Genomic DNA, 111,376 nt, shown 5'->3' on the forward strand with positions numbered 1-111,376 from the left:
CGGGTGGTTTGGGGGGAGGGGGCCGTTGCCGTTGGGGGGGGGGGAGGGCCCGGACCAGGGGTTTGCGTTGTTTGTTGGGGGGGTTTTGTTGGCCGACCCCCCCCCCCCCCCCCCCCCCCCGCCGGTTGCGAAGTCCGATGCAGCCACCGTCGCCGTCCATGGCGCGGACACGACGCCGCGCTGATCGCTGACCCTCACCGTCCCGAGCTGCCCTGTCGTCCTGCCGACGATGGACGTCGACGGCAAGACCGCATTCGCCGGAGCCACCACCGTCAGTTGCGCACCCTGCACCGTGAACGTCACCACGGTGTCCGCGGCCACGGCCGGATGCATCCCAGCCGCCAACACACACAGCCCCCGCTAGCACCGCAAAGGGGATTCTCATGGCGCAGCGCAGGACACCGCCTCCCCGGTCGTACCCGGAATTCACCGATCCGGGCCATCCTTGAGGGGCGGCGGCATCTCCGTGTCCTGCCAAGGAATGCAGTGAACCGGGGCGGCCTGCCGGGCCGGACCACTGACGCGCCCCTGCCGCTGGTCACACTGAGTACCTGGCCTGGCCTTGAGAACGATCAGTCCCGCTGGGCTTCGCGGGATGCCGGCTGTCCGCTTCTGCGGGAGCTTCGGCGGGTGATTCTCCTGGTCATGAGAGTGATTGCAGCCGAGGTGATCAGCGATTCGGAGTGCTGCGCATGCTCCAGGCCAGGGATCTCTCAACTGCCCAGCGCCGGGGCAGGATGACGAACCCGACGGCGTCCTTCGGCCGGCTGACTGTCTTCAGGGTCAGTGCGAGGTTCGTCTTTGCCCAGGTCACGAGCTGCCCGGCATAGCCGGAGTCGGCCCAGACAATGGTGATCTCGGGGCGCATCAGCCGCAGCCGGAACAGGACTTCCTTGGCCGCCTCGCGGTCGGTCATGTCGGCCGGGGTGACCATGACGAACAGCGGCACCCCTTGGTGTCCACGACCAGGTGCCGTTTGCGGCCATTGATTTTCTTCGCACCGTCATAGCCGCGGGAGTCACGGCCGACGGTCTCCGCGGCCTTGACGGACTGGGAGTCAATGACGGTGGCGACCGCGCCGGGGGCCCGGCCCATCTCCCGCCGGATGCGCTTGCGGAGCTGGTCGCGGATCTGCCCGACGATCCCGGCGGCAGCCCAAGGGGCCATGAAGCCGTAAACACGTGCGCCAGGGCAGGAAGTCCCTGGGAAGGGCCCGCCACGTGCAGCCGGTGTCGATGACATATCGGATGGTGTCCATGATCTCGCGTCGTGAGTGCTTCTCCGGCCGCCCACCCGTGCTGGTCTCACAGGCCGGTGTCGGAAGCAGCGGTTCGATCCTTCGCCCACTCGTCATCGAAGGTGCGGAGGGATAGCAGCGTCGCCGCGGCAACGGGTTCCCTCCCCCAAGACGGGGGCGGGACCGGCCGCTGCGCGGCCGGTTCCGCCCGTCAGGCGTCGATGTAGTCGGCGATCACGTCGAGTGGCAACCTGCGGTTATCAGCGCCAGGGGAGCCACGATCCAGACGGGCCTGAGGTTCGGGTGCATCGGCCCTGTGAGGTCCTGGGCTTGCGCCGGAGTGAAATCGCCACCCGAGGATCACGGATCCCGGCCTCAGCCCTGTGCAGCGGTTTCATGAAAGAACGTCGGCCCCTTCGCAGCCTCGCCAGGCCGGTGGGAGCCGGGGCCGACCGGGTGTGAGTCAAGGCAACAGCGTCACCTGATCCATTTCGCCATGGAGGCGGAAACGGTCGTCTGCGCCGCCTTCCGTTGTGGAGTGGATCGTCCAGTTCGGCATCGGACCGGACGCCCGGCCGTCCAGGTCTCATGCTGGTGACTGCTACGCCGCAGGCAACCGCCGCCGCCCCGCCGACCGCGATGAAGCCCGCCGGCTCCTGGCCTCCGGGCTGCCCGCCTGCCCCCACTGCCAGCCCGACATCGAGCTCCGCATCCTCGACTGACGACTGGTGATCGCTCGCGGACGTGCTGGTTGCGGGGGGAACGTCTGCTGCTGGTGGCTTGGCAGCCATGACGATCTGACTTACCGCTCGTCAGGGCGACGGTGCGGCCGGTGCGTCCTTGATGTGCTTGGCGGCCTCCGGCCACGGCCCGGTCAGGCTGTAGCTGATCACCGGCACGGCCTGCAGGTTCACGCAGCCGACCTGGCGGGGAGCACCAGGCAGGGCGTTTTCGCATCGGACATCCAGGGTAGCCAGCTTCGTGGGCTGCGACGGGCCCGCCCACTGAGGGTTGCTGAACGTCCAGGAAGCGACGCTACGACCGGTCCCCCGCTACTTGGACGCACTGGTGTTGATGGCGGTGTCCATGAAGAACTGCCCGTACGGTTCGGCGCTCTTGGAGATCGTCTGCGCCGGGAAGCTCTTGTTAACGACCTTGCACTTGCCGACGCAGGACGCACTCCCCCGACGCCTTGGTGCCGTTGCCGCCCCTGCCCACCGCTTCGTCTCCAGCAGCCTTACCTGGTAGGCCCACCTCTTGGAGTCCCGGGCCGAGAAGGCGTAGCCGACGACCAGGTAACTGATACCGCCCACCTTGCGACCCGTGCGCACCTCGACGGCATCAACCCGGCTGCGCCAGATGCCGCAGCCGCGCAGGCGCTCGACGTACCACGTGGAGTCCACGCCGGCGTCGATGCACCACCTGGGTTTCTTCCACGGCTTTGGTCTGGCCGCGGCAGCTGCGTCGGCCGACTCGTCAGCCGGTGCAGCCGACAGATCCGAGTCGTCCCGGGTGTCCTGCGTCGAGGACTGCGGTGCACCCTGCTCAGCGTCCGGTACGTCGGCCAGGACGGCCGACTCAGCCGCCGAGGTGTCAGCTGGGACCTCGATCTGCGACAGAGCAGTCTCTTCGTCGGCGTTGAGCTCAACGGCCGGCTCCAGGTCCGACGCGCAGGAGGCGTACTGTGCACCGGGAATCGCAGCAACGTCCTTCACCCGCTCATCGCAGGCGGTCTTCCGGTCGGCAGCGAGCCCGACGCGCTCTCCGTCCTCCGCAGTCTCCGGCTTCTCAACCGTACTGTCCGCACCCAGAGCCAAATCCTCCGCTGATGGCGCGGCCTCCGGGTCACCGTTGTCCGCTTCCGAATCCGGTGATGCCTCATCAGCGACCGGATCAATCAGGGCCACACTCGTGGTCAGCGAGGTTCCAGGAGCGGGGCACCACGCCTCGTTTGCTCACCAGCGGTGGGCTCTGCGCCAAGCTGTACGGCACACAGTTCGCCCAGCAGCAGCGACTCGGCGCCGAACCGGTCAAAAGTACGGTCGGCCGACAAGGGAACCGTGCTTTGGGCTGGTGACGGGAAGAAGGTGGAATTCCAGGATGGGGGCATGCCACATGCAGACTCACCTCCGGCATTTCATGCCCATAGCTTGACGAAGAAGTACGGTCGTCGCGGCGAGTTGGCTCTGACCGACGTGAACCTCGCCATCCCCTCCGGCCGTGTCATCGGCCTGGTCGGCCCGAACGGGGCCGGTAAATCGACCCTGCTGCACCTGGCCTGCGGGCTGATCGAGCCGACGTCCGGCTCTCTGACCGTGCTGGGGTCACGCCCGGCGGCGAACGCGTCGCATCTGGCCCGGGTGGGGTTCGTCGCGCAGAGCACGCCGGTGTACGGCTCGTTCACCGTCGGCGAGCACCTGACGCTCGGCGCGAAGATGAACCCGCGTGGGACCCGGCCCTGGCCGAGCGGCGGATCAGCTCTTTTCTTTGGTTCGGCACATCACGCCTCAGGTGACGCGCCCGGGACGGCGAGTCGGGAAAGCTCCCACGGGTCCTGTGCGCTGAGGATGGTGACCTCGTCCGCATGATCGTGTCGGAGGCCGCGCAGGCGGTCGCGGGTCCCGACGCGAGCCGCGGCGTCGGTCAACGCTCTCGACCAGTTCAGCGCCCCGCTGTTCTGGGACGGCTCCACCTACGCGTCCCAGACTTCAGGCTTCTCCCCGACCGTCGAGCCGGACACCTGTGACTGGACCTCTCGACTCGATGTCATGCTCTGGCTGCTGCCGGAGAAGGTGGCGGCGCTGCATCGCTACTGGGGGCAGGTCGAGCCGTACCTCGGCTCACTGCGCGAGCCCTTCGACCGCCACCTCACCGAACCCATCGGCTGGATCCAGGACTTCCGTCGCTCTCCCGGCTTGTCACCGAATGGGGCGACGTCGTCAGCCAGGCCACTCGCCGCGACTGGGCCATCATCGGGCTGCAGTGCTGAGCACGTACGGCCGTCAGCCGCTCGGGACCACAGCACCGAACCATGTGCCGGTACTGCGCACCGGCCGGAGTGTCACCTACGACCGCGCAGGAGGCTTCGCGCGCGGCCGGGACGATGCCAGGCGGGATACCCCAGTCGGTGAGGGCCTGACGGCACCCCGCCTCCGGCCAGCAGTACTGGCGTCCACGGCGTCCTTCGCTCCGGATTCCCCCCAGGCCCAGCAGTCGTTGCGGTTGCCAGGCCGGGGTGGCCTCTCCGGTCCCACTCCGCGATCGTCCAGCAGCTCTTGGCGCGGCAGGTCCGACAGCAGACCCAGCACCAGCCGCCCGGCCCGCAGCCGTGGTTCGACCCGCGCGAACCGGCACGCTATCCGGGCCAGGGTGTCGAGGTTCGGGTGCTGCAGGCGTGGGTGCGGATGACTCGACCTGCGGTACAGGTCAGTCCGCCGCAGACTCTACCTCTGGTAGCGCCGGATAGTCGGTCGGGTAGAGCCCGGCCGCGAAGCCGTACACCACATCGCCTCCGCGCGGCAGTTGCGCGTAGTCGTTGGCGAGTTCCAGGACCCGTGCCCAGAACTCGCGGGCCTGCTCCTGCGGGATCCGCACATGTCGCACGATCGAGGACAGTTGATCTGCCTGGTGCGCCGGGGCCGACTCGGCTGCGGCCGTGGCGAGATTGTTGGTGCAGTGCGGCGTGACGCCCCTGTCAGTCGGGCTGACAGCGCCGACGCGAAAGATGCGCGCGGTGCGGCCGTAGAAACGTTCCTCGATGGCCCGCACCCGGCGGGTCCGCACGACCTTCAGCAACTGGGCGTCGACCAGGACGCTCACGTGGTGCGCGACCGTGCTCTTCGGGCGGCCGAGTGCAGCTGCCAGTTCGCTCACCGTCGCGGCGCGTTCGAGGAGCAGTTCGAGGATGGCGTCGCGCAGCGGGCTGGCCAGCGCGCGGAGCTGGGCCGGGGCTGTCACATCTGTGACATCGGCGAGGTCGTAGTCGGGAAGGCGGATATTGTTCGACACCCTTCGATTATTCTAGAGTTCCGGATCATTTGCTACCCACAGGCAAGGGGTTGGGGCATGACAGAGGTCGTACTGTTCCATCACGCGCAGGGGCTGACCCCCGGAGTCGCCGCTTTCGCCGACGAACTCCGCGCCGTCGGCCACACCGTCCACACGCCCGATCTCTTCGAGGGGCGTACCTTCGGCTCCCTTCAGGCGGGTTCGGGCTACGTCGAGCAGATCGGCTTCGGCGAGATCACCGAGCGTGGCGTCCGCGCGGCCGAGTACCTGCCGCAGGGCATCGTTTACGTCGGCTTCTCGCTGGGTGTGCTACCTGCCCAGAAGCTGGCTCAGACACGGGCGGGCGCGCGGGGCGCGCTCCTGTTCCACGCCTGCATCCCCGTGTCGGAGTACGGTGCGGCTTGGCCTGACGGTGTGCCGGTGCAGGTGCACGCGAAGGAAGCCGATCCATTCTTCGCCGAGGACATCGATGCTGCCCGCGCGCTCGTCTCCGATTGCGCTGACGCGGAGATGTTTCTGTATCCCGGAGACCAGCATCTGTTCGCGGACCATTCGCTGCCGTCCTACGACCCGAACGCTGCCAAGCTCCTGACCCAGCGGACGATCGAGTTCCTCGGCTCGCGCTAGGTTGTTGGCGGGTCATGCTCAAAGCCAGGGGCGCAGGGCTGCGACGGCCACGGTGCCGCGAAAGACGTACGCCCTCCTGTCGAAACGCGTGGCCACTTCCCGGTTCGCCTTCAACCGGTTGATCAGCCGCTCGACTTCGTTCCTGCGGACATCGCGTGCCGCATCGAAGCCGGCGGGCCTGCCGCCGCTGCTGCCACGGCGTAGGCGGTGGGCCTGCTGGTCACGGCGCTCGGGGATGGTGTGCTTGATCTGCCGCCGCCGCAGGTAACGGCGGTTGCGACGTGATGAGTACGCTTTGTCGCCGCTGAGATGAACCGGCTGGGTGCGTGGATGGCCGCCGTCCGACCGAGGCACGCGAATGCACTCCAGGACCGGGATCATCTGTGGGGCATCACGCCACTGACCGGGGGTGACCAGCATGGCCAGAGGCCGCAGACCACCCTCCCCTGCCAAGTGAATCTTCGTTGTCAGGCCGCCGCGCGAACGGCCCAACGCCTCATCGGGGCGGTGCTGAGCGGGCGGCTGGGTGCGCTTGCCTGGCTTCTGCGGCGCATGGCCTCGTACAGCGCCGCATCTTCCGGCGGGTTCGGCAGCGGGCCGGGGGCGGGGCCTGGAAGGACTGGATCGCCGCCGAGGCCGGGCTCTCGCGCGCTGATGGTCCCGGAGATCACACGCCGACTGGGGACCGGCCCCGACCAGCCGGAGGACCCCAGGCCGACCGCCCTGGTCGCGGCCGCCCTCGCCTGCGCGGACGCGGCATCGACGGGGGTGGGTCGCCTGTGAAGGCAAGGTCCCCCTGGCGGTGTTGCTCGACCGCGCGATGGGCGCATTCACCGACTGAGGCCTGTCCCATAAACGATCTCCGCCCTGATGCGGCGCTGACGATCGAGGGTCGGGTCTACTGGCCCGTAAGTCCGGGCGGAGGGCGCTGTTCGATGCATCCCGAGATCCGGTTGTTCCTGACCATCGAGCATCACCTCTGCCGCACGGCGAAGGGTCGGCTCCGCGCGTGCGGAGCCGGCCCTTCGACACTCAGGATTCAAGTGCGCGCGGGCGTCGTCTGCAGGAACAGCTCGAGCAGTGCCAGCAGTGCCAGCAGCGTCTCGGGAGCATCCTCGGTCGGGAAGTGGCCGGCGCTCGGAATCTCGACCACGGGCGCGTCCGGGTAGCTGAGCCTGAACGACGGGATCACGTACTCGGGGAGCAGTGCGGTGTCCCGCATCCCGACCGCCAGCATCGCCGGCACGGCGCGCAGCGCGGCGACGGCTTCCATGGGCGGCGGGCCGGGCGGGGGCCCTGCGGGCCCTCCAGGACCTGCCGGGGGAAGGCGATGACACCGCGGCACTCCGCCGGGGTCGGGAAGGGGCTGGAGTACGCGCGGATCCAGGTCGGCGTGGCGATCTCGGGCCGGGCGACATGCTGCAGGTCGATCATCAGGTGGGCGATGGTGTGACCCGCGTTTCCGAGGATCTGCTCGAACGAACCGTCCGAGAGCGCCGACCGGGCCCACTGGAACCACCGGCTCTCGACGCCGTTGGCCTTCGTGAGAGGGGCGATGTCGTCTGCGAGAGGCAGCACGGTGTTCGTGGCGAAGATCCGGGAGATCCGGTCGGGGTGACGCAGCGCGAACCCGGTGCCGATGGGGCCGCCCCAGTCACGGAGCACCAGGGTGATGCCCGTGAGGTCGAGCGTGTCGACGAGCAACGATTCGAGATTGAGGATGTGTTCGCTCGCGTCGTACGAGCGATCCTGCGGTGTCTCGCTTGCCGTGGACGACGCGTCCGCCGTACTGGCGCACCTGCTCCTGGCCCCGTCGAAGGATCTCGGGCGGCGGGGTGCCGTCCAGGGCGAGGAGGCCGTGCACGGCCTTCGCGGGCGCGTTGCGCGGGGAGCCGCTGTCGATCACGACGACCGAGCGGCGGGAGCGGGCGAGGATCAGTGCGTCACTGCGGGTCACCGGATGGCGGGTGTCCCGGAAGTGGCCGGTGGCGTGCTTGGCGGGTGAGTCGTCGCAGCAGCCGATGTGACCGCACCGGGCGCAGCGCCGCAGATGGAACCACCAGCCGCCGTCGGCGTCGCACTCGACGCATCCGGCACCGCTGGGCGGGACGCCGGGATCGATTCCGGTGTCCTTGGTCACTCCCGGGCCGGGTCGGGGACGGTATCGGGCCCGGTGTCGGGGTCGGTGGCGGTGAGGGGGAGCAGCACCTGGAAGCGGGTGTCGCCGGGTACGGACTCGACTTTCAGGTCACCGTGGTGCTTGTTGACGACGATCCGCCAGGAGATGTCGAGCCCCAGCCCCGTGCCCTCGCCCACCGGCTTGGTGGTGAAGAACGGGTCGAAGATCCGGCCGCGGATCTCGGCCGGCACTCCCGGGCCCGTGTCGCGGAACTCCACCAGTAGCCGGTCGTGCACCAGAGCGGTGCGTACGGTCAGCGTCCCTTCGCCGTCCTCGCCCTTGATGGCGGAGACCGCGTTGTCGATCAGGTTGGTCCACACCTGGTTCAGCTCGGCCGGGTAGGCCGGAATCCTCGGCACCGAACGGTCGTACTCCTTCACGACCTTGACCTGTGGACCGATCTTGCCCGACAGCATCAGCAGCGTGCTGTCGAGGAGTTCGTGCACATCGGCGACCTGGTAGGGGGCGCGGTCCAGCTGCGAGTACTGCTTGGCCGCGTCGACGAGGTGCGAGATACGGGTGGTGGAGTCCTCGATCTCGGACATCAACAGCTCGGCCTCGACCGTGTAGGTGAGGCACTCGATGGCGCTCTGCAGGATCTCCTGCTCGTCGACGGCCGCCGCGACCTGCTCCAGCCAGTCGACGTCGAGACCGCCCTGCACGAAGGTCGGCGCGATCTGCCAGCCGTTCTGGACACCGTGGTCGTCGAGCCAGTCGGCGAGTTCGTCCTCCCGGTCGGACGCTTCGAGCGGGCTCAGTGCCGCCGGCGCCTTGGAGACCCTCTCGGCCGTACGCTCCTGGAGGTCGACCAGGGCCTTCAGGACGTCGCGGTGGTAGGGGCCCGAGGCGATGGCGCTGAGCTTGTTGCGCATGTGCGCGCCCCGGTCCCTGAGCGACGAGGTGGCCCGTACGGCCGCCGCGGCCGGGTTGTTGAGCTCATGGGTGAGACCCGCGGACAACGAGCCCAGCGCCAGCAGCCGTTCGCGCTGCCCGACGGCCCGCTGAAAGGTCTGCGAACCGAGGACGAGCCCCTCCAGGAGATGGATCGCCATCGGAAACCACTCGTGGATGAAGTTCGCGAACGATTCGGCGGGCAGGACGAAGAACCGTGTCGGCTCCGACACCCGCACCGAGTTCATGTACCGCTGTGGTTTCCCGTCCCAGAGGTACGCCATCACGGCCCCCGCGTACACCCCTGGCTGGGACGTGCGGCTCACCTCGATGTCGTCGCCGCCCACCCGGCGCGACATGACGACCGTGCCCTCGATCATCACGTAGAAGTCGGTCGCCGGGTCACCTTCGGTGAACACCGGCCCGGGGTCGAACAGTTCGGCCCGACCCTCGCTGCACAGCCTGCCGATCTGCTCGGCGCTGAGCCTCTCGAAGAGGAACAGCGAGCTGATCTCCGCCGCGCTGCACGGCATCAGCCGCCCGCTCACGACTGCCCCAGGTACCGGTGGATGAGCATCACGGCCATGGCTCCCTCTCCGACGGCGGACGCGACCCGCTTGGCGGACTCCGCGCGCGCGTCCCCGGCGACGAACACGCCGGGGATGTTGGTCTCCAGGTGGTACGGCGGCCGGTCCAGCTCCCAGTCCGCCGGTGGCCGCCCGTCGGCGGTCAGATCGGGCCCGGCGAGGATGAACCCGCGCTCGTCCCGCAGCACCGTACCCTCCAGCCAGTCGGTCAGCGGGGCCGCGCCGATGAACACGAACAGCCACTGCGCGTCGACCAGTTCGGTCTGACCGCTCGTCGTGTCGCGCAATGTCAGCTGCTCCAGGTGGTTGTCGCCGTGTGCGGCCTCGACGACCGTGTGGGCCCGTACCGAGATGTTCGGCGACTCGGCGATCTGCTGGATCAGGTAGTGCGACATCGACGCGGTGAGGTCCGCTCCGCGCACCAGCAGGGTGACCGACTTGGCGCCCCTGGCTAGGTACATCGCCGCCTGCCCGGCCGAGTTGGCGCCGCCGACGATGTACACGTCGTGGCCCTGGCAGGGGGCGGCCTCGGTGAGCGCGGACCCGTAGAACACGCCGCGGCCCGACAGCTCGTCGGCACCCGGCGCCTCCAGCTGCCGGTAGGACACACCGGTCGCCAGGATCACGCTGTGCGCCACGATCGCCGACCCGTCCGCGAACCGTACGAGCCGCGCCGCCCCGCTGCTCTCCAGACCGGTCACCTCCCGCGCGGTGAGGATCTCGGCGCCGAACTTCGTGGCCTGGCGTCGCGCCCGGTCAGTGAGCTGGGCGCCGGACACCCCGTCCGGGAAGCCCAGGTAGTTCTCGATCCGTGAACTCTGCCCGGCCTGCCCGCCGGTCGCCGACCGCTCCACGAGCACCGTACGCAGGCCCTCCGAGGCCCCGTACACGGCCGCGCCCAGCCCGGCCGGCCCGCCGCCGATGACGACCAGGTCGTAGAAGTCGGCCGTGGGTGTCGTCGCCAGCCCCACGTGCGCGGCCAGTTCGGGCACCTCCGGCTCGACGAGCGGCGTACCTTCCGCCGTGATCACCACCGGCAGCCGCTGCCCGTCCTGCCCGCAGGCCGCGAGCAGCCGCTGCCCCTCGGGCTCCTCGGTGGAGTACCAGCGGTACGGCACCTGGTTGCGGGCCAGGAACTCCCGTACGTCGGAGGAGCGTGACGACCAGCGGTGCCCGACGACCTTGGTGGCGGGCACCGGCCGGTAGTCGCTGCGCCGCCACGCCTCCAGCAGGTCGTCGAGCACCGGGTAGAGCTTCTCCTCGGGCGGGTCCCAGGGCTTGAGGAGGTAGTGGTCGAGGTCGACGACGTTGATCGCGTCGATCGCCGCGTTGGTGTCCGCGTACGCGGTCAGCAGCACGCGGCGGGCGCCCGGATAGATGTCCAGGGCTTGTTCGAGGAACTCGATGCCGTTCATCTGCGGCATGCGGTAGTCGGCCAGGACCACCGCCACGAGGTCGCCGCGCAGCTTCAGTTCCCGCAGCGCCTCCAGCGCGGACTCGCCGGACTCCGCGCGCACGATCCGGTACGACCCGCCGTAGCGCCGTCGCAGGTCACGGGCGACGGCACGGGACACCCCGGGATCGTCGTCCACGGTCATGATGACGGTCCGCCCAGCGTCCGCGGCCTGTGCCATACGTCTCCCACCCCGAGTGATCGGATCACCGGTCGGCGCCGGCTCGGTGCCGCGCCGCCTTTCAGCCATCGCGTGTTCGTCGCCCTGCTTCGCTCCGGTCAGCTCCGTCGCGAGCCGAGCACGCAGAACTCGTTGCCCTCCGGGTCCACCAGTGTGGTCCAGGACTGCTCTCCCTGGCCGATGTCCGCGTGCCGCGCCCCGAGGGCCAGCAGCCGGTCGGCCTCGGCCTGCCGGTCCGCCCCGCGCCGCCCATCCCGGTGGTCTCGCCGCGAAGGTCGAGTGATCCGCTACTCGGCCCATGCCGCGATCCGTTCCGCGATCGCCGCGGGGGCCTCGATGTGCAGGAAGTGACCGACGTCGGGGACGACCTCCAGCGCGTGCGGGGCGGCGAACCGATGTCGGTCGTCGATCTGCGGGGGGAGGATACAGCCGTCGTCGGCACCGTGGAGCTGCAGCAGGGGCACCGCGATCGGCTGGGACAGGCGGCGCGCCGCCCCGAGCATGCCGGGTCGCAGCATCGCCCGGTAGTACTTCAGAGGCGCGGGCATGCTCGCCCGCAGGTGCTCGTGTAGCTCCGCCTGGAGAGCTGGATCGAGCGAGAGGCCGGGCGACCACTGACGCCAGAGGCTGTCGATGAGGGCGAGATCGCGGGCGGTGACCGTCCAGCCGCTTCCCGGCAGTTGAAAGAGCCCCATGTACCAGCTTCGGCGTAGCTGAGCAGGGCGCGGCCGGCTCAGGAAGAACGTGAGTGGGTGGGGGGCTGCGAGCGTGACCGCGCGTTCGATCCGCTCCGGCGCGGTGACGCAGGTATGGTATGTGATCGCGGCGCCCCAGTCGTGGCCGACCAACTCCACGGCTCGCCCGGGAGACCAGCGGTCGATCAGCGCGAGCACGTCGCTGGTGAGGGATGCGAAGTCGAACGGCCCCGCGGTCGGGGACGGCGCGTAACCGCGAAGCCAGGGTGCGACGACGTGACGTCCGCGGCGGCCGAGCCCGGCGAGGAAGGGCTTCGCGGTCGGCGGATGATCCGGGAAGCCGTGCAGGACGAGCGTCGGTTGACCATCGGGATCACCACCCTGCAGCGCGTGAAAGGTGCCGTGTGGCAGGTCGAAGGTGAAGTGTTCGAACTCCATGTGCGTCTCCTCAGGCGCCGGGTGTACTGCGGGGTCAGCCGGCCAGCCGGTTGAGCTTGCGGATTTGTCTGTCGAAGGCGCGCGAGGGCACGATCCGGCGCAGGAGGCTGACGCGTCCGGCCATCGGGCCGGCGGTGTACCGGAGCTTGGGCTTGGAATCGGTGGAGGCCGCGACGATCACCTTCGCGACAACGTCCGGGTGGTCGGCGTTGCGCACGGCCGTGGCCAGCACGTCTCGGGAGACCTCCCGCTGTGCGGCGTAGATCGGCAGGGGCGAGTCGGGTGCCAGGCTGCTCGCCTCGAAACTCGTGCTTGTGTAGGCCGGCTCGACCAGCAGCATCCGGACGCCGTGCTCACGAAGCTCGTGGTCGACGGACTCGGAGTAGCCCTCGACCGCATGCTTGGTGGCGGCGTAGACGGCCATGAAGGGCGCTGGGACCCGACCCATCATCGAGGAGACGTTGACCACGCGGCCACTGCCCTGGGCGCGCATGTGGGGCAGCACTGCGTTCGTCATCCGCATCAGGCCGAAGACGTTGATGTCGAAGACCTCCTTGGCTTGGTCGATCGAGCTCTCCTCGCCGGCGCCGACCGCGCCCACGCCTGCGTTGTTGACCAGGACGTCGATCCGGCCGAACCGCTCGATCACCTCCTCGACCAGGGAGCGGACCGACTCGTCGCTGGCCACGTCGAGATCGAGGAACGTCACCCCGGCGAGCGGCTCGGCGTTCGCCGCGTTGCGGCTCGTGCCGACCACCGCGAATCCGGCGCCCACGAGAGCGAGCGCTGCCGCCCGCCCGATCCCGGAGGAGGCACCCGTCACGAGGGCCACTGGGGAAGCTGTCTGCATGGTGTTCCTTTGGTTGTGGGCATGACTTCGTCGTGCCCTGTGCGAGGTCGCCTGTGCTCAGGCCGACACGGTCCCCAGTCCTGCAAGCCCGGACCAAACCTGTCCAGCAAGCTCAAGATGGTTGTGTACTGAACAGTCGGAAACCTACTCAGTTCTGTACTGAGTTGTCAAGTACGGTGGGTCGGCTTTACCTTTCTCCGTGGTCGCGGCGGCGGTGGCCGAGTCTGTGCGAGCGGCGCAGCAGGGGAACGCACAGCACTCCGTCGTCGTCGGCCACGATCACGTCACCGCGTCGGACGGTGGTGCCGGCGACCACGGCGGGCGCGTTCACCGGGCCGGGGCCGGCCTTCACCGTGCCCTGCGCCGAGACCCCTCGCGAACAGACAGGGAAGCCCATTGCTGTCAGCTCGGACGGACCATATGGGCCTGTGCGGTCATACAGCCCATCGCCTTGGTCTCGACGTCGAACATGGGCGTGATGTCCAGCAGCAGGTCGGGGGTGAACCTCGCAGACCTGTGGCTGGCGCGGCTCGAACTGGAACCCCTGGGCGGCGACGAGCGGCCGGGTGGCGCGGTGGTGGTCGTGGGCCGGGGCGATCCTGCGCGGCAGCAGCGTGGTCGCCTGTGCCTGGTTGCGGTCCCGGTTGTACGGGGCCGTTCGCCACGTGGGTGAGCAGGACGTCAGGCTGACGCCGCGCAGGATGGCGACGATCGGGCCAGTCGCCGACTCGTCGACGCCCAGCGGGAGCCCGTACCGCTGCCCGCATCCGCGGGGACGGCACCCAGCTCTACGAGGGCATTTAGGCGGAGCACTGGCACGAATTCCTGCAAACGCGGTCCGAGTTGGCGGAGCGGCGGCCGAAGTGCCACCGTCTGCTGCGGCGAGGCGTTGGGCGACTGACCGTGCAGTTCAAGCCCGGCGACACCGCGTATGCGGTGGAGCAACTCGACTGGAGGCGGGCGCAGTTCTTCGCCAACCGCCCAGGCGACCTCCCGACGGCGCGTAAACCTGCGGGCCGTGCCTCCGCGGCGTCGAAGTGGGCCGACCGCATCAGAGGCCTGTGCAACGAGGTCGGCCGCGCCCTTCTCAGCGGTGGCGCGGGCGGGGCAGCAAGGCGAACGCGCTCTCCGCGATCGAGGTCAGGCGGTCGGGGCTGTGGCCGGCCGCGCCTACGACATCGATCCCGCGGATGATGGTCAGCAGAAGGTACGCGAGGCCGTCGGGATCCGCGTCGGGGTCGATGTCGCCGTTGCGCTGCGCCGCTCGCACACACTCGGCCACCGCCGTCGCGACCACGGAGAAGCAGTCGTTGGCCAGGCGTTTCACCTCGGGGTCGGAGGCGCCGAGCTCCAGGGCCATCTTGGCGGCGAAGCAGGCCGCCGCCGCCCGGTCAGGGGCGGGGGGTACGTCGGCGGCGAGTGGCACCCCGTGGACGGCGCGGAGCAAGTACGCGTGCAGTCGTTCCAGGGCGCCCTCGTCCGGTCCGGCGAGCGCCTTCGGCGCAAACTGCCCCAGCCGGGCGAAGTACCCGGCCATCGCCTGCAGCAGCACGCCGTGCTTGCCGTCGAACGCGGCGTAGAGGCTGCCGCGACCCAGGCCGGTGGCGGCGCTGATGTCGTCGACGCTCGTGCCGTTGTAGCCCGAGGTGCGGAACTGCCGCTCGGCGGCGTGGAGGACATGGTCGGGGTCGAAGCTTCGTGGTCTCGCCATACACAGAAGGTAAAGCCGACCTGCCGCACTTGACAACTCAGTACAGAACTCTCTAGGTTTCGGACTGTTCAGTAAACAACCATCCTGAACTCACCGGACAGGGTGCGTGCACGCCTGGCGCGATTGAGGGCAACCCATGCTTTTGCACTCCTCCGCGCCGCCCGGCATTGCGACGCCTTCCAGGCCGGCAAGGCCGGTCTGATCCTCGCGATCCTGGCGACGGCGAGTTTCATCGCCGGACTGGATCTGTACATCCCGAACCTCGGGCTGTCCTCGGCGCGGGGCACTTCCTGCACCTCGAACAGCCCAAGACGGTCGCCGACCACATCCTGGGCTTCCTGAACAGCTGACCACCCTCCAATCACCCAGAACTCGAAGGGTTGACCGAACCATGACTGACAAGGAAAGGCAGGAGGCCATGGCTGTGACGACTCCTCCGTACACGAGCGACGCACTGGCCGAGGGGACCGTCGACACGGTGGTGATCGGCGGGGGCGCCGCGGGGCTGAACGGTGCACTGATCCTCGCCCGCTCCCGCCGCTCGGTCGTCGTGATCGACAGCGGCTCCCCGCGCAACGCACCCGCGAAGGCCGTGCACGGCCTCATCGCCCTGGACGGCACCCCACCGCCCGAAATCCTTCGACGGGGCCGGGAGCAGGTGCGCCAGTACGGCGGACGCGTCGTCCACGGCGAGGTGGTCTCGGCCGAGCCTGCCGCCCCGTCGGCGGACGGGGACCTGCGGTTCACCGTCACCCTGGCCGACGGCCGCAGCATCACCGCTCGCCGCATCCTGGTGGCCACCGGCCTCAGGGATGTGCTGCCGGAGGTGCCCGGGCTCGCCGAGCACTGGGGACACAGTGTGGTGCACTGCCCGTACTGCCACGGCTGGGAGGTGCGCGATGAGCCCATCGGCATCCTCGCCACCGGCCCCGCCTCCATCGGCCACGCGTATCTGTTCCGCCAGCTGACCGAGGACCTGACCTACTTCACCCACGGCACCGACCTGGACGAGGACAGCCGCGCCCGCTTCGCCGCCCGCGGCATCCGCGTCATCGACACCCCGGTCACCGAGGTCGTCAACGATACGGACGGTGCCCTGGCCGGGGTGCGCCTGGCCGACGGCCAGGTCGTGGCCCGCCGCGTCGTCGCGGTCGCCGCGCCGATGCAGGCCCGCACCCAGGGCCTGGAAGGTCTGGGCCTGCCGGTGCAGGACCTGCCGAACAACATGGGCCGCGCTTTCGCCTCCGGCCTGGCCGGCACCACCGAGGTGCCGGGTGTGTGGGTGGCTGGCAACGCCACCGATCTGGTCGCCCAGGTCGGGGCCTCCGCAGCGGCCGGCGCACTGGCCGGCGCCGACATCAACAGGATGCTGGCCGTCGCGGACACCGACGCGGCCCTCCAGGGGATCGCCGAGGGAAGCCCACAAGGGGCCACAGGATGATCTTGAAGCCCGGAGATCTCAGCCCGTCGCCCGCTCGCCTCACGGGCAATCAAGTGATTCCGGTCGTCCGCCCCGTCCCCCTCAGGAGCTACTGATGCCCTTCCTTTCGAACACCCCTGTGGAGAAGATGACCGGGCCGTACGCGCGGCGCTGGTGGGCGCTGCTCGTGCTGTGCCTGAGCCTGCTGATCACGGTGATGGCGAACACGTCGCTGATCGTCGCCGCCCCTGACATGACCACCGACCTGGGCCTGAGCAGCAGCGATCTGCAGTGGGTCGTCGATAGCTACACCGTTCCGTACGCGGCGCTGATGCTGGTGCTGGGCTCGATCGGCGACAAGTACAGCCGGCGCGGCGCGCTGGTGCTGGGTCTGCTGATCTTCGCCGGCGGTTCGGTGATGGGGAGCATGGTCGACGAGACCTCGCTGGTCATCGCGGCCCGCGCGATCATGGGTGTCGGTGCCGCGGTCGTGATGCCGGCCACGCTGTCCCTGGTGGTCGCGACCTTCCCCCGGAGCGAGCGAGCCAAGGCCATCACCGCCTGGGCCGCGACCTCCGGGCTGGCGGTAGCCGTCGGCCCGCTGGTCTCCGGCTGGCTGCTCGAGGACCACGCCTGGGGCTCGACCTTCCTGATCAACGTGCCGATCGCCGTCCTCGCCGTGTTCGGCGCGCTCGCCCTGGTACCGCCGTCCAAGGCGGAGGGCATGGGCCGGATCGACTACGTCGGTGGTCTGCTGTCGATCGTCTCCGTCGGCTCCCTGATCTACGCCGCCATCGAGGGCCCGCACTCCGGCTGGGGCGTCGGCCCCGTCGCCGCCGCCGTGGTCGCCGGTGTCGGTCTGGTTGCCTTCGTCGCCTGGGAGCTGCGGCACCCGCACCCGATGCTGGACGTCCGAAAGTTCGCGCTGCGGCCCTTCAGCGGCGCGATGCTCGCGGTGCTGTTCTTCTTCTTCGGTATGTTCGCCGTGATCTACTACTCGACGCAGTTCCTGCAGTTCGTCCTCGGCTACGACGCCCTGGACACGGGCCTTCGGCTGCTGCCGCTGGGCGGTGCGGTGTTCCTCGGGTCCGCGGTGACCGGGACGCTCACCCCGAAGCTGGGGGTGAAGGTGATGGTCGTGACCGGCATGGTCGTCGGCACGGCGGGCATGTTCCTGCTCACCCAGATCGACAAGGGGTCGACGTACGGGGACTTCCTGGCGCCGCTGATGATGCTGGGCCTCGCGCTCGGACTGAGCATCTCCCCGGCGACCGACACGATCATGGGCTCCTTCCCCGAGTCCGAACTGGGCGTCGGCGGCGGTGTCAACGACACCGCGCTCGAACTGGGCGGGGCGCTGGGCATCGCGGTGCTGGGCTCGCTGCTGGGCACGGCCTACCGGGACGAGCTGACCGACCTGGTGGGCAACCGGCTCCCGGGCGAGGCGATGGAGATCGCCAAGGACTCGGTCGGTGGTGGCCTGGCCGTCGCGGAGCGGGTCGCGCAGGATCCCTCCGCCGGGCCCCAGCAGGCCCAGGCCGCCGTGGACGCCGTCCACCAGGCCTTCGCCCACGGTGTCGCCCAGACCAGCCTCATCGGCGGGATCATCATGGCCGGCGGAACCCTGATCGTCCTCGCGGTCCTGCCGGGCCGGCGCGGGTTCGCGAGGAAGAACTCCGAGCCGGGGGCCGGGACGGCGGCGAGCGATGCGGCGGCTGTGCGGGAGCACACCGTGTCCACCCGTTAGATCGCCGGCAGGGCGTCCACTGGATCGCCGGGGACGCGTCCGCCGGGTCGCCGGGCACCGCCTCCGCCGGATCGCCCGCCAGGCGCGCCGGGCAGGAGCCCGGCGGCGCGAGACGCGCAGGGCGCGGGCGTGGTCCACGGTCCACAGCCACACGGATCCTCTGTCGGAACACCTCACCGTCCTCGGCCTCCGGGCCGCCCCGGGGCTCTCCTCCGGGGCGGCCCGGAGGCCAAGGGCCGTGAGGTGACAGCGGCGGTCGCCGCAGACACCGCCCTGCGACGACGGTCATGCTCGATGCGACCGTCGTGAACATCGCGCTGCCCGAGGCGCAGCAAGACCTCGGCTTCAGCGACGGCAGCCGGCAGTGGGTCATCACGGGTTACGCGCTGGCGTTCGGCAGCCTGCTGCTGCTCGGCGTCCGACTCGGTGACCTGTTGGGCCGACGTACCCTCTTCGTGATCGGCTTGGCAGGTTTCGGGGCCGCGTCCGTCGTCGGCTCACAAGCCCAGCGCGCTGGCCGCGGCGCAGGCCGGGGTCGAGGGCTACACGGCCACCCTGGCGTGGGGCTCCGGGTTCTTCGTGGTCGGTGCGGTGATCGCGGCGTTCCTGATTCCGAATCGGGCTCTGGAGCCGTCCGAGGGCGAGCCCGTGATGGCCCACTGAGCCTGGATCCACCCTAGAGATGCCCTGCTACCTGCGATGACTGTTGTTCTCAAAACACGAATCAGCGCAGGAAAGCAGAGCATCTCCAGGGTTCCACCGCGACCGTCTCGCCCTGCGCATCCACGACGGGGCGTTCTCCGCGATGGACCTCACCGCCCGCCACCCGCGCACCGGAGAACTGCTGTCCGGCCTCGGGCCGCCAGCGCCGGAGTCAGCGAGGGTCGTTCTTCGCCTGGCTCCAGGCGAACCGCCGTTCCGGGAGCACACAGACTCGCGAGCCGAGTAGGGCCACACCATCACATCTACGCGGGTCGGCGGGCTGGTCGCGGGATCGTCCTGCGATCGGCGCCCATGGTCTGGAGTTGGTCGCCGGTCGCGCGCACGACTAGGTCCAGGACGTCGCAGCAGGTCGAGACGCCGATCACCGTGCAGGTGCCGGGTACCGGCTCGGAGGGGGTGCCCGGCTGCAGGAGAAGGTCACCGCGATCCATTCGCCGGCCCAGGACGAGGAGGTTGCCGCGGCGGTCACCACCGACTTCCTCAAGCGTCCGCAGGTCCAATGGCCAAGCAGGCTCGTCCGGGCCCGGGCGCGACCGGCCAGGTGGAACGGCGATCCGGCCTTTGAACCCAGGCCCGAGGGAATCCACCAGGTCAAACGCCCTCTTACGGACTTACGGAAGGTCAGCCAGCTCGCCGTCTACGACCAGCGTGCCCTCTTCTCCGTTGAGGCTGCCGCCGTCGAAGGTGGCGACGCCGACAAGCCGGATCTTGCGGGTGGTCCGGTTCAGTGGCGCTCCGGTCAGGTTTCCGGCCGATCCGGTGGTGAAGGTGATCGATAGATCGGAGTCACTGCCCGGGTCTGGCAAGTCGAAGTGCAGGTCGACCGGCAGGCTCACGGATCCGGCGGCCTTGTTGAAGGTGCCGTTCCCCCCTCCGGTGCGGGTCACGGTCACCGGACCGCTATCGGTCCGCACTGTGATCGGAGCGAACGAGCTGATACTCACCTGGGTACGGGCGTCGTTGAAGAACAGTCCGATCGTGACCGGCACCGTGAAGGGGCCCGGGGCCCGGTCGTTGGTCGTGGTCAGGGTCGCAGTACCGGTCAGTGTCGTGAACAGACCGAGCAGGCGGCGGATCTCGAGATCCATCAGGTAGGTCATGTGCTCGTTGGTCGCCCGCACCGAGTGGGAGCCTATGCCAAAGCCCTGAGCCGCGCTGAAACTGCGGGTGAAGCCTGGAAGGGAGTCGTCGCCGCTGGTGACGTCGTGCTCTGTGCCGCTGACCGCGATGTTGAGTGCTGATGTGGCTGGAATCCGCACCGCGAAGCTGCGGTTGATCAGGGTCTTTCCGATGCCCAGATCGTTGTCCCGGAACGTCTGGGTCTGCCCGTTGACCTTGAAGGTGAACTCCGCCTCGGCGTTGCTGCCAGGATCATGGATCTCGCTCACCGCGATACTGCGGAAACGCACCTCAAGGTCGGTTACGGCCACTGGCTGCGGGGTGGCAGACAATCGCTCACGCTGCATGGTGGTCCTCCCTGGAACGACGAGCAGCCCCGAGTTCACGCTCCACGGCCGAACGAGCAGTGCTGTGGAGAAGGCGGGGCCCCTTACTTGTCACTGCCCATGCCCTCTGTCTCCCAGTAGGTCAGCGCGCAGGCACCGAGGCATATCGAATTACTCCGAACGGGTGAATCGACGCCGGTGCTGGACACTGCGTGGCGAACGACTGCTCATTGCACGCTGAGCGGGCCGATCGGATGCAGTCGGAATATCGAGCCACAGGCAGGATTGAAAACAGAATTGAGCTTGTTTCTTAACCTTTCGAGCGTTGTAGGGCGATAACGGTCTTCTCGCGGCGGACGGTTTTGCCCACGTCATAGCGGGGTGCCCGGTGCTTGTTCGGGGTTGGTGCAGGGCGGTCGCCCGAGGCCGGGCCGGTGCGGTTTCGGTGCTCTGGCGGGCCAGTGCATGTGCGGGCGGAGGTTCCGAAACGTGCGCCGGGCCCGCGCGGGAGTGAGCCGGTGTGATGCGGTCGGCTTCTCCCACGGGTGTCGCAGATCGAGAGTGACGGGCGGGCGAGTCTGAGCTGGGTGTAGCCGGCGATGATCAGCCACGTCCACCGGTCGGCCGCCTCGGGTTCTCGCAGCCGGGGCCGCGTCCAGCCCAGCGTCTGCTTGAACAGGCGGAACGTGTGTTCCAGATCGAAGCGTCGCAGGAATGCCTGCCAGGCCCGGTTGACGTCCGCATCGTCGGTGCCGGTCTTCGAGGACCACAACCACACCGCCGGGGCTGCCCGGTCCTTCGACAGGTGATCAACCTCCAGCCGGATCAGCGTGCCCTCGACAGCGGGAGTTCGCCTTCGTGGTCCAGCTAGGCGGTCCGATGGGTCAGACGCGGGTGGACCAGGTCCCACGCCTGCGCGGTCGCCTTGCCGTAGTTCGCGGTGGCGGTGCGGGTGGTGACGGCGGGCTCGGGCCAGGTCTCGGGCTTGGCGAAGCGGAACTCCGGGCCGTGCTTCGGCGGGCGGCCACCCTTAGGGGCGTAGACGCGCGGCGGCCTCGGCAGCCGCATCACACGGTCACCGCGAACACGGCCGACCAGCTCAACGGGCAGATCCCGCAACACACAGGCCAGCCGGGTCACGTCGTGGCCTGCGTCCGCCACGATGACGATGTCAGGTTCACCCGGCGCCCACTGCCCCGCCGCGACAAGCCGTTCGACAACGCCGCGGAGCTGGGCGGCGGTAACCGCGGTGGCGTCGTCGGCCGGTCCCATACGGACCGCGTCCAGGATCTGCGTCCACGAGGTGGCGCCCATCTCCAGCACGGCGACGACCGAGTACGGCCAGCCGGGGATGAACTGCGAGGCCGTCTTCGCCCGCCCGTAGACGTGGCAGAACAGGCGGTCCGGCGAGCACGGCGCGTCCGACCGCAACCACGGCGACACCTCGACGGCCAGGGCCAGGCGCGCGTCCGGGAAGCGGGTCAGCGACAGCCCGGCCAGCGACGACCACAGCCGGTCGGTGTCGACCCGGCCCTCGTTGAGGCCGTCGTACATCGCACCGTGTCCACGGCGGTGTTCGGGCAGGAGGGTCAGCTCGACTGCCGAGTGCACCGCGCCGGGCCCACACAGCACCCGTCCGCCAGCTCGAACCGCTCATCTCACCACGTCCGGTCAGACACGCGTATAGCTCGTCGCGGAAGCGTGACGCTTCTCCTACCGCGGCTTCAGGCAGCAGACCCACCCTCACGGCCTTCGTCTCATTCAGCGCGCCTTGATCGGGATACACAATCAAACGAAGGCCGCCTCAGCGGCAGGAGAATGCCCAGGTGAGCGGTTTAGTTCGAGGACCGTTTCGGCACTGGAAGGTCGAACAGGCCCGCTACGCGGGTGCAGTTGATGAGTTTGGGCGGCGATAGGGGTCTGATGGAGGACACCCGATCTCTGGAGGCTGCCCTATGGCTGAACCACACGTTCTGGAAACTCGGAAAGCAGCTCTGGAACGGGAGATCCACGTCGAGCGGTTGGCGCTCGCTCAAGACCTCGCCGACAGTGTGCCCGCACCGATACTGGCCGGACGATCTGGGGGGCTGGGGGCAGTGGTGGCTGGGGCTGGGCGGGCTGACTGCGGGATTGGTGATAGCGGTGGCGACCGCGCCGGCCGGGGTGTCGGGAGCGGTGTTCCTTCTCCCCGTGCAGCTGAGCGTGTTCGCGGTGCCCAGCCCGGCGGTCACGCCGACGAACCCTCTCTTCAACGTCGTCGCCGGTCCCGGCTCGCTGTGGCGCTCGCCGGCACCGCTGGCCAGCCCGCAACAGCCTGACCCAAGGCCGGCACCCCGCCCCACCACACCCCGATACACCATCAGGCACCCACACACCCAACAACGTGACAACGCCGTGACCGCATACGTTCGCCAGGTCGGCGGCTCCCCGGAACCCGAACAGTGCGGTTGGCCCGGTGAACCTGAGCGGTCACCGCACTATCCTGGTTCCGGAACGCGGACGGAGGTGCGGACACAGATGAGCAAAACCGATCCGCACATCCACGTTGAGCAGAAGCTGGTGCAGGCCGGCTCCGACGTCCGCAACATGATCGTGTCGACGTTGGGCCGCGTGCCCGACGCACCAAGCGTCGTCACCACCGGTTGCGGACACCAGGTGCCCTACGCAATGACCTCTGCCCGTCCGGAAAGTGTCACGTGCCTCCCCTGTCGGGAACATGCTCACCGGGAGTACCTGCGCTTCGCCGACCAGGTCGAGAACCTGACCCGGATGCCCGGTATGACCATCACCGGTGACCAGGCGGCCACGGCCGTGGCACGGCTTCAGGACCTCGCGAAGAGGTTCTCTGCCTGAGGTGCTGTGAACGCATTGGTTCGCCTCCTCACTTGGCAGGTTGGGCACATCTCGGTCATCGCAGGGCAGAGCCTGTTCGATCGTTGTCTGCGTCGGCTGCCCACACCTGAACGGTTCCGTCGGCGGCGCCATTGGCGAGGGTGGAACTGGCCGTGTCATAGGACAGGCTGGTGAAGGCCTGCAGGTGGGCAGCCCGGCCAGACCTCTCCTCCAGCGCGCCATGTACGGCGCCTTTGTTATGACCTCTTACGAGGTCTGCGGCCGGCGCTTCAGTGCTCGAAGACCGCCGTCGCCACCGGCACTGCCAGCAGCAGGCTGAGTCCGACCAGGGGGAGGCGGTCCAGCCACAGGATGGCGGCGAATTCGCGCAGCGTCGCGGCCAGCCAGTAGGCGGGGGAGGTCGGCGCGCCCACGACGTGCACGGACACGCCGACGCGGCGGGCCAGCAGGGTCGTGCGGTATACGTGGAAGCCGCTGGTGACCACCGTGGCACAGTGGCCGGGAGTGGTGCCGTCCACGAGGGCCGCGCTGAAGCGGAGGTTCTGCCCGGTATTGACGGAGCGGTCTTCCCGCACGATCCGGTCGGCGGGCACTCCGCGTCCGCGCAGATAGTCGGCCATCGCGTCCGCCTCGGAGCGGACCTCGTCGCCGCCCTGGCCGCCCGAGACGACGAACACCACACGAGGCGTGTCCGGTGCGCGGGCGGCGTCGATCGCAAGGGCACGCTCCAGCCTGCGGGTCAGCAGCGGGCCGGGCCGGTCGCCGTTGAGCCCGGCGCCCAGGACGACGACATGGGTGGTTCCCGGCAGGGGGGTGCTGCGGCCCCGGACGAACACGTAGCCGGCGAAGGCCAGGAAGAGCAGAGTGAGGTATCCCGCGGCCGCGTTCAGCACGACCAGGAGGGCACCGAACGCCTCGCCGCCGACCACGTGGAAGATCGCGTTGAGGCCGAGGACCGCCAGCACCGCGCAGCCGGCGGCCCCGGTCGCCAGCAGGGCTGCCTGCGGTCCGTAGCGCCGGACCAGGAGGACACCGTCGGCCAGCAGCAGCAGGCCCAGCGCGAGCGCCAGGAGCAGGGCGGCGACGGCGAGGACGGTGGCGATGGTCGGGTGGGCTGGAGCACTGCGACCGGCCACGCCGAGTCCGGCAGAGGTCACCGCGAGGCACAACAGGACGGCGGTGGAGAACCGGTGCGGTGCCAGCAGGGCGTTGACGACGCCGCCCGCGGCGAACACGACCGCGGCGAGGTACTCCGGGTACTCCGGCATGTGCCGCACCGCTCCGCTCTCCCGCCCGCCGGGCCGCTGCCCGTACCCGCCCGCCTCTCGCCGCCCACTCGTTCCCGGACCCGGCACGGACGGCTGCCGGCCATCCTCCCAGGCCTGTGGTGGTGTGCCGAACGCGGGCGGGCAGTGGTGCACGTTCCACGGGACCGGCATGTCCTGCCGGTGGTGCTGAACACCTTCCGGGATCCCGGCCAGGCAGGGGTACGGCTGCGTCTGTACGCCGATCTCCGGCAGGTTCCTCACCCAGTCCTCCTCGCCGCACGAGACACTGGTCCCCCGCCCGCAATGAGGACTTGTTCGTCTCCGTCGTCAGCGGTATCGGCTTCTTCGGCGCATGCGTGTTCGTGGTCGGTGCTGGATTCTGGTGGGCCAGCGGGGGCGACATTCGGCGCTGGCGGGACTGGCGCACCATCACCGGACAGACCGCCGCGATGACCGTCGTAGGCCCCCTCTCTTTATACGTCTGGGGATGCTTCTGATCGTTCTCAGGACGGGCAGGCCGTGACGCTGCAGGATGCGGTGGGCGGTGGAGGCTGCGATGCCGCATCGGGCGGCCAGCCGCAGGGGTCCGATGCGGTGCTCGCGCCGTAGGCGCACGACCTGTTCCTCAGTGGCGGCCGGGGTCCGGCGGGGCTGGTGCTGCGGGCGGCTGGAGCGGTCCTGCATCCCGGCGGCTCCGTGCATCCGGTAACGGCCTGCCCAGCGGGCTGCGGTGGTGTGGCTGACCTGGAAGCGCTCCGCGGCCCGCCGTATCGGCCAGCGGTCCTCGACGACACACCGAGCCAGACGCAGCCGGCCGGTCGGCGTCAGCGGGGCGTTACGGTGGGACAACGAGGGCCTCCTGGCAGTCGGTTGTAGATCTCGCAGTCCACACCGAAACCAGAAGGCCCTCACCCCTTTCAAGGACCGCTCAAGGCGTGTCGCCCGTCACCAACGTCCCCGAACAGCACAGGGCGTTTTCTTTCGGATCACCTCGCCGACCAGATGAAGATGGCGGCGATGTGGAGTCCGGCGAGGTAGATGGCGGCGGACTTGTCGTATCGAGTAGAGGCACACCGCCAGCCCAGGAGCAGGGCGCCACCGAGCAGCGCCTCAAGGAGATCGCCGCTGAGGCGCTCAAGGAGGTGTACATCCGGGGTGACGGCCGCCGTGCCGGGCAGCTGGAGGAGGTCCGTTTCACGGACATTGAGCACCTCCAGTTCGACCCGTAGCAGGCGACCAGAGCGTTCGCGCTCTACAAGCCGGGCGCGATTGGTCTCGACACGCGCAGGGAATTGAACTCAGCGGGGGATCACCCACTGGACGGACGTAGTGCCGAGAGTCTGTGAGGTGTGCATGGCTGGTTCGCAGACCGCGTCGGCGGCGGGGAACTTGTTGGAGCGCTGGGATCAGCGCGGACTGACCATCGCTTGTCTTGTCGCCGTTTGCGGATCAGTGACCGCTGCGCTCTTCGGACTGTCCGCTGCCTGGCAAATGCCATTCCTGTTCACGGCGGTTTACGCAATCCTGCGCTCCCTCGTCCCCATCACCGCGTCGCAGCGAGAGCTGGCCGAGCTCCGCACCGAAGTGGAACTGCTGCGGCGCGACTTCGATCAGGTGAACCGATCACGTATAGAGCACTATCCGGACGCGGCGGCGTTTTATAAGGCGGAGGTTGACTATCTCGTCAGCCGCTGCCCTAGCCATTTGGACGCCTGGTACATGCGGCTTGAGACTCCGGATGACTTCAGCGCATCGTCTGCAGCCTTCTCGGATTACTTCCAGGCGGTACTCGACTGGGCGCAGAACGGCGGATCGGTGCGGCGCCTGTTCTGCCTCGGCTCGTCCAGAGGGTATGCCAGCTGGACGGCACGGCATCGGGAACAGACCCGCCACCTGCGCAGCTACAGCATTCGCGAGGTGACCTGGCCCATCAAGGCCGACCTCATGAGCATGGCCATCATGGACACGAGCGCGGTGTTCCTCGCATTCACCGTCGGCGACCGAGTCCAAGGTATGCGCATTGAGGACAGAGAGGCCGCAGCGTACTTCAAGTCGTACTTCGACCGGCACTGGGAGAATGCCAGGGAGGTGACACGTACCCCCGCGCGTTGAGGTCTGGTCAGGTCGCGTCCCTCCCATGCAAGCGAGCGAGGGACCGACGGCGGCATCGAAGTGTCGCCTCATCTTCGGGGCTGGGCGTCCAGCACCTGCTGCAACGCCTCGAACTCCTCGACACACTTGCCGGAACCGAGCGCCACGCTGTCCAGCGGATCCTCGGCGATATGGACCGGCATGCCCGTCTCGCGGCGCAGTCGCTCGTCCAGGCCGCGCAGCAGCGCCCCGCCGCCGGTCAGAACGATTCCTCGGTCCATGATGTCGCCGGACAGCTCCGGCGGGCACTTGTCGAGGGTCATCTTGACGGCGTCGACGATCGCGTTGACCGGATCCTCGATCGCCTTGCGCACTTCGGCCGCGGAGATGACGACGGTCTTGGGATGCCCGGAGACCAGGTCCTGGCCGCGCATTTCGGTGTGCTCGTCGGAGTCCAGGTCGCACGCCGAACCGATCGTGATTTTGACCTGCTCGGCCGTGCGCTCACCCAGCAGGAGGGAGTACTCCTTCTTGACGTGCTGGACGATCGCGTTGTCCAGTTCGTCGCCCGCGACGCGGATGGACTGGGCGATGACGATGCCACCGCAGGAAATGACCGCCACGTCCGTGGTGCCGCCGCCGATGTCGACCACCATGTTGCCCGTCGCCTCGTGGACCGGCAGGCCGGAGCCGATAGCTGCGGCCATCGGCTCCTCGATGACGTGCACTTGGCGGGCGCCGGCCTGAACGGACGCCTCGATGACGGCGCGGCGCTCGACGCCCGTGATGCCCGAGGGCACACAGACCACGACCCTCGGACGAGCCAGATACCGCCGCTTGTGGATCTTCAGGATGAAGTAGCGGAGCATCCGCCCCGCGATCTCGAAGTCAGCAATCACACCGTCCTTCAGCGGACGAAGGACAACAATGTTGCCGGGCGTACGCCCGATCATCTTCTTCGCTTCGGCACCAACCGCGAGGATGCCACCGGTGTCGGTGTTGACCGCGACAAAGGACGGCTCGTTGAGCACGATCCCACAACCCCTGACGTACACCAGCGTGTTGGCGGTCCCGAAGTCGACAGCCAAGTCACGCCCCATGAACGACATTGAGTACCCCATCAGGACTCGTCTGCCCTTCCCACGATTTCTGCAGGGCCCTTCAGTCGGCGAGGCGGATGCTGCTCCGCATAAGCGGTGAGGCGCCAGGGCGCGTCGCTGCTTTGACACTGGCTCTGCCCCGCTGCACTCCATCAGGCTCTTCTCCGCTGCACTCCATCACCGGACCGTATCGGCGTGCCCGCCGCAGTGAGCCGCTGCCACGCCGCCTGCCCCAGTTGTCACATGATCAAGCACGGTGGAAACCCTGCTCGCGCTCAACGTCGGTGACCCGCCTGCGGTGCCAGGCGAGTTCGGCCTCGGCCGCGCGGGCGTAGTGGTTCATGACCGTTTCCCCGAGTGCGTCGTACACGACCTTGTTGCCCATGAAGCGGTTCATGGCTTCGGTGAGGTCGGCTGGCACGGGGGTGGCGTCGCTTGCCGTGTAGGCGTCGCCGCCACAGGGCGCCGGAAGCTCGGGGTGGTCCTGGATACCGTGGATGATGGCGGCGCAGGCGGCGGTGAGGGCGAGGTAGAGGTTGGCGTCGGCGCCCGGCAGACGGACTTCCAGGTGGGCGCTCTCGCCGACACCGGTGACGCGAATGGCGCAGGTGCGGTTGTCGAAGCCCCAGGTGTAGCTGGTCGGGGCGAAGGTGTGCGGGTCGTACCGCTTGTAGGCGTTGGGGGTGGGGGCATACAGCGGAGCCAGGTGTGGCATGCCGGACACCAGGCCGGCAACGCAGCATGTGGCGGGGAGCGATCTCGACGGGCCGGCCGTCGTGGTGGAAGACGTCACCCACGATGAGGGCCGTGCCGGGCTGGTGGGGCAGGAGGCGGATGCTGCTCGGATCCGCCTTCACGGCGAGGTCACCATAGCCCTGCTCCCATCCGGTGAGGGCGAAGCCATCGAGCGGGGTCATGTCGACGTCTGTGGCCAGGACGTAGGCGCACATCTCCGCCTCGAAGTTCATCCGGTCCACGAAGACGGGAACGGTGAGGATCTTGCCCTTGGGGCGACCCTGCATGTCCGGCACGGCGAGTCTCACCGCTGTGATCTCCCCACTCTGGACGGATTCCTTGAACGCCCCCAGCGTGACGGCTCCAGTGGGCCAGGACCCGAGTGCCGTGGGTTGCTCATCGCGCTGTTCGTCGTGGCTGTGCATCAGACGTCCTCCTCTTGTCCGCCCTGCTGGGCGGTGCTGGCGTGGGTGGTGAGTTGGTGGTCGCGACGTCCGCGGGTGATCCAAGTCAGCCAGGTCGGCACCTGCGCGATGGTCAGTGTCACGCCGGCGTAGTAGAAGGGCTCGGGGGTATCGGGTGCGGACTGAGGCAGGCAGATGATGACGGTGGTGATCACGAGGTGGGCGACGGCGACGCAGCCAGTCATGCGGCGCCGACTGCTCAGGCTCCACGGACCGGGCCGTAGTCCGCGCCCTTGCACAGGGCGAGGTAGACCGGAATGCCACAAGGCGGGGGGCGTGCCTGCCGTGTTGATCGAGGTGACGGCGCCCAAGGCGGCTGGCACCATGGGGCGGGCAGCGCAAGGACGAACGGCACGCAGACCGACAGCCACACAGCTGCGGTAGGCCTCCAGGGCCTGTTGTGAAAGGGCTGGTAGCGGCTGCTGTGATCGAGTGGTTCGGCTGGCACCCGAGCAGGTCAGTGGGCGATTCCTCATCGACTCAGCGGATTCCGCGCCCCCCGACATGACGCGGCCCTCAAGTCCAGGCCGGGCACCATCGCGGTGCCTGCGCCCATACGCGAAGGCCGGCCTGTCACCCGGAGAGTTTTGGATGTGTGGCGTGTTGGCTCCGGGTGGGAGCGGGGCTGCCAACGTGTTGTGGATGGTGGTCGCCTGAACGCCCGCCGGCGCGTAGTTGTTCTCCTGTGCCGAGACGAGGGCGTTGACGCATCCGATGGTTTCGGCGGCGGCTCGGGCAGGGCGCACGGTGTGCGCCGCCCCATCGAACGTCCCTTCTTGCTTTGGGCCTGGCCAGCTACGAAGCGAGAGACCTTGCTGACTGAGAAAGCCCTCGCTGCCTACCCAGCCGGTGTCACTCAGCCACGCGATCACGGAAATTGAGCCAGAGCCTGCTGACCGGCTGGTGGGCCGAGGCCCGGCGATCGAGCGGCACCACAGGCCACAGGCCCGCCACTGAGGCCAACAAGCCGCCGTATTCAACTCAGAGACGTTGGCCGACTGGGGGGAGGTACGGCCCGCAGCAGTTCCCACAACGGCCGTGAGCCCGGACGCCCACACGGCCAGCGTCCGGCGGTCCACCACATGCAGCCGCTGCTGCTTGGCGAAGTCCACGGCCGGCGTTGTCACCCTGCCGTTCGTCACGATCACCGCGGCATCCGCCCGGTGCACCGGCCTCGCTGTCCCGTCGAACACCTGCACATCCGTCGCCGCACGGCTCGCCGCCCCCGACGTGTCCGACGCCGTGTATGGGCTCCCGTCCATCGCCGACGGCACCGGCCTGGACAGCCCGGCCCGCCCCTGCAGACCCAGCCACGAGCAGTTCCCCGGAGGGGGAGTCGCATGAGATCTCAGCGATCTCTTCCCAGCCCGGGGCAGGGTCGGGCCGCTGAGAGTGCGACTCGACCGTGACGTGGACGTCTCCGGTGTGGATCCCGGTGGTCACCTCGATGGCTCTATCGGTGTTGACACCCCAGTCAGGCCCGTGGTGCCCGGCCGGGCATCCTGGCTACGGCGGGTCAGTGGTACCAATGGCGGCGCGATGCCGGTTTCGTGCCCGGCGTTTGTGGTCGCCGAGGAGCTCGTTGTCCAGGCTCACGCGCCTGCGCCTCCGCAGGCACCCGCTCCGCCTCCGCCGCACGCGCCGGCGCTCCCGGGGGAGCCCCAGTCGCCAGACGTGCCGCACCCGGCGCCTGAGGTGCCGCCGTAGGCCGGGTCTCCAGCCCTCCAGGTCTCCGGTGTGACCAGCGCCCGCAGGTGGGGCTCCTGCGAGGCGGCCAGCCCGTCGAGGGCCACCGCGCCGATAGGGGTGACGGCGAGGGCGGTCAGGGTGCCCGCCGGGCGCCAGGAGACCGGGCGCTCGCGTTCACCGCGCAGGATGTCGAGCGTCGACTGGACGCGGTACGGCACCCAAGCTTTCGCCGGCTTGATGCACGCGGCTGTGACGGTCGTGATGGCGGACAGGGCCACACCGGCCCACCAGCGGTGGGGTGCACCGGCGGTGAGTTCGTACACGGTCAGCGCCGGCGGGAGGGCCGCCGTCCACCACAGCAGGCGCTGCGCACGGTGCTGCTGGCGCCGCAGGGAGGTGACGATCAGCAGGCCCTCTGCTTGCAGGCGGTCGCCGATGGACTGCACCGCGCGGCTCGCGGCGGTGTGGGCGACCAGTTTGCCCACCCGCTCGATGTGGGAGACGCCCGCCGCATGGATGAGCGCCTTTTCGATGCCGGCCGTCGCGTCGGCCGCGTACACGTCGTCATGGAGGGTGACCGTGCCGTCTTCCGCCACGGACAGACGGCCCTGCCCTGTCATCCGGAACAGCACCGTCGCCGCCACCCGGCGCGGCCCGCCCGCCAGGAAGGCCAACTCCTCGGCGGACAGATCCTCGCGGACCGCCACGTCTGCCTTCAGCATGGCCGCGATCTTCGTGGCGACGGCGAGCCGGTACCCGATCGCGCCAGCCGTCAAGATCAGTGCCGCGAGATAGAGCCCCTCGTACAGCATCGCCGTTCCCCCGTAGCCCCGTTTACTCAAGGAGGTTGTTCCCACGGCGACAGATCGACAAGCTCACCGGCAGCTACATGCCCGCGCCGCTCGCCAACATCCAAAGCCCCGCCCCGGGTGCGGCTGCGCTGCAGAAGGCCGGTTCATGACCGGGTCCATCTCGGGGTGATGTCCGACCCCGTCGAGGAGGCCGGGCGCGGGAGGCCGGCCGGCTCCAAGGCCTCGGCGCGATACGGGCCGACGTGGGTCAGGGTGACGTCTCGTGGCGTCGTCCTGGCCGACCCCGAGGGCGATGAGCTCTGCGTCCTCGGTCAGGGCTGACGCAGGAACCCCGGCTACTTCGCATCTCACCACGCGCCGCGGCCCAGGAGCATCGTGTGGAGCGAGTACTTCGACGAGAAGCTGATGCGCACCCTCGTCGCCGTCCAGGCCGTCACCGGCGCCAAACAGCGTGACCAACGCAGAAGACGCCGTCACCGCAGGCTTCGACGTCCACCACAACGGCTTCCCCGACGCCGCCCCACACGACCGGCGCCTGCTGGCCGCGTACAAGGACATCCTCACCGCCGCCTACCCCTCCAGCGACGGAGCCCACTGGTGATCTTTGGGCCCCAACCTGCTCGGCACCGCCCTCGTGGCAGAAGTCGAAGACACCAGCGCAGGGCGGTTCATCAAGCACCTGCTCCCCCACCCCTACCTCGCAGAAGACCAACAGCACCGGGTCCTGACCGTGCTGGCCCGCGCCGCCCCCACCCTGCCCGCACTCGCCGAAGGCGCAGCCCGCGCGGTGGCCGCCGCACCCGACAAACTCCTGCCCCTGCAGCTAGAACCGTCACCGCCGAACTCGACCCGGAAATCGCGCGACCGTGGCTGCTCACCCCGCAGGACGCGCTCGCCGAGCGGGCACAGCACCCGGATGCCGACCCGGACACCTACGCGTGGGCAGCCGATCTGATCAACTCATCCCTCTCCCACCTCGAGACCGGCCTCGACAACTGCCTCACCACCCCCGAATGGGAACCACCGCACCGCGAGCCGGGGACCGATGCCGGACTGGAGGACGACGCCGACGATCCGGACGATGAAGAGCCGGACTAGGAAGCGGACGACGACGCTCGCGAGGAGGGAGCCGGGGAAACCGCTGACGGTGAGGACGATTCTGCCGAAACCCCGTCGCCCCGGCCGCACCCGATGACCACGCGCCCCGACCCACCGTTGTCGTTCACACGATCACAAGCCGGATCGTACGGGCAGCCCTCACCTCCGCTGCCCTCGCGCACCTCGGCTTCGTGGCCTTCGTGACCGGCAGCGTGGCCTACTTCTCCGACTACTCCAGCGATCCGTCCCCACCGGCAGCTGCCCGTAGCCTTCGCCACCATTGCCGCCCCGCTCCTGTTCCTCCTCATGACCGTGGGCATGGGCATGATGTTCAGCGACCTGCACGAAGTGGACGTCAACCCGGTCCTGATGGGGCTCCTGTGGGCCGGCGTCTTCGCGCCCGGCATGATCGCGCTCACGTACGCCTTCCGGGCCTGGTTCGGCCAGATCCGGTTCACCGACGACGGGTAGCACCACAGCTCCCGCCAATCGAAGCAAACGACTCCAACATCCGGCTGATCCTTCCGACCGGAACTCGGCGCTACGCCGTACGCCCGCGGGGACAAGATCAACCTAAGGGCCGGTGAGAACACGGCCGTCGACGACATCGCGATCACTCAGGGGGATTCGCTCATGGGCAAGCGCCCGGCCAAGAAGACAAAGCAGGCACCGCCTCTGTCCGCCGACCGCGTCCGCGAAGGCTGGCAGGGCCCGGCCGGGACCCGCATCCGTCTGGCCCGGGGGCACGGCCTCGACGCGGCCGACTCCCTGATGACCCTCACCGGCGACGGAGTCAGGATCATCCCCGTACTGCGCGCTGCCATCGAGGACAGCTCCGCGGTCTCCGCCATGCTTGCCGGCCTTCCGTCGAACCCGGCGGACCCCGGATACGTCCCCGCGACCGCCTGGACCGGCTCCTGCCGTCCCGGGCGAGCGGGCCGTCAGCGCGGGCTGGGACATCGGCGAGGCGGTGACCGGCGAGGGGCCGCCGCCAGCCTGAGCAAGCGTATCGGGCGGAGGGAGGCAGCGGCGTGACGGTGAAGTGCGGGGCCCCTCCCGGACGCATGACTGTTCTGCAACCCGGCCAGGACGGTTGCTCGACACAGAGAGGGCTGCTGATGGGCAAGAGGGTTGTGGAGCTGCCAGACATCCCCGGCGCTGGTGAGGAGCTTGAGGACTACATCGCTGCGTTGTTCCAGGCGTCGGGCCACTTCGTGGTGGGTATGCCGGTGAGTTTCGACAACGCATGGCGGTCAGCGGCGTGAACGCCTTGAATTGCCGGGTACAAGAGTCGGTGAGTTTTGGCCCCTCCGAGCGTCAGCCGGGCCGACGCGGTCCGATTCACGTGGGTGGCCGCCAGTATTGACCCTCGGCTCGCATGAGCAGGCGCTCCTCCACCAGATACCGGCGCAGCGCGGCCACGTCCGGGTGGACCTGACGCAAGAGATCATTGACTTCGGCTTCCGGGTAACGCCGTTGTGGTTCGAAGAGCGGCACCAGTCCCTCCAGGAACACCCTGCGCTTGCTCTGCTTCGAGGGGATGGAGGCCTGTGGCCGTGGACGCGGACGGCGAGGCGCCGCATGCCTCCAGATTTCGTCGACGGCGGACCAGAGCTTCTCGTCACGCACGATCAATCCCGCCTGTTCCAGCGCGGCGAGAGACTTCGCGCAGCGCCCGGGGGCCATGCCGAGACTCTCTGCGATCCCTTGAGTCGTGTCGGCTCGGAGCACGACGGCGCTGTATACCCTGCGCCGGGTGTCGTCGGCCAGCGCAGCGAGGATTCCGCCCGCGGCGTCTACCGTATCCCCTGCCGCCCGTGCGGGGTCCGGGCTCAGCCGGGGAACCCGGGCGGAGTCGGTCTCGCCCAGGGCCTGGAGTTCCTCGTGGAACGGAACGCCCCGGTCACGCTCCTGTCCGCCGTGCTTACGCAACAGCAGCAGGCCCGTCTGACGGTGTTTGTGGGGCTCGCTCAGCGCGAGTACGTCGAACTCACTGGCCGGGAGGGAAGCCTGGCGGCGCATTTCCTGCAACAGCGGTGAGGGGACGACCCGGCACGCCACCCGGCCGCGGCCTTGCCCGGAGTCCGTCTCGACCGTCGTGGCCAGGTACGGCTCGTGCAGCACGACCGTGCCGCCAGGCGCCACACGAGGCCAGAGCGACGTGAGGAACCTGGCGTCGTCGGCCTGTGTGCCCGCGTCCAGCCAGACCAGGTCCAACGACCCCCAGCTGTCGAGCTCATGGTCTGCCAGCTGGAAGAAGTCCCGCTCGATGAAGGTGAGCATGCCGTCGAGACCGAGCGAACGCGCTGCCTCCCGCACCTGGTGCGCGGACGTGCCGGGTATGGAGAAGTCGTCGACGACGAGCAGCCGCGGCGCGTAGTCGTCGAGTGCGGAACGCGGGTGCAGGACCGACGCCCGTTCGTCCGCCGTGACCTCTCCGCGGACGATCCTCCGGTCCTCGGCGGCCTCCGAGACCGCGTCGCGCAGTCCAAGGAGCAGGTGCAGCGTCGAGGAACCGGCCCCCACTTCGACCACGGTGCGCGGACGCAGCATCCTGGCCAGTACGCGCAGCGCAGGGCCTGCGTTCTCGGTTCCCATGCCGGGGCGTGCCAGAGCGCTCAGCGCCTCGCCGGCCGGATCGTCCACGGATCGTCCTCTCTCTTCGGCTGTTCTCGCCGCGGTTCTCACGCTGTCGGTGTATCAGGTCCGGACAGCCCGGAGCATGCCTGCGGACAGCAGTCGGTCCGCCACGTCGTGCAGTTTCGCGGGAAGCCGGTCCACGGCGATGCCGCCCTCGTGCCCCGCCCACCGCCACAGCTGGAGAGCAGCCGCGCCGACCTTGAGGAAGTTGCCCGTGACGGTGTGGGCGAGGACATGTCCGCCGGATTCCCGCTCGACTGCCCGCACCCACGCCTCCTGCACCAGCACCCGAGCACCCTCCGGTTCCTGTGGGGCCATGGGCAACGGGTCGCCGCTCACCAGGCCGCACCGCATCATGCCCACCAGGAGGTGGTCGGCGACGTCGTCCGCCTGCCCCCACACCTCGCGGACGTCGGCCGCCGAGGCGCCCTGCAGAAGGAGATCCCCGACCGGCTCGGGTACCTCGGCGAAGGCCGGCGGGTCCGTACCGAACAGCACCGCGACAGGCCCTCCGTCGTGCAGGAACGGGACAGGCGTGTTCTGTAGCCGCACCCCGGACGGCAGGAAAAGCCTGGTCTCGGGAGAAAGGCTGCGGGGCCAGGTGGCGCGGTCGACTGTCCGGGTGCCCGGCGGCGGGGTCAGTCTGATCACGGCCTCGTCCTGCCGCTCCGACCAGGCGAGTTCCCATGCGAGCGGCAGGGAGGCCCCGGTCTGGGCGCAGAACCGGGGGATGACCGGATCGAGCTCGATACGTCGGCTGCTCACCGCGTGCGGCCCTCCGACACCTGCCCGGCGGCCACCGACACGTCCTCGGCGGGCAGCGGAGAAGGGGCCACTGCGCGTGTGAGGAGCAGGCCGACCGAGCCGGCCACGAAGGCGACGCCGCCTCCGGTCAGGATGCCCCAACGGGCCCAGTCGGCAGGAGCGAGTCCCGCCAGGGCGAAGCCGACGGCCACCGAGGTCTGCAGCGTGGCTCCGTACGCGGCACCGACGCGGCCCCTTACGTCCGGCGGACAGTCGGCCATGACATGCGTGCGGAGCACCACGTTCTGCACGGCGTTGGCCATGCCACCGCAGAGGAAGGCGGCCAGCATCAGCGGTACGACAGGGTAGGCGCCGGTCACCAGATAGCTGAGGCCGATGATCGCCGCGGCTCCGACGGCGACGACGGCGGTGGGCCGGCGACGCAGCCCGCCCCGCAGGGCAAACGGCCCCAGCACCAGACCCACGCTCCAGGTGGCCAGGAGCACGCCGTAGACAGCGGTGCCTCCCGGCATGTCGTCGGCGAAGAAGGGCAGCAGCACGTTGACGACGGAGGTCGCCGCGACGGTGACCACGATCGTGGCGAGCGTGGTCCGTCGCTGTGCTCCCGCCCAGAGCAGGGCCAGCCCGACTCGCAGGCCTCCCGCGGTCTTTCCGGGGGGCTGCGCTCCGTCTGTGACCGCTTCGGCCGCTCCGGCGGCAGGGGCCTCGGCCGGGCCGGCTGTCTCCGTACGTTCCTGGGCCGCCATGACCAGCCATCGGCTGATGACCGGCACGGCCAGCAGGGCGAAGGCGAAGGTCCCCGCGTCGACCGCCAGGGCCAGCCCGGTCCCGCCATGCGCCGTCAGCAGGCCGACCAGCAGCGGGCCGATGATGTAACCCGCGTTCCTCACCGACTCCATGAGGCTGTTCACCCGCAGCTGGGCGTCCGAGTCCGGGAACAGGTGCGGCACGAGTGCCATCACGCAGGTTTGGGCGACAGCTCCCAGGGCCCCCAGCAGCAGCATCGTGGCGATGAGCAGCACCGCGCCGTCCGCGACCGCGGCGGCGGCCGCTGCGATCAGGCACTCGAGGGCCAGGGTCACGCCCAGGACCGCGTCGGCGCGGAAGCGGTCGACGATCCGTCCGATGACACCGCCCAGTGCGATGCCGGGAACGAGGCCGGCGAGCATCTGGGCCGACACCACCGATGTCAGCCCCGTGCGGTCGGCACCTCGCAGGGCCAGCGCCACCATGGCGACCTCGTCGCCCACCGTACTCACCAGCAGGGCGGCGATCACCATGAGTGTCGCCGCCCTGCCCTGCCGCAGGGCTGTCACCGGAGGGACTCCATCTGGCGCGCGGCAGCCGGTACGGCGGCCTCGACGTCGATGGCCCGCCAGGTCCACAACCGCAACAGCACGGCGTGGAGGAGGGGGACGGCCGCGCTGTCCGCCCGGCGCTCCCAGTCCGCGAGGTCGAGCGTGTCTCCCGCGATCAGGGCGGTCATCGCTGCCTCGACGTGCGGATGGTCGGCGACTTTCACGGTGTGCCCCTGTGTGGCGACGGCGCGGCGGCCATCGGTGAGCAGCCGCTGCCGCACCACGACGTCTTCCGGTGTGCGGACTCGGGCGTCACGCGGAAGGGCGACGGGCGATGCGGCCGGTCGGCCCACGCCCAGCCCGCCGGAGGTCACGGAACGCATGTGGTGCTCCCAGACGGCGTCCTCGACCTCGCCGGCGGACAGTTCCGCCAGAGCCGTGAGTGTGGATGCCGCTGCGGCCGGAATGCCGTCCGGGGTGTGCGGGTGGGCGTCGGCCTCGTCGGCGCGTGTCCGTGCGAGCAGGCCTCCGACGGCTTGGACGACGAGGGCGGCGGGATCGCTCTTGGTGAAGAAGGCGATGTTGACGTTGACGGCCACGGCGTCGGGGGACTCGCCCACGTGCAGTTGCTCGGAGGGGAAGTAGGTCAGCGCACCGGGCACTCCGACCAGCACGTCGGCCGAGTCACGGGCCGAAGCGTAGTCGGCGGTGTGCTGCGGGACCTGCCCGGCACGCTCGGGCGGCCAGGTGAGGAGGAGTTTGCGACCACGCAGGGTGAATCCGAAGTTCCCGGCGTGGTCGACGTGCACTCCGACGTTGGTGGAGGTGTACCGGCCGATGAACGTGTCTATGTCCACGCGTCCGGCGACTCGTGTGCCCGTGTACCGGTAGACGTCGTCGGACAGTCGCTTGGCCCGGTCCCACAGCGGCGCGTGGACCGCGTGCAGGCCTGATACGGCGACGCTCCATTCGTGATCTCGCATCCGCTCGTCGACCCGGACGGTGTACTCGTCCAGCGAACGGTCCTCGGGCAGCGGGAGGAAGGGCCGTGTGTCGATCGGCTGTGTCCGGCCGTCCACCGTCACCACGACCTTGGGAAGTCCGGACCCCTTGGGACGATTGGCCTGGTCGGCGGCCAGCACCAGCGCTCGCAGCAGTTCGTCGTCTGCGACGCCCAGTTGGACGGGAGCATCGGGAAGGGAGAGAGGCTTCTTCTCCCAGTGGCAGGAGGCGAACTCGGCCCAGAAGCCGTCCGTTTCGGCGCGTGGCAGGTCGACCGGGTGAGGCACGGGGAACTCCTGTACTCGGGCCGCGACGTGCGGCAGTTCGACGGTGGACTCGGGTGGGGCCCGTCAGTGAACGCGCTGCGCCACAGCGGTCCGGCGGGGCAACCCGAGAAGCTCCGGGTGGAGGGCGGCCGCGGCGATCACATGATGCCTGATCAGATCCCGCAGCAGCGAATGCAGTTGCCCTTCCCGCAGCCGTGATCGGGCCGCCAGTTCCGAAACGGTCGCACCGTCGGCCGTGAGCAGCCACAGGAGTCGGCCGGCTGCGGAGACCCTCACTCGGTTTCCCGTCTCCGGAGAGACGAGCAGGCAGCTGCCGTCGGCTCGGCTGTCCACCACCTCGTGCGGGTGAGCGGCGTACCAGAGGGGGCTACGCAAGCCGGAGGAGCCAGCCGGTTCCAGAGTGATGGCGCCGTGGGCAGCGAGCCGCAGCAGAGTGGTCGCGGCCTGTCCGGTGGAGGCGAAGTTCTCCCACAGGTCGGCTACCGCGTGGAAGCGGCCATCGAGCAACGGATGCCACTCCTGCGGTACCGACAGCAGGGCATCGCCCAACGGTACGTGCAGCAGGATTCCCCGACCGGTGACCGAAGTCCGGGCACGCACGCCGTCCGCGAGCCGCACCATGGTCACGGAGTCCACATCGGGGCACGGGGCAGCAGGCGCGGTCACCCGCCGGGCCGGCAACTCCGCTTCAGCCATCGCCCACAGGAACGACCACTCCTCCGCGTCGCCGATCCAGGTCCCCCTGTGGAACGCGGCTCCCGCGGCCGCACCCGGCCCGCTGGAGGTGAGTCGTAGGGCATCCTCCTGTGTGAGCCCCTCGGCGACCGTGTAGTCGAGGTCGAACGCCAGGTCCTCGCCCTTGCCGGGTGGAACCAACTCGACGCCGAACAGATCGGGACGCTCACCGACCGGGGAGAGCACGTCAAGGATGAAGGGCCCGTTGGCGGCCGTGGAGTACGGCACGCCGAACTCCTCCGTGGAGCGGCGGAGAGTCTCCGCGGCGAACTCCTGGGTTCGCAGCGCCTCTTCCTCCGTCTCTCCCGGGAACCCGGTCATGCAGAAGAGGTGGACGGGCACCTTGTTCCCCAGGAGAGCCTGGAGCGACGGCTCGATGTCAGCGACCTTGGTGCCCTTGCGCATCAGGTCCAGCACACGCTGGTTGTACGACTCGAGACCGAGGTCGAGCCGTCGGCACCCGGAGTCTCGCAGAGCCTTCGCCAGTTCTTGGTCGAGGCCCTTGCTGAACCGGGTTTCCCCGTACCAGAAGAGGTTGTGACCTCCGTCGATCAGCTGCCGTGACACCCCGCGCAACGACGTGAGCGTCATGATCTCGTCGACGAACATGAAGGTGTCACTGCCGTGTTTGGCCGCGAGAGTGGTCATGTCGTGGACGACCTGGTCGGCGCGGCGGATGCGGAACTTGTTGCTGGCGAACGGGATCGAGCAGAAGGCGCAGTCCCAGGCACAGCTCCGTGACGCCTGAAGCGGCAGGACGGGTCCGGGCGCGAAGTACGAGTCGAGCGGCAGACCGTCGAAGTCCGGCGTGGGCAGGTCGGAGACGTCGACCATGGCTGCCGGGGTACGCAGGAGTCCGCCGCGCCCGTCGCGCTCCAGCAGCCCCGGGACGGCCCTGTCATCGGCACCGGTGATCCGGTCGCACAGCGCGGGCAGTGCGTCCTCACCCTCGTAGGACACGAAGGAGTCCACGTACTCGAAGAAGGGATGCTCTTCCTGCCAGCGGCTCACCATGCGCGTCGTGAGGTTACCGCCCATGACCACGTGCACGTCGGGCCGCCGGCGCTTGACGTGGCGGGCGGCGGTGAGAGCCGCGATCAGCTGCGTGTCGGCCGACACCGAGATACCGACCACCGCCAGGTCACTGTCTTCCAGGTCGGGGATCGGGCGACGCTCCAGAGCCCATCCGTACACATTACGATCCGCCGACCTGGCGGCTTCCAGAACGGATTCAGAGCTCCGGTGAGAAAAACACGAGAAGTTTCCCCGAAGGTCGAAGTTCAGTCCGGGAAATGAAGCAGAAACACAAGCGAGACCATTACGGAGGACCGTAGCCGCATCCGCAAAGGCGAGCGGGTCCGTGAGGATGTCACGGGACTTGAGTGCGGCTCTGGCGCTGTTGATGCGCGCCGTCGTGTCGCCGAAAACAGCGAGGATCTCCTCATGCGCTCGTCGCTCCTCAGGCGCCGCGTTGTCCAGGCGTCCCTCGGCCAGCGGAAGTAACGCTTCCAGCCCTTCTGCCGAAAGCAGCCAGTCCGTCTGCTCGATGCTCAGGTCGAGAGATGACACGTGCCAGCCGTGCCGGCGCATCACTGCGGCCAGTAGGGGAACCGCCAGGTGAGGCGCGTAGACGTTCCACGTGGGAGGGTTGATGAGAAGGATTCGAGGCTGCCGCATGTGAACTCTCACCGAGGTTTGGTGCCGGATGGGGAGTCGAGTGTGGCCGTCATAGCGCGGACGGAGCGCGCTTCAGCCGGTCAGGCCGGACTGAAGCCGTCGCGGCTCAGTTGGTGCCGGACTCCTGGAGAAGGGCGTACTTGCTGTTGAGACGGTTCGGGGCGACTGCCTCGACGGAGAGGGCCTCGTCAGCCTCGGCGAGAGAGAGAAGAGCGTCGATGTCGAAGTCCTGGGCGGTCTCGTGGTTCACGTTCATGCGGATCTCCTGTCCTGATGAATGGTGCCCTGCGAGGTGGTTCACACGGCCAACACCCGACTCCTGGCCATCCGGCGCGAAAGCAAAGCTAACTCCGTGATGGGGCCCTCACAAGATGTCAGCAGTTCGCTGGGCAACCGCTTTCAGCCATTTCCTTCAGCGGTCACGGTTTTTGCATCTGATCTCAACCAGGAAATAGTTGGATATGCCAACTGAGCGACACCGAGAGCCGCAAATGCAACATTTCCTGAAGGTATCTCACGAGTCGCCCGGAACACCGGACCCGGTCAGGGCACCGACCGGGTCCGGATCAGGCCTATCAGGCGTACCCCTGGGCCACCCGTCGTCGCGGCCCGGCTCGGACTCGTAGGCGTACCAAAGGCCGTCGCGGCCGAGGCGGAGCTGGAGGTGGCTGTTCCGACCTCGCCCGTGCGGTCGCCGCCTGGTGGCAGGGCAGGCCGCAGGGCTTCGCCGTACTGGCGGAACCGTGGGACCCGCCGGCCTGCCGATTCGATCGCGCTGCCGACCTTCCGCCCCCGGCGAAACCACCTCACCCACCCCCATCGCCCGCGGTGAGTCCCGAGCCGGGGCGAGCCGCGGCCAGGCGGACCGCGTCGTACGCGACGAACAGGACCAGGCGGAGGTCCTGCCCGTTGTGGGTGTGGATGCCGCCGAGCATCGCCTCGTAGCGGTGTCGGGTGTAGGAGCGGACCAGTTCGTCGACGAGCCGGCGCCTGGTCGTGGCCGGGGCGGGCATGCTGCGTGGCTTCCGACGACCGCGAGGACGGCCGCGATCAGGAGCGGGGCGAGAGCAGCGAGGATGATGTCGACCGCGCGGGCCAGGCGCTCGAACCTAACGACAGCGATGAGGGACAGCGCGTGGACGCGGACAGCTCGGGTGTCCTGCCGCATCGCATTGAGCAGGTCTTCCTCGCTCAGTTGCGCCCAGCGAGGAAAGCCCTCGCGCACGATACGGCCCCTCCCCCCTCCGACGTTGGGGCGCACGATCAGGAGCAGCAGCACGGCCGAGGCCCGAAGGTCAGGACGCGGCACCGCCGACGAGTTGGGCGGGCAGGCGATGGTGTGGTCACGGGTGGGGACCAGGGTGCCGTCCATGGTCGCCCACGGAGTAGCAGCCGTGGAAGTAGGTGACGCCGTGGGTGCGGCGGTAGGTCGCCGGCAGCCGGCCGGGCTTGCCCTGCTTCGCCCAGCAGGAGCCCGCGGTAGGCCGGATCCCCAAGGGCCCGAACTCGTCGAACGCGAAGACTCGGTCCGGGAAGCGATCCAGCACCTGCTCGATCCGGTCGAGCTTGGCGTCGCGATCAGGGTCGGGCGACTCCTTCCAAGTCTTGGTGCGCTGGAAGGTGACGCCGCGGCGCCGGAGCAGGCACCTTAAGGCTTCACGGCCAATGCGGATGACACGTCCGTGCATTTTCCGCAGGTAGGCGGAGAGCTTGCGGATCGACCAGCGGGTGAAGGGCTGGCCGAGCCTGGTGGGGCGAGTGGTGGCCGTCCGGATGAGGAAGTCCTCGTCGTCAGGGGTGAGCAGGCGGGGACGGCCTCCCGCCCACCGAGGGTCCAGGCAAGCCAGGCCGATCTCGTTGAACCGGTGGATCACATCGCGCACTGTGCCCTCGTCGGCCTGGACCAGTTGTGCGATCACCGGTACCCGATTCCCGCCGGCGGACGCCAGCAGCATCATCGCCCGGCGATAGCGCACCGAGCCGGTACTTCCCCGGCGCACGATCTGCTGCAGCTTCTGCCCTTCTTGATCGGTCAGTCTGCGCACCCGCACAGGCTCGGCCACCACACCTCCAACAGCGGGAACTAACGTCACCACCCATCCAACTGCTCCAACCACCAACCCGGCGAAGAGCAATTGTCAAGACCTGTGGATTGGATGGAGAAGCCCACATCCGGGCTGACCGGGGCTCCTGAAGGATGGACTTGAGTCTCCCGTAAGGGGAGACACCAGGGTGGGGGCATGGACGACGACACGCTTTACACGATCGGGGCGTTGGCCCGGCGGACCGGGCTGACGGTGAAAGCCATACGGTTCTACTCCGATACCGGAATCGTGCCGTCGACTGACCGCAGCCCGGCTGGCTACCGGCTCTACGACATCGATGCGCTCGCGCGTCTGGATCTGGTGCGGACATTGCGTGATCTGGGACTCGATCTTGCCGTCATCCGGCAGGTGCTGGACCGGGAGATCTCAGTGCCCGAGGTCGCGGCCGCGCATGCCGACGCTCTGGACGTGCAGATCCGCACCCTGCGCCTGCGGCGCGCGGTGCTACGAGCGGTGGCCAAGCGGGGCTCCAGCCCGGAGGAAATGGACCTCATGCACAAGCTCGCAAGACTCTCCGACGACGAACGCCGGCGTCTCATCAACGACTTCATCGACGACACCTTCGGGGGCCTGGACGCCAACCCCGACTTCGTGGAGATGATGCGCTCGGCCATGCCCGAGCTGCCGGAGGACCCCGAACCTGATCAGGTCGACGCCTGGATGGAACTCGCCGAACTCAGCCAGGATCCGGAATTCCGCGCCGCAGTACGCCGGATGGCCGAGCACCAGGCAGCCGAACGTGCCCAGGGCGACACCACTGGTCTGCACCACGACCTCACCCAAACAGTCCGCGACCAGGTCGGCCGCGCCCTCACCGCCGACATTGACCCCGTCTCCGCCGGGGCGACCCCCGTCATCGACGCCCTCACCGCCCGCTACGCCCAGGTCTTCGACCGCGCCGACGACACCGAACTGCGCCGCTGGCTGTTGACCCGCCTGGAGATCGCCAACGACCCCCGCGCGGAACGCTATTTGCATCTCCTGGCCGTCATCAACGGATGGCCCATCCAGCCGACCCTGACACCGGTGTTTACCTGGTTCATCGAGGCCCTGCGCACCAGGCTCAAGCAGTAGCCCGCGTCGCCCGGCCCTGGCGGTCCGAAGATCAGGCTGCGAGGCCCTCGGTGCGCTCGATGAGCTGCCCTCGTTCGAACCGGTCTCCGGCACGGACGAGGGCGACGAGGTGGGGAGCGTTCACGGCCCGCCACCGGGCCTGGGCGGATTCGACCAGCTTGAACACCATGGCCAGGGCGGCGGCCGCACTGCCAGCGCCCTTGGTGACCTTCGTGCGCAGACGGACAGTCGCAAAGGTCGACTCGATGGGGTTCGTGGTGCGCAGATGGATCCAGTGCTCGGCGGGGAAGTCGTAGAACGCCAGCAGCTCGTCGACGTCATCGGTGAGCTTCTTCACTGCCTTGGGGAACTTCGTCCCGTAGGTCCTGTCGAACGCTGCGACGGCCTTGAGCGCGTGGTCGCGGTCCTCGGCGTTGTAGATCTCCTGCAGGGCCTTCTTGGCCCCAGGCTGCGCTGACTTTGGCAGGGCGTTCGCGACGTTGGCGATCTTGTGAACCCAGCACCTTCATGCCGGGCCTCAGGGAAGACCTCGGCCAGGGCCTTCCAGAATCCGAGCGCCCCATCGCAGACCGCGAGGACGGGAGCGCGCATCCCGCGCCGCGCACAGTCACGCAGCAGATCCGCCCAGGAGTCGACTGATTCGCGGTAGCCGTCGGCCATGGCGATCAGCTCCTTGGTGCCGTCCACACGTACACCCATCAGCACGAGCACGCACAACTTCGCCTCCCGCAGGCGTATGCGCAGGTGGATGCCGTCGGCCCACACGTAGACGTAGTCGCAGATGGACAGATCGCGTTCGCCGAATGCCTGGTGGTCGGCCTGCCACCGCTGGGTAAGGCGGGTAATCGTCGCTGCCGACAGGCCGGCTGTCGAACCGAGGAACTGCTCCAGCGCGGGCACGAAGTCGCCGGACGCCAGACCGTGGAGACAGAGCAGGGGCAGCACCTCGCTGATCTTCGGGGACTTGCGCACCACGGCGGCAGGATGGCCGAGGAGAACCGCTTGCGCTCGCCGGTGGCCTCGTCGACGCGCTTGTCGTTCACCCGCGGGGCTTTCACCTCGACCACCCCGGCTGCGGTCGTGACCTTCCTCGGCTGGTGATAGCCGTTGCGGACGACCAGGCGGTGCCCGCTCTCGCCGCGCTGGTCGGCCAACTCGGCTATGTAGGCGTTGACTTCAGCCTCCAGGGCGGCGGCCAGCATCCGCCTCGCACCCTCGCGGACGATGTCGTCGATCAGGGAGCCGGTCTCGGCCGTTCCATCGGCATTCACTACGCTCAGCACGGGCGTGCCTTCCCGGCCGACGGTGCAACATCGGCCTACTCGATGACCAGAAGTCGATCACTTGGGAAGGTACGCCTCTTCGCGTCCAACCCGAGGCCGATCCACAGGTCATGAGCATTGCTCCCCGGCGAACCTATGCGGTCACAGCACTAGACCTCGGTGCCGAGCGCCGTGTCCGGCCTGTACTTCGAGCACGGCGGCGGCACCTGATGGCGCACCCGGCGGTCGGCTCGTCGCGCATCCGACGCACAACCCGTGCGCGCCTGTTGCCCCCGGACTTTCCGGTTTCGGAACGCCGCTGGGCGATGTCAACGGTCGGGCCTGGGGCCCGGGATTCCCTTGCCGTACGCCAGGGCCGCACTGGCTGCGGCCGTCCGAAAGCGCCCTGCCGGGGCCGCCGCCCTACCGGTGCAACCGGGGAGGCGAAGGACCGAGGGGCGTGCGGGTGAGCGGCGTGAACCAGTCCGCGTACCGGGGCGCCCGGCTAACGAGCGGTCGGGGCGCTTGCACGTGGCGGGGGCGTGCGGCAGCAGCGCCCAGGCGTGGGTGCCGTGCTGGGTGCGGTGCACTCCGGACCGCTGGGACAGTGCCTCGACCACCCAGAAGCCCCGGCCGCACTCGGCCAGGCCGTTTTCTTCGGGACCCGTGCGGTTTCGCCACACACCGGCGTCGACGACCTCGATCCACAGGTGTGACTCGCAGCGGGCGAGTCGCAGGGTGACGTGGTGGGCGCCGCTGTGCTGAACGCTGTTGGTGACGTACTCCGACACCACGACGCTCGCCGTCTCGGCCGTTTCGTCCCCCAGGTGCCATGCCGTCAGCCGGTCCCGGGCGAACGCCCTGGCTGTCGCTACCGCACGTTTCTCGGCGGGGAGCGTGCAGCTCGCCGACGCCGAGGGGTTGTCGGGCCGGGGGATCGAATGAGGGGCGGTCGGTGCTGCTGCGTGCCGGTGCGGTACTGGGTGCAGAGCGGGCTTCACTGCTCAACTCTCTTCCTACGAGGACGAGATAATCGGACTCTCAGACGACGATGAGGGCTTCGAGCGTGCGCGGACCGTGCACGCCCTCCACTCGGTCGAGTTCGATGTCACTGGTGGCCGACGGCCCGGAGACGAAGGTCAGTGGACGCACCGGATCCAGGACGGCAAACACCTCCGGCACGGACGCCACGACCTGTCCGGCGCGTACGACGCACACATGGACGTCAGGCACCAGCGTCAGGGCGCGCCGGCCCTGGCCGGGGCCACCGTCCAGCACGAGGGTTCCGGTCGCGGCGATGGCGGCGGCCACGGTCGTCACCACCGCACCGGCCCGGTCCAGTTCGGCGACCGGAAGTCGGGGCTCGTCGGTCAGCACCCGGTCGGGGTCCAGCGCGGACCGCCACTCAGACGGGAAGCCACGGGGTACCACGACGGAACCGGCGCCGAGGCCGGCCACCAACCGCCCCACGCGGGAGGCGACGTCCTGCGTGGGTACGAGGTGTACCGACGCCCCGTACTCGGCGAGTCGTTCGGCGAGCAGTTCCACGGTCGCCGCCGAACCGGCCGGCGGTCGGCCGCCGCGGGAGTACTGGCGGGGCACCGGGACGTCCTGTGGACGCTCACTCGCGGGCACGTCGTCCAGGGCGCGCCTGATGCGGTCCAGTACTTCGGTTCGCGCGTTCATCTCTGCCTCCTTCCGGCGTGCGGTCATCGATGCGTCCCTTTCCACCAGGCGCTGAAGGTCTCCGCGGGCGGGACCGGGGCGTCGCGGGTGTCGGTCCAGCGGGACAGCGGGCCGGGCAGCCGGCCCACTCGCCCGCGCCGGGCCACCAGCCGTGCGGCCAGGGCTCCCGCTCGCTGCGCGGCCGTCAGACGCGAGGGACGGGAGAGCACCCAGCGTGCGGCGGCCATCGCCAGGCGCTCCGGTTTCGGCACGAGTCGCCCGCGCCCCTCCTCGACGATCCGGGCCCGCAGATGCACCAGCACATCGGGGATGTTGATCTTGACGGGGCAGACCTCGTAGCACGCCCCGCACAGCGACGACGCGTACGGCAGGGCACGGTCCACTTCCGAGGTGGTGCCCCGCAGTTGAGGACTGAGGACGGCACCGATCGGGCCGGGGTAGACCGATCCGTAGGCGTGTCCGCCCACCCTCTCGTACACGGGGCACACATTGAGGCACGCGGAGCAGCGGATGCAGTTGAGTACCTGCCGGCCGACCGGGTCGGCGAGCGCATCGGTGCGCCCTCCGTCGACCAGCACCAGATGGAAGGCGCGGGGCCCGTCGTCGGCGGTCGTGCCGGTCCAGGTCGAGGTGTAGGGGTTCATCCGCTCCCCCGTCGAGGAGCGCGGCAGCAACTGCAGGAAGACCTCGAGGTCCTGCCAGGTTGGTACGACCTTCTCGATCCCGGCCACCGAGATAAGCGTATCGGGCAGCGTCAGGCACATCCGCCCGTTGCCCTCGGACTCCACCACGACCGCCGTTCCGGTCTCGGCGACCAGGAAGTTGACACCAGAGACGGCAACCTTGGCCCGCAGGAACTTCTCCCGCAGATGACACCTCGCAGCGTCGGCCAGCCGCCGCGGATCGTCGTCCAGGTCGGCCGGTGCGGCGGTGCCGTACGCGCCCATCGACCGCAGGAAGATCTCCCGGATCTCCGCCCGGTTGCGGTGGATGGCCGGGACCAGGATGTGGGAGGGCTGGTCCTGGCCGAGTTGCACGATCAACTCGGCCAGATCGGTCTCGTACGCGTCGATGCCGGCGTCGGCCAGCGCCTCGTTGAGCCCGATCTCCTGGGTGACCATCGACTTGACCTTGACGACCTCCCGTTCACCGGTGTCCTGCACCAGGCCGACGACGATGCGGCGTGCCTCCTCGGCGTCGCGCGCCCAGTGCACCTTGCCGCCCGCCGCGGTCACCTTCTCCTCCACCTGCAGCAGATACCGGTCCAGATGGCGCAGGGTGCGTTCCTTGACCGCACGCCCGGCCTCCCGCAGCTGCTCCCAGTCGTCCTGCTCACCGACGGCCGCCGCACGCCGGGAGCGGATGGTGCCGGTGGCACGGGCCAGATTGCCGCGCAGCTGGGAATCGCGCACGGTGCTCGCCGCCGCCGCCGGGAAGGCCGGCATGCCCAGGAACGTCGCGTCGCTCACGGGGTCTTCGTCCTTTCGGTGCCGCGCCAGGAGGCGGGTGAGGGTTCCGCCGCGCCGTGTACCGGTGCCTTCTCCGTGAACGCGAGGATCTCGGCGAGGTGCATGACGTTCACTCCGGAGCGCAGGCGGGACAGCGCGCCGCCGATGTGCATGAGGCAGGAGTTGTCACCAGCGCACAGCACGTCGGCTCCAGTGGCCAGGACGTGCCGTACTTTGTCCGTGCACATGGCCACCGACGTGTCGGCGTTCTTGAGGGCGAAGGTGCCGCCGAACCCGCAGCACTGGTCGGCCGCGCCGAGTTCCACCAGGTCGATGCCGCGGACGGCCCGCAGCAGGGCGAGGGGCCGGTCGTCGACGCCGAGCATGCGCAGGGAGTGGCACGTGGGGTGGTAGGTGACCCTGTGCGGGAAGTACGCCCCGACATCGGTGACACCGAGGACGTCGACGAGGAACTCGGAGAGTTCGTACACACGCGGCGCGTCACGGACCGCGACGGGCAGCCGGTCATCGCCGGACACCTCAGCGACCCGCCCGTGGTGTTCGCGCACCATGGCGGCGCACGAGCCGGACGGCGTGACGACGGCGTCGTAACCGGCGAAGGCCTCGGCGAAGCGCCGGACGAGCGGCACACAGTCGCGCTGGTATCCGGTGTTGAAGTGCATCTGGCCGCAGCAGGTCTGCTCCAGCGGGAACTCCACGCGGTGACCCAGCCGCTCCAGCAGCGTCACCACCGCCCGGCCGGTGGCTGGGAAGAGCGTGTCGTTGAGACAGGTGATGAACAGTGCGATCCGCATGGTTCCGTGAGTGGGGGGCAAGGCCGGCGACGGCTCCTGCGCGGGTTTGAGGCTCATGGCAGCATCCAGGACAGGACGTTGGACTGGAGGTACACCAGCACGCACAGGGCAAGCAGGAGCATCAGGCTCCACTTGATCGCCGCCCGGAAGAGCTGGGACTCACGGCCGATGAGGCCCACCGCGGTGGCGGCGATGGTCAGGTTCTGCGGGCTGATCATCTTGCCGACGACACCGCCGGATGTGTTGGCCGCCACCAGCAGCGTCGGATCGAGTCCTGCCTTGTTCGCGGCAGTCTGCTGGAGCGTGGCGAACAGGGCGTTGGCGGAGGTGTCCGACCCGGTGACCGCGGTGCCCAGCCAGCCGAGGACGGGCGAGAGGAACGCAAAGGCCGTACCGGCTCCGGCGATCCACGTGCCGATGGTGATGGTCTGTCCGGACAGGTTCATCACATAGGCGAGTGCGAGGACAGCGGCGACGGTCAGCAGCGCCCAGCGCAGCTTGTGCAGCGTGGCGGTGAATTCCCGGGCTGCGGCTGCGGGGGTCACCCGGTAGACGGCGGCGATCACGACGCCCGACAGCAACAGCAGGGTGCCGGGCGAGGACAGCCAGGGGAAGGTGTAGACCGTGGTGACCGACGCCTGGCCGGTGGCGGTGAGGACTTCGCCGTCCAGTCCGGGCCAGCCGAACTTCGCGTCGGAGGCGGTCAGGAGCTCCTTGAGGGGAGTCAACAGCTTGGCGAGCGAGAAGACCCCGATGATGATCAGGTAGGGCAGGAAGGCCATCAGGATCCTGGGGCCATCGATCCGCTGGGCGGTGCCCTCCATCGGGAGCGTTCCGGTCACGGCACTGCGGTCCGGCCCGGTGCGCGTTCCGGACGGCGCCACGGGCCGGTCGCCGTGCCCTGGCTTCGACGGCTGACCTGCCGAACCGTCCCCTTGCTCCTCCGCCGCCGCCTTGTGGAGATCGGTCCTGGCCTCCTCACCGCCCTGCGGCCGCCAGACACGGAGGAAGAGGACGATGGCGGCCAGGGCGGCCAGCGAGGCGATGATGTCGGTCAGTTCCACCGAGAGGTAGGTGGCGCTGACGAACTGAGCCAGGCCGAACACCGCGCCGCACACCAACGCGACCGGCCAGGTCTGGCGCACTCCGCGGCGGCCGTCGACCAGGGCGACAAGAAGAAGCGGCACGAAGAAGGCGACCAGCGGTGTCTGGTGGCCGACATATGCGCCGATCTCCGTGTACGGGATCTTCGTCAGGTTGCCGGCCGTGATGATGGGCGTGGCGATGGCGCCGAATGCGACGGGAGCGGTGTTGGCGACCAGCACGGTGACGGCGGCTCTGACCGGGGCGAAGCCGAGTCCCATCAGCATCACCCCGGTGATTGCCACCGGCGCGCCGAACCCGGCCAGCGCCTCGAGCAGTCCGCCGAAGCAGAAGGCGATGATGATGGCTTGGACGCGCGGATCGGTGCTGATCAGGCCGAAGGCCCGGCGCAGGTCCTCGAAGCGGCCGCTGACGACGGTGAGCTGGTAGACCCAGATGGCAGTGATGACGATCCACATGATCGGGAACAGCCCGAAGGCCGCTCCTTCGCTCGCCGAGAGCAGGGCGAGGTCGGCAGGCATGCCGTAAGCGGTCACGGCCACCGCCACCGCGACGGCCAGCGAGGCGAGTCCGGCCCAGTGAGCCTTCATCCTCAGACCGCCGAGGAGGACGAAGAGCGTGAGCAGCGGCAGGACGGCAACGAGTGACGAGAGAGCGAGGCTGTCGGCCACGGGAGAGAGATCTGGCTGGTACATGAACCCTCACATTGGGGGCTTGGTCAGACCATTGCTTGGTTTCTCACGCTAGGCAGCGAGCACCGACTTGTCCAGAGGTTCGAACGGCCGAATTGCGTCTTGGTCAGACCAAAGGGCGGGGTACTCAAGCTATGATCAACACCTATGGAGTTACGAGCCGCGAGAAAGGGCTTTCTATGGCTGACATGGCTGCGGCCTGGGAGCCAGTGCCCCGCTCGCGCACCTTCGAACTCGTGCTGGCCAGGATCGAAGAGCAGATCATCGCGGGCCGACTGCGAGTCGGTGACAAGTTGCCGCCCGAGCGGGAGCTCGTCGACATGCTCGGTGTCAGCAGGGCCGCGGTGCGGGAGGCGCTGCGCGTCCTGGAGGCCCAGGGGGTGCTGCGCTCACGCGTGGGGACCGGGCCGTCCTCCGGCACCGTGATCGCGGCCATGCCGGACGCCGGTCTCACCCAGTTGCTGCGGCTGCATATCGCGCTGGCGAACTTTCCGATGGGTGACGTCATCGAGGCCCGCGCCACGCTGGAGCGCGCCAGCGCCCGCCTGGCCGCGGAACTCGTCACCGAGGACGGTCTCGAGCGCATCCGCGATCCCCTGCTCCGGATGGACGACGCAAGCCTGCCCCGAGAACAGTTCAACGACTGCGACACCGACTTCCACGTTGCCATCGCCGAGGCCGGGGGCAACCGGCTGATGGCTGACATGACCATCGCGGTCCGCAATGCGGTGCGGCACACCCTCCTCACCGTGTTCAACAAGCTCGACGACTGGGAGAAGGTCGCCTCCCGGTTGCGGGCGGAGCACCACGCGATCTACGAAGCCATCGCAGCCGGAGACACCGAGTCGGCCGGCAATCTCGTGGAGGCACATGTGCGCGGCTTTCACCGGGACATCGTGAAGAAGGTTATCGACGGCTCAGACCCCGCAGCGCCATAAGACCGTGTCCCACATTGGTGCGGCGGGCCAGGCGCGCGCAGCAGCAGTGTTCGGCGTCGAGGAGCACGTCTCCGCGCCGCCCACCTGTGCACAACCCTGGTCAAGCGGATCGTCCAGGCCGCCGACGAAGACGGCCCCCGCATGGTGTGGATGACCCGCGATGAGCTCCGCCGGCCCTCGGCCGCGATGCGCTGGAGTTGCTGCTCCGGGGCGCCGGCATCGCGGGCGTAGTTGAGGCGGCCCGCCCAGCGCGGCGGCAGGGCCTGGGTGAGGTCGGGGATGCGGCCGGCGTCGATCGTGCCCGGTGCGGCGGTGAACCCGCAGCGTGCCCGGGTGGACACAACCAGACCGCCGGTGCTGGCGGCCTGCTTCGTCACCTTCGCACGGATCTGCGGTTGCCACCGCCGCTTCACCTCACGTTCCATGCGCTCACCACAGACTCCGGCGGGGACGCATGAGCTTGCCCGCGACGTACCGCTCCCCGGTGCGCCGGCACACTCAAGGAGATCGGCGACCGGCTTGGTGCCCTTGTACTGTTTGACGAGGTAGTGCCTCCTCTGTGCTTGGGCTCCTCTTGGAGACCCTGACGGAAAGCCGCCGTGCCGCACTTCGCTTCCTGGAAGCTCGGTCCGGCCGCGTATGCCAGCGGAGGGGCGATTGCCTGGGCATCCGCTCCCTCGCCGACCCACAGCGCGATGAACAGCCCGGCGGTCGCTTCCAGGAGTCCCGCACGTTCGAGACCGCCGCCAGCCACGGTTTCACAGCCCACGTTCCGCACCAACTCGCGCACACGCACGAGAGCCGTCTCGTCGTCCCCGGTCGAATTACGGGAGCGGATCGGGGGCATCAGTTCCAAGGTCCTCACCGAGACTCTGCGCCGGCTGCAGTTCAACGGACTGGTCGACCGGCAGGCAGACCTCGACGCGCCATCACGGGGCGAGTACCAACTCACCGCTCTGGGCCGGACCTTGCTGGCGCCCATCGACGCCGTCGGCGCATGGGCCTTCGAGTACGGCGATGAGGTTATGGCCGCCCAGGAAGCAGCATGCACTCCTGACCGCAGTTCCCTCGTCCAACTTGCCAGACGGGTCAACAGCATGAGCGCAGACGTCGCCAGCAGATGAGTGCACATCCCAGAGTGGGGAAGGCTTCGTGGATGTCGGCGCGGATCTCCCAGCGGATCCGCGGGCGGCGGAACCAGTGCGGGCGGGCGAAGGCGCGCTCTACGACCCAGTGTTGGGTGTCCACACCGGAGCCGTGCTCGGTGTTCCGGAGGGCTATCAGCGGCTTCACACGCGCTGCGGACCTTGGCGGGGAGGACCTCGTGCAGCCGGGGCCGCCGCACCCCCGGCCTCGGACCACTCGGCCGGGCGGCGCCAGCAGGTCACGCCCGAGCTGAAGCCGAGTTCCTGCGGCAGATGCTCCCACGACATCCCGGTCTGCAGAACAAACAGAATGCGGCCCCTGGGGCTCGCCACCCAGCAACGGCGGAAGCCGTCCCAAGCAGTTCACCAGGTCATCGGAGCACTCCAAGCCGCTCTGCTGCATCCGGGTGGACCCTCACGCCGACCGCAACCGGCTTCCCCTCATGCGAAGTCCCCCTCCACAACCAAAGCGTTGAAAGGAGCCTGTTCATGGCCCACACCACCACCAGGCCTGGCCGGCCGTCCTGGGCGCACGACGACTTCCTGCTGCCGCCGCCCAACCCCACTCAGCGCCTCAACCCCCTCCTCGCCCCTCGGGATGTGCACCGCCTGGAACTCCACGCGGCACTGACCACCGCCGGCGTCGCCCCCATGCCCGGCGACCTCGAGGCCATCGACCACCTCAGCACCCTGCCCGACCACGTCCACACCGCACTGCACCGCTGGCTCAGCCACACCACCCAATGACCAGCCCCCACCCGGGGGGACCGACACTCCGACTTCCCGCCGTGGGAGACGGTGAGCCTCCGCCAACTTGAAGTCGCTGGTCAAAAGGCTGGTGTGACGGTATTCCGAGGTGATCGCGCTGGTCCTGGACTGGAGACTGTGAAGTAGATCGTCTGCCAAAGCTGTATCGCATTCCCTTTCCGCTGATCACCGTGCCATGAGGGTCTGGGGGCGGTGTTGCCGTCAGGGAAACTGGGCGGCAGTACGGAAGCGGTGGTTGGTACGGGGGAGGCGTGATGGACTCGGTGTGGGGCGTTGTCGGCCTTACCTTGGAACGCCGTCGTTGACCTCGTCGCGGGCCGCGGGCGCCGCGCTCTTCCGCTGGCTGGCGGTCCTGGTGCTGCGGAGGCCGAAGGCGGAGACCGCCGTTCCCAGCAGCACCATGACCACCGGGACTACGAGGGCGGTGCGGTAGGCGTCCAACACCGCGTCCGGTGAGCCATCGGTGCCGGCCGCGGCGATCCCGTACACCGCGGTCACCGCGGAGATCCCGACCGCTGAGCCGAACTGGGTGAACGTGTACAGCAGCCCGCCGGCCAGGCCCTGCTCCTCCTTGGCCACGCTGTCGGTCGCCGCGATGGTGAGCGGACCATAGGCGAGGGCGAAGGCGGTGCCCGCGATGATCAGGCTCGGGAACATCGCCGCGTATGACCAGTCCATCTCGACCAACAGGAAGAGCCCGTAGGCCACGATCGCCAGCAGGAAGCCTCCGAAGATCACCCGGCTGTTGCCGTGGCGGTTCACCAGGCGCGGGGTGAGGGTGGGCGCCAGCACGGCGTCGCAGCCCATGACGATCAGCGCGATCGCGGCCTGCAGGGAGGACCAGCCGCGCAGCTCCTGCAGGTAGAGCGTGACGATGAACTGGAAGCCGAAGAACGCGCCCAGGAAGAGCAGGGCGCCGAGGTCGGCCCGTACCATCGCGGCTTTGCGGAAGACCTCCAGCCGGACGAGCGGCGCTTTGGCGCGCCGTTCGATCACGATGAACGCCCACACCAGCGCCAGCCCGGCGGCGAGCGCGCCGAGGGTCAGCCCGAGCCCTTCGCCGCGGTGCTCGAGCCGGACGATGCCGTAGGCGAGCAGCAGCATCGCGGCGGCGGCGGTGGCCGCGCCGACCAGGTCGTAGCCCTGTTGTGCGGGCTCGGGGCGGGCCTCGGCCGGCAGCAGCCTGAGTGCCGCGAGCAGGATGGCGCCGGCCAGGAACACCGGGGCGAAGAACACCCAGCGCCAGCCGAGTTCGGTCAGCAGCCCGCCGATGACAAGGCCCAGCGAGAAGCCGCCGGCGCCGACGCCGGCGAAGACCAGCAGGGCCTTGTCGCGCTGCCGCCCCTCCGGATACGAGGTGGTGATGATCGACATGGCGGCGGGAGTCATGAAGGCCGCCGCCACGCCGGTGACGAACCGGGCCACGACCAGCATCCAGCCGTCGGTCGCGAAGCCGCCCAGCATGGAGAAGACCAGGAAGACGCCCAGCCAGGTGAGGAACATCCGCCGCCTGCCCAGCAGATCGGCGGCGCGGCCGCCGAGCAGGGTGAAACCGGCGTAGCCGAGCACGTAGCCACTCATCACCCACGCCGCGGTGCCGGTGCTCAGATCGAGATCGGCGCGAATGGTGGGCACGGCAACGGCCAGCATGGCGACGTCGCTGCCCTCGAGGAAGATCGTTCCGCACAGGACGAGTAGCAGGGCCCAGGCTCGTACGCTCTTGCGGGCCGTCGGGATGGTGGACATCCGCTCTTTACCTGCTGAGTCGCTTGGTCATTTCCGGTCCATCAGCGACGGACGCTGTCCGTCGCGGAACCTGCGCGAGCCCAGCCACATCGCCCGTGCCCGCACGTTGAACCATCCATCCCGGAGCCTCCACGGTCGCCATGGCCGCGACCGTACCGAGCAACAAGCAACCGAGGCCACACCTTTTGTCGTGGGTGGTCAGTGCAGAGGTCGAAGAAGAATCTCAGCGGTTGACTTCAAGGTTCGTCAGGACGAGCAGGGCGCGCAGGAGGTGAGTGGCGCGGACGGGGTTCGCGCGGAGCTTGGTGAGAGACCGCCAGTTTTTGAGGTGGGCGAAACCATGCTCAACCGGTACGCGGCCGGTGGCGAGGACGCGGTTGGCCACCCTCTGACCGGTGGTGAGCTTGTGGGCGCGAGTCGCGGTGAAGCCGGTAACGATCACAGGGTCGCGCATGTCGTTGTCCAGGCCGCGGAAGACGAGGTCCGCGAGGGCCCCGAGGCCGGCGGCGCGCAGGTGAGTCACGACGTGGTCGTGGCGGGCGGCGAATATCCAGATCAGGCGGCCTCTCTCGTCGGTCAGTGCGAGGAAGTGCAGGCCGTGGCGGCGGTGTTTGCCGGAGTAGTTCCGTCGGCCGGCTCTTCCGGTGCGGCGCTGGGTGGGAATGAGGGTGCCGTCGATCAGGACCACCTCACCGCCCGATCAGCTCGTCGCGCCAGCGGCGGACGGTGGACTCGGAGACGTTGTTGCCGCCAGCCAGACAGCGGTGTCGTTGGCACTCGGCCGGCGGGAGCATCAGGGCGTGGTCACGACCAGTTCCTCCGGCCCTGTCACCCGCACGGATCCGTCCGCGGCCACGGTGACATCCAGTCGGCTGCCGCCCACTTGGAGTCCGTCCACGGTCAGCGGGCCGTAGTTCCGGGCGAAGGTGGGCGCCACGGTGACCGTGCCGCCCGGGACGTCGGCATCCAGGCCCAAAGCCGCTTGGAGCACAAGAATCGAGGACGCAGCTGCCCATGCCTGGGGGCGGCAGGACGCCGGGTAGGGAGCGGGGCTGTGGCCTGCGTCGGCGCCGTGGCCTGCGAAGAGTTCGGGCAGGCGGGCGTCGAATGCCGCCGACGCTGTCAGCATGCCGTCGGCCAGGGATGCCGCGGCGTCCGGGAAGTCGGCCCTGATCAGTCCGTGTACGGCGATCGCGGTGTCGTGCGGCCAGATGGAACCGACGTGGTAGCCGTAGGGGTTGTAACCGACCGCGTCGCTGCTGAGCGTGCGCAGGCCGTGTCCCGCGTCGAGGTCGGGCCCGGTGAGCCGGGCGGCCAGCAGTGCGCTCTCCTCCGCGTTGAGCAGGCCCGTGCCCAGGAGGTGGCCGAAGCCGGAGGTGACCGAGTCGACCGGCTTGCCGTCGCCGTCGAGCGCGACCGCCGGGAACGGGCCCTTCTCGTCCTGCACCCAGAAGTGCTCGCGGAAGCGGGTGGCGAGTCGGTCCGCCCAGTCTTCCCAGCCGTCCGCGCCCGGGCGACCGAACGCGCGCAGCAGCGCCGCCCCGGCCCGGGCGGCCTCGTAGGCGTATGCCTGGACCTCACACAGTGCGATCGGCGCGTGGGCGCGGCGGCCGTCGCGGTAGCGGATGGAGTCGTCGGAGTCCTTCCAGCCCTGGTTGGACAGGCCGTGGCCGGTCTGGTCGACGTACTTGAGGAAGCCGTCGCCGTAGGCGTCCGCCTGCTCGCGCATCCAGGCGAGCGCGGCCTCGGCATGCGGCAGCAACTCCTCGACCTCGGCCGGGGCGAGGCCCCATCGCCAGGCGTCGTGGAGCAGGGTGATCCACAGTGGTGTGGCGTCCACCGTGCCGTAGTACACCGGCGGGAGCGAGAGCCGGTCTGCGATCTGGAGGGAGTCGCGGCGCACTTCGTGCAGGATCTTGCCAGGCTGCTCCTCGGTGGCCGGGTCGGTGCTCTGGCCCTGGCGGCGGGCGAGCGTGCGCAGTGTGCCGGCCGCGAGGTCGGTGCCGAGCGGGAGGAGCATGCGGGCGGCCCAGAGCGAGTCGCGGCCGAACAGCGTCAGGAACCACGGGGCGCCGGCGGCGAGGAACTGGTCCGGGCGGTCCGGGTGTGGCGACTGCGGGTCCGCCATGCGCAGACGGTCCAGGTCGGCGAGGGACTGCTCCAGCCACCGGTCGAAACCGCGGTCCGCGCTGCGCAGCACGGGGACGCTCCAGGGCAGTCTGTCCGCGGGTGGGGCCGGGAACTGATCGCCATCCGCGTAGGCCGCGGTGCAGGTCAGTGTCGCACTCCAAGAGGTACCGGGCTTGAGGTCGATGTCGTAGGACAGCTCGGCCGTCGGCACGTGAAGCGTGTCCGGTGCGGGCTCAGCGGCCAGACGTACGGTGAAGTCGTCCGTGGACCAGGTGAGACCCACGGTGTCGCCGTCCGCGACCTCCGAAGGCGACTCCTCAAGGACACGTCCTGACTTGACTTGCTCCATGGTGGCGAGGTCCGTGCCGACGCTCAACGTCAGTCGGAGGCGGACGTGCTCGCCGCCCGCGTTGGTGACCTCGAAGACCTCCTCGAGCCGGCCGTCTGCGGTGCTGCGGCGGCGGTTCAGAGCGACGGCCGGGTCCGATGTCACCTCGCCGAGGCCGCGCAGGATGGCCCGGAAGCCGGCGCGGTCCGCGCTCCGCAGCCCGCCCTGAACGGGTGCCAGAGCGATGTCCTCGGCCGTGACGGTCAACCGGGAAAGAGCCCTGCGATCGCCGTGAAAGAAGCCGTCGGCACCCCCGCTGATCTGCCCGTCTGCCCGCGAGATCACGAGGCTCGGCGCGTGCAGTGTGACGACCGCGTCATGCAGGAACGGCTGCAGGCCGCCGGCTGCGGAGGGGGATGCCCTGACCGAGCCGTTGGCGTCCTGGGTCTTGACAGTGGCGTCCAAGGAAGTAGAACCTCTCGGCGTTGGATCGTTCAAAAGACATTAAGCCAGTCTTCAGAGCGATGACAACGTTTTTTGAACGCTAAAACCAAGCCCGTATCTCCCCAGCAAGTCGGAGAGCCGCATGCCCCGCTCCCACAGCAGCTCCTCGGCCAAGAACGGCCCGGTGACCCTCGCGATGGTCGCCCGCCGGGCCGGGGTCTCCGCGCAGACCGTGTCGAACGCGATCAACTCGCCGGACATGCTGCGGCCCGAGACCCTGGAGCGGGTGAGCCGCGCGATCGAGGAGATGGGCTACCGCCCCAGCCGCGCCGCGCAGACACTGCGTACCCGCTCCAGCAAGCTGTTCGGGTACGGAATCCAGCCCACGCCTGCCAGTTCCCCGGTTCTGGACCGGTTCCTGCACGCCTTGTCACAGGCCGCCGACGACGCCGGTTACCGGATCCTGCTGTTCGCTTCCCCGGCCGGCGGCCCGACTCTGGAAGGGTATGAGGAACTCCTCGACCAGCACGAGGTCGACGGCTTTGTGCTCAGCGGCACCGAGCGTGACGACCCGCGCCAGGCGTGGCTGGCCAAGCGCGGCGTGCCGTTCGTCGGTTTCGGCCGGATGTGGTCGGGGCGGAAGATCGGCGACTGGGTCGACGTCGACGGCGCCTCGGGCACGGACGCCGCGGTCGAGCACCTGGTCGCCCTCGGCCATCGCGAGATCGCCTTCCTGGGCTGGGAACGCGGCTCCTCGGGCGCCGGTGACGACCGGGCCGAGGGCTGGCAGCGAGCCATGCGCCGACACGGCCTGCCCACGCGCGGACGGCGCGCGCAGAGCGTGAACGACAGCGACGCTGCCCGCGCCGCCGTGAAACCGCTCCTGGACGCGGGCGCGACCGCAGTGATCGCGGCCAGCGACATGCTGGCGCTCGGCTGTTACCAGACGCTGCGTGAGCGCGGCGCCGCCCCCGGCCGGGACGTCGCCGTCGTGGGCTTCGACGACTCGCCGACCGCCGAGATCCTCTACCCCGCTCTGGCCTCCGTCGCTCAGCCGCTGGAGGAGGTCGGCCGCCAGTGCGTACGGCTGCTGCTGGCACGGATCGCCGCACCCGACGCGCCCCCGGAGCGCCTGCTGCTTAAGCCGTCGCTGGTCGTGCGCGACAGCATCTGCCCGCCGAACGGCGGCGGTGCGGCCGAGGCCGGCCAAGCCAAGTAGCGGCTGCCTCAACCCAGTAGGGGCTGAACCGGCCGAGCAACCATCGCCCCCCCCAACAGCCTCGCCTTCGAGTTTTCGAAGGCACGTCCCCTCGCCTCCTCCCCCCACTCCGGGCCCGCATCCCCGCGCCGACCGTGGAGCCGCACGCAACACCCGATCGCGCCGATGAACGCCATGACGATGAAAGCGATCAGCGAGCCCACGCCCAACTCGTCGTCCTGAAAAGCCCTCCAGCGGTTTTCGGCGAGCGTGCGCAGGTCCTTGCTCTCGTTGACGTAACCACCGAGACCGGGGTCGGACCGGGCCCACAGGACGTCGACCCCGGTGCCTTTGCCGGGCTCTCCTGCGTGCAAGCGCCGCGCACGGTGAGCCGTTCGGCACCGCCGGGCACGGAGACCACAAGCCGGGACGCGTATCCCTTCACGACGCCGTCGCTCAATTCCTGTCGCGTCGACTGCCGTTCCACGACCCTCGCGGTGCTCACCTCTGCGCCCGCATCGCGCAGAGCGTCGAGCTTCTTGCCCGCAATCGACGAGGTCAGGATGGCTACGGCGAACACGGCGGATGAAAACGCGACGATGGCCCAGAGGGCACCGGTGCGCAGCTTGACCCAGAACTCGTCCGTGAACCCGTCGTCCTTGGGCTCGCCGCGCAGCACCCACAGCGCCACCATCCGCACCACCGCACACCCCACGGCGACGGCACCCCACACGAAGGGCTCGTGTCAGGGCCGGGCCATGGCGGTGGCCCCCAGCAGCCGCATGCAGGCGACAGCGGCCGCGACCCACGCCGCGAGCGAGCACAGCCGTACGAGCCAGCACCATCCGCTATGCCGACCAGAGCTCGACCCGCCGCAGCCGTGCGCCCGAAGCGACTCAGCACACTGTGCTCCTGCCCCGCGCGGCGTACGCGGTCTACGGTTCCCTCGGGCTTCAGCGCGCCCGGGTCCGCAGCATCGCCTTGCGAGTCGATGCCCTGTGGGCGCCTTTGCGCGCGCTGCTTCCAGGTCGCCGAACCGTGCATGGCTCTGTCCACGAGATTGGGCAGCGCTTCGACATCGGCTACGGAGCCGCCTGGCTGCTGGCACGAGCTCGATTTGTTCACGAGAAGAGACAGCACCGACTCCTGCCATCGTCGCCCAGAAGATTGAAGCTGGTGGTCACTGTTCCCGTTCTCCAGGTGTGAACGGGCCGGTCGCGGAGGCTACGCATTTGTCGACGACGGTCTTCTCGCCGGCCGCCGAGCCGTCCAAGCAGAGCCGTCCGCCTTGGTCGCGCAGGTCGAGAAAGAACCGCGTGGTCGTACCGGACTGCTTGAGGTCGTGGATACGCTCGTCGATGTAGCCGAGGTCGTTCAGGATCGTCCTGACCTTGGTCGGGGTTGGATCCGCCAGATCCCAGAGTGCCTGGGTGATGCGCTGTTCATGGAGGTTGCTCGCGCACCAGTCGCGAGCGTTCAACTCCACCTCCGGCCCCGCCGTGGGGACGATCGGCTCGATCGCGTCACTCGGCGGTGTCTCCCCGGACGGCAACGTCTCCGCCGGACCGGTCGGCGGCGCCTCTGGCAGACCGGTCGGCGGCGCCTCTGGCAGACCGGTCGGCGGCGCCTCTGACGGACCGGTCGGCGGCGCCTCTGGCGAAGCGCTCGGGGAACACTCCTGCGCGACCTCTCTCAGCATCTCCGTGAAGGCCGCGCTGGGCCGGGCCCCGGCGGTGCCAGCGGGGTTGCTTCGCGGTCCGCCAGAGCCTGTCTTCTCGGTGCCGCAGGCGGCGAGCGCCAGAGCGGCGAGAGCTGCTACCGCAAGCGTGGGCCGCGGGCGGCGCGGGGAGCGGGCAGCCGTGCTGGTCAGGACAGGGGTTCGTCTCATGCGCCAAGTCTCCGAGCGAGCCACCGCCTCCACGTGAGTGCGCGTACTCACGTGAGTAGGGGTACGTGCTCAAACTTTCGATGAGACGTGACCAAACTTCAGCGAGACGAGACAACCGGTGCTGTCCACTCTCGTGAACATCTTTTCGCAGCGGATCAGCTGCCTCCCCTCCAGGTGAACATCTGCTGCTCACCGGTGGGGCACCGGTGCCGACAACGGTCCGGCAAAGAGTCAGAAGCGATCACAGTCGATCGCAGGGAGGTTCTATTCCGATCATCGGATGATAGGAAAGGGGAAGAGTCGGCCCGCTTGGGCAGGCCGACTCTTCCGGTGCCCTTTCGCGCGCCAACGCGTCAGGCTCATTTTCCCTGTTCAATCATGGTTGGAGCCAAGGAAACAGGGCACCGCGCACTGCGTTGCGGTGGTTCGGAAATTGTCGCCTCTGAGCACAGGGTGTGCAATCAGCGGCGAGCAGAAGTGAATCAACGAGCGCTGAACGGCCATCGATCGCCGTCCGCCGGGACCGAACCTGCTGGCCAGAGGTTGATTCACAATGTCCCGCTCCAGTTGCGCGTGACTTTGGCTGTGGGACGGCCATGCAACAACTCTCACCTCCATGCGAAGACCTATATCCAGATGGCAGGATGCTGTGCGCCTTCGCGGGAGCGCCAACTGCCGTGAAGAGACGTTTGGTTGGAGCCGATGGAGAACGGCACGCTGTCGCGAGCCACGTGAGAGACGGACAGGGACCATGCACAGCACCCATTCATGCCGCAGGAATGGAGTATGACGCGGTGGGACGACCAGAAAAGCCGATTCCGGACCCGCTGAGTCCACTGGGCAGACTTGCCACTGCCCTGCGTAACGGGCGCCGGGGCATCGGCCTTTCCTACGCCCAGCTCTCCGAGCGGACTGGGTTCCACAGCCCCGCGACACTACAGCGGGCAGCGTCAGGAACCGTCGTTCCCAAGCGGGACGTGGCACGGTCCTTCGCACGTGCCTGCGAACTGGATGTCGACGCGATCACTCAGCTGTGGATCGCCGCCTATCGCGGGAGTATGGCCAGCCGTAAGACCGGCGATCGGGTGCGGGAAGGGCACGCGCCACGCCCTCATCTCATCAGGGACTTCGACAGCCTCTGTCAGGCCCTGAAGCAGTTGCGGCTGCTGAACGGAGCGCCCTCGTTCCAAGTGATGGCCAACAGGGCACGAGCCGCACGCAAGGAGTTGTCGCGCAGTACGGCCAACCGTATCTGCGCCGGCCAGCCACCGGCATCCATCGAATGCCTGGAGGCCTTCCTCATCGCCTGCGAGGTACCGCCGCGCGGCCGTCAGGTGTGGCTCGAAGCCTGGCTCCGGGCGGGGCAGCATGCCGCCGGCGCACGCCAGGGCTACGGCACGCGTGAGGAGATGAAGCAGCTGGAGGCCGTGGTCGCCGAGAACCTCAGTGGCAAGGTAGCTCAGGAGACCGCCGTGCGGCTGCTGCGGAAGGCCGGCTTCGAGGCCCTGGAACGCTACCGCCGCTTCGAGGCGCCGTGGACCGTGGAATGCCTGCAGTGCGCTACCACGTTCCGGGTCAGGCTGTCTGATGTGGTCATGGGGCGGGCTTCGTGCCTGACCTGCGCAGAGGTCACCGACCACGTACGGGAAGCGTGGGTCGAAATGCTGTCGAATCGGGCAGGCCTGCTCAGCAGTCAACAACTGCGCGCTCTGCGCTCCGTCACGGTGCTGCAATCCCGCCTGCATCGCGACCACCTGGATGTTCCGGTGTTCGTGACCGACCACAAGACGGAGTTCATCCTGCAGTCCACCGCATGGCACCCGGCTCTGAAGGCCGCCCTGCAGCGTCATATCCGGCCCCAGGTCCGCCTGGACGTCCTGATCGTCTGCAAGTACGAGACCAATGGGCAACGGCAGCGCCGGCTCGCCATGGCCGCCGGCCTGGTAGGCGACCCCGTGGAGACAGCGGCTTGCCGGCGGAAGCCACACACCACGCTCGGCTCCGCGGTCGAAAAGCCAACCGCACGCGGAGCCGAGCGGAACACCTTCGAGGGCTTGCGCAGCACCACTCCGGGAACGGGTAACACCCCGCAGTCCTGGGAGGCGACCAGCAACAGCGGCCCCTGAGACCGTCCCCGGACCTACGTGCCCCAGCAGCCCAATCGCCTGCTTCCGACCGGCTGAAGGATCACCGCTCTCTGGGGGCGGTGGAGCACGCGCGGCATCTGACTGTCTGCGATGTCAGCAGCGTCCCCTCCCCTGATGTCCCAGCCGGGAGATTCCAGCCGTGTTGCTGTCGACAGCGAGGAGCCGAGCCCTCAGTACCCCCCAGGGCACCGTCGGCGAGCCCCCCATCACAAGCCCCTCAAGTCCAAGGAAAGAACCGATCATGCACTGCTCAGTTTCCCAGTTGACGGAGAACGCGTCTCGCCCATGCATCCGCCTGGTGCTGAGCAGCAGCGACGCCTCCCAGGAGACCTTCGGCAGCTCCTGGACATGGGCAGCTGTCATCGGTCTGGCCAGCCTGGCCGTCACCACGTACTTCTCCGTCGTTCAGGTGCGCAAGAGCCACCGCGCCAAGGAGGCAAAGCGCTATCAGGCCGACTACGACCTGCTCGACGAAACCGTCGTCGTGCTCGACAAACTGGCCGGCATCGCTGCGCAAAAGGCGGACATGGTCAAGCTCGGTGAGCTCCTCAGCCGCATCAAGCAGGCCGAACGCCGCTTCCCTGACCTGCCGTTCGGCGGGGTAGTCGCCCATATCGACGCCTACAGGAAGACCCCGCTGCCAGACGACTTCCACCGAAAACTCGCCAGCAGAAAGGTCGCCTTGGACCATTTGCTCGATCTGTCACGTCAGCAAGGCGCCGCGATCGCAGGTGCACTGGCAGCCATCCAAGCTGTGCAGAGCGAGATCGACCGGCGCACCGACTGATCAGCGTCGCAGCCACGCATGTGCGTGGACGCGCTACGCATGTGCTGGTCATGCAGCCACACGTTCCCATACCTGCGACAGCGACGGTTGGGAGGACGGCGAGGACGCGCAGGCCGTGCGCGGGCTGGCGTCAGCGAGGTGGTCGGCGGCTGAATACGGGCTTCGGACCCTGGCGTCCGAGGGCAACCGCATCTGCGGGTCACCTCTGCCCCATCCACCTCCGCCCCGGCCTGTGGGTCACAACATCGGCAGCCACCTGCATGCGGCCGTCGTGCGGTTCCTTCGCGACGCGCCACTGGCCACGGGCGTAGCTGCGGTGACGTCGAGTATTTCAAGGCCCGACACGGCTGGTTGAGATACCTGACCGGCCGCAAGACCACTCCGAAACCGCTCGCCGCGTTCGTCACCGAGCAGCCGCCCGCTCACCCCAAACCAGTGGCTCGGAGGGCGGGCGGACACCGGCCACCGGGAACTTGCCCGACGACCGCCCGATTGTGTGCGCTCAAGCCGTCACAGGACGTCGGCGAGGCGGTCCACCTGGTTCGGGTCGAGGCCGTAGCAGTAGAGCATCACCTCGTCGGCGCCGAGGTCGGCGAAGTGGGCGATCGCCTCCCGGATCTCGGTGGGCGTGGTGAGCAGTCCGGCGACCATCCGGTCGGCCATGCCGGTGAAGGTGTAGTACGCCTGCATGTTGGCCCGGGCGTCGTCGATCACGGCTTGAGGGCCGAGGGCGACGTTGACCTGTGCGACGATGCGCGGTTCGCCGTCGCGGCCGTACTGCTTCCAGAACGTGCGGACCGTGTCGAACAACCCGCCTGCCCACGAGGGCGCAGCGGCGGCGAGGAAGCCGTCCCCCCAGCGAGCAGCACGTTCGAGCGCGACGGGCTTGAATCCACCGAAGAGCACCTCGGGGCCGCCGGGCCGGGCCGGCGAAGGGCCGATCGGGCCGACGCCGTCGCCGTACGGCTCGCCGGACCAGAGGCGGCGCATCACCGCCATCTGCTCGTCGAGGCGTCGGCCTCGGGTGCGCTTGTCGATGCCCGCGGCCTGGTGATCGTCGTCCCGGCCGCCGATGCCCAGCCCGAGAACCAGGCGGCCACCGGTCATCCGGTCCAAGGTCGCGGCCTGCTTGGCGAGGAGGGCGGTATCGCGCAGCGGGGCGAGCAGCACCTCGGTCTGGACGCGGATGCGGGAGGTCGCGCCCGCGAGGACGGCGAGCGCGACGAGGGGTTCGGGGTTGTGGAAGACGAGCCGGTCCAGCAGGCCGAGTGTGCTGAAGGGCCCGGCGTCGGCGCGTTGGGCCCAGGTGAGCAGGGTGGTCGGGTCGCCGATGGGCAGGCCGATACCGACGTTCATGAAGGAGACCTCCGAAAGGAAGGGTCGACAAAGACTGTTGCCGCCCCTCCGGCACCTCAGTGAGGTGGGACGCTCCCGCTCTGCGGCGTGCTCCTGGGGAACGTCTCGTCGAAGTGATCTGACCTTAGGGCGCCGCGTGTTCGTAGGACAAGCCAATTTGGCTACCCCTGCCTCCAGCAGTCACAGGGGCCAAGGGCCGTGAATGCCCCGCCGTAAAGGTCGCACCGACTTCGAACCCGAGGCCGGCAGCACGAAGGAAACCGACGAGGACAGCTGAAAGCACGCCCTTACGCTATCCGCCGCCCCGCAGCTCCCCACCGTTCATCTGTATGTGGTTGCGGAGGGACAGGGTCCCCCGTGCCTCACCCGTAGCGCATGGGGACGGTCGTTCGGCTGAAGCCCCATGGAGCGTTTCGCCGAGAGGCGACCACCCTCCGCACGCCACAGCTCACTGGTCTCCCCCGTCCAGCCGGGGCTTTTCAACGCGCTGATCACCGGCGGGGGACGTCAGGGCACAGCCATCTGGCTGTGATGCTCGGACAGGTCAGCGAGCGTCTCGGTGCTCTCCTCCGCGAGGTAGGCATCGCTCCGCATCCCGTGCACGTCGCCCGGCATCAGCGGTGGCAGCGAATTCCCGGAGGCACGTGCCGGGGAGACCGCCTGTCGCCATCCGGCCGGCTGCACGAGGGACGACGCGATGACCGAATACCGGGTGTGCTCACCGGGTCAACGCGAGCAGTTCATCGATCAGCGGTTTCTCACCACCGCCATGGTCGCGCCGAGATCGCTGCGGACCATGTGCAGGCAGAGGTCGATCCCGCCGCCTATCCTGCCGAGGCGAGTGCGTCCCCCTCGTCGATGCAGAGCACTCCGGGGTCCACGTCGACCGGCGGATAGTCGTCGGCCAGTCGCCGGTGTACATCCAGTGCGTGGTCGCGCGGCGCCCGTCGAGCAGCCCGGCGGCGGCCAGCACCAACGCTCCGGTGCAGATGGAGGCGACCCGTGCGCCCCGACGCTATGGGGCCAACGACCGCAACCGCGGCTGAAATTGGCATAGACCTTTATGTGGGCCAAGGGCTAGGCTCTGCCGCGCACGCCACGAGAGCGCTCTCAAGCACTGCTGTTCCACCCCCACCCTGCTGGAACAACGAAGGGTCATTCCCTTGAGACGCACGACAACTCTGCGCACCGCACTGTCCGCACTCCTTCTCCTCGGCACTTGGGCGACCGCGGGCGCCCTGCCCGCCTCCGCCGCGGACGCTCCCGCGCGCTCCTCCGAAGCACCGGCCTCCCCCGAGCTCCTGTCCGCGATGCAGCGGGACCTGGCGCTGACTCGGAACGAGGCCGAGGCACGCCTGGCCGCGGAGAAGACCGCGACGGCCGTCGAACGCAAGGCGCGTAGCGCGGCCGGTTCGGCCTACGGTGGCTCCTGGTTCGACGCCGGCAGTGGCCGACTCACCGTCGCCGTCACCCGCGCCGCGCACGCCGACGCCGTACGCGCGACCGGAGCGGCCGTACGCCTCGTGCGGTACGACGCGCGGCAACTCGAGGCGGCGAAGAAGAGCATCGACGCGTTGTCCGCGCCCGCCGGAGTCGCCAGTTGGCACGTGGACCCGAAAGCCAACAAGGTCGTCGTGAACATCGTCGCCGCACACCGGGACGACAACGATGTCCGGGCTTTCCTCGACCGAGCCCGTGAAGCGGGCCCCGTGACGGTGCGTCAGACACCCGCCGCACCGCGTACCTTCGCCGCCGGCACCGTGGGCGGTGACCCCTACTACACCGGCAACGTCCGCTGCTCCATCGGCTTCTCCGTGCACGGCGGCTTCGTCACCGCCGGGCACTGCGGCTCGCCGAGTGCGGCCGTGTACGGCTGGGACCGGTCCTACATCGGCAATTTCCAGGGGTCGTCGTTCCCGGGCAACGACTACGCCTGGGTGAACGTGGGCAGCGGCTGGTGGACCGTGCCGGTGGTGCTGGGCTGGGGCACCGTGCCCGACCAACTCGTCCGCGGCTCCGCCGAAGCCCCGGTGGGTGCCTCCGTCTGCCGTTCCGGCCCCACCACTCACTGGCACTGCGGCACCGTACTGGCGAAGAACGAGACGGTGAACTACAGCCAGGGCGCCGTCCACCAGATGACGAAGACGAGCGTCTGCGCCGAACCCGGCGACTCAGGAGGCTCCTTCATCAGCGGCGACCAGGCCCAAGGCGTCACCTCCGGCGGTTGGGGCAACTGCAGCGGCGGCGGCCAGACCTGGCACCAGCCCGTCAACGAGATCCTCAACCGGTACGGGCTGACACTGCACACGGCCTGATCCCTCATCAGCGCGGCCGAGCGGACTCCGTCACGGAAGTGGCGACGGAGTCCGCTCGAACTTCACCTCCCACACGGACCTGACCGGCTCAAGGCGGCGGGTGGCCGGTCGCTCGGTGTCCGCAGCGGCCACGCCGCCTTTCCGCTGTGTGGGGCGCCGATCAGCAGGCAGAGCACATGCGCTAGATTTTGCCTCTCTTTGACCGCGATCACTCACGATCTCTACCCTTCGGAGTCGGCATCCCCATGAGCGACATCGTCAACGGACTCGGGCGGGCCACCGCGTACGGCGGCCTGGGGCTGGTCCTGTTGGTCCTCGGCATCGTCCTGGTCGACGTGCTGACGCCGGGAAAGCTCGGCCGGCAGATCTGGGAGCAGCGCAATCGCAACGCCGCCATGGTCCTCAGCTCCGCACTGCTCGGTATCGGTGGCATCGTGTTCACGTCCATCTGGACGACGTACGAGGACTTCGGCAAGGGGCTGGTCTCGACCGCCGCGTTCGGGCTGCTGGGGCTGGTGATGATGGCCGTGGCGTTCCTGGTGGTGGACCTGATCACGCCGGGGCGCCTGGGTGCGACGCTGGTCGAGGCAGAGCCTCATCCCGCGGTCTGGGTGACGGCGTCCTGCAACCTCGCTGTGTCCGCCGTCATTTCGGCCTCCATCGCCTGAGCCCCTGCCCCTGCCCCTGCCTCTGAGAGATCGCCAACCACCACATCCTCGGCGGCAGGCGGCAGGTCCTCGTCATCAAGCCGCCGTATCGCTGAAGGTGTTGCCCTTCCCGACCGCCCGCGCTTAAGGTCACCCCGTTTGTCGAATCGATTCGATTGATTCGATTGATTCGAGGAAGCCGGCGGGCCTCAAGAGGGGGCGGGTGGGGGCGGACATGGCCACGATCAAGGACGTCGCCGAGCGGGCAGGCGTCGCGCCGAGCACCGTGTCGTACGTCCTGAACGGGTCGCGCAAGATCTCCGAGGACACCCGGCACGCGGTGCAGGCCGCGATCGACGAACTCGGATACCACCCGCGCGCGAGTGCCCGTACGCTGCGCAGCGCGCGGACCCGCGTGCTCGCGCTGGCCGCGCCGCGCGTGCCCGGCGCGTACCGGGCGATCGACGGGCGGTTCGCGATCGACGTCACCGACGCCGCCCGTGGGCACGGGTACGACGTGCTGCTGATGACGGACAGCGACGGCGTCGGGGGGCTGCGCCGGGTGGCCCGCAGCAGGATCGCGGACGCCGCGGTGCTGATGGCGGTCGAGGACCGCGACCCCCGTGTCGAGGTCCTGCGGGAACTGGGCTTTCCCGGGGCGCTGCTCGGTCATGACGACCACGCGGCGCTGCCATGGACCGACCTCGACTGGGAGGCCGCCGTCGCCCTCGCCGTGCGCGAGACCGCCGCTGCCGGCCACCGGCGGATCCTCTTCCTCTCGTCGGCCGAGCACGAGGTCGCCGCACGCCGCGGCTATGCCCTGCACGGTCTCGACGGCGCCCGGCGAGCGGCCGTGGAGACCGGGGCCGATGTCCGCGTGGTCCCGTCCCACCGCGACGCGGACCTCCTCGCGCGGCGGCTGAGCCAGGCGCTGGCCGCGCGGCCCGTACCGACCGCGCTGGTCGTCCAGCACCTGATCCTCCTCCCCCGCCTCCTGGACACGGTGGCGGCGGCTGGGCTGCGGATTCCCCACGATCTGACCGTCGTGCTCGTCGGCAGTCTCCCGGACGAGCTGGGCATCCGGCATCTGCCGCGGATCGATCTGCCCGTAGCCGAGATGTCCACGGCCGTGGCCCGGCTCGCCATCGACGCGATCGGACCCGCCCGCGACGACCGGTCGCCGACTGCGCGGGAGGCCGTCACGGCATCTGCTTCGAGCATGCCCTCCCGCGCGCCGCACCACCTGATCCAGCCGCGGATGGCCGGGCCCGTCATCGCCCCGCCGCCGCCCGGCTGAGCACTCGCCGGACCGCCCGTACGGCACGGCCCGCGACGCTCCCTCGCCGGACCACCGCATGTCCAGAGCCGCACACGTAACGGAGGATCAGCCTTGCCGGTCTTAGCAGGACGCATCAGAACAAGACGTGGACGCGTCCCCGCGGTCACCGCCACCCTCGCCTGTGTTCTTGTCGCGCCGGGGCTGGGCGGCTGCGCCGCGGAGCCCGACCCGGGCACTGTCACCGTGCTCAACTCGGCGACCGACACCGCCGAGCACACCGCCAACCAGCGGTTCTTCGACCGCTGCGGCAAGCCGCTCGGCCTGAAGGTCGAGCAGATCAGCGTGCCCGCCGACCAGATCGCCTCCAAGGCGCTTCGGATGGCGTCGTCCGACTCGCTCACCGACATCCTGGAGCTCGACGGCTCGGAGCTGCCCCAGTTCGCGCAGACCGAGGGCCTGCGGCCGCTCGACGAGGTCGGGGTCGACACCTCCGGCCTCTCCGCGAGCGCGAAGTCCCTCGGCTCGTACGACGACACCCAGTACGGCATCGCCCGTTCCGTCAACTCCCTCGCGCTGATCTACAACACCAAGCTCCTCAAGGAGGCGGGCGTCGCCCCGCCCACCACCTGGAAGGAGCTGCGGGCCGCCGCGAAGAAGCTGACCTCGGGTGACACGTACGGCATGGCCTTCAGCGCGAGCCCGAACGCGGACGGGGTCTACCAGTTCCTTCCGTTCTTCTGGTCCGCCGGCGGTGACGAGGCAAAGATCGACAACGGCAAGGGCGAGGCCGCGCTGCAGCTCTGGAAGGATCTGGTCGCGGACGGCTCCGCCTCCAGGTCCGTCGTCAACTGGAACCAGCAGGACGTCAACGACCAGTTCGTCGCGGGCCGCGCCGCCATGATGATCAACGGGCCGTGGCAGGTGCCGGTCCTCAGTGCCCAGAAGAACGTGGACTGGGCGGTCGCGAGCATTCCGGTGCCCGAGGCGGGCAAGCCGGCGGTGCCGCCCATCGGCGGCACCGTCATGGCCGTACCGGAGAACGACGAGGACCCGGCCCGCGAGAAGAACGCCGGCAAGGTCCTGAACTGCCTCAACTCCGAGAAGAACCAGCTTGAGTGGGGCACATCGGTCAACAACGTGCCCACCCGCGCCACGGCCGCACGGGCGTACGCGAAGCAGAACCCGAAGCTCGCCGCGTTCGCCGAGCTCGTCACCACCGCCCGCTCCCGTACGGCGAAGGTCGGCACCGGCTGGCCGGTCGTCGGCGACGCGCTCGCGGGCGCCTTCCAGTCCGTGCTGACGGGCCGGACCAGTCCGGAACAGGCCCTGCACCGGGCCCAGCAGCGGGCTTCGGCGGGGAAGTGAGGAACCGGCCATGACCACCGTCACCTCCCCGGCGCCCGCCACGGGCGGCGCCGAAGCGAAGCCCGCAGCCGGCCGCGCTCCGCTGCGCCGCGGGCTGCTGCGCTGGCTCTTCGTCGCCCCCGCGGTCGCCTACATGGCGCTCTTCTTCGGCTACCCGCTCGTCCGCAACATCGTCATGAGCTTCCAGCACTACACGCCGAAGACGTACTTCACCGGTGAGGCACCGTTCAACGGCCTCGACAACTGGCGGGCCGTCCTCGCCGACGAGCTGTTCACCGACGCCCTGTGGCACACGGCCCTGTTCACCGTCGGCTCGCTGCTCGGCCAGTTCGCCATCGGCCTGGCGCTCGCCGTCTTCTTCTCCCGGCGCTTCCGGCTCTCCGGCTTCGTGCGCGCCGTCCTGCTGCTGCCGTGGCTCGTGCCCATGGTCGTCTCCGCCGTCGTCTGGCGGCGCATCCTCGACCAGGACCACGGCATGCTGAACACCGCCCTCCACACGGTCGGCCTGGCCCCACAGGACGGCGTGCCGTGGCTGAGCAGCCCCGGCGTGGCACTGCTGTCGGCGATCCTGGTCAACATCTGGATCGGCATCCCGTTCAACATGGTCATCCTCTACGGCGGCCTCCAGGAGATCCCGCGCGACCTGTACGAGGCCGCGTCGCTCGACGGATCCGGCCCATGGCGGACGTTCCGCAGCATCACGCTGCCGATGCTGCGCCCGGTGATCACCGTCGTGCTCGTGCTGGGCTTCATGTCGACGGTGAAGATCCTCGACCTGATCCTGGCGCTGACCTCGGGCGGGCCCGCGGACTCCACGCAGACGCTGGGCACGGTCACGTACCAGCTCTCCTTCCTGCAGCTCGACTTCGGCCAGGGCGCCGTGGTGGGCAACGTCCTGATCCTCGTCAGCGCGGTCTTCGCCGTGCTGTACCTGCGGGCCAACCGCGCCGACTTCGGCAAGGGGAAGTGACCGACGATGAACCGACCGACGAAACGACCGACCGGCCTTCTGCGCGTTCGTTCGGTGTGGAACACCGCCGCCGCGCTGCTGATCCTCGCCGTGCTGCTCTTCCCCGTGTACTGGATGCTCAACACCGCCCTCCAGCCCGAGTCGAGCATCGCCGCCACCGAGTGGTTCCCCGTATCGCCGTCGCTGAAGAACTTCGACACGGCGATCAGCACCCAGGGCGGCTCGCTGCTCACCAGCTTCGTCGTCGCACTCGGCGCCGTCGTCGTCTGTCTCGCGCTCGCCGCGCCCGCCGCCTACGGGCTCGCCCAGTTCGGACTCCGCGGCGGGCAGGGCATCGTCTTCGCGACGCTCCTCACGCAGATGGTTCCGGGCATCGTCATCGCCAACGCCCTCTACAGCGCCTATGCGCAGCTCGACCTCGTCAACTCCTATCTGGGGCTGATCCTGGCGGACGCCTCGCTCGGCCTGCCGTTCGCGGTCGTACTGCTGCGGGCGTTCATGGTGTCGATCCCGGGCGAGGTCGTCGAGGCCGCGATGGTGGACGGAGCCAACCGCTTCACCGCGTTCGTGCGGATCGTGCTGCCCATGAGCCGCAACGCCCTGATCACGGCGGGACTGTTCACCTTCCTCTTCGCCTGGTCGGACTTCATGTTCGCGCTCACCCTCAACACCACGGACGACGTCAAGCCCATCACGCTCGGCATCTACCAGTTCGTCGGCGCACATGTCAGCGACTGGGGCGCGGTCATGGCGACCGCGGTGCTCTCCGCCGTACCGGCCGCGATCCTGCTCGTCGTGGCCCAGAAGTACATCGCCGCCGGGATCACCGGCGGGTCGGTCAAGTAGGCAGGTGCCTCCTGTGAGTTTCTCCGAGTCCGCCGAGTTCCCCGAGTTCCCCGCCGGCTTCTTCTTCGGTGCCGCCACTGCCAGTTACCAGATCGAGGGCGCGCACGACGAGGACGGCAGAGGCCCGTCCATCTGGGACACCTTCTGCCGCCAGCCCGGGCGCGTCGCGGACGGGGCCACCGGTGACGTCGCCTGCGACCACTACCACCGCTACCGCGAGGACATCGCGCTGCTGCGCGAGCTGGGCGTGGACAGCTACCGCTTCTCCGTCGCCTGGCCGCGTGTCCAGCCCGCCGGCTCCGGCCCCGCCAACGCGGCCGGGCTCGACTTCTACGACCGGCTCGTCGACGAGCTGCTGACCTCCGGCATCTCCCCCGCCGCCACCCTCTACCACTGGGACCTGCCTCAGGCCCTGGAGGACCGGGGCGGCTGGCGGGTGCGCGAGACGGCGGAGCGGTTCGCCGAGTACGCCGGAGTGGTCGCCGCCCGGCTCGGCGACCGGGTGGGCCGCTGGATCACGCTCAACGAGCCCTTCTGCAGCGCCTTCGTCGGCTACGCGGCGGGCACCCACGCCCCGGGCGCCCGCGAGGGACGCGGCGCGCTCGCCGCAGCACACCATCTGCTCGTCGGCCACGGGCTGGCCGCGCACGCGCTGCGCGCCGCGGGGGCACGGGAGGTCGGCATCACGCTCAACCCCGACCGGCTGCTGCCGGCCACGGACTCCCCCGCCGATCTGGCCGCCGTACGCCGCGTCGAGACGCTCCACAACGACGTGTGGTGCGAGCCGCTGTTCGCCGGGCGCTACCCGGAGCACGAAGCCGAGACCTGGGGCGAGCTGCTGCCCAGCGGAGACGGCTCGTACCGCCTCGACGGCGACCTCGATCTCATCGGAGCACCGCTCGACTTCGTCGGCATCAACTACTACCGGCCGATCACCGTCGCAGACGCCCCGTACCGCGACGCCGACCCGGCCACCCGCACCGCGGTCGACGTCCGGGCGGAGGAGACCTGGCGCGACGACGTCCGTCATACCACCATGGGCTGGCCCGTCGTCCCGCACACCTTCACGGATCTGCTGGTCGACCTGGCCGAGCGGTATCCCGCGCTGCCGCCGATCCTGATCACTGAGAACGGCTCGGCGGAGGCGGACGCCGTCGACGCCGACGGCCGGGTCCGCGACGTGGAGCGGATCGACTACCTCCACAGCCATCTGGACGCGCTCGCCGACGCCCTGCGCGCGGGCGTCGACGTGCGCGGTTACTACGTGTGGTCGCTGCTGGACAACTTCGAGTGGGCCCGCGGCTATGGCCAGCGCTTCGGCATCGTCCGGGTCGACTACGACACGCAAGTACGCACCCCCAAGGACAGCTACCGCTGGTACCAGCGGTTGATCGCCGCCCACCGCGCCCGCACCGCCCCTGGTAAGGACTCCTGATGAAGTTCACCGACGGTTACTGGATGATGCGCGAAGGCGTCCAGGTGTCGTACGCCGCCGAGGTCGCCGACGTCCGCGTCGACGGGGACCGGCAGATCGGCGAGTTGGTGTACGGGGTTCGGTGAACCTTCCCCCGTCCACGACGGAGTCGCTCCTTCGGCATGACGGCACAGCTGACGGCGTCCTGTTACGTTCGAAGACGCGCATTCAGCCCTTGACGGCGGAGCTGGCGACGCCTTGGACGAACCACCGCTGGAAGAAGGCGAAGACCACCAGGACGGGCAGGACGAGGAGGACGCCGAAGGCGAGGATCTGGCCCCAGTCCGGGGGCTCCTGGCCCTGGAAGACGCTCATCTCCAGCGGCAGCGGGCGCACCGAAGGGTCGGAGACCATGAGCACCGGCCACAGGAACGAGCCCCACTGGATGAGGAAGGTCAGGATCGCCACGGAGGCGAAGGCCGGCTTCGACATGGGGACGATGATCGCGAAGAACGTGCGCCACGGGCCCGCGCCGTCGATGCGGGCGGCTTCTTCGATGCTCGGCGGGATCGAGCGGAAGAACGTGTGGAACTGGTACACCGAGAAGGCGTTGGCGATGAACGGCAGCGCCAGGATGGGGAGGGTGTTGCGCTGGTCGTTGAACATGTAGAAGAGCGGCACCGCCACCGACTCGAACGGGACCAGCATCAGCAGCAGGATGAGGGTGAAGACGGCGTTCCGCCCCCGCCACTTCAGCCGGGACAGCCCGTAGGCGGCCATCGAGTTGACGAACAGACCGCCGGTGACGACGACGAATGCCAGCAGCAGTGAGACGCCCATGAAGCGCCAGAAGTAGCCGGTGCTGTCGGAGTTGAGGCTGTCGAGGACGGCGGAGTAGTTGTCGAAGGACAGGTGGGTGGGGAGGAAGCCGGACAGGCCGTTGAGGACCTCGTCGGACGGCTTGAGGCTGCCCAGGAACAGGTAGATCACGGGCAGCACGAAGACGAAGGCCAGCACGCCGAGTACGGCGTAGTCCAGGAAGCGGCGCAGGGGCGTAGGGGTGGTGCCCATGGGTCAGTCCTCGTTTCCGGGCCGGACGACGCGGCGCTGGATGAGCGTCAGGACGACGACGATCAGGAAGAAGACGACGGTGATCGCGGACGCCTGGCCGATGTTGTTCTGGTCGAAGGCGGTGGTGACGGCCTGGTACATCACCGTGCGGGTGGCGTCCTCGTCGAGGCCGCCGCCGCGGACGAGGACGTACACCTGGTCGAAGACCCGGAAGGACAGCACCGAGGTGAGCATCGCGACGAAGACGAGGGTGCCGTGGATGCCGGGCAGGGTGACATGGCGGAACTGCTGCCAGCGGGAGGCGCGGTCGAGTGCGGCGGCCTCGTAGAGCTCCCCCGGGATCTGCTGGAGGCCGGCCAGGAGGATGACCATCTGGAAGCCGACGCCCTGCCAGATCGACAGCACGATGAGCGAGGCCATCGCGGTGGCGCCGTCGCCGAGCCAGTCGAAGGCGCCCCAGTTGCCGAAACTCACCGCGTCCAGTGCGGAGTTGAGCATGCCCTGGTCGCTGCGGGCCAGGATGAGGCGCCAGATCACGGCGACCAGTGCCATGGGGAAGACGACCGGCATGAAGAACAGGGACCGGAAGAGGCCGATTGCCTTGAGCTTGCGGTTGAGCAGGATCGCCAGCCCGAGTGCCAGGGCCGTCTGCACCGGTACGACGACCACGGCGAAGGTCAGGTTGTTCAGCAGGGCCCGCAGGAACGGTCCGGACAGGTCCGGGTCGGTGAACAGCCGCCGGTACTGTTCCAGGCCGAAGAAGGTGGGCTCCAGCGGGGAGCCGAGGCGGACGTTGTAGAAGGAGAGCACCACGGCGTAGCCGAACGGCACACCGACGAAGACGATGAGTCCGACCACGGCCGGGGCGGACATGAGCAGCCCGTGCAGCCAGTCGTAATTCTTACGGCCCGGACGAGTTGATCGCATCGATCGCTTCGGACGCGCGGGCTTCACGGAGGTCACGGACGGGGCCTGCCCCGGGCCGGGCGGCGGCACGGCGGGCACGGGTTCCACGGATGTCACGGGAGGGTCCTGTTCCCGGCGGGGCGGGCGCGCGGTGTGCGGCCCGCCCCGGCCGATGGTCCTACGGAATCTTGTAGCCGGCGTTGTCGGAGAAGTCCCGGTCGATGGCGCGGGCGGCCTTCTCCAGGGCGCTCTTGGGGTCGGCGCCGCCGTAGACGGAGTTCAGGGCCTCGCTGAACTTCGCGGTGACGGTCGGGTAGCCGGCGGTCACCGGGCGGGTGACCGCGACGCAGGACTTGGTGATGTCGCTGTCACCGCAGGGCTTGGCGAGCTGGTCGGCGAAGAGCTGCAGCGGGCCGCCCTGCTGGTAGAGGCTGCTCTTGGCGAGCGCGGTCCTGGTGGCGGGCACCGCCCCGTTGGCGGTCGTCATGGCGGTGACGTTGGTGTCGTTCAGGAGGGTGTCCAGGAACGCGCCGGCGGCCTTGGCGTTCTTGGTGCCGGCGCCGATGCCCCAGGCCCAGGAGCCCTGGCCGGTCTTGGGGCCGTTGCCGAAGTCGGGCAGCGGAAGGACGACGAGGTCGTCGCCGAGGGCCTCGCTGTAGGCGGGGTACATCCAGTGGCCGACCCAGCTGAGCGCGACGCGGCCCTTGGCGAAGGCGTTGCCGTCGGTGTTGGGGTCGACGTAGGTCTTCCAGGACTGGAAGGTCTTCAGGGCAGAGGCCACGGCCGGGGTGTCGAGGGCACCTTCCGCCTTGCCGTCCTTGAGCAGGGAGCCTCCGGCGGACCAGACGATGGGAGCGAAGCCGTAGGTGCCCCACTCATTGGCGTAGCCGCCGGACTCCTGCAGGTCGACGGTCTTGCCGTCGGGGTCCTTGGCCTTCAGCGTCTTGAGCGCAGCGGTGAACTGCTCCGCCGTCCAGGCGTCGGACAGACCCTTGGGATACTTCACCCCGGCCGCGTCCAGCAGCTTCTTGTTGCCGTAGATGCCGAGGCCGGAGTCGAACATGCCCAGGCCGTAGTGCTTGCCGCCGACCTCGCCCTGCGCCTTGCTCGCGTCGGTGGCGTTGTCCATGGTCTTGGCGGAGACGTACGTGTCGATCGGGGCGAGCTTCTTGTTGTAGACGAAGTTCGCCATGGTCGGGCCGTCGAACTCCATCACGTCCGGCAGCTCGGCGGCGTCGGTGGCGGTGATGGTCTTGGTGTAGTCGTCCTCGGGTATCAGTTTCAGGTCGACCTTGATCTTGTTCTGCGAGGAGTTGAAGGACTTCACCGCGTTCTGCAGCGCACTGGCCTCGTTCTTCTGGCCCTGGTGGGCCCAGACGCTGATGGTGCCCTTGCCGCTCCCGGCTTCGGCGGAGGCATCGGTACCACCGCCCCCGCCACATGCGGCCAGCGCCAGCAAGGGGGCCAGGGCCAGGCCCGTACAGGCGGTGCGGCGGTACTTTCTGCTGGTCGAACTCATGGCTGTGCCTCCGTGCTGTGGCGAGGGTTCGAAGTGCGGGAGTGCTTCAGGTGGGTGGGCATGCTTCAGGTGTGCGGGAGTGCTTCAGGAGGGCGGGAGTGCTTCAGGTCGGTGGGGGTGTGGGGCTCGGGGAGTTACTGCGGTCCGCGCGGGCGCGGCGGCGCGGTGGTCTCGCGCAGCACGAGGCGGATGGGCATCTGCACCTGCTCGGCGGGAGGTTCGGCGTCCGGTTCCTCCAGCTGCCGCAGCAGCAGCCGGGCGGCCTCGGCGCCCTGCTCGGCGACCGGCTGGGCGACGGTGGTCAGCCCGACCACGTCGGCGAGTTCGTGGTCGTCGAAGCCGACCACGGACACGTCGTCCGGCACCTTCAGCCGGTGGCGGCGCAGGGCGCGCAGGGCGCCCATCGCCATCTCGTCGGACTGCGCGAACACGGCCGTCGGCGGACGCGAGACGGCCAGCAGGTCGGTCATCGCCCGCTCACCGCCCTCGACGGTGTAGTCACCGTCCGCCTCCAGAGCCGCATCGGCCTCGATCCCGGCGTCGGCCAGGACGTCGAGATATGCCTGTCTGCGCTCTATGGGAGTGGTCCAGTGCAGCGGACCACTGGCCCCCGAGATCATGCCGATACGGCGGTGGCCGAGGTTCACCAGATGCCGTACGGCGCTCTCGGTGCCGGCCCGGTCGTCGATGCCGACGACGGTGAAGCCGGGCCGGGTGCCGCCGACGGTGGTGGCCAGCGGCACCCCGAGTGAACGCAGCGCGGCGGTCTCCTCCTCGTCAGGGATGAGCAGCGACAGCACCGCGTCCACCCGCTTGCGGACCGGGAGCCTGGTGAAGAAACGCTTGCGTGTCTCCGGCGAACGCAGGTTGTACAGCAGTACGTCGTACCCGGCGGCACTGAACACCTGCTCGGCGGCGTCCAGCACGGTTCCGAAGAACCAGCGGCCCACGTACGGGACCACGACGCCGATGGTGAAGGTGCGCCCGCTGGCCAGGCTCGCCGCGGAACGTGAGGCTGTGTAGCCGAGTTGCGCGGCAACGGCCGTGATCTGCGCCCGCACCTCCTCGGAGACCCCCGGTCGGCCGCGCAGCGCGCGGGACACGGTGGACGCCGAGACTCCGGCGGCGCGGGCGACATCGGTGATGCTGGCCGTCACGACGCATTCCTCCCGTTGCTTTCACGTCGGTGTGATCTGTGGGTGACGTGACCGTAAACCCGACCACCTTGTTGCGCAAGCGTTTGCGTTCATATTTACTTGGGCCAGTTCTCGGGAGACCTTTTCGTTATCAAGTATCAGCGCACACGTTTGGGCGCTGTCGAGCCGACAGGAACTGTGCATGCGATACGCCCCGCCCGGCCTCTGCGTGAACGACTTCGCCCTCCTGCGCGACGACGACGGCACGTACGCGGTCCTGCACCTGCAGGGCCCCTGGACACCGGAGTTCGACCACCTGCGGATGGAGACCTCCTACGGCCGGGCTGCCTCCACCGACCTGGTCCGCTGGGAGCCACAGGGCACCGCCTTCGGCAACGGCCTGCCCGGCCGCTTCGACGAGCAGGCGGTGTGGACGATGCATCCGATCCGGCACGGCGACGGAATGGCCATGTTCTACACGGGCGTCCGCGGGCTCACACCGGGCGGCTGGCCGCTCCAGTCGGTCGGGCTGGCGTACTCCGACCGCACCGACGGCACCGCCTGGCGGCGCCATGGGACCGGCCCGGTCGTCGAGGCGGACCCGCGCTGGTACCGCACCGGTGAACGCATGGGCTGGCGCGACCCGTTCGTCGTACGCGACGACGAGTCGGACGGCTGGGTCATGGCCGTCTGCGCCAGCGACGCCTCCCTTCCGGTGGAGGTCAGCGGCTGCGTCGCCTGGGCCACCTCCGACGATCTGGAGCACTGGACCGTCCACCCACCGCTCCTCTCCCCCGGCGACGTCGACGAACTGGAGTGCCCGGTCCTGGAACGTCTCGACGACGGCTCCTGGCTGCTGCTCGGCTCCATCGGCGCCACCCGCGGCTTCGAGGCATGGACCGCGCCCCGTCTGCGCGGACCCTGGACCCGGCGCGGCCCTCTCGGCCCGACCGGCGCCTACGCTCCGCGCGTCATCGCCGGGCCCGACGGCTCCCGCGTCGTACTGCACACCACGCCTCGCCGGGTCGGCCTCAGCGACACCGGTGACCGCTGCCGCGGCATGCTCACCCAGCCGAAACTCCTGGTCACACCCGACGATGCGGCGCCCCGCCTGGAGTGGTGGCCCGGCCTGAACGCCTGGCTCGGCGAGGAGACGGACCGGCCCGCCCTGCACGCGGTCGGAGACATCGGCATATCGGGACGCGTCGAGGTCACGCTGCGCACCGACACCACGGACGGCGACCGCCCCGCCCTCGCGGTGGGCTGCGACGGCAAGAACCTCTGGGCCACCGGCCCCGACGGCGCCCGCCTCGGCGAGACGATCCTGAGCGAACCCGCCACCGCGCTGCGCATCCTCACCGTCGGCGAATACGTCGAGGTCTACGCCGACGGTGTGTTCGCCCTGACCACCATGTGCTACACCGGCCGCCCCGCCTCCTGGACGGCCGTCACCGATGGGCGCGAACGCACCATTGCCGTCCGCCCGATCCGGCTGCCCGACCCCCACCGCGACGACGCCTCGGCCATCTGGCCCGGCCCCTCCGCTGCCTGACGGGCGACAGCCCGCGCGCCCGCTGACCGGCACTCGGCAGGCCCCAGGAAAGGCCCAGCCATGAACGTCACCGCCACACCGCCGAGATCGCCAGCAGACGTCCACCCGATCGTCACCGAGACCTGGCTCGGCGGACCGGCCCGAACCGCTGTTCTTGCTCGCGGCTTCCCTCTCGGTCACGGCATCGGCGGCTGCCGGCGGCACGGCGTCGCGGGCAGGGCCGTCAGATTCACCCCAGCCCCGGCAGGCTGCGCAACTCCTGGATCCGCAGGAGTCGCGCAAGGAGCAGGAACAGCAGGACCATCGCGGTGCCGCCCGCGGCGAGGGAAAGGGCGGGCGTCCAGGAAACCGATGTCAGGCTCTGGCCGCAGGAGCGGGCGATGAGCCACCCGGCAGCCCCGGCGGCGGTGGCGGCCGCGGTGAGTTTCGCGTAGGTGCGACAGATCCGCCGGCCGTCGAGGAGCCCCTCCGTGCGTCGCCGCAGGCGCAAGGCGGTCAGGAGCAGGCCGACCGCGTAGGACAGAGCGTAGGCGGCGGCCATCCCCGTGACCGCCCAGCGCGGGGCCAGCAGGAAGTGGCAGGCCGTGGCGAGCGCGATGTTGATGCTGCTGATCCACAGCGCCATGCGGAAAGGCGTGCGGGTGTCCGAAGATTGACGATTTCCCGGGCGCCGTACGACGACGTCGTCAGTCGGGCCCACGAACCATCGCGGAAGGAGATCTTGAAGTCGGACTCGGCCGCGCTGAATGGTTTGATCTCCGCGCCGACGATGTCCTCCCGGGGCACTGACCAGAGGACGGCCTCGGATCCCGGAACCTTCTCGCCGCCGCCCCATGAAACGAACCGACTGCCACGCGCCGTGTCCTCGTACGACAGGATGCGCACCAGCCCTTCCGACTCCGCCAGTTCGATCTCGGTCACCATCCGCCAGGGGCGCCGGGAGGGATCGAGCTGCCAGGGCAGCGTACGAGCCGTCTCGCCCACGCCCGCCCACATGACGGGGAAATCGTCGACCTCGTTCTCACGCTCCTGCAGCTTCCCCCGCTTCTCGGGCGACGCGGGACTGCCCAGGGCGTCGGCGATGATGGAGAGCGGCAGCATCAGGAGCCCGGTGACGACGGTTTGGACGTGGCGGCCGAGCTTGCCGAAGAACCCCCGCACCGCGAAGGTCCGGCCGGGAGGCCAGCCGGGCAGATCGGGCTCGATGTCGTTGCGCTCGTGGTCGCGGAACGAGCGCCGCTTCGCCACCGAGGCGGCGGTACCACTCGCGAACTCGACCCGGTAGCGCTCCGGTTCCTCGTGCATGACCTTCCTTCCCCGCCAGTCCGGCGGGGTCCACTATGCCAAGTGAGGCGGGCTGGTTGTGTTCCCATCCTGTGTCGTTGTCGCGGAGGGCCGTGCGTGGCGTGATCCCTGGCGAGGGGCGTGCCCGGAGTGAGCCGGACAGCCGCCAGGCCGTCCGGGACAGTCCGGAACGCGCAGGTCCCGGGGGTGCTCGGTGTCCGGGACACCTGTGAGGCCGTTGGTGTGTTGCGGCCGACCGGGCAGATGGTCACCATCGGGCTGCGACGTCGCAGCGACTCCCCCGCCCCGCACACTCACGAGAGGCCACGAGATGAGGCAGCACTGTCCGCCCCGCCCCGACGACGTTTGCGACCCCCGGTCCTTCGTCGACCGCATGCGCGCGCTCAAAGCGTGGTCCGGGCTGACGTACCGGGAGATCGCGGCTCGCGCGCACCGGAACGGCGACACGTTGCCGCCCAGCACGCTCGCGACCGTGCTGGGACGCACAACTCTGCCCCGGGAGGACGTGGTACGGGCGTTCGTACAGGTCTGTGGAGGCGAGGACGAGACGGACGCCTGGTTACGGGCGCGCAGCGGTATCGCCCGGGCCGCCTGGATGCCGGCGGCCGGTCCGGGCGGCGCGCCAGGGCCGGCTCTGAACGACGGGGAGGGCGCCGGCGGACGTCACCAGTTGGCCGACGCCGTCGTCGCGGCGGTGTTCGCCGCCGGTTGCCTGACCTCCTGGTGGTGCGGCAAACGGCTCGGCAGCAGGGCCATACGGCGAGGCCACGGCCAGGGCACCCACTGAACAATCTCCGGAGCGGGATTACCGTCGGTGCGTGCCCTCATGCCGGGGCAGGGACCGCGTCACCACCCCGCGCACGTCGTCCAGCGGGAAGAAGCCCAACTGGCGCGAGTCCACGCTGGCGGCGGCGTTGTCGCCGAGGAGCACCACACGGCCGGGAGGTACCCGCCCCTCATGGCCGTCCGCGAGGGGGAGGACCAACCCCGGCGGCACCGGCTCCCCCGGCACCGCCGCCACCCTCTTCACGATCAGCGGGCTGTGCCGGTCCTCCCGCCAGACCGCCGGTGACCGGGGTCGCAGCACCACCACGACCTGCCCTCGGCGCACCGTGCGCGTACGACGCACCAGCAGCCGGTCGCCGTGGTGGTGCGTGGGGGTCATGCTCGTCCCGCGGACGGTGACGACGAGCAGACGGCGGGTGGCGCCCGCCCCGCAGGCAGCGAGGACGGCCAGTGCCACCGCCGGAACCCAGAGGTCCCTCCCGCCGGTCACGGTGACACCTCCGTCAGCGCTGCCCCCTCGGACGGCCCGGGGGCGTCGGGCAGATAGCCCGTGGCCTGGAGTGCGAAGAGCCGCGCGTACTCGCCGCCGACCGCCAGCAGCCGTGCGTGGTCGCCGCGCTCGACGACGCGCCCGCCGGAGAGGACGACGATGACGTCGGCATCGCGCAGCGAGCCCATCCGGTGGGAGATCAGGACGCTGGTCCGGCCGCGCCGGTGCCGCGCGATCGAGGTGTGGATCTCGTACTCGGCCTCGGCGTCCAGTCGAGCCGAGGGTTCGTCGAGGATCATCAGGTCCCGCGTGCCCCGCAGGAAGGCCCGTGCCAGGGCCAGACGCTGGCTCTGGCCGCCGGACAGCAGCACACCCGACTCGGGGTCGTCCCTGTCTTCCTCCGCGAAGAACGTCCTTGTCAGCGGTGTCTGATAGCCCTTCGGCAGTGTGTCGAGGGTGTCGTGCGCCCCGGCCTGCCGGGCGGCCGACACGATCTGCTTCTCGTCGTCGAGCGCGTCCAGGTCGCCCAGCGCGATGTTCTCGGCCGCCGTCAGGTCGTACTGCACGAAGTCCTGGAACACCGCGGTGATCCGGTCGCGCAGCTGCGCCGGATCGACCTCGCGCAGGTCGACGCCGTCCCACAGGATGGCGCCGCGGGTGGGATCGTAGAAGCGGCAGAGCAGTTTGACCAGCGTCGTCTTGCCCGACCCGTTGAGGCCTACCAGGGCCGTCGAACTGCCGTGGGGAATGGTCAGGTTGACGCCCTTGAGGACCCACGGGTGCCGCTCCGAGTACCGGAACCACACGTCGCGCAGCTCGATGCCCCGGCGCAGGGCGGGCAGCGGCCGGGGGTTCGGCGTGAGCGGCAGGTCCGGCGGGGCCTCGATCACGTACCGGTAGTGGCTGAAGATCAGTAGCGACTCGGCGGCACGGGCCGCCTCGTGCGCCAGTGCGGCGAACGCGGACTGGGTCCCGGCGATGGCGGCGACGAGGAGCGTGACGTCTCCCGCCGACAACTCGCCCCGGTACGTTCCGCGCACCGCCCACAGCAGGCTTCCGCCCGTCATCAGCGAGGCGAGCAGGCCGAGGCCCGACTGCACGGCGACCTCGCGCCGGTCCACGGCCCGGCGGGCCGCGTCGGCCGTCCGCCGCTCGGCGAGCATCCGGTCCCGCAGGAAGCCGCCGATGGCGAAGAGGCGCACCTCCTTGGCCGCCTCGGCGTCCGCCAGGAGACCGCCGTAGAACCACTCCCGCCGCTCCCTCGCCCCGACTCGCCAGGCAACGCCCGCCCGCCTGCGTGAAAGGGCGATCTCCGCGCAGAGCGTCGGCACACCGGCGGCGGCCACCAGGACGGTCAGGACCGGGTTCAGCACCAGCAGGGAACCCAGGAAGCCGGTGACCGTGATCGCTGACCGTGCCAGGCCGAGTGCCGCGTTCATCACCTGCGCGGGGACACGGCCACCACCCTGCCGGGCCAGTCGCAGCCGGTCCAGGAAGTCCGGGTCCTCGAAGCGGCTCAGGCCGGGGAAGCCCGCCGCCTTGGTGAAGAGCCGGGCGTCGGCGCGGAGCGCGCTACGCCGGTCCACCTCCGCGGACAGGTAGCGGCACACGTGCGGCAGCAGGGCGGCGACGGTGCCGACGGCCGTGAGGCCGAGCGCCGGGGCGAGCAGCGCGCCCATCCCCGCGTCCGATCCGAGGTTGTCCAGCACCGACTTGGTCAGCCACGCCGTGGCGACCGTCAGCAGACCGGCGGCCAGGCTCAGCACGCTGTAGAGCACGCAGGCGACCGGAGCGGCCCCGGCCGCCAGGGAGGCGGCCAGCAGCAGCCCGCTCCTGCGCGCGAAAACGGACCCGGACACGGACCGGTTCATCGCGGGGACGCCTCCCGCGTCAAGTCGACCAAGTCGCCGGTGACGACGGTACGGTCGCGGTCCGAGCCGACGCGCAGTGTGGTGGGAAACGCGTCCACGCGCAGGGCCGCGCACACCGGCCCGCCCCTCGGCTCCACGACCACCCGGGCCACCGGGTTCAGCTCGCGGACGAAACGCTCGCACTCCTCCGGTTCGCCGACGACGACGGCGAGCGTCCCGTCCCGGCCGCCGGGCTCGGCGGCCGCGTACGCGACGAGTTCGGCCAGCTTCGCCCGGCAGGGCTCACAGTTCGGGGAGAGGAAGGCGATCAGTGCCCCGTCCGGCAGCGAGGACCGGCCGACCGGTGCGCCGTCCACGGCCACGGCCGTGAAGGGGGGCAGTTCCTCTCCGGGGCGCAGCGGCGTCATCCCCCTGCCCGGCGGCCTCGCGGGCCCGGCCGGGCCGTACTCCCGCAGCTTCTTGATCACTCCGATGGTGAGCAGCAGGTCCAGTACACACAGGATGCCGACGAGCACCACTGCCGCGGTCAGAGCAGCCATCCAGCACCTCTCGGTCACTCGGTCGTGGAAGGGGCAGCGGGGCGGAACAGACTCACCAGGTCGTCCAGCACGGTGACCAGGCCGCCGGCGACCGCACCGGCGCACCACGCCACCGTGGCCGTCCCGGGGTCCGATCCACCGGCCGGGCCGGTCACCACCGCCGCCGCACCCGTCCCGGCGACGGACGCCAGCAATCCGTTCCGTACGACGTGCGCTCGCCTCAGCGGCGCGCCCGCGCGGCCGAAGCACCGGCAGCGCACGGTGGTTCCCCTGCCCACCGACCGGGCGATGACCACGGCGAACACCGCGAGAAGCGCGGCGGCCGCCAGCAGACCCGCCAGTGTCGCCGGGGTGTACGGCAGGATCAGCGCGAGGCAGACGGCACCTTCCGCGGCGACCACCGCGAGGGCGACGGCCCGCACGGCCGGCCCGGACACCGCGGCGAGGGGCCGCAACGAGTCGGCGAAGGCGGAGAACGCCCCGGCCTTGCCGACCTTGCCGACCAGGGCGATGAGGAACACGGCGGTCAGCAGTCCGCGCACGCCGTGAGTGAAGTAGTTCATTGCCGCCTCTCTCAGGGCGGGGCCCCGTCCGGCCGGGGCCCCGTCGTCCCCAGGAGGGAGGGCACACCCAGCGGTACGCCCTCCCCCGGTCAACCAGTGCTCCGCCGTCAGCAGGGGCTGATCGACGGCTCCCCGTACCAGCGGCAGTTCTTGCCCTTGTTGTCGCAGCACCAGTCCTGCCAGTAGCCCTCCGCGTTGCACCGCGTCATGCACCTGAGCGCGTCCGCGTCGGCGGAGGGGAGGAACCGTTCCAGCAGGGAGGTGCCCAGGTTTCCGAGCCTGTTGAGCATGACCACTCCTCGTTTGGGTCCGTACCCGACCCGGTGAGCGGGCGGGATGAACGCTGACGAGTCTGGGGAGGGGTGAGCACCTCTTCAACGGTGGAACAGCGCTCCGACACATTCCGAACGCGTTCCGCACACCGGGGCCTCGAACAATGAGTTCTTGCGGGCTCCCGGGTCGCACGAACGGCTCGTAGCCGGTCGCCACTTCGGAATAAAGGTGTGCTACCTCGGCGACGGGGACCGCGCCCACGAGGCGTACTGGGCCACCGGCCGCGGCGTCGAACCCAGAAACCACCGCACTCGAGAACAACGGCACCACTGTCAAGATCGCCTGAACCAGGCTGCCGTCAGGAGCGGACGTTCGCCCGGACCGCCTCTTCGATGGGTGTCGAGCCCGTGTTGAGTTCGAGGATCTGCCGGCCGATCCGGGGCTCGTGGAGCAGTGCGGCGAGGGTGGCGGCGACGTCGTCGCGCGTGATCTCGCCGTGGAGTTCGGCCGGCCCGAGGGACACAGTGCCGGTTCCGGGACCGTCGAGAAGGAGTGCGGGGCGCAGGATCAGCCAATTCAGATCGCTGCGGCTGAGCTCGACGTCCGCGCCCTTCTTCACGGCGAAGTAGTACTCGACCTCCTCGCCGAGATCGCGTTCCCGCCATGATTCCGGGAGCACCGACACCAGCGCGAAGCGTTCCACACCGGCGAGGCGTGCGGCCTCGATCGCTTTGACCACTCCATCGCCGTCGACGGCCTTCGTGACCTCCCTGCTACCGCCGTTCGATCCGGCACTGAAGACGACCACGTCGACGTCGCCGAATGCTGCCGCCAGTTGTTCGGCGGACATGCTCGAGAGATCGCCGACTCGGGCGTTCACGCCCCGCGTTGCGAGTTCGGCTTGCTGCTCGTCCCGGCGAACGAGCCCGTGGACGGTGTCTCCTCGACTGCTGAGTCTCTGCGCGAGCAGACCACCGATTCCGCCGGTGATGCCGATGATGAAGACGTCCACGCCGGATGCTCCGATCTCTCGATGTCATTCTGTGGCTCCGTCGTCAGAACGGTGCCTGAACGATCAACGATCCGCTTCCAGGCGGGTGTTCCGGCTATGCGAAGGATCGGCCGACGGCTCGGCGTCCCCTTGCCAGTAAGGAACCATGGCATGACCACCCCGCACGGACGAGGGGAATGAGGACTGCTCCTACGGCGTCCCGGACGACTGTCTGCGTGAGCTGGTCGCCTACTCGTCACGGACGAGAACCCGCCCGGCATCCACACCGCCGACGAGCTGTGGGTGAGCGACCTGCGCCGCACCTTCCGCGGCCGCAGGCCATGAGCGCCCCTGAGTCACGGACGGCGAGTTCGTAGCGGGTGCGGCGGCCGTCGAGCCGATCGCACCGGGCTGCGGACGCCGGTCACTTCCGCTCCAACGCGGCCAAGCGCAGCTCGAGTTGGTCGATCCGGTGGCGCAGCAGGGTGACCTGGGCTTCCAGGCTGACTTCCCGCTCCGCCCTGCGCTGAATGCGCGGTGACGCGGCGGCGCGCTCGATCACCGCATCCAGCTGGACCAGGCGCTGCGGCCCGTTCGGGCCGTCCACCAGCCGGGACTCGATCTCGCCGTTGCGGTACCAGGACCGCAGCGCCGAACGCGAAACCCCCGTCTCGGCTTCCGCCTTGGCCAGCGTGACCCAGGGTGTCTCGTCCAGCTGCTCGAACAGCTCCAGCTCGTTCTGCCAGCGGGCGAGCCGGTCCTCCCAGTCCGACGGCGTCCCCATCACACCCTCCCTTCGACACGGTCACCCTGTCAATGACAGTGTATTGACAGGGTTGGGACCATGGAACCATGACTTTTGAGAGGTTCTCAGTGAAAGCCCGCCGCGCGGTCGTCACGGCCCAGGAGCAGGCGAGGCTGCTCAAGCACCCCCAGATCGGCACGCAGCATCTCCTGTTGGGGCTGCTCGACGTGCCGGACAGCACGGCGGCGAAAGTCCTGCACGAACTCGGGTACGACAAGGAGACCGCGCAGGCCGATATCGCGGCGGTGGTCAAGCCCGGTACGGAGGAGCTGAGCGGCCACATCCCGTTCGCGCCGCGCGCGAAGAAGACGCTGGAACTCGCCCTGCGCGAGGCGCAACAGCTGCGCCACACCTCCATCGGTACGGAACACATCCTGCTCGCGCTGGTCAGGGAAGGTGAGGGCGTCGGCGCGAAGGTGCTCGCCCAGCGCATCGATCCGATCAGCAAGATCCGTGCCGCGGTGCTGGCCTCCTTGGAGGATGAGCAGGACGTCGCGACCGGCCCCTGGCCGGTCGGCACCCCTGCCACCGAGGACACGGTGTCCGCCGCCAGCGCACTGGCCGGTGGCGCACCGGTGGGCAGCCATCACCTGCTCGAGGCGATGCTGCGGGCGGAGAACAGCATGGCGGCCAAGGTGCTGCGGGAACTCGGGGTCGACCCGGAGGCGGTCGCCGCCAAGATCGACGAACTGGATCCGGAGACGACCACGGACGCGAACCCGGAGGAAGCCGCCGCACGCAAGATGGAGATCAAGCTGGTCGACGACGAGGTGCACGTGATCCTCAGGGACCCGGCAACGGTCACGAGCGCCAAGAAGGTCACCGAGCTGTCCGGCGGCCCGGTCCAGGGCGTCGGTCCGGTCGCCGGCCAGTTCGTCCCGCTCTGGCGGTCGACCAACCAACTGCTGCTGCGGATCCAGCAGATGCTGGAGCCGGAACCCGAAGAAGAGGAGGCATCCGCCGCGAGCAAGGTGGCCAAGGTCGTACGCACGGTACTCGCGCCCCGGCTCCGGAGGTGAACCGGCTGACCGACGAGCCGGGGCCTCTTGTCCGCAGCGGCTATCCGCACAGTCGAGCGATGTGATCACTCGATCATGAGTTCTCGCGTTCTCGTGCCTGGCCTGACCGGTGGGAGCCGGCCGCATTCAGGTCCCGTGTCGACGATGTACTGCACGGGTTCGCCGCCCGGGAAGCCGATCAGTTGGCCGCGATCGATCCGCTCCTGGCCCCGGTGGCCGAGCAGTTGGAGGCGGCGGTCGCGGACGGCAAACGGCTGCGAGCGGCGTTCTGCTACTGGGGGCTGGCGCGCGGTGGGAGAGCCCGACGGCGACGCACTCGTGCGGGCCGCGGCCTCCATGGAGCTGGTGCACGCCGCTGCGATCGTGCACGACGATCTCATCGACGACAGCCCGCTGCGGCACGGTCGCCCCACCGCGCACATCGCCCTGCGCGGTGCCGTGCGGCGGCGTCCACGCGCCGACGCCGCCGCACGGTCGCTGCGCCCCGCACCCACCGCTGGAACCCACCGGTCCCGACAGTCTCCTGATCACTCCCGCGGCGAAGTCGCCACAGGACGTCGTAGGTCAGCTGCGTCGCGGTCGATGCCGAGGTCACGCGACGGCGGCTGCCCGCGGGGCAGTGGACGCTCGTCAGTCAGACCGCGGGCGAGCACGGCACGCCGGCCCTCGTCCACGACCGCGTCCGGCAGGCCAAGCTGGTCGTCCGGGTCCTGGAAGACGATGCCGACCCGCCGGTCAGCGGGTCAGCAGCGCTCCCGGTGGGGCCGTCGGGCCAGGAACCTACACTCGCGGCATGGCCCTTCCCTCTCTCGCCGCCGACCTCGCGCCCACCGGTGTCCTGCGCGCCTCCGTCAACCTCGGCAATCCCGTCCTCGCCCAAGGGACTGCGCAAGCACCCAGCGGCATCACCGTCGATCTCGCCCGGGAGATCGCGGCCCGGCTCGGGGTGCCCGTGGAGTTCCTCTGCTTCGACGCCGCGCGTGCGTCGTTCGAGGCGATGGCCGGTGGACGGGCCGATGTCTGCTTCCTCGCGATCGAGCCCGCACGCGAGACGGAAGTCGCCTTCACCGCCCCGTACGTGCTCATCGAGGGCGTGTACGCCGTCCCCCGGGACTCCGGCCTGAAGACGCCCGAGGACGTCGACGCGCCGGGCGTTCGCATCGGAGTGAAAGCCGGATCCGCCTACGACCTCTATCTCACCCGAACCCTGCGCCACGCCACCCTGGTTCGCGGCCACGATGGTATCGACGCCTTCACCGCACACCACCTGGAGGCGGGCGCGGGCATCCGGCAGCCGATGACCGCCTACGCCGAGGCACACCCGGAAGTGCGGCTGATCGAGAAGGAGTTCATGGAGATCCGCCAGGCCGTCGGCACCACCACCAGCCGGCGGCCCGAGACCATACGATTCCTCCGGGAACTGGTCGAGGAGCTCAAGAGCGACGGCTTCGTCGCCGCCTCACTGCGCCGCGCGGGCCAGCCCGAAACCCTCGCGGCACCGGCCGTGCCGTAACGCCGTCCAGCCGGGTTCACACGGCCCGGGCAAGCAGCGAAGAACTCGGTGGGAGTTCGGCCGTCAGCGGTCGACGGTGGCTGTGTTCAACCTCGTCGTGGCTCCGGCCCGCGGCGGGGATGGGGGGCGACGAGGCGGCACTTGGCCTGTGCCGCCTCGTGGCGGCCGTGTCAGTCCACGATCACCTCGGCACGCGCCGCCGGGGCCCGCCCGACGAGTGCGCCGCCGAAGTTCTCCTCGACCTCCGCCTTCTCCGCCGCGTTCGGATACGGGTTCGTGCAGGAGGTGCCCGCGGTGGAACCGGACATGAGACTCGAGCACGGTCCGGGCTTGCGGTCGGGCAGGCCCAGGATGTGCCCGAGCTCATGGGCCGAGATGCGGATCGTGTTGTAGCCCTGGTCGACGGCCTGGCGTCCGATGTAGACGGTTCCGTTACCGAGGGTGGAGGGCAGGGCACGGGGCCAGCCGTTGTCCGCGAGGACGCGGATGTTCGCGCGTTGCCCAGCGGCGGCCGGCCGCAGCTCGACGGCGTCGACACTCTCGTTCCAGATCGCCGCGCCGCGGTCGACCGCGCTCTTGAACTCCGCGGACCCGCCGGCGTCGTAGAGGAGGACACGGGCGGCCAGGGGGGCGCCCTCCGCGTCGGGGGCCGCGGCCACGGCCTGGCCACCCGTCAGGGACACGGACAGCACCAGGGCAGCGGCCAGGCCGCCAGTGAGCGTACGGACGTACATGATCGACCTCCTTGTGGGGAAAGGCAGTCGTGCAGTCGTGCTCATGACATTCCCTGGCTCACTGCCCGGCGGGCAGGGAGCTGAATCCGTCAATCGCGTTCGCGGTCTGAGCAACGGGAGGTGCGGGCCGAGCTCCGGCCGGACCGGCCGGCCGGAGCGCGCTCAGGCCTCCTGAGTGAAGAGCTTGCCCCGGGTGGAACCCGTGGAGCACAGCTTCTTTTCCTCGGCCGTCATCTTGCGGGACTTGACCACGACCGCGCTGTGCTTTCCGTCCGTGCCGTTCGGGGCCGGGCCGGTGACCACGTCGGGGACGAACCAGTAGTAGTGACCCCACTTGGGGTCGTCGTAGTGGGTCTGCCAGGTGCCGGTTATCTGCTGCATCACCTGGGCGCGGGAGATCCAGCCGACTTCTCCGGGCTTCACGTTCACGGTGAAGGAACTCGTCTCGGTGTGCGAGCTCTGCCACGTGTAGTTGTACGTCGCGGTCACGCTGGCCGTGATGATGCCTTCGATGCCCCCGCCCGCCGTGACCGAGCCGCCCACCGAGTGGGAGGAGCCCACTGTGTCGGCCCAGGACATCGACTGGGAGGCGGGCGAGTCGGTGCAGTTGTAGAGGAGTTCGGAGACCTGGCGCGGCTCACCGAGGTACGCCCGGCCGAGCTGCGGGGAGTTGAAGGTGCACTTGCCTTCGCCGGACGCGCAGTCGGCCATGATCTGCTCGGCGGTGGGCTGTTCCTCGGCCGCTGCGGGGACGGCCGTCGCGATCACTACGAACGCGGTCGCCGTCAGCGCCAGCGTGCGGCTGCCGTAGCGCACTGTGCGGTTCTTCGTCATGGTTGGTGCCTCTCACCCTTGCATGGGGGGACAGTGACGACACCCCCCCTGTTGCGGGAGGGTGTTCAGTCACCGCCTGGTGCCCCTGAGGCTCACGTAAACCGCAGTCCATCTACACCAAGGAAAAGCAAAGTTGTAATTGATTTCCAGAAATGATGAAGAGTCAACAGTGCGGTCTTGAACCGGAGTTGGGGAGCAGAGCCCAGGTCAGTTGAGGGGGTCGAGGGTGAGGTAGGCCTGGCGCGGGTTGCCGTCGTGCACGAGGGACTCGTGGTGGCCCACGTCGTCGAACGCGAAGGCGTACGCCTTGCCGTCGGCCATCTGGGCGTGGATCTTGCGGGCGTAGTGGTTGGTGACGTCGTCCTTGTAGAAGGCGTCGGCACTCGAGTCGGGCTGCTGGGGGTTGACCAGCAGGGTGGAGCGGTTGAAGCCGGCGCACAGGGTTCGGGAGATCGGGCCGCGGACCTGGTCGTTCGGCGCGTCGAGCCGCCCGTGGCAGCCGAAGACGGAGGAGGCGTCCGGCTTCTGGAAGCTGGCGACGGTGGCGCCCGCGCTGTTGGTGAAGTTCATGACGCCGCCGGAGACCCGTCCGTAGTACTTGGTGCCCGGCTGGTCGGCGAACGGGGTGACCGTGAGGGTCGAGGTGGAGTACTTCCGCCAGACGCGGTTGATGTAGTCGTCCATGACGGCGGCCGGCAGTGCGCCGGTCTCCAGGCCGTACAGCGGGGACAGGGCGCGCAGTACGGTTCCGTCGGCGCGGGTCTGGATCAGGTTGGCCCACCCTCCGGGCTGCCCCCTGAGGGCGTTGAAGAAGCCGTGGTAGCCGCCGGGCTTGAGTCGGCCGGTGTTCGCGGTGGTCCCGTCGGACCGCTGCACTCCCACCGCGTACGGTGCGGAGAACATGTCGACCTGTGTGCTGTTGATCCACAGGCCCGCGTCGTTGAGTGTGTACTCCGACCAGTTGAACAGGATGTTCCGGTTGGGGTCTGACGGATTCTGCACGGCGGGCTGGACCAGGCCGCCGGTGGTGAGCTTGAACACCAGTTTCTGGCCGTAGGAGAAGTACACGCGGCCGGAGAACTTGGGCAAGCGGATCGTGGTCGACTGGCCCGCCGCCGGGCCGGGGATCGACGCGTCGGGGGCGGGAGTCGGCGGGTTGCCGCCTGCCGGCCAGGGGTGGAACGTGCCGTTCGCATCGGCCCAGCCCTGCCGTCCGGTCGACGGTTCGGTGCCGAGGTTGTAGATGTACACCTGCTCGCCGCGGGCCGAGTTGTTGGTGATCTTCAGGGGGATCGTCGCCGGGACGGCGGCGTGGGCCGGTGTTCCCGCTCCGGTGGCGAGGAGGGAGCCGGTCAGGGCGGCGGCGAGGGCCAGCCCGACAGCCCTGAGGCGGCGTCCGAGGGTGCGTGACATGCTCTGTCTCCGTTCGACGAAGGGCCGATCCGGGAAGGGGGTGAGAGCGCTCTCAGAGCGTGCCGCGTTGGTCCGGACCTGTCAATGTGCCGGTACGGATGGAGAGTTGCGCGTCCCGAAGGGCCCCGGCCCGTGACGCCGGCCGCCTCCGGGGCGGCGTCACGGACGATCGGGCTCTCCGTGTCCCCAAGACGCCGTCCGGGCCGGTGCGGTGCCCGTGGTCTCGATCGCTCCGGTCAGCGGATGCATGTCCATCGCGCGGTCGCGGAATCTCCCACTCCCTGATCGGTGCGTCACATCCGGTTCGCCCGGCACCGGGTGGGTAGGTGATCCCCCTCTCAAGACCGGAGGTGGACATGGACATCGGTATAGGCCTGCCCAACACGGTTCCCGGGACCGAGGGTTCGGTTCTCGTGGAGTGGGCCCGGCGGGCCGAGGAGGCGGGGTTCAGCACGCTCGGGACGATCGGACGGCTGGTCTACCCGGGGTATGAGGAGCTGGTCGCGTTGAGTGCGGCCGCGGCGGTCACCAGCCGGATCCGGCTGACGACGAGTGTGCTGCTGGGGCCGCTGTACACGAACAGCGCACTGCTGGCGAAACAGGCGGCCTCGCTCGACCGGCTCTCCGGGGGGCGGTTCGTGCTCGGTGTGGGCCTGGGCGGGCGTGACGACGACTTCGCCGCGAGCGGTCTGTCCACCGAGGGCAGGGGGCGCCGCCTGGAGGAACAGTTGACGGAGATGAAACGCGTCTGGGCGGGCGAGGAGCGGGGGCTCGCCGGTGCGATCGGGCCGGCGCCCGTGCGCGAGGGTGGTCCCGAGCTCGTCCTGGGCGGGTCGACCCCGGTCAGTTTCCGGCGGGTGGCCCGGCTGGCCGACGGCTGGATCATGGGTGGTGGTACGCCGGAGATGTTCGCGGAGGCCTCGGCCGGCGTCGATGCCGCGTGGAAGGAGGCGGGGCGTGCGGGCGCGCCGCGCAAACTGGCGCTGGCGTACTTCGCGCTCGGTCCGCACGCCCGGGCACACGCGGACGGCTATCTCCAGCACTACTACGGCTTCCTCGGCGACGCCGCCGCGCAGATCGCGGCGAGTGCCGCGGTGAGCGCCGAGATGGTGACGTCCTACGCCGACTCGTTCGCCGCGGCCGGCTGTGACGAGCTCATCTTCGTGCCGGCGGCGTCGGGGCTGGAGCAGGTGGGGCTGCTCGCCGAGGCGACCGGCTGAACCGTCGGCGCACCGTCGCTCAGCCCTGCGTGGCGGCGGGTTCCGGGAGGGTGATTCCGGCCTGCTCGGCGCGGAGTTCCGAACGGACGAGTTCCAGGAGGCGGCCCGTCCAGTTCCGGCCGCGGCCGCCGTTGTCGCCCCAGTAGCCGGAGTCGGAGTCGTCGTAGACGAGTGTGGCGTCGCGGGTTGCCAGGAGGATCCGGGCGAGGGCCGGGTGCCGGGTGTACTTGGCCCTCAGCAGGGCGGTCATGACGGCGGTGCGGGCCTGGTCCCATCCGTCGCGCCGGGGAGCGCCGGCTGCCGTGTTCCGGGCGGCGTACCCGGTGTCCGCGTCCCTGATGGCGGCCCGGGCACCAGGGTCCGTGGTGGAGAGGGCCCAGTAGGCGTGGGCGACGGAGGGGTAGGTGACGCCGTCGGCCGGGACGGGGGCGGGGAAGTCGTTGCGGAGGGCCTTCGTGCCCGGGTCGTCCGAGGGCGTGCGGGAATAGCCCTCGTACAGGTGGATCGCGGGGGCGACCGGTGTCGCGGGTCCGTCCGCCGGGAGCCGCGCGGGCCGTTCGGCGATCCACTTCGCCCGGTCCTCGAAGTAGGCGACCGCCTCGTCGTACTCCTCCCGCGAGACCGGCTCGCCGGGCGGGGCGCCGTCCAGGCACTCGCCGGGTCCGGCCACCAGGACCCTCAGCGGCCGGTCCTTGCGGTCCATGTCGCCGAGCGCGTAGTGGCGTTGGGTCTCGGGGATGGCCAGGTAGGCGGCGCGGGCCGCGGCCCGGTTCCGCTCCGTCCGGTCGGCGAGGAACGTGTCGACGGCGGCCAGGCAGCGGTCCGTCGAGTCCGGGCGTCCGTTGAGCTGGTCGATGGTGTCGTGGATCTCGGCCAGCAGGAGCTCGGGCGTGAGCCAGGTGCGCGGCTCGCTGAACCGCCACGCGGCCAGTTCGTGGCCGGACACCCGGGCGCCGTCCGGGAGTTCGGTGACGACCCAGCCGCAGCGCAGTTTCTCCTCGAACTCGTCGAGGGTGACCAGGCCCCAGCAGTCGATCAGCGCGTCGCGTAGATGAACAGGTCGGTGAGGAAGTAGTCGCCGTTGCGGATGAAGGCGTGTCGCCAGGTTCCGGGGACGCGGACGCCGTCGGCCGTGCGGTAGGTGATGCGTTTGCCGATCATCCCGGCATTCTGTCGGAACCACCGGCTGGCGCAACGTGTTTGCCGCCGGCGCTGCGACGCCCGAAAGCCGGGCCCTCCCCCGCCGCCGGACGGAGGACCCGGCTCCCGTGCGCCGGTGGCTCAGGACGACTGGGCGCTCTGGTACAGGTTCTGTGCGTCCGCGCCGAAGTACGGACCGTACATGGCGTTGGGCAGGAAGTTGTACTTGAAGCTGTTCACCGAGGACTGCAGCCCGGTCCCGGTGGCCTCGTCGAACCGGGTGAACCACGGGCCGCCGCTGGAGCCGCCGGTCATGTCGCAGGTCAGACCGTGGTCGCTGGACAGCAGGAAGTCCCGGTAGGTGGTGCCGCTGCAGTAGATGAACTTCTGGCCGTCGTAGGGAGCGGCGGCCGGGAAACCGAAGGCGTACATGGCCTTGTTGTAGCCGGTGTTGAAGGCCAGGCCCTGGCCGCCGACGACGTCGGTCAGCTTCTTGCCGTCCAGCGGGGCGACCACGGCCGCGCCGATGTCGTAGTTGATGTCCTCACCGGCGGTCCACTGCGGCGTGGAGAGCGTCTTGGACGCCGTCCAGGTGCCGTACGGGGTCTGTCCGTCGTGGTAGCCGGGAGCGAACACCCAGTTGGTGTGCCAGGCCCCCTCCAGCTTCACGCAGTGGCCCGCGGTGATCACGGTGCTCTTGTTGGCGCTGGTGACGGCGTTGCCGGAGCAGGAGGCGGTGCGGCCCTGATAGGTAAAGAACACCCGCCCCGCGGTCTTGGTCACCGCGCCGCCCCCGGTCCAGGGGCCGCCGCCGTTCGGGATCGCCAGGGGGCCGGAGTCGGCGGCGGGCGTACTGGGTGCCACGACGGTGGCCTTGCCCTTGCGGGGTGCCGAGGCCCGCACCTCGGAACGGTCGACGGACAGGACGTCGAGCGGGGTGGCCTCCCGCATCCGCTGCGGGGTCCAGAAGGCGAGGGCGCGTTCCCGCGCCGAGGGCGCCACGGCTCCGGGGTCGGGCGCGGCGCTCGCCGGTGCGGCGGTGACGCCGGTCGCCAGCAGCGCGGCGACGCCGGCGAGTGCGCCGAGCACGGTGTGACGAACGCGGGTGCCGCTGCCGGAGGAGCGAAGGCTACGAAGTGTGCCTGTCACGCGGTCTCCTTCTGCTGTGGGGGCCGGGTGGCGGGGCTCATCCACCCGGTCAGGGCAGGGGTGTCGCTGCGAATCAGAGGGCAGCGTGCCACCAGGAGACTGATTTGGACAGGTGCATGTCACCGAGATGACCGAAACGCCACAGGTTCCCCACGACCTCCGCGATCGCGGCTCCGGTTCGAGGGAGCGAGGCTGTGGGGCATGCCGTCATTTCCGGCATTTTGCGAGGAACTAATTGAGCCACCGCACCGCGAGTCCGGAACGGGCGCTCGGCCCCCGGCGGTTCGCCCGCTCCAGCCGCGGGTCGGACCGACGAGCGCTGGGGGGTGCATGGCCTGGAGCCGGTTCGATCCCAGCCCGGCCATCCGCGCGTTCCGCGACGTCATGGCAGCCGTCGATGGTCACCGACGTGGTCGCCGACGACGCCGTCCCGCTCGACCGCCGTCTGGTCCCCCTGGGCCAGTTCGCGGACACGGCGCGCGGCATCGACGTACTCGCCGCCTTCCTCCTGGCCTCGGCCGGGGAAGGGCCGGAGTACGCCGCCCACGCCACGACCCGGCTGTGCCGGCGGGAGCCGGGAACTCCCGCCCAGGACGCCTCCCTCGCGGGGCACGCCGCCGCCCCGGCGACTGCGAAGTCCCCGAAACCCGGGTTCTCCTCCCGCTGGGCCAGGTGCGCCGGGACCGGCTCGCCCCCCAAGGCCACGCCTGCGCGGCCCGCACCCGCCACCCGGCTGGAACCGAGCGGACCGGGCGGCACCCTCACGGCCGTCGGCCGGTGGGGCGCCCCCAGTGGGAGCACGACGCGGTGTTAGGACGGGACGTTCCGCGTCCCGGCAGAGACATCCGGCGTGCTCCACCGCTGGGCCACCGGGCCCGGTACAGCGAGCGCGTCTTTCGACCCGACGGCCGACCGTGCGGCCGTACTCCGCGGCCGTACTCCGCGGCATGTTCGTCCTCACCGTCACGGAACCCGTCCGGCGGCCGCCGCCGGACGGACCGGTGGCCCGCGCTGGCGGCCGAGTGGCCCGGACCGGGGCTCGCCCTGCGCTCATCGCGGCACGGGTGTCCGGCTCGCAGCGCTCCGACAGTACGGCGATCTGTGCCGGGTCATTCAGGTCCGCCCGCACCGCGACCGCCTGGTCGACCGTCTCCCGCACCGGAGCGTCGGGGACCCGGAATCGGGCACAGAAGGACCCGGCCTCCACCGGTTCTGTGGTGGAGGCCGGGTCCTGGAGAGGGGGCCCTGGGTGTCAGAGGGGGGTGGGGCCGGTGTCGCCGCCGGGCTGGATGCGGCCGCGCCAGGCGCCGGACTCGCCACCGCGCTTCTCGATGTACTGCTTGAAGCGCTTCATGTCGCCCTTGATCTGGCGGTCGATCGCGCCGAGCATGTCCCCGGCCTTTTCCACGGCTCCGCTGGGCTCGACGTCCATCACGAGCTCCACCCGGGTGTGGGTGTCGTCCAGGCGCTGGAAGCGGACAGTGCCCTTCTGGTGGGTGTCTCCGCTGGTCGTGCGCCAGGTGACGCGCTCGTCGGGCAGCTGGTCGACGATCTCGGTGTCGAACTCGCGCCGTACTCCGCCGATCTTGGTGGTCCAGTGGTTGTGACGGTCGTCGAGCTGCCTTACCTCCTCGACGCCCTCCATGAAGTTCGGGAACTCCTCGAACTGGGTCCACTGGTTGTACGCGGTGTGGATGGGGACGTCGACTTCCACGGTTTCCTTGACGGTGCTCATCTGTATGCCTCCGTTTTCCTGATCGACTGCTGGAGGCCCATCGGCCCACACGCAGGTCCGGGCCCGTGGCGGACGAGTACCCGGGATGTTCCGGTTGCCACCTGGTCGGCCGCGGCCGTCTCCGAGCGGAAGCCGTGGCCGACCTCGGGAGCCAGGCCGTGGTAGTGGCGGAAGTTGTAGATGAGCGGGCTCCAGACGGCCGGATCGATGTGGTGGGTGCCGGGTACGACGACGCGGTCGGCGGCGTGGACGCGCAGGACCTCGCACTCGACGCTGAAGAAGAGGCCCGCTCCGCCGGGCGTCAGCACGGCGGCCCGTGCCTCCAGCTGGAGGGCGCACTCGGCGACGCGCGGCGGCTTCACGAGATCGGCGGCGACCGGGGTGAGCCCGGCCGCGGCGAACTTGTCCGGCTCGTAGCGGTACAGCGCCCGCTTGGCCTCGGGCACCGGGTCGGCCCCGGTGAGCGGTGCGAGGCGTTCCACGTGCTCCCACAGCTCGGGCGAGGCGACGTTGATCACTAGTTCCGGACGCTCGGCGAGGTTGCGCACGGTCCGGCTCTCGCTGCCGATGCCCAGGACGATGTGCTGTCCCAGGGCCCAGGCGGAGGAGATCGGGGCGAGATTGCAGGTGCCGTCGTCGTTCTCGGTGGTCAGCAGCACGACGGGCGTGCCGAAGTAGAGGACGCTCGGCCGGATCACTCGGTGGGTGTCGGTCGTCATGGCCCAGGACGCTACGGGCGGGACGTTTCGACGTGCGTCGAAGTGTCGGCCGGGGACAATCGGCTGGTGACCAGTACCGACGTCCATGCCGAAGAACCGGATCTCGCCTCGCTGGGGGCGCTGCTGGCCGATTCCACGCGCGCCGCGATCTGTCTCGCCCTGCTCGACGGCCGTGCCTGGACGGCCTCCGAGGTGGCCCGCCTGGCCGGTGTCGCGCCGTCCACGGCGACGAGCCATCTGAACCGGCTGGTGGCCGGCGGTCTGCTGGCTCAGGAGCGCCGGGGACGGCACCGCTATGTGCGTCTGGCGGACTCCGGCATCGCGGAGATGATCGAGGCGCTGGCGGCCCGGGCGCCGCGCAGGCTGGTCCCGGTCCGTTCGCTCACCGCCGCCCGGCGGCACCGCGCCGTCGGCTTCGCCCGTGTCTGTTACGACCATCTCGGCGGCTCCCTCGCCGTGGCGATGACCGATGCCATGACCGCTCGCGGGCTGCTGTCCTGGGAGTCCGGCCCGGCGCTCACCGCGTCCGGCACGGCATGGCTGGCCCGCCTCGGGATCGCGGACGAGGCGGCGGGGGCGGCGGGACGTCCGCATGTGCGGACCTGCCTGGACTGGACGGAGCAGCGCCCGCACCTGGCGGGCGCGGTCGCCGCGGCCCTGTTCCACCGCGCCCTGGAGGCGTCCTGGCTCGTGCCCGGGGACGGCTCCCGCGTCGTACGGCTGACGGAGCGGGGGCGCGAGGCCCTCCGACGGCACCTGGGCCTGGCGGACGAGGAGCTCACGGCCGGCTGAGCACCTCCCCGCCCCGGGAAGCCCGGCCGGGCTCAGAACCGGTGTTGCTGCTGCGGCTGCCCGTAGGTCTGGCCGCCGTCGCCGCTCGCGCTCTGGGCCTGCAACTGCTCCGCCTGTTCCTTGGTCACCTTCTGTTCCGCACCGCAGAAGGTGCACTGCGTGAGGTGCTTCGTCGAGATCGGGAACAGCGGCACGAAGAACAGCGTGAACTTCGTGACGCGCTTCCTGAGCGTGTGCGCGGCGGGGTTGCCGCACTGGCCGCAGACCAGCGTCAGTATCGCCAGCTGGTACAGGTACCCCTTGGTGCCGAAGATGATCACGTGACGGTCCTTCCCGGGTCGGATCTTCCTCCAGTGTCCTGTATCGCGGTCCACCCCGACGAGCCGGTATCCACGGGAGATGTGCCCTCGTCCCGGGGAGAGCCCGACCCACTTCGGCATCCCCCGGGCGAGGACCTCGTCCACGCGACTCGGCGGCCGAGTCTGCCGGCCGGCCTGCTCGTCGTGCGGGGCCGGCCGTCCTCACCGTGAAGTGCCTCAAGTCCCAGTCCGTCCCGCCGGAGACCTGGTGGGACCGTGGGCCGACTCGGGTACGAGCGCCGGCACGGGACGGCCCGGGCCGCCTCACGGCGGCCCGGGCCGGACGGGCTTCAGCTCGAAAGCGCCGTCAGCACCACGGTCTTGGCCTCCTCCTGGACCTGGCGGAGGTGGTCCGGGCCGCGGAAGGACTCGGCGTAGATCTTGTAGACGTCCTCGGTGCCCGAGGGGCGGGCCGCGAACCAGGCGTTGTCGGTGGTCACCTTGATTCCGCCGATGGGTGCGCCGTTGCCGGGGGCCTCGGTGAGCACCGCGGTGACCGCGTCCCCGGCCAGGGTGTCCGCGCTGACCTGGGCCGGGGAGAGCTTGGCGAGCAGCGCCTTCTCCTCGCGGGACGCCGGCGCGTCGATCCGCGCGTACGCCGGTTCGCCGAAGCGGGCGGTGAGTGCGGCGTAGTGCTCCGAGGGGGTCTTCCCGGTGACCGCGGTGATCTCGGAGGCGAGCAGCGCCAGGATGATGCCGTCCTTGTCGGTGGTCCACACGGAGCCGTCCCGGCGCAGGAAGGACGCCCCGGCCGACTCCTCCCCGCCGAAGCCGATGGTGCCGTCGACCAGCCCGTCCACGAACCACTTGAACCCGACGGGCACCTCGGCCAGTTCGCGGCCGAGGTCGGCGGCGACCCGGTCGATCATGGCGGAGGACACCAGGGTCTTGCCGACGCCGGCGGCCGCGGGCCAGCGGTCGCGGTGGGCGTACAGGTAGGAGATGGCGACGGCGAGGTAGTGGTTGGGGTTCATCAGACCCGCGTCGGGGGTGACGATGCCGTGCCGGTCGGCGTCGGCGTCGTTGCCGGTGGCGACGTCGAAGCGGTCGCGCTGTTCGATGAGCGAGGCCATCGCGTACGGCGACGAGCAGTCCATACGGATCTTGCCGTCCCAGTCCAGCGTCATGAACCGCCAGGTGGGGTCGGTGTGCGGGTTGACCACGGTGAGGTCGAGGCGGTGCTGTTCGGCGATCCGGCCCCAGTAGGCGACGGACGCCCCGCCCAGCGGGTCCGCCCCGATGCGCACGCCCGCCGCGCGGATCGCGTCCAGGTCGAGGACGCCGGGCAGGTCGGTGACGTAGGCGCCCAGGAAGTCGTAGCGGCCGGTGGTGGCCGCGGCGAGGGCCCGGGCGTGGGGGATGCGCCGTACGTCCTTCAGGCCGCCGCGGATGATCTCGTTCGCCCGGTCCTGGATCCAGGAGGTCGCATCGGAGGCGGCGGGCCCGCCGCTGGGCGGGTTGTACTTGAACCCTCCGTCGGCGGGCGGGTTGTGGGACGGGGTGACCACGACGCCGTCCGCGAGACCGGTGGTGCGCCCTCGGTTGTGGGTGAGGATGGCGTGCGAGACCGCCGGGGTCGGTGTGTAGCCGTCCGCCTCGTCGATCAGCACCGTCACCTCGTTGGCGGCGAACACCTCCAGCGCGGTGACCCGCGCGGGCTCCGACAGGGCGTGCGTGTCGGCGCCCAGGAACAGCGGGCCGTCGGTGCCCTGGGCCGCGCGGTATTCGCAGATGGCCTGGCTGGTGGCGGCGATGTGGTCGTCGTTGAACGCGCCGGCCAGTGAGGTTCCGCGGTGTCCGGAGGTTCCGAACGTGACGCGCTGACCCGGGTCGTCCAGGTCGGGATGGAGCGCGTAGTACGCGGTGACCAGCCGAGCGACGTCGATGAGATCTTCGGGACCGGCCGGACTGCCCGCTCGCTCGTGCTGCATGGGCCCGCTCCTCCACATGGTGTGATCCTTCGCTTGCGCACTCATCCTTCCTCGTCACAGCAGTGACGCGCGAGAGGGGCACCGCTGTGAGTGCCGGATGTGCGCCGGGCCGCGCGGCGAACCACCGGACCGCAGCACGCACCACGAGGAGGCGGCGCCGCGTACCACCGGGACTCCCGGTGGTGCGCCGCGCCGCCTTCCTGCCTGGTGGGCGCCTTGCCGGGCGCCGTCGCCTCGGGTCAGATCCGTCCGCCGGTGAGCCGGGTGAGCGGGCCGTGCGCATGGCGCTCCGAGCGGCGTCCCACCGCGTACGACGCGGCGGTCAGGGCGGTCAGACCGGCCCCGACGCCCGCGGCGACGGCCTTGCGGTTGGCGATCACCGTCCAGGCCGTCTTCGCCGTGGCGGCGACCTGGCCGGAGGCCGCGACGACCGCCTGGCGGCCCGCCTCGACACCCTTGGCCGCGGTCTGCACGGCCGCCGTGGTCGTCTCGGCGGAGCGCTCGGCGCCGGCCTTGACGGCTGACGCCGCGTCATCGGCCTTGGTGGTCGCGCGCTTGGCGGCCCGGGTCGTCGGCGCGGTCGCCTTGTCCGCCGTGCGACGGGCCTTGGACTCCGTCGCCCGTATCGTGGTCGGCTTCTGATTCGTGCGCTTGTTCTCTTCAGTCATGGACTCCGACTTGCCTCTGACTCCCGCGGCAAACACGTTCGGCCGCGCACCGTCCGGGCCTGCGCAGGGCTGAGCACCTCGTCGTAGGGGTAGGCGAACTGCAGACGAGACGACGTCAGAACACGAGGGAGTGCACCATGGCCGGCATTCTGAATCGCATCAAGCAGTTCGCCCGGAGCCCGCAGGGGCGGCGGGCCGTCGAGCAGGCACGGCGGGCCGCCGCCGACCCTCGCAACCGGGCCCAGGCCCAGCGGCTGCTGGGGAAGCTCCGCGGGCGCCGCTGACCGCCGACGGCCAACTCCTCGCACACACGCGTGTGTTCATGCCCAGCATGGGCACTTGGGCCGCACCACACCTGAGAGGAGCTGGTTCGATGCGCAGGGCAGGGAACGGCAGGAGGGTCTGTGCCTTAGGCGTCGCCGGTGTGCTGGCCGGCACGGTGCTGGTCGGCTGCGGCGACGACGGCACGGGTGAGGGCGCAGGGGGTTCCTCGGCGCGGGGCAACGCCCAGGAGCAGGGCACGCGGGCGGTGCGCTCGGCCTACGACAGGACGGCCGAGGAGGACACCGCCAAGGTGAGGCTGCGGGTGCAGACCTCGGCCCAGGGCGCCTCGGAGTCCGCGAACGGACAGGGCGCCGTGGACCTGGACGACGGCGACAGCGTCATGACGCTGACGGTGCGGGGGCAGCGGATCGAGCAGCGGGTGGTCGATCAGGTGCTGTACCAGAAGATGCCGAAGGGGCAGGCGCCGGGCGGCAAGCCCTGGATCAGGATCGACCTGGGGAAGGTCTCCGCACAGCAGGGCGCGGGCGACCGGTCCATGAGCGATCCGGCGCAGTCCGCGGCGTACGCGAAGGCGATCACCGACAAGGACGTGACCAAGAAGGGCACGGCCACGATCGACGGTGTCGAGACCACGCGGTACCGCGTCTCCGTCGACGTCGCGAAGCTGCCGGGCGGCGACGCACTGCGGAAACAGGTCGGCCCGACCCTCCCGATGGACGTGTGGCTGGACGAAGAGGGCCGCATGCGCCGTCAGCAGATCGACATGACCCTCAAGGCCGCACCGGGGTCGACGGAACGGTCCTCCACGGACGCCCATTCCTCGCCCCAGAAGGTCGCGGTGCGCACGGTCATGGACTTCACCGACTTCGGCACCGAGGTGGAGGCGGACGCGCCCCCGGCCGGGCAGGTCACCGACATGACCGGCAAGGCCCTGGAGCAGGGCGGGAAGCGGGGCTGACCGGGCTCACCCCACGCCACGGCTGCGGAACCGCCGTACGAGGTCGTCCGCGGCCGCCGGCCAGTCGGGGTGCCCGAACGTGAAGCCCGCGTCCAGAAGGCGGCCGGGGACGACGCGGCGGCTCTTCAGCAGCAGTTCGGTGTCCGAGCGCAGGACGAAGGCGCCGGCCTCGGCCATCCAGCGCGTCGCGGGCAGGCCCACGGGGACGCCCCACGCGGCCCGCAGGGCACGCATGAAGTCGCGCTGCGGCAGGGGCGCGGGAGCGGCGAGGTTGACCGGCCCCGTGATGTCGTCCCGGGCGACGAGGAACTCGACCGCCCGGACGAAGTCCTGGTCGTGGATCCACGACACGTACTGTGCGCCGCCGGCGACGGGGCCGCCGAGGCCCAGCCGGGCCAGCCGCAGCAGGACGTCGAAGACGCCGCCGCGGTCGGGGCTCATCATCATGGCGGCGCGCAGGGCCACCTTCCGGGTGTGCGGGGTGCCGGCCGTCTCCTGCTCCCGCTCCCAGGCCCTGGCGATGTCGACGCTGTAGGCCCAGTAGCCGGGGGCGTCGGGTTCGGTGCCGCCGATCACGCCGGTGGCCTCGTCGTTGGGCGCGTCGTAGCGGTGGGCGTAGACGGTCGCGGTGCTCATCTGGAGCCAGACCCGGGGCGGCCGGGCGGCCGCGGCGATCGCCTCGCCCACGACCCGGGCGGAGTGGACCCGCGAGTCCATCATCTCCCGGAGGTTGGCCGGGGTGTAGCGGCAGTTGACGCTCCGTCCGGCCAGGTTGACCACGACATCGCTGCCGTCGATCTCCTCCGCCCACGGCCCCGGGGTCTCGCCGTCCCAGCGCACTTCGCCCTGCCGCCCCGGGCGCCTGCTGAGCACCACGACGTCATGTCCGGCCGCACTCAGTGCCCGCTTCAGGACTGTGCCGACCTGCCCCGTCCCGCCGGGCATCACGATCTTCATGTCACTCCCCCTCGACCTGTGGGAGTGACCCTAGCCTATATTTGAACGCGTTCAAAACTCTCGATGGTGCGGGCCTTGGTCTGTGCGGAGGCGCCATCGGGCAAGATGGGGCCCATGAGCGTTGTCAAGATCAATGTGCTGACCGTGCCCGCCGAGCAGCGGGAGACGCTGGAGAAGCGGTTCGCTTCCCGCGCGCACACCGTGGAGAGCTCCGACGGCTTCGAGTGGTTCGAGCTGCTCCGTCCCGTGGAGGGCACCGACACGTACCTCGTCTACACCCGGTGGCGTGACGAGGCGTCGTTCCAGGCCTGGATGGAGGGACCGATGAAGGCCGCGCACCAGGGCGGCGGCGAGGGCGGCGAGCGGCCCAAGCCGGCGGCGAGCGACTCGACGCTCTGGTCGTTCGAGGTGGTGCAGCAGGCGGGACCGAAGGGCGCCTAGATTTTTTCGCTTCGCCGCGAGCACGAGGATCGCGGTCGTCCGGCCCAAGGTGGCGCGCGCCGCCGCGGGCCGGCGGCCAGGTGCCGTGCGGCGGCGGCCAGGTGCCGTGCTCAGGAGCGCGAGGGTGCGGCCGTACGGCCGACCGCCGCCGCCAGTTTGCGGAGCCGGCGCCAATCGAGGCGCGGCGGCGTCTCGGGGACCCCGGGGCGGTTGCGGGGCACCCGGACGCGCAGGGCACGGCGGGCGATGCGGCAGTGGACGGGGGCGGGCAGGGTGAGTGCCTCGCCGTCCAGCCCGACCTCCAGGTGCGGTGCGTCGGCCTCGACGACCACGTGCTGGGCGGTGAGCATCGTGAGGCCCTCCGGGCGCGGGGCCAGCAGGAGTTCGGCCGCTTCCACGGCACTGTCGACGCGCACGGCGAGCACGCCCAGCTTCCCGGAGTCGAGCCGCTGGCGCCGGCCGAAGCCGAAGGGATCGTCCATGCGGTACGGATTGTTGCTCACGAGCACGGCCTGCGGATCCGCGATGACGGTGCCGTCGGCGCCGGCGGTCAGCCGTGGGCCGCTCTGCCGGGTGAGCAGTTCGGGCAGCCGCTCCAGCGCCGCGCCCACCTTGTCCTCGCGGTAGCCCGGGCTCTGGACGACGGCCCCGTACGCGCCGAACGACGCGTTGTTGACGAAGGGGCGGTCGTCGGCGAAGCCGAGGTCGACACGGAGTTCCACCCCGTCGGTGAGGGCGTCGAGGCACGTGGACGGATCGTCGCGGTCCAGGCCCAGGTCCATGGCGAAGTGATTGCGCGTGCCGGCCGAGATGACGAGGAACGGCAGGCCGTGTTCCGCCGCGACGGCGGCGACCAGAGCCTGCGTGCCGTCGCCGCCCGCGACGCCGAGCAGGTCGGCTCCGTCGGCCACGGCGGCCTTGGCCAGGGCGGTGACGTCCTGGTGCTGTTCCGGGTCGAGGAGGACGACTCGGGCACCCAGCGCCTCGGCCTTCTCCTTGATGCCGAACTTCCCGACCTTGCCGCCGCCGGAGCGGGGGTTGAGCAGGAGGAAGGGGCGCTTCGGCGGTGGCGTGCGGTACTCCTTGACCCGTACCGGCCGCAGGCCCGTGCTGCGCAGGGCGTAGCGGCCGCTCCAGACCGCGAGGCACCACAGCAGCAGGGACGCGAAGACCACCCAGAGCAGATTCGCGACCGCGAAGAGTGTGATGACGGCGGCGGGGGCGACGACCGCCAGTGCGGCCGCCGCCGTGCGGACCGGCCCCCGGCGGGACAGGACCCACCAGAGCGCGGCCGCGGTCAGGGCGAGTCCCGCCAGGCCGGCCGCGAGCAGCAGCAGTCCCTTCAGACCGCCGGTCACGAGGGGCAGCAGCGCCGCCAGCGCCGCTGTGGCCAGGGCTCCCCTGGCCGCCCATCTCTGCCGGCGGTGATTCCGCTCGACCATCGCCGATCCCATGTCGTTCCTCCGCTCGAAGGCGCGGGCGGACCTTCCGGACCGCGCCCGGCCGTGAAACATCGTGCCCGCCGACGGATCGGCATGGCTACCGCCATCCCTCATGGCTCCCCGCTCCGAGTGACGTCAGACGTGACGGTCTTCGGGGGCGGAGCCATCGGTAGCGTACGCGGCCCCGCGAGCGCGGTTCCGCACACCGGGGCACGTCGGCGCCCGCCCGCGCCGCCGCTGTCGGCAGTGGATGTGCACTCCCCCTTGACCTTTTGAGTCTTATTACGCAACTGTGCTGCCTGCCACAGTTCCTGTCGACGAGGAGGCCGGCACGCGATGGAGTGGACGGGCGCGCGTTACGCGGACAGGCCGACGGTCGAGGTGAGTACGTGGATCGCCGCGCCGCCGGGGCGGGTATGGGCGCTGGTGTCCGATGTGATGCGTATGCCGGAGATGAGCGAGGAGCTCCAGTCGGTGCGGTGGGTCGGCGGGGCCACCGGTCCCGTGGTCGGGGCCCGGTTCGTCGGACGCAACGAACACGAGGCGTTCGGCGAGTGGGAGACCACCTCCACGATCGTCGCGTGCGAGCCCGGGCGGGTGTTCTCCTGGGCGGTCGGGGATCCGGACGAACCCAGTGCCCTCTGGCGATTCGTCCTCGCACCCGGGAACGGCGGGACCGAGCTGTCGCAGTGGATGCGGATGGGGCCCGGGCGCTCCGGGCTCTCCTTCGCGATCGACGCCATGCCGGAGAAGGAGCAGAAGATCGTGTTCGTGAGGTTGCGCGAGTTCGAGCGCGGCATGACCGCCGCGCTGGAGCTCGTCCGGCAGTGGGCGGAGGCCTGATGCGGACGGCGACGACCGTGGAGGCGTCGGGCCTCGGCCCCTGGTCCCGGCAGGCCGACTTCGTCGTCGAGGCCGAGAAACTGGGGCTCGACGTCTGCTGGGTCGCCGAGGCGTGGGGCTCCGACGCCCCGTCCGCCCTGGGCTTCTACGCGGCCCGTACGGAACGGATGCTGCTGGGCTCCGCGGTCATGCAGGTCGGGACGCGCACGCCGGTGGCGCTCGCCCAGACGGCGATCACCCTGTCCAACCTGTCCGGGGGGCGCTTCCTGCTCGGGCTCGGCCCGTCCGGTCCGCAGGTGATGGAGGGCCTGCACGGGGTGTCCTTCGCCCGTCCCCTGGCGCGCGTGCGCGAGACGGTGGAGATCGTGCGGCAGGTGCTCGCGGGCGGCAAGCTCTCCTACTCGGGCTCGGAGTTCGAGATTCCGCTGCCCGGCGGGGAGGCGGTGCCGATGCGCCTGTCCCTGCGGGCCGAGCACGCCGTGCCCGTCTATCTGGCCGCGCTGTCGCCCGCCATGCTGCGGCTGACCGGCCAGGTCGCGGACGGCTGGCTCGGCACCAGCTTCGTACCGGAGGGCGCGGCGGACGCCTACTTCGCTCCGCTGGACGAGGGGCTGGCCGCAGCGGGCCGCGGCCGTGACGGCTTCGACGTCTGCCAGGGGGCCGAGGTCGCCTTCGCCCCGGACGAGGAGGCGCTGAGCGCCATGGTCGCCGGCCGGAAGAAGGAACTCGCCTTCAGCCTGGGCGGGATGGGCTCCGCGTCGGCCAACTTCTACAACCGGGCCTACAGCCGGCAGGGCTGGGCCGAGGTGGCGGCGGAGGTGCGGGAGCGCTGGCAGGCGGGCGACCGGGACGGTGCGGCCGGTGTGGTCACCGACGAGATGGTGCTGGCGACCACGCTCATCGGCACGGAGGAGATGGTGCGGCGGCGGCTGCGCGTCTGGCAGGACGCCGGGGTGGACACGGTCCGTCTCTATCCGGCCGGTACGACCCTGGAGGACCGGCTCGCCACCCTCGGCCGGGCGATCGAGCTGGTCCGTGAGGTCGGCGGCACCACCTGAACACGGTGGCCGGGTAGGCTCCCTTGCCGATCATCGGACGACAGGAAAACAGGGGGCTCCGTGCGGGCCATGGCTACCGTGACGACGACCGCGCTCGCATGCCTGCTGGCGGGTGCCGCACTGACCGGGTGCGGCACCGACGGCACCGGCGAGGAGAAGTCCGCCCGTGACATCCTCGACGAGGCCAACCCGACGATGCGGAAGCTGAGTTCGGTCACCGTCCACATCACCAACCGCACGAAGAGCGGCGGTTCGGTCACCAACCGCCTCGTGACCGACCTCGACAGCCGGTGCAGATCCAGGACCACCTGGTCCGGGGACGGCACGCTGGAGCAGATCCGGCTGGGCGAGACGGACTACGTCCGGCCGAACCGGGCCTATGTGCAGAAGTGGAAGAACTATCCGGGCGTCACCGGCGAGCAGAAGCTGTGGGTGAAGACGCCGGTGGACCCGGCCGCCCGGGGCGGCGACGGACTCGCCTCCTGCGAACGGCCCTTCGACTCGTTCGGCACGGCACGCAAGGGCGGCTCCACCCGCGTGGAGGGTACGAAGGCCGTCGAGCTGATCGTGACCGACAAGGCGGACAAGAAGGGGACGTACACCTTCTACGTGGCGGCCGAAGGCAAGCCGTACCTGCTCAGGACGGTCTACAAGAGTGCCGCACAGCAGACCACCACCTCGTTCAGCGACTTCGACGAACCGCTCGACATCCGGGCCCCGAAGGCGGGCGAGGTGCTGAGCCTGCCGGGCGGCGACTGACCCGGCGCCACAGGAGAGCGGGCGAGCGCCGACAGCGCTTTCCGTCGGAATTCCGGCAGCAAGTGGCCGAGCGGGGCGAATCGGCTCACAAGGGCTTGACGGGGCGGGGTGCGCTCGGCCTACTTAAAGGCACAGCCGGCCGTGTCGGGGGCCTGGTCCGGCGTCGGCCACTTGGACCGGATCGCTCCGTCCTCCCCCGCCGAGACGCAGGTCAGGGGTCTGATGGTGCGGCGACGATGGGCAGCGGCGTTGGGCCTGGTGGCCTGCCTGCTGTTGCTGCATCTCGCCGTCCCCGGCCTCGCGCCGGGCGTGCGCACGGCTGACGCCGCGGTCACGGCGGCGGTGAACGCGGTGGAACCGGGGGCGGCTTCGAGCGCCGGAGGCGGAGGGACCGGAGCCGAAGGGGCCGGAGTCGCGGGATCCGGAGTCGAGGGAGCCGGCGCCGAGGGAGCCGGGGAGCCCTGTCCGTGCGAGGAGGAGCCGTCGGTCCGGCAGGCGGCGGCGCGGACGCCCAGGGCGGCCGGAGCGGCCCGGGCGGGCACCGTGGTGGCCGACGCGTCGATGGTGGACCGGGGTGGTACGGACGTCCGGGCGGCGGGAACGGGCCGGCGTCCAGGGGTGGCCGCAGCCTCCCCGAACGCCGTTGCGCTGCAGGCGTTTCGCTGCTGAGCGACGGCGGTACCGACCAGGGCCTGCGCCGTGCGGCCCGAGTACTGCCTGGTGCCGGTACACGGTGATGTGCAGGCCTTCGTGTGTCCCCATGCCGATGACACAGGAGGCGGAGTTGCCCGGAAAGCGTGTTCTGATTCTCAAGCCGGACGAACTGAGCCCGTCCGACCAGAAGATGTGGCGGGAGATACGGACGGAGTCCGGTGCCCCGGCGAATCCCTTTCTCGACCCGGCGTTCACCATGGCGGTGGGGCAGGTCAGGCCTGCGGCCAGAGTGGCGGTGTTGCAGGACGACGGCTCCCCGGTCGGGTTCTTCCCGTACGAGAGA

The 111,376-nt window shown here is 69.7% G+C and carries 103 protein-coding genes and 20 pseudogenes (1 of these 123 cut by a window edge); 48 read left to right on the forward strand and 75 right to left on the reverse strand.

Annotation, left to right across the window (positions count from 1 at the left end; genetic code table 11):
- Nucleotides 1-626: 626 nt before the first annotated feature.
- Nucleotides 627-1,354 (reverse strand): annotated as a pseudogene (locus AC07F0_RS26820) (IS5 family transposase); the annotation flags it as partial.
- A gap of 416 nt (nt 1,355-1,770) precedes the next feature.
- On the opposite strand from AC07F0_RS26820, the gene AC07F0_RS26825 reads away from it, so the two are divergent.
- Nucleotides 1,771-1,959, forward strand: coding sequence for a DUF6233 domain-containing protein (locus tag AC07F0_RS26825; protein WP_478982558.1), 189 nt, complete (start codon nt 1,771-1,773; stop codon nt 1,957-1,959).
- A 330-nt stretch (nt 1,960-2,289) separates the two neighbouring features.
- On the opposite strand, the gene AC07F0_RS26830 is transcribed toward AC07F0_RS26825, so the two are convergent.
- Nucleotides 2,290-3,144, reverse strand: a complete 855-nt coding sequence (locus AC07F0_RS26830) for a hypothetical protein (RefSeq protein ID WP_478982560.1) — start codon at nt 3,142-3,144, stop codon at nt 2,290-2,292.
- Nucleotides 3,145-3,345: 201 nt separating this feature from the next.
- Between AC07F0_RS26830 and AC07F0_RS26835 the strand changes: the two genes are divergently transcribed.
- The gene (locus tag AC07F0_RS26835) at nt 3,346-3,825 is read left to right on the forward strand and encodes an ATP-binding cassette domain-containing protein (RefSeq protein WP_478982562.1); all 480 of its coding nucleotides are present in this window, start codon (nt 3,346-3,348) and stop codon (nt 3,823-3,825) included.
- An 838-nt stretch (nt 3,826-4,663) separates the two neighbouring features.
- On the opposite strand, the gene AC07F0_RS26840 is transcribed toward AC07F0_RS26835, so the two are convergent.
- Nucleotides 4,664-5,245 carry an ArsR/SmtB family transcription factor gene (locus AC07F0_RS26840; RefSeq protein WP_478982564.1) on the reverse strand — a complete coding sequence of 194 codons (582 nt, stop codon included), beginning with the start codon at nt 5,243-5,245 and terminating at the stop codon, nt 4,664-4,666.
- 57 nt (nt 5,246-5,302) lie between these two features.
- Between AC07F0_RS26840 and AC07F0_RS26845 the strand changes: the two genes are divergently transcribed.
- On the forward strand, nt 5,303-5,872 hold the full coding sequence (locus tag AC07F0_RS26845; RefSeq protein WP_478982566.1) for a dienelactone hydrolase family protein: 570 nt from the start codon (nt 5,303-5,305) through the stop codon (nt 5,870-5,872).
- An 18-nt stretch (nt 5,873-5,890) separates the two neighbouring features.
- Here AC07F0_RS26845 and AC07F0_RS26850 read toward each other — a convergent pair.
- The 12 genes and pseudogenes from AC07F0_RS26850 to AC07F0_RS26905 all read right to left on the reverse strand — a co-directional run.
- A pseudogene (locus AC07F0_RS26850) lies at nt 5,891-6,424 on the reverse strand (IS5 family transposase); the annotation flags it as partial.
- A gap of 487 nt (nt 6,425-6,911) precedes the next feature.
- A complete protein-coding gene (locus tag AC07F0_RS26855; protein ID WP_478982568.1) occupies nt 6,912-7,094 on the reverse strand; it encodes a hypothetical protein in 183 nt (60 codons plus the stop codon).
- On the reverse strand, nt 7,061-7,576 hold the full coding sequence (locus tag AC07F0_RS26860; RefSeq protein ID WP_478982570.1) for an alpha/beta hydrolase family protein: 516 nt from the start codon (nt 7,574-7,576) through the stop codon (nt 7,061-7,063). Before AC07F0_RS26860 ends, AC07F0_RS26855 begins: the two co-directional genes overlap by 34 nt.
- A gap of 58 nt (nt 7,577-7,634) precedes the next feature.
- Nucleotides 7,635-7,829: pseudogene (locus AC07F0_RS26865) on the reverse strand (NAD(P)/FAD-dependent oxidoreductase); the annotation flags it as partial.
- Nucleotides 7,818-8,012, reverse strand: a pseudogene (locus AC07F0_RS26870) (UBP-type zinc finger domain-containing protein); the annotation flags it as partial. The pseudogenes AC07F0_RS26865 and AC07F0_RS26870, both read right to left, overlap by 12 nt.
- Nucleotides 8,009-9,490 (reverse strand): ATP-binding protein, encoded by a 1,482-nt coding sequence (locus AC07F0_RS26875; RefSeq protein ID WP_478982572.1) that lies wholly within the window; start codon nt 9,488-9,490, stop codon nt 8,009-8,011. The gene AC07F0_RS26875 and the pseudogene AC07F0_RS26870, both read right to left, overlap by 4 nt.
- The gene (locus AC07F0_RS26880; RefSeq protein WP_478982574.1) at nt 9,487-11,163 is read right to left on the reverse strand and encodes an NAD(P)/FAD-dependent oxidoreductase; all 1,677 of its coding nucleotides are present in this window, start codon (nt 11,161-11,163) and stop codon (nt 9,487-9,489) included. Before AC07F0_RS26880 ends, AC07F0_RS26875 begins: the two co-directional genes overlap by 4 nt.
- A 98-nt stretch (nt 11,164-11,261) precedes the next feature.
- A complete protein-coding gene (locus AC07F0_RS26885; RefSeq protein WP_478982822.1) occupies nt 11,262-11,447 on the reverse strand; it encodes a VOC family protein in 186 nt (61 codons plus the stop codon).
- A gap of 3 nt (nt 11,448-11,450) precedes the next feature.
- Entirely contained in the window at nt 11,451-12,296 is an 846-nt protein-coding gene (locus AC07F0_RS26890) for an alpha/beta fold hydrolase (RefSeq protein ID WP_478982576.1), read from the reverse strand.
- 34 nt (nt 12,297-12,330) lie between these two features.
- Nucleotides 12,331-13,146 (reverse strand): oxidoreductase, encoded by an 816-nt coding sequence (locus AC07F0_RS26895; protein ID WP_478982578.1) that lies wholly within the window; start codon nt 13,144-13,146, stop codon nt 12,331-12,333.
- A 187-nt stretch (nt 13,147-13,333) separates the two neighbouring features.
- Entirely contained in the window at nt 13,334-13,543 is a 210-nt protein-coding gene (locus tag AC07F0_RS26900; protein ID WP_478982580.1) for an RraA family protein, read from the reverse strand.
- A gap of 690 nt (nt 13,544-14,233) precedes the next feature.
- Nucleotides 14,234-14,857: a TetR/AcrR family transcriptional regulator gene (locus AC07F0_RS26905; RefSeq protein ID WP_478982582.1), complete on the reverse strand. Its 624-nt coding sequence runs from the start codon at nt 14,855-14,857 to the stop codon at nt 14,234-14,236.
- A gap of 418 nt (nt 14,858-15,275) precedes the next feature.
- Here AC07F0_RS26905 and AC07F0_RS26910 point away from each other — a divergent pair, with 418 nt between their 5' ends.
- The 4 genes and pseudogenes from AC07F0_RS26910 to AC07F0_RS26925 form a co-directional block, all read left to right on the forward strand.
- A complete protein-coding gene (locus AC07F0_RS26910; RefSeq protein ID WP_478982823.1) occupies nt 15,276-16,298 on the forward strand; it encodes an NAD(P)/FAD-dependent oxidoreductase in 1,023 nt (340 codons plus the stop codon).
- A 94-nt stretch (nt 16,299-16,392) separates the two neighbouring features.
- Nucleotides 16,393-18,024 (forward strand): MFS transporter, encoded by a 1,632-nt coding sequence (locus AC07F0_RS26915; RefSeq protein ID WP_478982584.1) that lies wholly within the window; start codon nt 16,393-16,395, stop codon nt 18,022-18,024.
- Nucleotides 18,025-18,311: 287 nt separating this feature from the next.
- Nucleotides 18,312-18,530, forward strand: a pseudogene (locus AC07F0_RS26920) (MFS transporter); the annotation flags it as partial.
- A gap of 570 nt (nt 18,531-19,100) precedes the next feature.
- A pseudogene (locus tag AC07F0_RS26925) lies at nt 19,101-19,244 on the forward strand (DUF6192 family protein); the annotation flags it as partial.
- Nucleotides 19,245-19,358: 114 nt separating this feature from the next.
- Here AC07F0_RS26925 and AC07F0_RS26930 read toward each other — a convergent pair.
- Both AC07F0_RS26930 and AC07F0_RS26935 read right to left on the reverse strand, forming a co-directional pair.
- The gene (locus AC07F0_RS26930) at nt 19,359-20,213 is read right to left on the reverse strand and encodes a hypothetical protein (RefSeq protein ID WP_478982586.1); all 855 of its coding nucleotides are present in this window, start codon (nt 20,211-20,213) and stop codon (nt 19,359-19,361) included.
- Between the two features lie 289 nt (nt 20,214-20,502).
- Nucleotides 20,503-21,933 (reverse strand): annotated as a pseudogene (locus tag AC07F0_RS26935) (NF041680 family putative transposase).
- Nucleotides 21,934-22,271: 338 nt separating this feature from the next.
- Here AC07F0_RS26935 and AC07F0_RS26940 point away from each other — a divergent pair.
- Both AC07F0_RS26940 and AC07F0_RS26945 read left to right on the forward strand, forming a co-directional pair.
- Nucleotides 22,272-22,475 (forward strand): annotated as a pseudogene (locus tag AC07F0_RS26940) (sulfite exporter TauE/SafE family protein); the annotation flags it as partial.
- 234 nt (nt 22,476-22,709) lie between these two features.
- Entirely contained in the window at nt 22,710-23,045 is a 336-nt protein-coding gene (locus AC07F0_RS26945; protein WP_478982824.1) for a hypothetical protein, read from the forward strand.
- Nucleotides 23,046-23,314: 269 nt separating this feature from the next.
- Here the strand turns inward: AC07F0_RS26945 and AC07F0_RS26950 are convergent, their stop codons facing one another.
- Nucleotides 23,315-24,484, reverse strand: a complete 1,170-nt coding sequence (locus tag AC07F0_RS26950) for a YdcF family protein (protein WP_478982588.1) — start codon at nt 24,482-24,484, stop codon at nt 23,315-23,317.
- A gap of 191 nt (nt 24,485-24,675) precedes the next feature.
- On the opposite strand from AC07F0_RS26950, the gene AC07F0_RS26955 reads away from it, so the two are divergent.
- On the forward strand, nt 24,676-24,810 hold the full coding sequence (locus tag AC07F0_RS26955) for a DUF6336 family protein (protein ID WP_478982825.1): 135 nt from the start codon (nt 24,676-24,678) through the stop codon (nt 24,808-24,810).
- Here AC07F0_RS26955 and AC07F0_RS26960 read toward each other — a convergent pair.
- Nucleotides 24,809-25,162: pseudogene (locus tag AC07F0_RS26960) on the reverse strand (helix-turn-helix domain-containing protein); the annotation flags it as partial. The gene AC07F0_RS26955 and the pseudogene AC07F0_RS26960 sit on opposite strands and share 2 nt — an antisense overlap.
- 230 nt (nt 25,163-25,392) lie before the next feature.
- On the opposite strand from AC07F0_RS26960, the pseudogene AC07F0_RS26965 reads away from it, so the two are divergent.
- Together AC07F0_RS26965 and AC07F0_RS26970 are read left to right on the forward strand one after the other, a co-directional pair.
- Nucleotides 25,393-25,542 (forward strand): annotated as a pseudogene (locus AC07F0_RS26965) (telomere-protecting terminal protein Tpg); the annotation flags it as partial.
- A gap of 124 nt (nt 25,543-25,666) precedes the next feature.
- Nucleotides 25,667-26,425: a hypothetical protein gene (locus AC07F0_RS26970; protein WP_478982590.1), complete on the forward strand. Its 759-nt coding sequence runs from the start codon at nt 25,667-25,669 to the stop codon at nt 26,423-26,425.
- A 68-nt stretch (nt 26,426-26,493) separates the two neighbouring features.
- Here the strand turns inward: AC07F0_RS26970 and AC07F0_RS26975 are convergent, their stop codons facing one another.
- The 4 genes and pseudogenes from AC07F0_RS26975 to AC07F0_RS26990 all read right to left on the reverse strand — a co-directional run.
- Nucleotides 26,494-27,513: a rod shape-determining protein gene (locus tag AC07F0_RS26975; RefSeq protein WP_478982826.1), complete on the reverse strand. Its 1,020-nt coding sequence runs from the start codon at nt 27,511-27,513 to the stop codon at nt 26,494-26,496.
- 238 nt (nt 27,514-27,751) lie between these two features.
- Complete coding sequence (locus tag AC07F0_RS26980) at nt 27,752-28,219, reverse strand: hypothetical protein (RefSeq protein ID WP_478982592.1); 468 nt, start codon at nt 28,217-28,219, stop codon at nt 27,752-27,754.
- 444 nt (nt 28,220-28,663) lie between these two features.
- Entirely contained in the window at nt 28,664-28,888 is a 225-nt protein-coding gene (locus AC07F0_RS26985) for a hypothetical protein (RefSeq protein ID WP_478982594.1), read from the reverse strand.
- Nucleotides 28,889-29,679: 791 nt separating this feature from the next.
- Nucleotides 29,680-29,905: pseudogene (locus AC07F0_RS26990) on the reverse strand (restriction endonuclease); the annotation flags it as partial.
- Between AC07F0_RS26990 and AC07F0_RS26995 the strand changes: the two are divergent.
- A complete protein-coding gene (locus AC07F0_RS26995; protein ID WP_478982836.1) occupies nt 29,802-30,047 on the forward strand; it encodes a hypothetical protein in 246 nt (81 codons plus the stop codon). The pseudogene AC07F0_RS26990 and the gene AC07F0_RS26995 overlap by 104 nt on opposite strands.
- A 248-nt stretch (nt 30,048-30,295) precedes the next feature.
- Here the strand turns inward: AC07F0_RS26995 and AC07F0_RS27000 are convergent, their stop codons facing one another.
- Nucleotides 30,296-31,204 (reverse strand): TIGR04222 domain-containing membrane protein, encoded by a 909-nt coding sequence (locus AC07F0_RS27000; RefSeq protein ID WP_478982596.1) that lies wholly within the window; start codon nt 31,202-31,204, stop codon nt 30,296-30,298.
- 451 nt (nt 31,205-31,655) lie between these two features.
- Here AC07F0_RS27000 and AC07F0_RS27005 point away from each other — a divergent pair, with 451 nt between their 5' ends.
- The 4 genes from AC07F0_RS27005 to AC07F0_RS27020 all read left to right on the forward strand — a co-directional run bounded on the left by AC07F0_RS27005 (nt 31,656) and on the right by AC07F0_RS27020 (nt 33,567).
- Nucleotides 31,656-31,805 (forward strand): hypothetical protein, encoded by a 150-nt coding sequence (locus AC07F0_RS27005; RefSeq protein WP_478982598.1) that lies wholly within the window; start codon nt 31,656-31,658, stop codon nt 31,803-31,805.
- 803 nt (nt 31,806-32,608) lie between these two features.
- Nucleotides 32,609-32,773 carry a hypothetical protein gene (locus tag AC07F0_RS27010; RefSeq protein ID WP_478982600.1) on the forward strand — a complete coding sequence of 55 codons (165 nt, stop codon included), beginning with the start codon at nt 32,609-32,611 and terminating at the stop codon, nt 32,771-32,773.
- 162 nt (nt 32,774-32,935) lie between these two features.
- Nucleotides 32,936-33,337, forward strand: a complete 402-nt coding sequence (locus AC07F0_RS27015; RefSeq protein WP_478982602.1) for a hypothetical protein — start codon at nt 32,936-32,938, stop codon at nt 33,335-33,337.
- A 29-nt stretch (nt 33,338-33,366) separates the two neighbouring features.
- Nucleotides 33,367-33,567, forward strand: coding sequence for a hypothetical protein (locus AC07F0_RS27020; RefSeq protein ID WP_478982604.1), 201 nt, complete (start codon nt 33,367-33,369; stop codon nt 33,565-33,567).
- A 76-nt stretch (nt 33,568-33,643) separates the two neighbouring features.
- On the opposite strand, the gene AC07F0_RS27025 is transcribed toward AC07F0_RS27020, so the two are convergent.
- From AC07F0_RS27025 to AC07F0_RS27065, 9 genes and pseudogenes are all read right to left on the reverse strand, one after another.
- Nucleotides 33,644-34,948, reverse strand: a complete 1,305-nt coding sequence (locus AC07F0_RS27025; RefSeq protein WP_478982606.1) for a DUF2087 domain-containing protein — start codon at nt 34,946-34,948, stop codon at nt 33,644-33,646.
- Nucleotides 34,949-35,002: 54 nt separating this feature from the next.
- Nucleotides 35,003-35,707, reverse strand: coding sequence for a hypothetical protein (locus AC07F0_RS27030; protein ID WP_478982608.1), 705 nt, complete (start codon nt 35,705-35,707; stop codon nt 35,003-35,005).
- A complete protein-coding gene (locus AC07F0_RS27035; protein ID WP_478982610.1) occupies nt 35,704-37,023 on the reverse strand; it encodes an MFS transporter in 1,320 nt (439 codons plus the stop codon). The genes AC07F0_RS27030 and AC07F0_RS27035 overlap by 4 nt, the downstream gene beginning before the upstream one ends.
- Nucleotides 37,020-38,294, reverse strand: coding sequence for a hypothetical protein (locus AC07F0_RS27040; protein WP_478982612.1), 1,275 nt, complete (start codon nt 38,292-38,294; stop codon nt 37,020-37,022). Before AC07F0_RS27040 ends, AC07F0_RS27035 begins: the two co-directional genes overlap by 4 nt.
- 63 nt (nt 38,295-38,357) lie before the next feature.
- Complete coding sequence (locus AC07F0_RS27045; protein WP_478982614.1) at nt 38,358-40,223, reverse strand: B12-binding domain-containing radical SAM protein; 1,866 nt, start codon at nt 40,221-40,223, stop codon at nt 38,358-38,360.
- 589 nt (nt 40,224-40,812) lie between these two features.
- Entirely contained in the window at nt 40,813-40,962 is a 150-nt protein-coding gene (locus AC07F0_RS27050) for a hypothetical protein (protein ID WP_478982615.1), read from the reverse strand.
- A gap of 550 nt (nt 40,963-41,512) precedes the next feature.
- Nucleotides 41,513-41,719, reverse strand: coding sequence for a hypothetical protein (locus AC07F0_RS27055; protein WP_478982837.1), 207 nt, complete (start codon nt 41,717-41,719; stop codon nt 41,513-41,515).
- Between the two features lie 77 nt (nt 41,720-41,796).
- Nucleotides 41,797-42,078: pseudogene (locus AC07F0_RS27060) on the reverse strand (hypothetical protein); the annotation flags it as partial.
- Between the two features lies 1 nt (nt 42,079).
- Nucleotides 42,080-42,769, reverse strand: a pseudogene (locus AC07F0_RS27065) (helix-turn-helix domain-containing protein); the annotation flags it as partial.
- 177 nt (nt 42,770-42,946) lie between these two features.
- On the opposite strand from AC07F0_RS27065, the gene AC07F0_RS27070 reads away from it, so the two are divergent.
- Nucleotides 42,947-43,885 (forward strand): MerR family transcriptional regulator, encoded by a 939-nt coding sequence (locus tag AC07F0_RS27070; RefSeq protein WP_478982617.1) that lies wholly within the window; start codon nt 42,947-42,949, stop codon nt 43,883-43,885.
- Nucleotides 43,886-43,916: 31 nt separating this feature from the next.
- On the opposite strand, the pseudogene AC07F0_RS27075 reads toward AC07F0_RS27070, so the two are convergent.
- From AC07F0_RS27075 to AC07F0_RS27100, 6 genes and pseudogenes are all read right to left on the reverse strand, one after another.
- Nucleotides 43,917-45,168: pseudogene (locus tag AC07F0_RS27075) on the reverse strand (IS256 family transposase).
- Between the two features lie 308 nt (nt 45,169-45,476).
- Nucleotides 45,477-46,148 (reverse strand): ATP-binding protein, encoded by a 672-nt coding sequence (locus AC07F0_RS27080; protein WP_478982619.1) that lies wholly within the window; start codon nt 46,146-46,148, stop codon nt 45,477-45,479.
- Between the two features lie 40 nt (nt 46,149-46,188).
- Nucleotides 46,189-46,833, reverse strand: a complete 645-nt coding sequence (locus AC07F0_RS27085; RefSeq protein WP_478982621.1) for a LutC/YkgG family protein — start codon at nt 46,831-46,833, stop codon at nt 46,189-46,191.
- Nucleotides 46,834-46,856: 23 nt separating this feature from the next.
- The gene (locus AC07F0_RS27090) at nt 46,857-48,278 is read right to left on the reverse strand and encodes a LutB/LldF family L-lactate oxidation iron-sulfur protein (RefSeq protein WP_478982827.1); all 1,422 of its coding nucleotides are present in this window, start codon (nt 48,276-48,278) and stop codon (nt 46,857-46,859) included.
- A 20-nt stretch (nt 48,279-48,298) separates the two neighbouring features.
- Complete coding sequence (locus AC07F0_RS27095) at nt 48,299-49,096, reverse strand: (Fe-S)-binding protein (RefSeq protein WP_478982624.1); 798 nt, start codon at nt 49,094-49,096, stop codon at nt 48,299-48,301.
- Between the two features lie 53 nt (nt 49,097-49,149).
- Complete coding sequence (locus tag AC07F0_RS27100; RefSeq protein ID WP_478982626.1) at nt 49,150-50,895, reverse strand: L-lactate permease; 1,746 nt, start codon at nt 50,893-50,895, stop codon at nt 49,150-49,152.
- Nucleotides 50,896-51,026: 131 nt separating this feature from the next.
- Between AC07F0_RS27100 and AC07F0_RS27105 the strand changes: the two genes are divergently transcribed.
- Nucleotides 51,027-51,830: a FadR/GntR family transcriptional regulator gene (locus AC07F0_RS27105; protein ID WP_478982628.1), complete on the forward strand. Its 804-nt coding sequence runs from the start codon at nt 51,027-51,029 to the stop codon at nt 51,828-51,830.
- Here the strand turns inward: AC07F0_RS27105 and tpg are convergent.
- Both tpg and AC07F0_RS27115 read right to left on the reverse strand, forming a co-directional pair.
- The gene (gene tpg, locus AC07F0_RS27110) at nt 51,776-52,519 is read right to left on the reverse strand and encodes a telomere-protecting terminal protein Tpg (protein WP_478982630.1); all 744 of its coding nucleotides are present in this window, start codon (nt 52,517-52,519) and stop codon (nt 51,776-51,778) included. The genes AC07F0_RS27105 and tpg overlap by 55 nt on opposite strands.
- Nucleotides 52,453-52,647: pseudogene (locus AC07F0_RS27115) on the reverse strand (NADP oxidoreductase); the annotation flags it as partial. The gene tpg and the pseudogene AC07F0_RS27115, both read right to left, overlap by 67 nt.
- Between AC07F0_RS27115 and AC07F0_RS27120 the strand changes: the two are divergent.
- Nucleotides 52,646-52,954, forward strand: a pseudogene (locus AC07F0_RS27120) (winged helix-turn-helix transcriptional regulator); the annotation flags it as partial. The pseudogenes AC07F0_RS27115 and AC07F0_RS27120 sit on opposite strands and share 2 nt — an antisense overlap.
- A 222-nt stretch (nt 52,955-53,176) precedes the next feature.
- Here AC07F0_RS27120 and AC07F0_RS27125 read toward each other — a convergent pair.
- Nucleotides 53,177-53,287, reverse strand: a pseudogene (locus AC07F0_RS27125) (transposase); the annotation flags it as partial.
- A gap of 177 nt (nt 53,288-53,464) precedes the next feature.
- On the opposite strand from AC07F0_RS27125, the gene AC07F0_RS27130 reads away from it, so the two are divergent.
- Complete coding sequence (locus tag AC07F0_RS27130; RefSeq protein ID WP_478982631.1) at nt 53,465-53,722, forward strand: hypothetical protein; 258 nt, start codon at nt 53,465-53,467, stop codon at nt 53,720-53,722.
- A 303-nt stretch (nt 53,723-54,025) separates the two neighbouring features.
- On the opposite strand, the gene AC07F0_RS27135 is transcribed toward AC07F0_RS27130, so the two are convergent.
- The 3 genes from AC07F0_RS27135 to AC07F0_RS27145 all read right to left on the reverse strand — a co-directional run bounded on the left by AC07F0_RS27135 (nt 54,026) and on the right by AC07F0_RS27145 (nt 58,412).
- Nucleotides 54,026-55,489, reverse strand: coding sequence for an MFS transporter (locus AC07F0_RS27135; RefSeq protein WP_478982634.1), 1,464 nt, complete (start codon nt 55,487-55,489; stop codon nt 54,026-54,028).
- Between the two features lie 223 nt (nt 55,490-55,712).
- On the reverse strand, nt 55,713-56,177 hold the full coding sequence (locus AC07F0_RS27140; RefSeq protein WP_478982636.1) for a transposase family protein: 465 nt from the start codon (nt 56,175-56,177) through the stop codon (nt 55,713-55,715).
- A 105-nt stretch (nt 56,178-56,282) separates the two neighbouring features.
- A complete protein-coding gene (locus AC07F0_RS27145) occupies nt 56,283-58,412 on the reverse strand; it encodes an amylo-alpha-1,6-glucosidase (RefSeq protein WP_478982638.1) in 2,130 nt (709 codons plus the stop codon).
- 121 nt (nt 58,413-58,533) lie between these two features.
- Here AC07F0_RS27145 and AC07F0_RS27150 point away from each other — a divergent pair, with 121 nt between their 5' ends.
- On the forward strand, nt 58,534-59,610 hold the full coding sequence (locus AC07F0_RS27150) for a LacI family DNA-binding transcriptional regulator (RefSeq protein WP_478982640.1): 1,077 nt from the start codon (nt 58,534-58,536) through the stop codon (nt 59,608-59,610).
- A 190-nt stretch (nt 59,611-59,800) separates the two neighbouring features.
- On the opposite strand, the gene AC07F0_RS27155 is transcribed toward AC07F0_RS27150, so the two are convergent.
- Nucleotides 59,801-60,292 carry a hypothetical protein gene (locus tag AC07F0_RS27155; RefSeq protein ID WP_478982642.1) on the reverse strand — a complete coding sequence of 164 codons (492 nt, stop codon included), beginning with the start codon at nt 60,290-60,292 and terminating at the stop codon, nt 59,801-59,803.
- 477 nt (nt 60,293-60,769) lie between these two features.
- Nucleotides 60,770-61,288, reverse strand: a complete 519-nt coding sequence (locus tag AC07F0_RS27160) for a hypothetical protein (RefSeq protein ID WP_478982644.1) — start codon at nt 61,286-61,288, stop codon at nt 60,770-60,772.
- Nucleotides 61,289-62,256: 968 nt separating this feature from the next.
- Between AC07F0_RS27160 and AC07F0_RS27165 the strand changes: the two genes are divergently transcribed.
- Nucleotides 62,257-63,603 (forward strand): helix-turn-helix domain-containing protein, encoded by a 1,347-nt coding sequence (locus tag AC07F0_RS27165; RefSeq protein ID WP_478982646.1) that lies wholly within the window; start codon nt 62,257-62,259, stop codon nt 63,601-63,603.
- Nucleotides 63,604-63,922: 319 nt separating this feature from the next.
- Nucleotides 63,923-64,411 carry a hypothetical protein gene (locus AC07F0_RS27170; protein WP_478982648.1) on the forward strand — a complete coding sequence of 163 codons (489 nt, stop codon included), beginning with the start codon at nt 63,923-63,925 and terminating at the stop codon, nt 64,409-64,411.
- A 510-nt stretch (nt 64,412-64,921) separates the two neighbouring features.
- Here AC07F0_RS27170 and AC07F0_RS27175 read toward each other — a convergent pair.
- Nucleotides 64,922-65,767 carry an LLM class flavin-dependent oxidoreductase gene (locus AC07F0_RS27175; protein ID WP_478982650.1) on the reverse strand — a complete coding sequence of 282 codons (846 nt, stop codon included), beginning with the start codon at nt 65,765-65,767 and terminating at the stop codon, nt 64,922-64,924.
- 765 nt (nt 65,768-66,532) lie between these two features.
- Nucleotides 66,533-66,776: pseudogene (locus AC07F0_RS27180) on the reverse strand (DJ-1/PfpI family protein); the annotation flags it as partial.
- Between the two features lie 154 nt (nt 66,777-66,930).
- On the opposite strand from AC07F0_RS27180, the gene AC07F0_RS27185 reads away from it, so the two are divergent.
- From AC07F0_RS27185 to AC07F0_RS27220, 8 genes are all read left to right on the forward strand, one after another.
- The gene (locus tag AC07F0_RS27185; RefSeq protein WP_478982652.1) at nt 66,931-68,082 is read left to right on the forward strand and encodes a S1 family peptidase; all 1,152 of its coding nucleotides are present in this window, start codon (nt 66,931-66,933) and stop codon (nt 68,080-68,082) included.
- A 245-nt stretch (nt 68,083-68,327) separates the two neighbouring features.
- The gene (locus AC07F0_RS27190) at nt 68,328-68,750 is read left to right on the forward strand and encodes a DUF350 domain-containing protein (protein WP_243382203.1); all 423 of its coding nucleotides are present in this window, start codon (nt 68,328-68,330) and stop codon (nt 68,748-68,750) included.
- Between the two features lie 214 nt (nt 68,751-68,964).
- Nucleotides 68,965-70,026: a LacI family DNA-binding transcriptional regulator gene (locus AC07F0_RS27195; RefSeq protein ID WP_478982654.1), complete on the forward strand. Its 1,062-nt coding sequence runs from the start codon at nt 68,965-68,967 to the stop codon at nt 70,024-70,026.
- 93 nt (nt 70,027-70,119) lie between these two features.
- Nucleotides 70,120-71,373 (forward strand): ABC transporter substrate-binding protein, encoded by a 1,254-nt coding sequence (locus AC07F0_RS27200; RefSeq protein WP_478982656.1) that lies wholly within the window; start codon nt 70,120-70,122, stop codon nt 71,371-71,373.
- Nucleotides 71,374-71,383: 10 nt separating this feature from the next.
- The gene (locus AC07F0_RS27205; protein WP_478982658.1) at nt 71,384-72,343 is read left to right on the forward strand and encodes a carbohydrate ABC transporter permease; all 960 of its coding nucleotides are present in this window, start codon (nt 71,384-71,386) and stop codon (nt 72,341-72,343) included.
- A 6-nt stretch (nt 72,344-72,349) separates the two neighbouring features.
- Nucleotides 72,350-73,189, forward strand: coding sequence for a carbohydrate ABC transporter permease (locus AC07F0_RS27210; protein WP_478982660.1), 840 nt, complete (start codon nt 72,350-72,352; stop codon nt 73,187-73,189).
- Between the two features lie 13 nt (nt 73,190-73,202).
- A complete protein-coding gene (locus tag AC07F0_RS27215) occupies nt 73,203-74,624 on the forward strand; it encodes a GH1 family beta-glucosidase (protein ID WP_478982662.1) in 1,422 nt (473 codons plus the stop codon).
- Nucleotides 74,624-74,749, forward strand: a complete 126-nt coding sequence (locus tag AC07F0_RS27220; RefSeq protein ID WP_478982838.1) for a hypothetical protein — start codon at nt 74,624-74,626, stop codon at nt 74,747-74,749. Before AC07F0_RS27215 ends, AC07F0_RS27220 begins: the two co-directional genes overlap by 1 nt.
- 82 nt (nt 74,750-74,831) lie before the next feature.
- Here AC07F0_RS27220 and AC07F0_RS27225 read toward each other — a convergent pair whose 3' ends face one another.
- From AC07F0_RS27225 to AC07F0_RS27240, 4 genes are all read right to left on the reverse strand, one after another.
- Nucleotides 74,832-75,674: a carbohydrate ABC transporter permease gene (locus tag AC07F0_RS27225; RefSeq protein WP_478982664.1), complete on the reverse strand. Its 843-nt coding sequence runs from the start codon at nt 75,672-75,674 to the stop codon at nt 74,832-74,834.
- 3 nt (nt 75,675-75,677) lie between these two features.
- A complete protein-coding gene (locus AC07F0_RS27230; RefSeq protein ID WP_478982666.1) occupies nt 75,678-76,697 on the reverse strand; it encodes a carbohydrate ABC transporter permease in 1,020 nt (339 codons plus the stop codon).
- A 61-nt stretch (nt 76,698-76,758) separates the two neighbouring features.
- Nucleotides 76,759-78,099: an ABC transporter substrate-binding protein gene (locus AC07F0_RS27235; protein WP_478982668.1), complete on the reverse strand. Its 1,341-nt coding sequence runs from the start codon at nt 78,097-78,099 to the stop codon at nt 76,759-76,761.
- A gap of 134 nt (nt 78,100-78,233) precedes the next feature.
- Nucleotides 78,234-79,256 (reverse strand): LacI family DNA-binding transcriptional regulator, encoded by a 1,023-nt coding sequence (locus tag AC07F0_RS27240; RefSeq protein WP_478982671.1) that lies wholly within the window; start codon nt 79,254-79,256, stop codon nt 78,234-78,236.
- Between the two features lie 181 nt (nt 79,257-79,437).
- On the opposite strand from AC07F0_RS27240, the gene AC07F0_RS27245 reads away from it, so the two are divergent.
- On the forward strand, nt 79,438-80,787 hold the full coding sequence (locus tag AC07F0_RS27245; RefSeq protein WP_478982672.1) for a glycoside hydrolase family protein: 1,350 nt from the start codon (nt 79,438-79,440) through the stop codon (nt 80,785-80,787).
- 229 nt (nt 80,788-81,016) lie between these two features.
- Here AC07F0_RS27245 and AC07F0_RS27250 read toward each other — a convergent pair whose 3' ends face one another.
- Both AC07F0_RS27250 and AC07F0_RS27255 read right to left on the reverse strand, forming a co-directional pair.
- A complete protein-coding gene (locus AC07F0_RS27250) occupies nt 81,017-81,400 on the reverse strand; it encodes a hypothetical protein (protein ID WP_478982828.1) in 384 nt (127 codons plus the stop codon).
- Nucleotides 81,283-82,092, reverse strand: coding sequence for a hypothetical protein (locus AC07F0_RS27255; protein ID WP_478982839.1), 810 nt, complete (start codon nt 82,090-82,092; stop codon nt 81,283-81,285). The genes AC07F0_RS27250 and AC07F0_RS27255 overlap by 118 nt, the downstream gene beginning before the upstream one ends.
- 373 nt (nt 82,093-82,465) lie before the next feature.
- Here AC07F0_RS27255 and AC07F0_RS27260 point away from each other — a divergent pair, with 373 nt between their 5' ends.
- Nucleotides 82,466-82,879, forward strand: a complete 414-nt coding sequence (locus AC07F0_RS27260; protein ID WP_478982674.1) for a helix-turn-helix domain-containing protein — start codon at nt 82,466-82,468, stop codon at nt 82,877-82,879.
- Nucleotides 82,880-82,897: 18 nt separating this feature from the next.
- Here AC07F0_RS27260 and AC07F0_RS27265 read toward each other — a convergent pair whose 3' ends face one another.
- The 7 genes from AC07F0_RS27265 to AC07F0_RS27295 all read right to left on the reverse strand — a co-directional run bounded on the left by AC07F0_RS27265 (nt 82,898) and on the right by AC07F0_RS27295 (nt 88,389).
- Nucleotides 82,898-83,368: a S26 family signal peptidase gene (locus AC07F0_RS27265; RefSeq protein WP_478982676.1), complete on the reverse strand. Its 471-nt coding sequence runs from the start codon at nt 83,366-83,368 to the stop codon at nt 82,898-82,900.
- A complete protein-coding gene (locus AC07F0_RS27270; RefSeq protein WP_478982678.1) occupies nt 83,365-85,227 on the reverse strand; it encodes an ABC transporter ATP-binding protein in 1,863 nt (620 codons plus the stop codon). Before AC07F0_RS27270 ends, AC07F0_RS27265 begins: the two co-directional genes overlap by 4 nt.
- An 8-nt stretch (nt 85,228-85,235) precedes the next feature.
- Nucleotides 85,236-85,778 carry a TlpA family protein disulfide reductase gene (locus tag AC07F0_RS27275; RefSeq protein WP_478982680.1) on the reverse strand — a complete coding sequence of 181 codons (543 nt, stop codon included), beginning with the start codon at nt 85,776-85,778 and terminating at the stop codon, nt 85,236-85,238.
- A 14-nt stretch (nt 85,779-85,792) separates the two neighbouring features.
- A complete protein-coding gene (locus AC07F0_RS27280) occupies nt 85,793-86,341 on the reverse strand; it encodes a MauE/DoxX family redox-associated membrane protein (RefSeq protein ID WP_478982682.1) in 549 nt (182 codons plus the stop codon).
- A 107-nt stretch (nt 86,342-86,448) separates the two neighbouring features.
- Nucleotides 86,449-86,631 carry a hypothetical protein gene (locus AC07F0_RS27285; RefSeq protein WP_478982684.1) on the reverse strand — a complete coding sequence of 61 codons (183 nt, stop codon included), beginning with the start codon at nt 86,629-86,631 and terminating at the stop codon, nt 86,449-86,451.
- 341 nt (nt 86,632-86,972) lie between these two features.
- Nucleotides 86,973-87,626 carry an NAD(P)H-binding protein gene (locus AC07F0_RS27290; protein WP_478982686.1) on the reverse strand — a complete coding sequence of 218 codons (654 nt, stop codon included), beginning with the start codon at nt 87,624-87,626 and terminating at the stop codon, nt 86,973-86,975.
- 403 nt (nt 87,627-88,029) lie between these two features.
- Complete coding sequence (locus tag AC07F0_RS27295) at nt 88,030-88,389, reverse strand: excisionase (RefSeq protein WP_478982688.1); 360 nt, start codon at nt 88,387-88,389, stop codon at nt 88,030-88,032.
- Nucleotides 88,390-88,457: 68 nt separating this feature from the next.
- Between AC07F0_RS27295 and AC07F0_RS27300 the strand changes: the two genes are divergently transcribed.
- The 3 genes and pseudogenes from AC07F0_RS27300 to AC07F0_RS27310 all read left to right on the forward strand — a co-directional run bounded on the left by AC07F0_RS27300 (nt 88,458) and on the right by AC07F0_RS27310 (nt 90,942).
- Entirely contained in the window at nt 88,458-89,429 is a 972-nt protein-coding gene (locus tag AC07F0_RS27300; protein ID WP_478982690.1) for a Clp protease N-terminal domain-containing protein, read from the forward strand.
- 149 nt (nt 89,430-89,578) lie between these two features.
- Nucleotides 89,579-89,909: pseudogene (locus AC07F0_RS27305) on the forward strand (polyprenyl synthetase family protein); the annotation flags it as partial.
- Between the two features lie 313 nt (nt 89,910-90,222).
- A complete protein-coding gene (locus tag AC07F0_RS27310) occupies nt 90,223-90,942 on the forward strand; it encodes a transporter substrate-binding domain-containing protein (RefSeq protein WP_478982692.1) in 720 nt (239 codons plus the stop codon).
- A gap of 170 nt (nt 90,943-91,112) precedes the next feature.
- Here the strand turns inward: AC07F0_RS27310 and AC07F0_RS27315 are convergent, their stop codons facing one another.
- The 3 genes from AC07F0_RS27315 to AC07F0_RS27325 all read right to left on the reverse strand — a co-directional run bounded on the left by AC07F0_RS27315 (nt 91,113) and on the right by AC07F0_RS27325 (nt 93,923).
- The gene (locus AC07F0_RS27315; protein ID WP_478982694.1) at nt 91,113-91,676 is read right to left on the reverse strand and encodes a snapalysin family zinc-dependent metalloprotease; all 564 of its coding nucleotides are present in this window, start codon (nt 91,674-91,676) and stop codon (nt 91,113-91,115) included.
- Between the two features lie 162 nt (nt 91,677-91,838).
- Complete coding sequence (locus tag AC07F0_RS27320; protein ID WP_478982696.1) at nt 91,839-92,510, reverse strand: hypothetical protein; 672 nt, start codon at nt 92,508-92,510, stop codon at nt 91,839-91,841.
- A gap of 207 nt (nt 92,511-92,717) precedes the next feature.
- A complete protein-coding gene (locus AC07F0_RS27325) occupies nt 92,718-93,923 on the reverse strand; it encodes a glycoside hydrolase family 64 protein (protein WP_478982698.1) in 1,206 nt (401 codons plus the stop codon).
- A gap of 356 nt (nt 93,924-94,279) precedes the next feature.
- On the opposite strand from AC07F0_RS27325, the gene AC07F0_RS27330 reads away from it, so the two are divergent.
- Nucleotides 94,280-95,143 (forward strand): LLM class flavin-dependent oxidoreductase, encoded by an 864-nt coding sequence (locus tag AC07F0_RS27330; protein WP_478982700.1) that lies wholly within the window; start codon nt 94,280-94,282, stop codon nt 95,141-95,143.
- Between the two features lie 19 nt (nt 95,144-95,162).
- Here AC07F0_RS27330 and AC07F0_RS27335 read toward each other — a convergent pair whose 3' ends face one another.
- The 3 genes and pseudogenes from AC07F0_RS27335 to AC07F0_RS27345 form a co-directional block, all read right to left on the reverse strand.
- Entirely contained in the window at nt 95,163-96,023 is an 861-nt protein-coding gene (locus tag AC07F0_RS27335) for an NADAR family protein (RefSeq protein ID WP_478982829.1), read from the reverse strand.
- A 12-nt stretch (nt 96,024-96,035) separates the two neighbouring features.
- A pseudogene (locus AC07F0_RS27340) lies at nt 96,036-96,304 on the reverse strand (DUF7638 domain-containing protein); the annotation flags it as partial.
- A gap of 120 nt (nt 96,305-96,424) precedes the next feature.
- Nucleotides 96,425-97,432 (reverse strand): trypsin-like serine peptidase, encoded by a 1,008-nt coding sequence (locus tag AC07F0_RS27345; RefSeq protein WP_478982702.1) that lies wholly within the window; start codon nt 97,430-97,432, stop codon nt 96,425-96,427.
- Between the two features lie 397 nt (nt 97,433-97,829).
- On the opposite strand from AC07F0_RS27345, the gene AC07F0_RS27350 reads away from it, so the two are divergent.
- Entirely contained in the window at nt 97,830-98,246 is a 417-nt protein-coding gene (locus AC07F0_RS27350; RefSeq protein ID WP_478982704.1) for a hypothetical protein, read from the forward strand.
- A 438-nt stretch (nt 98,247-98,684) separates the two neighbouring features.
- Here AC07F0_RS27350 and AC07F0_RS27355 read toward each other — a convergent pair whose 3' ends face one another.
- Together AC07F0_RS27355 and AC07F0_RS27360 are read right to left on the reverse strand one after the other, a co-directional pair.
- Nucleotides 98,685-99,167: an SRPBCC family protein gene (locus tag AC07F0_RS27355; RefSeq protein WP_478982706.1), complete on the reverse strand. Its 483-nt coding sequence runs from the start codon at nt 99,165-99,167 to the stop codon at nt 98,685-98,687.
- A complete protein-coding gene (locus AC07F0_RS27360) occupies nt 99,164-99,886 on the reverse strand; it encodes a flavin reductase family protein (RefSeq protein WP_478982708.1) in 723 nt (240 codons plus the stop codon). The genes AC07F0_RS27355 and AC07F0_RS27360 overlap by 4 nt, the downstream gene beginning before the upstream one ends.
- A gap of 66 nt (nt 99,887-99,952) precedes the next feature.
- On the opposite strand from AC07F0_RS27360, the gene AC07F0_RS27365 reads away from it, so the two are divergent.
- Nucleotides 99,953-100,678 (forward strand): ArsR/SmtB family transcription factor, encoded by a 726-nt coding sequence (locus AC07F0_RS27365; RefSeq protein ID WP_478982710.1) that lies wholly within the window; start codon nt 99,953-99,955, stop codon nt 100,676-100,678.
- Between the two features lie 32 nt (nt 100,679-100,710).
- Here the strand turns inward: AC07F0_RS27365 and AC07F0_RS27370 are convergent, their stop codons facing one another.
- The 3 genes from AC07F0_RS27370 to AC07F0_RS27380 all read right to left on the reverse strand — a co-directional run bounded on the left by AC07F0_RS27370 (nt 100,711) and on the right by AC07F0_RS27380 (nt 103,636).
- Nucleotides 100,711-100,998 carry a zinc-ribbon domain-containing protein gene (locus tag AC07F0_RS27370; protein ID WP_356928971.1) on the reverse strand — a complete coding sequence of 96 codons (288 nt, stop codon included), beginning with the start codon at nt 100,996-100,998 and terminating at the stop codon, nt 100,711-100,713.
- A gap of 329 nt (nt 100,999-101,327) precedes the next feature.
- Nucleotides 101,328-102,968, reverse strand: coding sequence for a phosphoglucomutase (alpha-D-glucose-1,6-bisphosphate-dependent) (gene pgm / locus AC07F0_RS27375; RefSeq protein WP_478982711.1), 1,641 nt, complete (start codon nt 102,966-102,968; stop codon nt 101,328-101,330).
- A 239-nt stretch (nt 102,969-103,207) separates the two neighbouring features.
- Complete coding sequence (locus AC07F0_RS27380) at nt 103,208-103,636, reverse strand: hypothetical protein (RefSeq protein WP_478982713.1); 429 nt, start codon at nt 103,634-103,636, stop codon at nt 103,208-103,210.
- A 137-nt stretch (nt 103,637-103,773) separates the two neighbouring features.
- Between AC07F0_RS27380 and AC07F0_RS27385 the strand changes: the two genes are divergently transcribed.
- A complete protein-coding gene (locus tag AC07F0_RS27385) occupies nt 103,774-103,920 on the forward strand; it encodes a hypothetical protein (RefSeq protein WP_167409541.1) in 147 nt (48 codons plus the stop codon).
- 89 nt (nt 103,921-104,009) lie between these two features.
- Nucleotides 104,010-104,879, forward strand: coding sequence for an SCO4651 family lipoprotein (locus tag AC07F0_RS27390; protein ID WP_478982715.1), 870 nt, complete (start codon nt 104,010-104,012; stop codon nt 104,877-104,879).
- A gap of 6 nt (nt 104,880-104,885) precedes the next feature.
- Here AC07F0_RS27390 and AC07F0_RS27395 read toward each other — a convergent pair whose 3' ends face one another.
- The gene (locus AC07F0_RS27395) at nt 104,886-105,836 is read right to left on the reverse strand and encodes a TIGR01777 family oxidoreductase (protein ID WP_478982718.1); all 951 of its coding nucleotides are present in this window, start codon (nt 105,834-105,836) and stop codon (nt 104,886-104,888) included.
- A gap of 114 nt (nt 105,837-105,950) precedes the next feature.
- Here AC07F0_RS27395 and AC07F0_RS27400 point away from each other — a divergent pair, with 114 nt between their 5' ends.
- Complete coding sequence (locus AC07F0_RS27400; RefSeq protein ID WP_059416674.1) at nt 105,951-106,277, forward strand: antibiotic biosynthesis monooxygenase family protein; 327 nt, start codon at nt 105,951-105,953, stop codon at nt 106,275-106,277.
- 110 nt (nt 106,278-106,387) lie between these two features.
- On the opposite strand, the gene AC07F0_RS27405 is transcribed toward AC07F0_RS27400, so the two are convergent.
- Nucleotides 106,388-107,731: a diacylglycerol/lipid kinase family protein gene (locus AC07F0_RS27405; protein WP_478982720.1), complete on the reverse strand. Its 1,344-nt coding sequence runs from the start codon at nt 107,729-107,731 to the stop codon at nt 106,388-106,390.
- A 324-nt stretch (nt 107,732-108,055) separates the two neighbouring features.
- On the opposite strand from AC07F0_RS27405, the gene AC07F0_RS27410 reads away from it, so the two are divergent.
- The 5 genes from AC07F0_RS27410 to AC07F0_RS27430 all read left to right on the forward strand — a co-directional run.
- Nucleotides 108,056-108,562: an SRPBCC family protein gene (locus AC07F0_RS27410; protein WP_478982722.1), complete on the forward strand. Its 507-nt coding sequence runs from the start codon at nt 108,056-108,058 to the stop codon at nt 108,560-108,562.
- Nucleotides 108,562-109,620 (forward strand): LLM class flavin-dependent oxidoreductase, encoded by a 1,059-nt coding sequence (locus tag AC07F0_RS27415; protein WP_478982724.1) that lies wholly within the window; start codon nt 108,562-108,564, stop codon nt 109,618-109,620. Before AC07F0_RS27410 ends, AC07F0_RS27415 begins: the two co-directional genes overlap by 1 nt.
- Nucleotides 109,621-109,689: 69 nt before the next feature.
- On the forward strand, nt 109,690-110,379 hold the full coding sequence (locus tag AC07F0_RS27420; protein WP_478982726.1) for a hypothetical protein: 690 nt from the start codon (nt 109,690-109,692) through the stop codon (nt 110,377-110,379).
- A 171-nt stretch (nt 110,380-110,550) separates the two neighbouring features.
- Nucleotides 110,551-111,048 carry a hypothetical protein gene (locus AC07F0_RS27425; RefSeq protein ID WP_478982728.1) on the forward strand — a complete coding sequence of 166 codons (498 nt, stop codon included), beginning with the start codon at nt 110,551-110,553 and terminating at the stop codon, nt 111,046-111,048.
- Nucleotides 111,049-111,145: 97 nt separating this feature from the next.
- A protein-coding gene (locus AC07F0_RS27430; protein WP_478982830.1) for a GNAT family N-acetyltransferase crosses the window boundary here: on the forward strand, nt 111,146-111,376 show its 5' end (the start). 873 nt of this gene lie beyond the right edge of the window; the window shows 231 of its 1,104 coding nt (coding positions 1-231); the start codon lies at nt 111,146-111,148; its stop codon lies off the right edge, out of view.

Source organism: Streptomyces sp. NPDC045955, assembly GCF_056430805.1.

Coding starts and splice junctions, on each gene's coding strand:
- AC07F0_RS27380 (WP_478982713.1), bottom strand. CDS start 103,636: ATGACTGAAGAGAACAAGCGCACGAATCAGAAGCCGACCACGATACGG.
- AC07F0_RS27285 (WP_478982684.1), bottom strand. CDS start 86,631: ATGCTCAACAGGCTCGGAAACCTGGGCACCTCCCTGCTGGAACGGTTC.
- AC07F0_RS27135 (WP_478982634.1), bottom strand. CDS start 55,489: ATGTCCACCATCCCGACGGCCCGCAAGAGCGTACGAGCCTGGGCCCTG.
- AC07F0_RS27150 (WP_478982640.1), top strand. CDS start 58,534: ATGCCCCGCTCCCACAGCAGCTCCTCGGCCAAGAACGGCCCGGTGACC.
- AC07F0_RS27400 (WP_059416674.1), top strand. CDS start 105,951: ATGAGCGTTGTCAAGATCAATGTGCTGACCGTGCCCGCCGAGCAGCGG.
- AC07F0_RS26915 (WP_478982584.1), top strand. CDS start 16,393: ATGCCCTTCCTTTCGAACACCCCTGTGGAGAAGATGACCGGGCCGTAC.
- AC07F0_RS27235 (WP_478982668.1), bottom strand. CDS start 78,099: ATGAGTTCGACCAGCAGAAAGTACCGCCGCACCGCCTGTACGGGCCTG.
- AC07F0_RS27260 (WP_478982674.1), top strand. CDS start 82,466: ATGCGCGCGCTCAAAGCGTGGTCCGGGCTGACGTACCGGGAGATCGCG.
- AC07F0_RS27000 (WP_478982596.1), bottom strand. CDS start 31,204: ATGCTGTACGAGGGGCTCTATCTCGCGGCACTGATCTTGACGGCTGGC.
- AC07F0_RS27090 (WP_478982827.1), bottom strand. CDS start 48,278: ATGCCGGCCTTCCCGGCGGCGGCGGCGAGCACCGTGCGCGATTCCCAG.
- AC07F0_RS26900 (WP_478982580.1), bottom strand. CDS start 13,543: ATGGGCTTCCCTGTCTGTTCGCGAGGGGTCTCGGCGCAGGGCACGGTG.
- AC07F0_RS27275 (WP_478982680.1), bottom strand. CDS start 85,778: ATGGCTGCTCTGACCGCGGCAGTGGTGCTCGTCGGCATCCTGTGTGTA.
- AC07F0_RS27225 (WP_478982664.1), bottom strand. CDS start 75,674: ATGGGCACCACCCCTACGCCCCTGCGCCGCTTCCTGGACTACGCCGTA.
- AC07F0_RS27300 (WP_478982690.1), top strand. CDS start 88,458: ATGACTTTTGAGAGGTTCTCAGTGAAAGCCCGCCGCGCGGTCGTCACG.
- AC07F0_RS27280 (WP_478982682.1), bottom strand. CDS start 86,341: ATGAACTACTTCACTCACGGCGTGCGCGGACTGCTGACCGCCGTGTTC.
- AC07F0_RS26970 (WP_478982590.1), top strand. CDS start 25,667: ATGGCTGGTTCGCAGACCGCGTCGGCGGCGGGGAACTTGTTGGAGCGC.
- AC07F0_RS27255 (WP_478982839.1), bottom strand. CDS start 82,092: ATGCACGAGGAACCGGAGCGCTACCGGGTCGAGTTCGCGAGTGGTACC.
- AC07F0_RS27395 (WP_478982718.1), bottom strand. CDS start 105,836: ATGAAGATCGTGATGCCCGGCGGGACGGGGCAGGTCGGCACAGTCCTG.
- AC07F0_RS27415 (WP_478982724.1), top strand. CDS start 108,562: ATGCGGACGGCGACGACCGTGGAGGCGTCGGGCCTCGGCCCCTGGTCC.
- AC07F0_RS26975 (WP_478982826.1), bottom strand. CDS start 27,513: ATGTCGTTCATGGGGCGTGACTTGGCTGTCGACTTCGGGACCGCCAAC.
- AC07F0_RS27355 (WP_478982706.1), bottom strand. CDS start 99,167: ATGAGCACCGTCAAGGAAACCGTGGAAGTCGACGTCCCCATCCACACC.
- AC07F0_RS27295 (WP_478982688.1), bottom strand. CDS start 88,389: ATGGGGACGCCGTCGGACTGGGAGGACCGGCTCGCCCGCTGGCAGAAC.
- AC07F0_RS27100 (WP_478982626.1), bottom strand. CDS start 50,895: ATGTACCAGCCAGATCTCTCTCCCGTGGCCGACAGCCTCGCTCTCTCG.
- AC07F0_RS27010 (WP_478982600.1), top strand. CDS start 32,609: ATGACCGTGGGCATGGGCATGATGTTCAGCGACCTGCACGAAGTGGAC.
- AC07F0_RS27245 (WP_478982672.1), top strand. CDS start 79,438: ATGCGATACGCCCCGCCCGGCCTCTGCGTGAACGACTTCGCCCTCCTG.
- AC07F0_RS27315 (WP_478982694.1), bottom strand. CDS start 91,676: ATGTACGTCCGTACGCTCACTGGCGGCCTGGCCGCTGCCCTGGTGCTG.
- AC07F0_RS27175 (WP_478982650.1), bottom strand. CDS start 65,767: ATGAACGTCGGTATCGGCCTGCCCATCGGCGACCCGACCACCCTGCTC.
- AC07F0_RS27015 (WP_478982602.1), top strand. CDS start 32,936: ATGGGCAAGCGCCCGGCCAAGAAGACAAAGCAGGCACCGCCTCTGTCC.
- AC07F0_RS27310 (WP_478982692.1), top strand. CDS start 90,223: ATGGCCCTTCCCTCTCTCGCCGCCGACCTCGCGCCCACCGGTGTCCTG.
- AC07F0_RS26890 (WP_478982576.1), bottom strand. CDS start 12,296: ATGGAGTTCGAACACTTCACCTTCGACCTGCCACACGGCACCTTTCAC.
- AC07F0_RS26855 (WP_478982568.1), bottom strand. CDS start 7,094: ATGCGGGACACCGCACTGCTCCCCGAGTACGTGATCCCGTCGTTCAGG.
- AC07F0_RS26845 (WP_478982566.1), top strand. CDS start 5,303: ATGACAGAGGTCGTACTGTTCCATCACGCGCAGGGGCTGACCCCCGGA.
- AC07F0_RS27020 (WP_478982604.1), top strand. CDS start 33,367: ATGACTGTTCTGCAACCCGGCCAGGACGGTTGCTCGACACAGAGAGGG.
- AC07F0_RS27405 (WP_478982720.1), bottom strand. CDS start 107,731: ATGGGATCGGCGATGGTCGAGCGGAATCACCGCCGGCAGAGATGGGCG.
- AC07F0_RS27325 (WP_478982698.1), bottom strand. CDS start 93,923: ATGTCACGCACCCTCGGACGCCGCCTCAGGGCTGTCGGGCTGGCCCTC.
- AC07F0_RS27210 (WP_478982660.1), top strand. CDS start 72,350: ATGAACCGACCGACGAAACGACCGACCGGCCTTCTGCGCGTTCGTTCG.
- AC07F0_RS26945 (WP_478982824.1), top strand. CDS start 22,710: ATGAGCAAAACCGATCCGCACATCCACGTTGAGCAGAAGCTGGTGCAG.
- AC07F0_RS26835 (WP_478982562.1), top strand. CDS start 3,346: ATGCCACATGCAGACTCACCTCCGGCATTTCATGCCCATAGCTTGACG.
- AC07F0_RS27105 (WP_478982628.1), top strand. CDS start 51,027: ATGATCAACACCTATGGAGTTACGAGCCGCGAGAAAGGGCTTTCTATG.
- AC07F0_RS27420 (WP_478982726.1), top strand. CDS start 109,690: ATGGCTACCGTGACGACGACCGCGCTCGCATGCCTGCTGGCGGGTGCC.
- AC07F0_RS27085 (WP_478982621.1), bottom strand. CDS start 46,833: ATGAACGCGCGAACCGAAGTACTGGACCGCATCAGGCGCGCCCTGGAC.
- AC07F0_RS27350 (WP_478982704.1), top strand. CDS start 97,830: ATGGTCACCGACGTGGTCGCCGACGACGCCGTCCCGCTCGACCGCCGT.
- AC07F0_RS27165 (WP_478982646.1), top strand. CDS start 62,257: ATGGAGTATGACGCGGTGGGACGACCAGAAAAGCCGATTCCGGACCCG.
- AC07F0_RS27385 (WP_167409541.1), top strand. CDS start 103,774: ATGGCCGGCATTCTGAATCGCATCAAGCAGTTCGCCCGGAGCCCGCAG.
- AC07F0_RS27195 (WP_478982654.1), top strand. CDS start 68,965: ATGGCCACGATCAAGGACGTCGCCGAGCGGGCAGGCGTCGCGCCGAGC.
- AC07F0_RS27390 (WP_478982715.1), top strand. CDS start 104,010: ATGCGCAGGGCAGGGAACGGCAGGAGGGTCTGTGCCTTAGGCGTCGCC.
- AC07F0_RS26905 (WP_478982582.1), bottom strand. CDS start 14,857: ATGGCGAGACCACGAAGCTTCGACCCCGACCATGTCCTCCACGCCGCC.
- AC07F0_RS26880 (WP_478982574.1), bottom strand. CDS start 11,163: ATGGCACAGGCCGCGGACGCTGGGCGGACCGTCATCATGACCGTGGAC.
- pgm (WP_478982711.1), bottom strand. CDS start 102,968: ATGCAGCACGAGCGAGCGGGCAGTCCGGCCGGTCCCGAAGATCTCATC.
- AC07F0_RS26895 (WP_478982578.1), bottom strand. CDS start 13,146: ATGCAGACAGCTTCCCCAGTGGCCCTCGTGACGGGTGCCTCCTCCGGG.
- AC07F0_RS27330 (WP_478982700.1), top strand. CDS start 94,280: ATGGACATCGGTATAGGCCTGCCCAACACGGTTCCCGGGACCGAGGGT.
- AC07F0_RS27055 (WP_478982837.1), bottom strand. CDS start 41,719: ATGCCCGCCCCGGCCACGACCAGGCGCCGGCTCGTCGACGAACTGGTC.
- AC07F0_RS27410 (WP_478982722.1), top strand. CDS start 108,056: ATGGAGTGGACGGGCGCGCGTTACGCGGACAGGCCGACGGTCGAGGTG.
- AC07F0_RS27130 (WP_478982631.1), top strand. CDS start 53,465: ATGGCCCACACCACCACCAGGCCTGGCCGGCCGTCCTGGGCGCACGAC.
- AC07F0_RS27320 (WP_478982696.1), bottom strand. CDS start 92,510: ATGACGAAGAACCGCACAGTGCGCTACGGCAGCCGCACGCTGGCGCTG.
- AC07F0_RS26985 (WP_478982594.1), bottom strand. CDS start 28,888: ATGACTGGCTGCGTCGCCGTCGCCCACCTCGTGATCACCACCGTCATC.
- AC07F0_RS26950 (WP_478982588.1), bottom strand. CDS start 24,484: ATGCCGGTCCCGTGGAACGTGCACCACTGCCCGCCCGCGTTCGGCACA.
- AC07F0_RS26910 (WP_478982823.1), top strand. CDS start 15,276: ATGGCTGTGACGACTCCTCCGTACACGAGCGACGCACTGGCCGAGGGG.
- AC07F0_RS26930 (WP_478982586.1), bottom strand. CDS start 20,213: ATGCAGCGTGAGCGATTGTCTGCCACCCCGCAGCCAGTGGCCGTAACC.
- AC07F0_RS27160 (WP_478982644.1), bottom strand. CDS start 61,288: ATGCTGAGAGAGGTCGCGCAGGAGTGTTCCCCGAGCGCTTCGCCAGAG.
- AC07F0_RS27070 (WP_478982617.1), top strand. CDS start 42,947: ATGGACGACGACACGCTTTACACGATCGGGGCGTTGGCCCGGCGGACC.
- AC07F0_RS27095 (WP_478982624.1), bottom strand. CDS start 49,096: ATGCGGATCGCACTGTTCATCACCTGTCTCAACGACACGCTCTTCCCA.
- AC07F0_RS27220 (WP_478982838.1), top strand. CDS start 74,624: ATGAAGTTCACCGACGGTTACTGGATGATGCGCGAAGGCGTCCAGGTG.
- AC07F0_RS27360 (WP_478982708.1), bottom strand. CDS start 99,886: ATGACGACCGACACCCACCGAGTGATCCGGCCGAGCGTCCTCTACTTC.
- AC07F0_RS27190 (WP_243382203.1), top strand. CDS start 68,328: ATGAGCGACATCGTCAACGGACTCGGGCGGGCCACCGCGTACGGCGGC.
- AC07F0_RS27050 (WP_478982615.1), bottom strand. CDS start 40,962: ATGAACGTGAACCACGAGACCGCCCAGGACTTCGACATCGACGCTCTT.
- AC07F0_RS26980 (WP_478982592.1), bottom strand. CDS start 28,219: ATGCCACACCTGGCTCCGCTGTATGCCCCCACCCCCAACGCCTACAAG.
- AC07F0_RS27205 (WP_478982658.1), top strand. CDS start 71,384: ATGACCACCGTCACCTCCCCGGCGCCCGCCACGGGCGGCGCCGAAGCG.